The sequence below is a fragment of the Nocardia sp. MDA0666 genome, assembly GCF_003023875.1.
Classification (GTDB): Bacteria; Actinomycetota; Actinomycetes; order Mycobacteriales; family Mycobacteriaceae; genus Nocardia; species Nocardia aobensis.
Genome location: NZ_PYHT01000003.1, coordinates 114014 through 227341 on the forward strand (window position 1 = coordinate 114014; position 113328 = coordinate 227341).

At 67.6% G+C, this 113328-nt stretch carries 111 protein-coding genes and 1 tRNA gene (1 of these 112 running past the window's edge); 67 read left to right on the forward strand and 45 right to left on the reverse strand.

Annotation, left to right across the window (positions count from 1 at the left end):
* Both radA and disA read left to right on the forward strand, forming a co-directional pair.
* On the forward strand, positions 1–155 hold the end of the coding sequence (radA, locus tag C8258_RS06845; RefSeq protein WP_106954445.1) for a DNA repair protein RadA. The gene continues 1249 nt to the left of window position 1, outside the view; only the last 155 of its 1404 coding nucleotides appear in the window; its start codon lies beyond the left edge, outside the window; it ends in the stop codon at positions 153–155.
* Between the two features lie 101 nt (positions 156–256).
* Positions 257–1366 (forward strand): DNA integrity scanning diadenylate cyclase DisA, encoded by a 1110-nt coding sequence (gene disA, locus C8258_RS06850; protein WP_051024163.1) that lies wholly within the window; start codon positions 257–259, stop codon positions 1364–1366.
* A gap of 86 nt (positions 1367–1452) precedes the next feature.
* On the opposite strand, the gene C8258_RS06855 is transcribed toward disA, so the two are convergent.
* On the reverse strand, positions 1453–2106 hold the full coding sequence (locus C8258_RS06855) for a DUF4232 domain-containing protein (protein ID WP_106954446.1): 654 nt from the start codon (positions 2104–2106) through the stop codon (positions 1453–1455).
* A gap of 148 nt (positions 2107–2254) precedes the next feature.
* Positions 2255–2878, reverse strand: coding sequence for a carbonic anhydrase (locus C8258_RS06860; RefSeq protein ID WP_036497560.1), 624 nt, complete (start codon positions 2876–2878; stop codon positions 2255–2257).
* A 98-nt stretch (positions 2879–2976) separates the two neighbouring features.
* On the opposite strand from C8258_RS06860, the gene C8258_RS06865 reads away from it, so the two are divergent.
* Positions 2977–3897, forward strand: a complete 921-nt coding sequence (locus C8258_RS06865) for an A/G-specific adenine glycosylase (protein ID WP_304598373.1) — start codon at positions 2977–2979, stop codon at positions 3895–3897.
* A gap of 58 nt (positions 3898–3955) precedes the next feature.
* Positions 3956–4330: a hypothetical protein gene (locus tag C8258_RS06870; RefSeq protein ID WP_106954447.1), complete on the forward strand. Its 375-nt coding sequence runs from the start codon at positions 3956–3958 to the stop codon at positions 4328–4330.
* Positions 4331–4360: 30 nt separating this feature from the next.
* Here the strand turns inward: C8258_RS06870 and C8258_RS06875 are convergent, their stop codons facing one another.
* The 5 genes from C8258_RS06875 to kstR all read right to left on the reverse strand — a co-directional run bounded on the left by C8258_RS06875 (position 4361) and on the right by kstR (position 10705).
* Positions 4361–5362 carry a metal ABC transporter permease gene (locus C8258_RS06875; RefSeq protein WP_106954448.1) on the reverse strand — a complete coding sequence of 334 codons (1002 nt, stop codon included), beginning with the start codon at positions 5360–5362 and terminating at the stop codon, positions 4361–4363.
* Complete coding sequence (locus C8258_RS06880; protein WP_106954449.1) at positions 5359–6231, reverse strand: metal ABC transporter ATP-binding protein; 873 nt, start codon at positions 6229–6231, stop codon at positions 5359–5361. The genes C8258_RS06875 and C8258_RS06880 overlap by 4 nt, the downstream gene beginning before the upstream one ends.
* 11 nt (positions 6232–6242) lie before the next feature.
* Positions 6243–7127, reverse strand: a complete 885-nt coding sequence (locus tag C8258_RS06885; protein ID WP_233224922.1) for a metal ABC transporter solute-binding protein, Zn/Mn family — start codon at positions 7125–7127, stop codon at positions 6243–6245.
* Between the two features lie 180 nt (positions 7128–7307).
* The gene (gene otsB, locus C8258_RS06890; RefSeq protein WP_036497525.1) at positions 7308–9881 is read right to left on the reverse strand and encodes a trehalose-phosphatase; all 2574 of its coding nucleotides are present in this window, start codon (positions 9879–9881) and stop codon (positions 7308–7310) included.
* A gap of 167 nt (positions 9882–10048) precedes the next feature.
* Complete coding sequence (gene kstR, locus C8258_RS06895; protein WP_030517308.1) at positions 10049–10705, reverse strand: cholesterol catabolism transcriptional regulator KstR; 657 nt, start codon at positions 10703–10705, stop codon at positions 10049–10051.
* 195 nt (positions 10706–10900) lie between these two features.
* Here kstR and C8258_RS06900 point away from each other — a divergent pair, with 195 nt between their 5' ends.
* Genes C8258_RS06900 through C8258_RS06930 form a run of 6 tightly spaced genes read left to right on the forward strand, consistent with a single transcriptional unit; the run spans position 10901 to position 17980 of the window.
* Positions 10901–13045 (forward strand): acyl-CoA dehydrogenase family protein, encoded by a 2145-nt coding sequence (locus C8258_RS06900; protein WP_369974717.1) that lies wholly within the window; start codon positions 10901–10903, stop codon positions 13043–13045.
* 53 nt (positions 13046–13098) lie between these two features.
* Positions 13099–14268, forward strand: a complete 1170-nt coding sequence (locus C8258_RS06905; protein WP_233224923.1) for an acyl-CoA dehydrogenase family protein — start codon at positions 13099–13101, stop codon at positions 14266–14268.
* Positions 14253–15422, forward strand: a complete 1170-nt coding sequence (locus C8258_RS06915) for an acyl-CoA dehydrogenase family protein (RefSeq protein WP_106954451.1) — start codon at positions 14253–14255, stop codon at positions 15420–15422. Before C8258_RS06905 ends, C8258_RS06915 begins: the two co-directional genes overlap by 16 nt.
* Positions 15423–15444: 22 nt before the next feature.
* A complete protein-coding gene (locus C8258_RS06920; protein WP_106954604.1) occupies positions 15445–16392 on the forward strand; it encodes a bifunctional MaoC family dehydratase N-terminal/OB-fold nucleic acid binding domain-containing protein in 948 nt (315 codons plus the stop codon).
* The gene (locus C8258_RS06925) at positions 16389–16808 is read left to right on the forward strand and encodes a MaoC family dehydratase (RefSeq protein WP_106954452.1); all 420 of its coding nucleotides are present in this window, start codon (positions 16389–16391) and stop codon (positions 16806–16808) included. Before C8258_RS06920 ends, C8258_RS06925 begins: the two co-directional genes overlap by 4 nt.
* Positions 16805–17980, forward strand: coding sequence for a lipid-transfer protein (locus C8258_RS06930; RefSeq protein ID WP_036497536.1), 1176 nt, complete (start codon positions 16805–16807; stop codon positions 17978–17980). Before C8258_RS06925 ends, C8258_RS06930 begins: the two co-directional genes overlap by 4 nt.
* Before the next feature lie 9 nt (positions 17981–17989).
* Here C8258_RS06930 and C8258_RS06935 read toward each other — a convergent pair whose 3' ends face one another.
* The gene (locus C8258_RS06935; RefSeq protein WP_106954453.1) at positions 17990–18595 is read right to left on the reverse strand and encodes a TetR/AcrR family transcriptional regulator; all 606 of its coding nucleotides are present in this window, start codon (positions 18593–18595) and stop codon (positions 17990–17992) included.
* Positions 18596–18683: 88 nt separating this feature from the next.
* On the opposite strand from C8258_RS06935, the gene zapE reads away from it, so the two are divergent.
* The 6 genes from zapE (at position 18684) to C8258_RS06965 (ending at position 24085) form a co-directional block, all read left to right on the forward strand.
* Entirely contained in the window at positions 18684–19718 is a 1035-nt protein-coding gene (gene zapE, locus C8258_RS06940) for a cell division protein ZapE (RefSeq protein ID WP_106954605.1), read from the forward strand.
* A gap of 199 nt (positions 19719–19917) precedes the next feature.
* On the forward strand, positions 19918–20856 hold the full coding sequence (locus C8258_RS06945; protein WP_233224924.1) for a DUF4129 domain-containing protein: 939 nt from the start codon (positions 19918–19920) through the stop codon (positions 20854–20856).
* Between the two features lie 5 nt (positions 20857–20861).
* Entirely contained in the window at positions 20862–21356 is a 495-nt protein-coding gene (locus C8258_RS06950; RefSeq protein WP_106954607.1) for a hypothetical protein, read from the forward strand.
* A gap of 49 nt (positions 21357–21405) precedes the next feature.
* Positions 21406–22368: a MoxR family ATPase gene (locus C8258_RS06955; protein ID WP_106954454.1), complete on the forward strand. Its 963-nt coding sequence runs from the start codon at positions 21406–21408 to the stop codon at positions 22366–22368.
* Positions 22365–23639: a DUF58 domain-containing protein gene (locus tag C8258_RS06960; RefSeq protein ID WP_106954455.1), complete on the forward strand. Its 1275-nt coding sequence runs from the start codon at positions 22365–22367 to the stop codon at positions 23637–23639. Before C8258_RS06955 ends, C8258_RS06960 begins: the two co-directional genes overlap by 4 nt.
* Positions 23636–24085: a hypothetical protein gene (locus C8258_RS06965; RefSeq protein WP_106954456.1), complete on the forward strand. Its 450-nt coding sequence runs from the start codon at positions 23636–23638 to the stop codon at positions 24083–24085. Before C8258_RS06960 ends, C8258_RS06965 begins: the two co-directional genes overlap by 4 nt.
* A 270-nt stretch (positions 24086–24355) precedes the next feature.
* Here C8258_RS06965 and C8258_RS06970 read toward each other — a convergent pair whose 3' ends face one another.
* Positions 24356–25219, reverse strand: coding sequence for a MaoC family dehydratase (locus C8258_RS06970; RefSeq protein ID WP_106954608.1), 864 nt, complete (start codon positions 25217–25219; stop codon positions 24356–24358).
* A 185-nt stretch (positions 25220–25404) separates the two neighbouring features.
* Positions 25405–27117 carry a 3-oxosteroid 1-dehydrogenase gene (kstD, locus tag C8258_RS06975; protein ID WP_304598374.1) on the reverse strand — a complete coding sequence of 571 codons (1713 nt, stop codon included), beginning with the start codon at positions 27115–27117 and terminating at the stop codon, positions 25405–25407.
* A 143-nt stretch (positions 27118–27260) separates the two neighbouring features.
* On the opposite strand from kstD, the gene C8258_RS06980 reads away from it, so the two are divergent.
* The 6 genes from C8258_RS06980 to C8258_RS07005 all read left to right on the forward strand — a co-directional run bounded on the left by C8258_RS06980 (position 27261) and on the right by C8258_RS07005 (position 32354).
* Positions 27261–28046: a 2-keto-4-pentenoate hydratase gene (locus C8258_RS06980; RefSeq protein WP_106954457.1), complete on the forward strand. Its 786-nt coding sequence runs from the start codon at positions 27261–27263 to the stop codon at positions 28044–28046.
* Between the two features lie 9 nt (positions 28047–28055).
* Entirely contained in the window at positions 28056–28967 is a 912-nt protein-coding gene (locus tag C8258_RS06985; RefSeq protein WP_106954458.1) for an acetaldehyde dehydrogenase (acetylating), read from the forward strand.
* A gap of 13 nt (positions 28968–28980) precedes the next feature.
* Complete coding sequence (gene dmpG / locus C8258_RS06990; RefSeq protein ID WP_106954459.1) at positions 28981–30033, forward strand: 4-hydroxy-2-oxovalerate aldolase; 1053 nt, start codon at positions 28981–28983, stop codon at positions 30031–30033.
* A gap of 211 nt (positions 30034–30244) precedes the next feature.
* Positions 30245–30730: a hypothetical protein gene (locus tag C8258_RS06995; RefSeq protein ID WP_146161178.1), complete on the forward strand. Its 486-nt coding sequence runs from the start codon at positions 30245–30247 to the stop codon at positions 30728–30730.
* A gap of 496 nt (positions 30731–31226) precedes the next feature.
* A complete protein-coding gene (locus C8258_RS07000; protein ID WP_106954610.1) occupies positions 31227–31829 on the forward strand; it encodes a TetR/AcrR family transcriptional regulator in 603 nt (200 codons plus the stop codon).
* Between the two features lie 117 nt (positions 31830–31946).
* On the forward strand, positions 31947–32354 hold the full coding sequence (locus C8258_RS07005) for a cupin domain-containing protein (protein WP_106954461.1): 408 nt from the start codon (positions 31947–31949) through the stop codon (positions 32352–32354).
* 140 nt (positions 32355–32494) lie between these two features.
* Here C8258_RS07005 and C8258_RS07010 read toward each other — a convergent pair whose 3' ends face one another.
* On the reverse strand, positions 32495–32812 hold the full coding sequence (locus C8258_RS07010; protein ID WP_036497552.1) for a hypothetical protein: 318 nt from the start codon (positions 32810–32812) through the stop codon (positions 32495–32497).
* Positions 32812–34029 carry a Rieske 2Fe-2S domain-containing protein gene (locus tag C8258_RS07015; RefSeq protein ID WP_106954611.1) on the reverse strand — a complete coding sequence of 406 codons (1218 nt, stop codon included), beginning with the start codon at positions 34027–34029 and terminating at the stop codon, positions 32812–32814. Before C8258_RS07015 ends, C8258_RS07010 begins: the two co-directional genes overlap by 1 nt.
* Positions 34030–34254: 225 nt before the next feature.
* Here C8258_RS07015 and hsaA point away from each other — a divergent pair, with 225 nt between their 5' ends.
* The 5 genes from hsaA to C8258_RS07040 all read left to right on the forward strand — a co-directional run bounded on the left by hsaA (position 34255) and on the right by C8258_RS07040 (position 38823).
* Positions 34255–35424, forward strand: coding sequence for a 3-hydroxy-9,10-secoandrosta-1,3,5(10)-triene-9,17-dione monooxygenase oxygenase subunit (gene hsaA, locus C8258_RS07020; protein WP_030517284.1), 1170 nt, complete (start codon positions 34255–34257; stop codon positions 35422–35424).
* Positions 35424–36305 carry a 4,5:9,10-diseco-3-hydroxy-5,9,17-trioxoandrosta-1(10),2-diene-4-oate hydrolase gene (gene hsaD / locus C8258_RS07025; RefSeq protein ID WP_106954462.1) on the forward strand — a complete coding sequence of 294 codons (882 nt, stop codon included), beginning with the start codon at positions 35424–35426 and terminating at the stop codon, positions 36303–36305. The genes hsaA and hsaD overlap by 1 nt, the downstream gene beginning before the upstream one ends.
* A complete protein-coding gene (gene hsaC, locus C8258_RS07030; RefSeq protein ID WP_106954463.1) occupies positions 36302–37201 on the forward strand; it encodes an iron-dependent extradiol dioxygenase HsaC in 900 nt (299 codons plus the stop codon). The genes hsaD and hsaC overlap by 4 nt, the downstream gene beginning before the upstream one ends.
* A gap of 23 nt (positions 37202–37224) precedes the next feature.
* Complete coding sequence (hsaB, locus tag C8258_RS07035) at positions 37225–37815, forward strand: 3-hydroxy-9,10-secoandrosta-1,3,5(10)-triene-9,17-dione monooxygenase reductase subunit (RefSeq protein ID WP_106954464.1); 591 nt, start codon at positions 37225–37227, stop codon at positions 37813–37815.
* A gap of 99 nt (positions 37816–37914) precedes the next feature.
* A complete protein-coding gene (locus C8258_RS07040; protein ID WP_106954465.1) occupies positions 37915–38823 on the forward strand; it encodes an AraC family transcriptional regulator in 909 nt (302 codons plus the stop codon).
* Positions 38824–38880: 57 nt separating this feature from the next.
* On the opposite strand, the gene C8258_RS07045 is transcribed toward C8258_RS07040, so the two are convergent.
* The 8 genes from C8258_RS07045 to C8258_RS07080 form a co-directional block, all read right to left on the reverse strand.
* Entirely contained in the window at positions 38881–39630 is a 750-nt protein-coding gene (locus tag C8258_RS07045) for a DUF427 domain-containing protein (RefSeq protein WP_106954466.1), read from the reverse strand.
* 279 nt (positions 39631–39909) lie between these two features.
* A complete protein-coding gene (locus C8258_RS07050; RefSeq protein ID WP_036497593.1) occupies positions 39910–41163 on the reverse strand; it encodes an MFS transporter in 1254 nt (417 codons plus the stop codon).
* An 8-nt stretch (positions 41164–41171) separates the two neighbouring features.
* Complete coding sequence (locus C8258_RS07055; RefSeq protein ID WP_233224925.1) at positions 41172–41672, reverse strand: MarR family winged helix-turn-helix transcriptional regulator; 501 nt, start codon at positions 41670–41672, stop codon at positions 41172–41174.
* Positions 41673–41838: 166 nt separating this feature from the next.
* The gene (locus tag C8258_RS07060; protein ID WP_106954467.1) at positions 41839–42924 is read right to left on the reverse strand and encodes an acyl-CoA dehydrogenase family protein; all 1086 of its coding nucleotides are present in this window, start codon (positions 42922–42924) and stop codon (positions 41839–41841) included.
* Positions 42925–42955: 31 nt separating this feature from the next.
* The gene (locus C8258_RS07065) at positions 42956–43960 is read right to left on the reverse strand and encodes an acyl-CoA dehydrogenase family protein (RefSeq protein WP_106954468.1); all 1005 of its coding nucleotides are present in this window, start codon (positions 43958–43960) and stop codon (positions 42956–42958) included.
* A 55-nt stretch (positions 43961–44015) separates the two neighbouring features.
* On the reverse strand, positions 44016–45146 hold the full coding sequence (locus C8258_RS07070) for an acyl-CoA dehydrogenase family protein (RefSeq protein ID WP_106954469.1): 1131 nt from the start codon (positions 45144–45146) through the stop codon (positions 44016–44018).
* Complete coding sequence (locus C8258_RS07075; protein ID WP_233224940.1) at positions 45147–45953, reverse strand: enoyl-CoA hydratase; 807 nt, start codon at positions 45951–45953, stop codon at positions 45147–45149.
* Positions 45954–46036: 83 nt separating this feature from the next.
* Positions 46037–47584, reverse strand: a complete 1548-nt coding sequence (locus tag C8258_RS07080) for a FadD3 family acyl-CoA ligase (protein WP_106954470.1) — start codon at positions 47582–47584, stop codon at positions 46037–46039.
* A gap of 243 nt (positions 47585–47827) precedes the next feature.
* Here C8258_RS07080 and C8258_RS07085 point away from each other — a divergent pair, with 243 nt between their 5' ends.
* From C8258_RS07085 to C8258_RS07105, 5 genes are all read left to right on the forward strand, one after another.
* Positions 47828–49009: an acyl-CoA dehydrogenase family protein gene (locus C8258_RS07085; RefSeq protein ID WP_233224942.1), complete on the forward strand. Its 1182-nt coding sequence runs from the start codon at positions 47828–47830 to the stop codon at positions 49007–49009.
* A gap of 46 nt (positions 49010–49055) precedes the next feature.
* Entirely contained in the window at positions 49056–49850 is a 795-nt protein-coding gene (locus C8258_RS07090; RefSeq protein ID WP_063006824.1) for an SDR family oxidoreductase, read from the forward strand.
* 251 nt (positions 49851–50101) lie between these two features.
* Entirely contained in the window at positions 50102–50836 is a 735-nt protein-coding gene (locus C8258_RS07095) for a hypothetical protein (protein ID WP_106954471.1), read from the forward strand.
* 45 nt (positions 50837–50881) lie between these two features.
* Entirely contained in the window at positions 50882–51544 is a 663-nt protein-coding gene (locus C8258_RS07100) for a TetR/AcrR family transcriptional regulator (RefSeq protein ID WP_233224926.1), read from the forward strand.
* A gap of 45 nt (positions 51545–51589) precedes the next feature.
* Complete coding sequence (locus tag C8258_RS07105; RefSeq protein ID WP_036497620.1) at positions 51590–52741, forward strand: acetyl-CoA C-acetyltransferase; 1152 nt, start codon at positions 51590–51592, stop codon at positions 52739–52741.
* 89 nt (positions 52742–52830) lie between these two features.
* Here the strand turns inward: C8258_RS07105 and C8258_RS07110 are convergent, their stop codons facing one another.
* Positions 52831–54147: a lipase family protein gene (locus tag C8258_RS07110; RefSeq protein ID WP_369974718.1), complete on the reverse strand. Its 1317-nt coding sequence runs from the start codon at positions 54145–54147 to the stop codon at positions 52831–52833.
* Positions 54148–54690: 543 nt separating this feature from the next.
* Here C8258_RS07110 and C8258_RS07115 point away from each other — a divergent pair.
* Together C8258_RS07115 and C8258_RS07120 are read left to right on the forward strand one after the other, a co-directional pair.
* Complete coding sequence (locus tag C8258_RS07115; RefSeq protein WP_106954473.1) at positions 54691–55596, forward strand: cyclase family protein; 906 nt, start codon at positions 54691–54693, stop codon at positions 55594–55596.
* A 48-nt stretch (positions 55597–55644) separates the two neighbouring features.
* Positions 55645–57165, forward strand: coding sequence for a long-chain-fatty-acid--CoA ligase (locus C8258_RS07120; RefSeq protein ID WP_106954474.1), 1521 nt, complete (start codon positions 55645–55647; stop codon positions 57163–57165).
* A gap of 165 nt (positions 57166–57330) precedes the next feature.
* Here the strand turns inward: C8258_RS07120 and C8258_RS07125 are convergent, their stop codons facing one another.
* The 6 genes from C8258_RS07125 to C8258_RS07150 are packed head-to-tail and all read right to left on the reverse strand — an operon-like array spanning position 57331 to position 63183.
* On the reverse strand, positions 57331–58716 hold the full coding sequence (locus C8258_RS07125; protein WP_369974719.1) for a phosphotransferase family protein: 1386 nt from the start codon (positions 58714–58716) through the stop codon (positions 57331–57333).
* On the reverse strand, positions 58707–59891 hold the full coding sequence (locus C8258_RS07130; RefSeq protein WP_199195624.1) for an acyl-CoA dehydrogenase family protein: 1185 nt from the start codon (positions 59889–59891) through the stop codon (positions 58707–58709). Before C8258_RS07130 ends, C8258_RS07125 begins: the two co-directional genes overlap by 10 nt.
* A complete protein-coding gene (locus C8258_RS07135) occupies positions 59891–60280 on the reverse strand; it encodes a nuclear transport factor 2 family protein (protein ID WP_106954476.1) in 390 nt (129 codons plus the stop codon). The genes C8258_RS07130 and C8258_RS07135 overlap by 1 nt, the downstream gene beginning before the upstream one ends.
* 29 nt (positions 60281–60309) lie before the next feature.
* Positions 60310–61221 carry a hydroxymethylglutaryl-CoA lyase gene (locus C8258_RS07140; protein ID WP_106954477.1) on the reverse strand — a complete coding sequence of 304 codons (912 nt, stop codon included), beginning with the start codon at positions 61219–61221 and terminating at the stop codon, positions 60310–60312.
* On the reverse strand, positions 61218–62513 hold the full coding sequence (locus C8258_RS07145; protein ID WP_106954478.1) for a CaiB/BaiF CoA-transferase family protein: 1296 nt from the start codon (positions 62511–62513) through the stop codon (positions 61218–61220). The genes C8258_RS07140 and C8258_RS07145 overlap by 4 nt, the downstream gene beginning before the upstream one ends.
* A gap of 34 nt (positions 62514–62547) precedes the next feature.
* On the reverse strand, positions 62548–63183 hold the full coding sequence (locus C8258_RS07150) for a TetR/AcrR family transcriptional regulator (protein WP_106954479.1): 636 nt from the start codon (positions 63181–63183) through the stop codon (positions 62548–62550).
* A 123-nt stretch (positions 63184–63306) separates the two neighbouring features.
* On the opposite strand from C8258_RS07150, the gene C8258_RS07155 reads away from it, so the two are divergent.
* Both C8258_RS07155 and C8258_RS07160 read left to right on the forward strand, forming a co-directional pair.
* On the forward strand, positions 63307–63873 hold the full coding sequence (locus C8258_RS07155; RefSeq protein ID WP_106954480.1) for a VOC family protein: 567 nt from the start codon (positions 63307–63309) through the stop codon (positions 63871–63873).
* 43 nt (positions 63874–63916) lie between these two features.
* A complete protein-coding gene (locus C8258_RS07160; RefSeq protein WP_106954481.1) occupies positions 63917–64555 on the forward strand; it encodes a carboxymuconolactone decarboxylase family protein in 639 nt (212 codons plus the stop codon).
* 73 nt (positions 64556–64628) lie between these two features.
* Here C8258_RS07160 and C8258_RS07165 read toward each other — a convergent pair whose 3' ends face one another.
* The 4 genes from C8258_RS07165 to C8258_RS07180 are packed head-to-tail and all read right to left on the reverse strand — an operon-like array spanning position 64629 to position 68122.
* Positions 64629–65723, reverse strand: coding sequence for a nitronate monooxygenase family protein (locus C8258_RS07165; RefSeq protein WP_106954616.1), 1095 nt, complete (start codon positions 65721–65723; stop codon positions 64629–64631).
* Complete coding sequence (locus C8258_RS07170; protein WP_106954482.1) at positions 65717–66475, reverse strand: CoA-transferase subunit beta; 759 nt, start codon at positions 66473–66475, stop codon at positions 65717–65719. The genes C8258_RS07165 and C8258_RS07170 overlap by 7 nt, the downstream gene beginning before the upstream one ends.
* Positions 66472–67356, reverse strand: a complete 885-nt coding sequence (locus C8258_RS07175) for a CoA transferase subunit A (RefSeq protein ID WP_106954483.1) — start codon at positions 67354–67356, stop codon at positions 66472–66474. Before C8258_RS07175 ends, C8258_RS07170 begins: the two co-directional genes overlap by 4 nt.
* A 1-nt stretch (position 67357) precedes the next feature.
* Positions 67358–68122 (reverse strand): enoyl-CoA hydratase family protein, encoded by a 765-nt coding sequence (locus C8258_RS07180; protein WP_106954484.1) that lies wholly within the window; start codon positions 68120–68122, stop codon positions 67358–67360.
* A 50-nt stretch (positions 68123–68172) separates the two neighbouring features.
* On the opposite strand from C8258_RS07180, the gene C8258_RS07185 reads away from it, so the two are divergent.
* The 5 genes from C8258_RS07185 to C8258_RS07210 all read left to right on the forward strand — a co-directional run bounded on the left by C8258_RS07185 (position 68173) and on the right by C8258_RS07210 (position 73228).
* A complete protein-coding gene (locus tag C8258_RS07185; protein ID WP_369974720.1) occupies positions 68173–68967 on the forward strand; it encodes an SDR family oxidoreductase in 795 nt (264 codons plus the stop codon).
* Between the two features lie 69 nt (positions 68968–69036).
* Positions 69037–69954 carry an SDR family oxidoreductase gene (locus C8258_RS07190; RefSeq protein WP_036497635.1) on the forward strand — a complete coding sequence of 306 codons (918 nt, stop codon included), beginning with the start codon at positions 69037–69039 and terminating at the stop codon, positions 69952–69954.
* Positions 69955–70282: 328 nt separating this feature from the next.
* Positions 70283–71515, forward strand: a complete 1233-nt coding sequence (locus C8258_RS32215) for a hypothetical protein (RefSeq protein WP_146161179.1) — start codon at positions 70283–70285, stop codon at positions 71513–71515.
* 11 nt (positions 71516–71526) lie between these two features.
* Positions 71527–72039 (forward strand): ImmA/IrrE family metallo-endopeptidase, encoded by a 513-nt coding sequence (locus C8258_RS07205; protein ID WP_106954486.1) that lies wholly within the window; start codon positions 71527–71529, stop codon positions 72037–72039.
* A 163-nt stretch (positions 72040–72202) separates the two neighbouring features.
* Positions 72203–73228 carry a hypothetical protein gene (locus C8258_RS07210; protein ID WP_106954487.1) on the forward strand — a complete coding sequence of 342 codons (1026 nt, stop codon included), beginning with the start codon at positions 72203–72205 and terminating at the stop codon, positions 73226–73228.
* A gap of 154 nt (positions 73229–73382) precedes the next feature.
* Here C8258_RS07210 and C8258_RS07215 read toward each other — a convergent pair whose 3' ends face one another.
* Together C8258_RS07215 and C8258_RS07220 are read right to left on the reverse strand one after the other, a co-directional pair.
* Positions 73383–73799, reverse strand: coding sequence for a helix-turn-helix domain-containing protein (locus tag C8258_RS07215; protein ID WP_014348820.1), 417 nt, complete (start codon positions 73797–73799; stop codon positions 73383–73385).
* A 358-nt stretch (positions 73800–74157) separates the two neighbouring features.
* Complete coding sequence (locus C8258_RS07220; RefSeq protein ID WP_106954488.1) at positions 74158–75324, reverse strand: steroid 3-ketoacyl-CoA thiolase; 1167 nt, start codon at positions 75322–75324, stop codon at positions 74158–74160.
* A gap of 213 nt (positions 75325–75537) precedes the next feature.
* On the opposite strand from C8258_RS07220, the gene C8258_RS07225 reads away from it, so the two are divergent.
* Positions 75538–76722 (forward strand): cytochrome P450, encoded by a 1185-nt coding sequence (locus C8258_RS07225; RefSeq protein ID WP_233224943.1) that lies wholly within the window; start codon positions 75538–75540, stop codon positions 76720–76722.
* A 67-nt stretch (positions 76723–76789) separates the two neighbouring features.
* On the opposite strand, the gene C8258_RS07230 is transcribed toward C8258_RS07225, so the two are convergent.
* The 4 genes from C8258_RS07230 to C8258_RS07245 form a co-directional block, all read right to left on the reverse strand.
* Complete coding sequence (locus C8258_RS07230; RefSeq protein ID WP_106954490.1) at positions 76790–77212, reverse strand: nuclear transport factor 2 family protein; 423 nt, start codon at positions 77210–77212, stop codon at positions 76790–76792.
* Positions 77213–77315: 103 nt separating this feature from the next.
* Positions 77316–78482 (reverse strand): thiolase domain-containing protein, encoded by a 1167-nt coding sequence (locus C8258_RS07235; protein ID WP_063011931.1) that lies wholly within the window; start codon positions 78480–78482, stop codon positions 77316–77318.
* Complete coding sequence (locus tag C8258_RS07240) at positions 78479–79513, reverse strand: thiolase domain-containing protein (RefSeq protein WP_106954491.1); 1035 nt, start codon at positions 79511–79513, stop codon at positions 78479–78481. The genes C8258_RS07235 and C8258_RS07240 overlap by 4 nt, the downstream gene beginning before the upstream one ends.
* 12 nt (positions 79514–79525) lie before the next feature.
* Positions 79526–80536 (reverse strand): Zn-ribbon domain-containing OB-fold protein, encoded by a 1011-nt coding sequence (locus C8258_RS07245; protein ID WP_199195625.1) that lies wholly within the window; start codon positions 80534–80536, stop codon positions 79526–79528.
* Between the two features lie 118 nt (positions 80537–80654).
* Here C8258_RS07245 and C8258_RS07250 point away from each other — a divergent pair, with 118 nt between their 5' ends.
* The 5 genes from C8258_RS07250 to C8258_RS07270 all read left to right on the forward strand — a co-directional run bounded on the left by C8258_RS07250 (position 80655) and on the right by C8258_RS07270 (position 87925).
* Entirely contained in the window at positions 80655–81692 is a 1038-nt protein-coding gene (locus C8258_RS07250; RefSeq protein ID WP_106954492.1) for an LLM class F420-dependent oxidoreductase, read from the forward strand.
* Between the two features lie 30 nt (positions 81693–81722).
* Entirely contained in the window at positions 81723–83264 is a 1542-nt protein-coding gene (locus C8258_RS07255) for an acyl-CoA synthetase (RefSeq protein ID WP_106954493.1), read from the forward strand.
* A 215-nt stretch (positions 83265–83479) separates the two neighbouring features.
* Positions 83480–85129, forward strand: coding sequence for an acyl-CoA synthetase (locus C8258_RS07260; RefSeq protein WP_106954494.1), 1650 nt, complete (start codon positions 83480–83482; stop codon positions 85127–85129).
* A gap of 155 nt (positions 85130–85284) precedes the next feature.
* Positions 85285–86274, forward strand: a complete 990-nt coding sequence (locus tag C8258_RS07265) for a sigma-70 family RNA polymerase sigma factor (protein WP_106954495.1) — start codon at positions 85285–85287, stop codon at positions 86272–86274.
* Positions 86275–86497: 223 nt separating this feature from the next.
* Positions 86498–87925: an MFS transporter gene (locus C8258_RS07270; RefSeq protein WP_106954496.1), complete on the forward strand. Its 1428-nt coding sequence runs from the start codon at positions 86498–86500 to the stop codon at positions 87923–87925.
* Between the two features lie 48 nt (positions 87926–87973).
* On the opposite strand, the gene C8258_RS32535 is transcribed toward C8258_RS07270, so the two are convergent.
* Together C8258_RS32535 and C8258_RS07275 are read right to left on the reverse strand one after the other, a co-directional pair.
* A complete protein-coding gene (locus C8258_RS32535) occupies positions 87974–88117 on the reverse strand; it encodes a hypothetical protein (protein WP_156511190.1) in 144 nt (47 codons plus the stop codon).
* A 248-nt stretch (positions 88118–88365) separates the two neighbouring features.
* Positions 88366–89253 carry a LysR family transcriptional regulator gene (locus tag C8258_RS07275; RefSeq protein WP_106954497.1) on the reverse strand — a complete coding sequence of 296 codons (888 nt, stop codon included), beginning with the start codon at positions 89251–89253 and terminating at the stop codon, positions 88366–88368.
* A 22-nt stretch (positions 89254–89275) separates the two neighbouring features.
* On the opposite strand from C8258_RS07275, the gene C8258_RS07280 reads away from it, so the two are divergent.
* Both C8258_RS07280 and C8258_RS07285 read left to right on the forward strand, forming a co-directional pair.
* Entirely contained in the window at positions 89276–90157 is an 882-nt protein-coding gene (locus C8258_RS07280) for an alpha/beta fold hydrolase (protein WP_199195620.1), read from the forward strand.
* A 32-nt stretch (positions 90158–90189) separates the two neighbouring features.
* Positions 90190–91002: an alpha/beta fold hydrolase gene (locus C8258_RS07285; protein ID WP_106954498.1), complete on the forward strand. Its 813-nt coding sequence runs from the start codon at positions 90190–90192 to the stop codon at positions 91000–91002.
* Between the two features lie 42 nt (positions 91003–91044).
* Here the strand turns inward: C8258_RS07285 and C8258_RS07290 are convergent, their stop codons facing one another.
* On the reverse strand, positions 91045–91464 hold the full coding sequence (locus tag C8258_RS07290; protein WP_106954499.1) for a VOC family protein: 420 nt from the start codon (positions 91462–91464) through the stop codon (positions 91045–91047).
* 161 nt (positions 91465–91625) lie between these two features.
* Between C8258_RS07290 and C8258_RS07295 the strand changes: the two genes are divergently transcribed.
* Complete coding sequence (locus C8258_RS07295; protein ID WP_106954500.1) at positions 91626–92219, forward strand: AAA family ATPase; 594 nt, start codon at positions 91626–91628, stop codon at positions 92217–92219.
* Here the strand turns inward: C8258_RS07295 and C8258_RS07300 are convergent.
* On the reverse strand, positions 92177–93274 hold the full coding sequence (locus C8258_RS07300; RefSeq protein ID WP_106954501.1) for an acyl-CoA dehydrogenase family protein: 1098 nt from the start codon (positions 93272–93274) through the stop codon (positions 92177–92179). The genes C8258_RS07295 and C8258_RS07300 overlap by 43 nt on opposite strands.
* Positions 93275–93324: 50 nt before the next feature.
* On the reverse strand, positions 93325–94518 hold the full coding sequence (locus tag C8258_RS07305; protein ID WP_106954502.1) for an acyl-CoA dehydrogenase family protein: 1194 nt from the start codon (positions 94516–94518) through the stop codon (positions 93325–93327).
* A 222-nt stretch (positions 94519–94740) separates the two neighbouring features.
* Here C8258_RS07305 and C8258_RS07310 point away from each other — a divergent pair, with 222 nt between their 5' ends.
* From C8258_RS07310 to C8258_RS07365, 12 genes are all read left to right on the forward strand, one after another.
* Entirely contained in the window at positions 94741–94929 is a 189-nt protein-coding gene (locus C8258_RS07310) for a ferredoxin (protein WP_030518642.1), read from the forward strand.
* 44 nt (positions 94930–94973) lie between these two features.
* The gene (locus C8258_RS07315; RefSeq protein WP_106954503.1) at positions 94974–95891 is read left to right on the forward strand and encodes a 3-oxoacyl-ACP reductase; all 918 of its coding nucleotides are present in this window, start codon (positions 94974–94976) and stop codon (positions 95889–95891) included.
* Between the two features lie 279 nt (positions 95892–96170).
* On the forward strand, positions 96171–96935 hold the full coding sequence (locus C8258_RS07320) for an ABC transporter permease (protein ID WP_030518640.1): 765 nt from the start codon (positions 96171–96173) through the stop codon (positions 96933–96935).
* 4 nt (positions 96936–96939) lie between these two features.
* Positions 96940–97791 carry an ABC transporter permease gene (locus C8258_RS07325; protein ID WP_036497709.1) on the forward strand — a complete coding sequence of 284 codons (852 nt, stop codon included), beginning with the start codon at positions 96940–96942 and terminating at the stop codon, positions 97789–97791.
* Between the two features lie 5 nt (positions 97792–97796).
* Positions 97797–99014: an MCE family protein gene (locus C8258_RS07330; RefSeq protein WP_106954504.1), complete on the forward strand. Its 1218-nt coding sequence runs from the start codon at positions 97797–97799 to the stop codon at positions 99012–99014.
* Positions 99011–100042: an MCE family protein gene (locus C8258_RS07335; RefSeq protein ID WP_106954505.1), complete on the forward strand. Its 1032-nt coding sequence runs from the start codon at positions 99011–99013 to the stop codon at positions 100040–100042. Before C8258_RS07330 ends, C8258_RS07335 begins: the two co-directional genes overlap by 4 nt.
* Complete coding sequence (locus C8258_RS07340; protein ID WP_036497716.1) at positions 100039–101100, forward strand: MCE family protein; 1062 nt, start codon at positions 100039–100041, stop codon at positions 101098–101100. Before C8258_RS07335 ends, C8258_RS07340 begins: the two co-directional genes overlap by 4 nt.
* The gene (locus C8258_RS07345) at positions 101097–102362 is read left to right on the forward strand and encodes an MCE family protein (protein ID WP_106954506.1); all 1266 of its coding nucleotides are present in this window, start codon (positions 101097–101099) and stop codon (positions 102360–102362) included. Before C8258_RS07340 ends, C8258_RS07345 begins: the two co-directional genes overlap by 4 nt.
* Entirely contained in the window at positions 102359–103603 is a 1245-nt protein-coding gene (locus C8258_RS07350) for an MCE family protein (protein ID WP_106954507.1), read from the forward strand. Before C8258_RS07345 ends, C8258_RS07350 begins: the two co-directional genes overlap by 4 nt.
* The gene (locus C8258_RS07355) at positions 103600–105024 is read left to right on the forward strand and encodes an MCE family protein (RefSeq protein ID WP_106954508.1); all 1425 of its coding nucleotides are present in this window, start codon (positions 103600–103602) and stop codon (positions 105022–105024) included. Before C8258_RS07350 ends, C8258_RS07355 begins: the two co-directional genes overlap by 4 nt.
* Positions 105021–105866 (forward strand): hypothetical protein, encoded by an 846-nt coding sequence (locus tag C8258_RS07360; RefSeq protein WP_106954509.1) that lies wholly within the window; start codon positions 105021–105023, stop codon positions 105864–105866. Before C8258_RS07355 ends, C8258_RS07360 begins: the two co-directional genes overlap by 4 nt.
* Complete coding sequence (locus tag C8258_RS07365) at positions 105863–106351, forward strand: h domain protein (protein ID WP_106954510.1); 489 nt, start codon at positions 105863–105865, stop codon at positions 106349–106351. The genes C8258_RS07360 and C8258_RS07365 overlap by 4 nt, the downstream gene beginning before the upstream one ends.
* Positions 106352–106659: 308 nt before the next feature.
* Here C8258_RS07365 and C8258_RS07370 read toward each other — a convergent pair whose 3' ends face one another.
* Together C8258_RS07370 and C8258_RS32830 are read right to left on the reverse strand one after the other, a co-directional pair.
* Positions 106660–108207: a trehalose-6-phosphate synthase gene (locus C8258_RS07370; RefSeq protein ID WP_106954620.1), complete on the reverse strand. Its 1548-nt coding sequence runs from the start codon at positions 108205–108207 to the stop codon at positions 106660–106662.
* A gap of 86 nt (positions 108208–108293) precedes the next feature.
* Positions 108294–108461, reverse strand: a complete 168-nt coding sequence (locus C8258_RS32830; protein ID WP_167331836.1) for a hypothetical protein — start codon at positions 108459–108461, stop codon at positions 108294–108296.
* 268 nt (positions 108462–108729) lie between these two features.
* Between C8258_RS32830 and C8258_RS07380 the strand changes: the two genes are divergently transcribed.
* The 3 genes from C8258_RS07380 (at position 108730) to C8258_RS07390 (ending at position 110193) form a co-directional block, all read left to right on the forward strand.
* Positions 108730–109569 carry an alpha/beta fold hydrolase gene (locus C8258_RS07380; RefSeq protein WP_036497726.1) on the forward strand — a complete coding sequence of 280 codons (840 nt, stop codon included), beginning with the start codon at positions 108730–108732 and terminating at the stop codon, positions 109567–109569.
* A gap of 149 nt (positions 109570–109718) precedes the next feature.
* Entirely contained in the window at positions 109719–109961 is a 243-nt protein-coding gene (locus tag C8258_RS07385) for an MbtH family protein (RefSeq protein WP_011207082.1), read from the forward strand.
* Between the two features lie 160 nt (positions 109962–110121).
* Positions 110122–110193 (forward strand) — tRNA-Thr (locus C8258_RS07390).
* 44 nt (positions 110194–110237) lie between these two features.
* Here C8258_RS07390 and C8258_RS07395 read toward each other — a convergent pair.
* The gene (locus tag C8258_RS07395; protein WP_036497739.1) at positions 110238–110444 is read right to left on the reverse strand and encodes a hypothetical protein; all 207 of its coding nucleotides are present in this window, start codon (positions 110442–110444) and stop codon (positions 110238–110240) included.
* A 359-nt stretch (positions 110445–110803) separates the two neighbouring features.
* Between C8258_RS07395 and C8258_RS07400 the strand changes: the two genes are divergently transcribed.
* On the forward strand, positions 110804–111541 hold the full coding sequence (locus C8258_RS07400; RefSeq protein WP_030517397.1) for a response regulator transcription factor: 738 nt from the start codon (positions 110804–110806) through the stop codon (positions 111539–111541).
* A 191-nt stretch (positions 111542–111732) separates the two neighbouring features.
* Entirely contained in the window at positions 111733–113136 is a 1404-nt protein-coding gene (locus tag C8258_RS07405) for a sensor histidine kinase (RefSeq protein ID WP_369974726.1), read from the forward strand.
* Positions 113137–113328 lie beyond the last annotated feature (192 nt).

Below are 113328 nucleotides of genomic sequence, written 5' to 3' on the forward strand. Positions count from 1 at the left end.
CCGAGCGGCTAGGTTTCACGGAGGCGTTGGTACCGCCGGGGACCGACCTGTCCGGCATCGGGATGAAGGTGCACGAGGTCGCGAGTGTTCGTGCGGCGCTCGCCTCGAGTGGTTTGTCGAAGCGACGACGCGAGCGTGTGGAGGCTGTGGAATGATCCCGGGCCGTTGGGTGACCCACCTGCTCGGCCGTCCCGCGCCGCGCGGCAGGTTCGTGAGCCCAGCGGATGTGCCGATCGCGGCGGATGCGGCGGAGGCGATGCCGGCGGCGGAGGCGGTCCGGGCCGACGACGATCCCGGTCTGAGCACCACCATCGCCCGGCTGGTGCCGGGCACCGAACTGCGCGACGGTATCGACCGGATTCTGCGCGCCCGCACCGGCGGGCTGATCGTGCTCGGCTACGACGAGGAGCTGGAACGAATCTGCGACGGCGGATTCGAACTCGATGTCGAATTCTCGCCGACCCGGCTGCGTGAGCTGTCGAAAATGGATGGCGCCGTGGTGCTTTCGACCGACGGCGCACGCATCCGCCGCGCCAACGTCCATCTGGTGCCCGACCCCGGCCTGCCGACCACCGAATCCGGCACCCGCCACAAGGCGGCCGAGCGCACCGCCGCGCAGACCGGCTATCCGGTGGTGTCGGTGAGCCGCTCGACGGGCATCGTCACGGTCTATCTCAACGGGCATCGGCATCCGATCCAGACCTCGGAGACCATCCTGTCGCGAGCCAATCAGGCGATGGCGACGCTGGAGCGCTACCGCTCCCGGCTGGACGAGACCACCCGGCAGCTGTCACTGGTGGAACTGAACGACTGCGCGACGGTGCGCGATGTGCTGGCGGTGGTGCACTGCCTGGAACTGGTCCGCCGCGTCGCGCGCGAAATCAGTTCCGACGTGGCCGAACTCGGCGTCGACGGCCGCCAGCTGGCGCTGCAACTGGCCGAACTCGTCGGCAACACCGAGGCCCTGCGCCGCCTGCTGGTCCGCGACTACATCCGCAGCGAACCGGTCGACGACGCGATGGTCGACCGCACCCTGGCCGCCCTCGACGGGCTGCTCGAGGTGGATCTGCTCGAACTCACCAATCTCGCACCGGCCCTGGGTTTTCCGGCGACGTTCGAAGCTCTCGACACCGCCGTGGGCCCGCGCGGATACCGGGTGCTCGCCGAGATCCCGCGGGTGCCGCTGCGCCGCGCCGAACCCGTGATCGCCGCCTTCGGCTCGCTGTCGGGCCTGGTATCGGCGAGTGCGTCGGAGATCGAGGGCGTCGACGGTATCGATGCGCATCTGGCCCGCCAGATCCGCGAGGGCCTGTCCCGGCTGTCGGAGTCCGGTGCGGTCCGATCGACGGAATCCGGCACCGTCTGAACCGGACGGAATCCGGCACCGTCTGAACCGGACGGAATCCGGCACCGTCTGAACCGCTTCGGGCGCTGCCGGATTCGAGCCTCGCGTCAGGCGATGTTGAAGGTCTCCGGTGCGCTGCGCACGGAACCGAACTGCGCCACCACCGCGTATCCACCGGCCGGCACCGGAACGCGATCGCCCGCACAACCCGGCTGCGACGTGGTGCCCGACCAGGTGAGGGTGAACGCCGCCTGCTGGCCGCCGTTGAGCGTGCGCACATCGGCCGGACCGCCCTGATCGCAGTCGGTGTTCGACCACAGCTTGCGCTGACCGTCCAGCGACTGCACCCACACCTGCTGCAGGCCCGAACCCATATCCCGGCTGCAGGCCGCGGTGGAGATGTTGGTCAGCACGATGGTGATCACCGGCTGATCACCGGCCTTGTAGGTCGGCTGGCCGACGGTCACCTTCACCGCCAGCGACTGATCCGGACACGGCGCCGGGACGCCGCTGGCCGTCGAATTGACGGTGCCCGAGGCCGGAACCTGCGAACCGCTGGGATCGGCGGTGGTGGACCCGGCCGCCTTGGCGGAGGTGGAGGTCGCCGCCGCGGCCTTGGGGTCCTTGTCGCCCCCGCCGCTGCGCAGCAACATCAACGCCAGCCAGATGACCAGAGCGAGCGCGACGATCAGCGCGCCGATGGCGAGCAGGCGGCGACGCCAGTAGATCTCCGGCGGCAGCGGTCCATTCGGTTCCAGCACGGCAACAACGGTAAGGGCACGATCGTGCCGTTCCGCTCAGGTACGCGGCGTGTCGGCGCCGAAATGGCGGTGACGCCGGGTACATTTTCGCGCCCGCTTCCGCGACGGCGCCGTCACCCGGCGATCACCGCGTGAGAACCGTTGTGGTTCAGACCGTTTCGCCGATATCGCCGATCACCTTGTGCAGCAGCGCGCGGCCGTCGGCAAGCTTGTAGTTCACACAGGCGATGGCGCACTGCCCGCTCGCGACCCGATCGGACACGATCTTCGAGCGATCGGTGAGCAAGCGCGCGGTTTCCTGCACGTGGCGGGCCTCGAGTTCATCGACCTCGGTGAGTCCGTCACGGCGGCCGGTCAGGATGGACGGCGTCACGCGCTCGACCACGCTGCGGATGAATCCGCCGGGCACGTTGCCGTCGTCGAGTGCGTCGATGGTCGCGCGGACCGCGCCGCAACTGTCGTGCCCAAGGACGACGATCAGCGGCACGTTGAGGATTTCGACGCCGTATTCGATCGAACCGAGCACCGACTCGTCGACGACGTGGCCGGCGGTACGGACCACGAACATATCGCCGAGGCCCTGGTCGAAGATGATCTCGGCGGCGACCCGGGAGTCGCCGCACCCGAACAGGATGGCCCGGGGCTGCTGCCCGCCGACGAGTTTGGCGCGGTCGGCGGCGCCCTGGCTGGGGTGCTGCAGTGTGCCGTTGACGAACCTGTCGTTACCCTCGCGGAGAGACTTCCAGGCACTGATCGGGTTGGTATGAGGCATGCGTCCCATTTTCCATGGCTTGAGGGCTACCGGCGAGTCCGTTCGGCTACACATGGGCAAATTTCGGATCACCGGCGGGCTCGCGCGGCGGTGATGTCGTGAGCTCGAAGACGGCGGCCGAGGCCACCCGCGACCCGGCCGCGGGCGTGGACAGTGACGTCCTGATCGACTGGTACGAGCAGTCGGCCCGGGACCTGCCGTGGCGGCGCCCGGGAGTGAGCGCCTGGCAGATCCTGATGAGCGAGATCATGCTGCAGCAGACGCCCGTGGTCCGGGTGGAGCCGATCTGGCGGGAATGGGTGCGGCGCTGGCCGGTGCCCTCGGCCATGGCCGCCGCCTCGCCCGGCGAGGTGCTGCGCGCGTGGGGCAAGCTCGGCTATCCGCGCCGCGCCCTGCGGTTGCACGAATGCGCGCGGGTGCTCGCCGCCGAATACGGCGACGTGGTGCCCGACGATGTCGAGGTGCTGCTCACCCTCCCCGGCATCGGCGCCTATACCGCGCGGGCGGTGGCCTGCTTCGCCTACGGGCAGCGAGTTCCGGTGGTGGACACCAATGTTCGCCGTGTAGTCGCCCGGGCGGTGCACGGCCGGGCCGAAGCCGGGAACCCACGCACCCGCGATCTGGCCGAAACCGAGGCCCTGCTGCCGGTCCGGGTCGACCGGGCGGCCGTCTTCTCCGCGGCGTTGATGGAGCTGGGAGCCACCGTCTGCACCGCGCGCAATCCCGACTGCGAACGCTGTCCGCTGCCGCGCTGCACGTGGGTCACCTCCGGTCGTCCGGCCTCGGACGTGGTGCGTCGCACCCAGAAGTACGACGGCACGGACCGGCAGGCGCGCGGCCGCCTCCTCGACGTGCTGCGCGCGGCGACCGGACCGGTCGAACGAGTGGCTCTGGACCTGGCCTGGACCCGCGATCCGGGCCAGCGCGATCGGGCACTGGATTCCCTGCTCGTCGACGGCTTGATCGAGCAGACCGCCGACGGGCTGTTCGCGCTCGCCGGTGAGAGCGGCGCGAACTGAGCACGCGGGCGGATCGTCCGAGACTTCCCAGCACCGGTGGGAAATTACTGTTCGGCCGATGAGGCTTCTGCTCGACCGCCCCTTCGTGCTCGCCTGGATGTACGCGCTCGCCTCGGTTGCGCTGGGCCCGTTCATCTTTCTGGGCGGCTACTTGTTCTTCACGGACGGAGTCGGTGACTACTGCGACGAGATCCACGGTGACGCTGCCGCACGGGACGCGGCATTCCGCGCTGCGCAGACGTTTCAGGTCACCGGCGCCGCTGTCATGCTGGCCCTCGGACTTCTCGTGCTGATCCGCCTGTGGTCGCGCCGCCGCGACATCAACTGGTACCTCGTCGCCCTGAGCGGCTTTGCGGTGATGATCATGATGGGCGGCTCCGTCCTGGTCGTGCTGCTGTCGGGACCGGGCGGCCAGTCATGCTGGCCGAATTGACCCGAGAGGGGCGAGCGCACCTTCTGGACCTCACCCGCGGACCGGCAGCTGCGGGTCCTCCGCGTCACTCCGTGGCGAATCCAGGTCATCCGAGGCGTCGATCCGCGGAGCCGGATCCGACACGACGCCCACTCGTGACTCGGAAGTGGCCGGCGTCCGCAGTGCCGTGCGCCGGCGGGCCCGCAGGATCGGGCGGCCGATGAACCGGCAGACCAGGTAGATCACGAACGAAATGGTCGTGATGAAGGTCGAAACCGGGACGCCGGGTGCCAGCGACAGCAGAATTCCGCCGACCGCGGCGATTTCGGCGAACAGCACCGACAGCAGCGTCGCCCGCAGCGGGCTCGCGGTGAGCTGGGCGGCGGCCGCGGCGGGGGTGATCAGCAGCGACAGCACCAGCAGGGCGCCGACGATCTGCACCCCGAAGGCGGCGGTCACGCCGAGCAGCACCGCGAACACCACCGAGAGCGCGCGCACCGGAACCCCGCGCGCCACGGCCACTTCGGGGTCGGTGCTGGCGAAAAGCAAGGGGCGATAGATGAACGCGAGCACCGCCAGCACGCCGATGGTGCAGAGCGCGAGCGAGGTGAGTCCGGTGCCGCCGACACTGACCACCTGTCCGGTGAGCAGGGAGAATTTCGATCCGGCGCGACTGGGCCCCAGCCAGAGGAACAGCACCGACAGGCCGAGCCCGAACGACATCACCACCGCGATCACCGAATCACGTTCGCGCGCCTTGGAACCCAGCAGCCCGAACATGACGGCCGCGATCACCGAACCCGCGATCGCTCCGGCGCCCACGCCGATGCCGACCAGCAGCGCCGCCGCCGCACCGGTGAGCGACAGTTCGCTGGTGCCGTGCACGGCGAACGACATCTGCCGGTTCACGATGAGCGGTCCGATCACGCCGGCGAGCAGTCCCAGCAGGGCGGCCGCGAGCACGGCCTGCTGCACGAAGTCGTAGGACAGCAGGTCGGCGGTGGTGTGCAGATCCAGCATCTTGGTGAGGACATCGGACAGTTTGTCGTTCATTCGCCGGCTCCCTCGGTGTGGTGCGTACCCAGCGCATCGATCTCGTCACCGGTGCCGACGACCACCAGCCGGCCGCGCACGCGCAGTACGTCGACCTCGGTGCCGTAGAGCTCCGACAGCACCTCCGAGGTCATCACCTCGTCCGGGGTGCCGATCCGGAACTTGCCCTCCACCAGATACAGCACCCGATCCACCAGCGGCAGAATCGGATTGATCTCGTGCGTCACGAACAGCACCGCGGTGTCGTGGGTGCGGCGGCGGCGATCGATGAGTTCGGACACCAGCCGCTGATTCGCCAGATCCAGGCTCAGCAGCGGTTCATCGCACAGCAGCACGCGCGGATCACCGGCCAGCGCCTGCGCCACCCGCAGCCGCTGCTGTTCCCCGCCGGACAGCGATTCCAGCGGCGCGTTCGCGAAATGCTCGGCACCGACCTGCGCGAGGGCGTCGGCGACGCGGCGCCGGCGTTCGGCCCGGCCGCGCCAGCCCAGGCCCCAGCGATGCCCGTCCACGCCCAGCCCGACCAGATCGACGCCGCGCAATTGCACGCCGGCGTCGATCGTCTTCTGTTGCGGGACATAGCCGATCCGCGGGTTTCCCAGCCGCGCGGGCGCCCCACTCACCTCGACCGTGCCCGCACTGGGCGCGAGCTGTCCCAGCAGCATCCGCAGCAGCGAGGTCTTACCGGATCCGTTGGGCCCCAGCACCGCGACGAATTCGCCGGGCGCGATATCGAGATCGAGGCCCTGCCAGAGTGTGCGCGGCCCGAACGCCAGGCTTGCTCCACGCAGCGATACCGCGGGGGCGGCGATATGCGATGCCTTCGCCGGGGCCTGCTCGGGCGCCTCGGTTCGGGTGTGCCCCGTCATCACTGTCTCCCTCAGCCGAGCGCGCCGGCCAGCGCCGTCGCGTTGCCGGTCTGCCACGTCACGAAATCGGTGTTCGCCGGGAGGGTTTCGGTGACCTCGACGATCGGGACGCCCGCGGATTTCGCGGTCGCGGCGACGTCCTTCGTGGTCTTGTCCTCGGTCTGGATGTTGTAGACCAGCGCTCGAACCTGCTTGCCGGTCAACAGGTCTCGTACCGCGGCCAGATCCGCCGGGGACGGATCGGTGCCCTGTTCGATCGCTTCCTCGAAGGGATGCGGGGTGCGGTCGTCGGTATCGGCGGCGGCGAGCAGGTAGTGCGCGAGCGGCTCGGTCTGCAGCACCGGCGACTTCGGATGCGCGGCAGCGATTTTCGCGGTGATCGCGGTGACGCCCGCCAGCTGCCCGCGCAGCGCCGCGGCACGGTCGGCGAACGCCTGCCGGTGCTCGGGATCGATGCGGCCTAGTTCGTCGGCGATCCGCCCGGCCACCGCGTCGACCGTCTTCATGTCGTACCAGACGTGTTCGTTCTCGTCGTTCGGCGCCGAGCGCAGGTCGAAGGCGGCGATGCTGGGTTTGCCACGGCCCGCGGCCGCCTTCTCGGCGAACTCGTCGTAGTGCCCGCCGTTGTAGACGACCAGCGCGGCGTCGCGGATCGCGGCGGCATCGGTCGGGCTGGTCTCGTAGGAGTGCGGGTCCACGTTCGGGCTGTCGATGATCGACTTCACCTCGACATCGGGACCGCCGACCGCCGCCGCGACGCTGCCCCACACGTCGGTGGAGGCGACGATCTTCGGCTTCCCCGAATCCGAGGAGGTTCCCGAGCAGGCGGCCAGCGTGACCGCGGTGGTGATTCCCAGCGTGACGACAGCGATTCGAGCGGCGAAACTTCTGATCACGCGGGTACTCCTGCACACGAGCTCTTAACGGAAACGATTTCCATTTAAATGTAGCGTATGTGTCCACCCCGGACCCCATCGATCGGACCGACCGGGATGTGAACCGCACCACGAACAGGGCCCGCGACCGCTCGATCCGAGCGACCGCGGGCCCAAGGACGGGTATCCGGCGAGCCGGCGCTACTGCACCATCGCCGCGACCGGCTGGCTCAGCAACTGAGCGCAGCGCAGCAGACCGAGATGGCTGTAGGCCTGCGGGTGGTTGCCCAGGGAACGTTCGGCGACCGGGTCGTACTCCTCGCTGAGCAGTCCGGTCGGGCCGGCGACATCCACCAGCTGGGCGAACAGCGCCTCGGCATCCTCACGCTTGCCGATCAGCAGGTAGGCCTCCACCAGCCAGGCGGCACACAGGTGGAAACCGCCCTCGCCACCGGGCAGGCCGTCGTCGTGGTGGTAGCGGTACACCGTTGAACCGCTGCGCAACTCGGCCTCGGTGGCGACGACCGTGGCCGCGAAGCGCGGATCCGACGGCTCGATCAGTCCGCTGAGGCCGATGTGCAGAGTCGCGGCGTCCAGATCGGTGCCGTCGTAGGCGGCCGTATAGGACTGCACCTGCTCGTTCCAGCCCTTGGCCTTGACCTCGTCGGCGATGGTCTCGCGCAGTTCGACCCACACCGGATCGATGCCGCGGTCGAACCGCTCGGCCAGTTTCAGCGCCCGGTCGACGGTCAGCCAGCCCATCACCTTCGAATACACGTGGTGACGCGGGTTGCCGCGGATCTCCCAGATGCCGTGGTCGGGTTCGCGCCAGCGTCGCTGCACGGCCGAGACCATGGCCTGCACCAGTTCCCAGTCGCGGTCGGGCAGCGCCTTGGCCGGGTCGAGAATGCCCTTGCCCTCGCGTGCCTCGGCCAGAGCCGCGATCAGATCGACGATCGGGCCGAAGACATCCAGCTGGACCTGCATATTCGCCGCGTTGCCGACGCGCACCGGCCGCGAGCCCGCGTAACCGGGCAGCTGGTCCAGCACGGCCTCCGGAGGCAGCGTCTCGCCGTACAGCGTGTACAGGGGGTGCAGGCGTTCCGGTCCGGCCAGCGTCTCGAGCACGCGGTGCGTCCAGGCCAGGAAATCCTCGGCCTCCGACAGCGAGCCCAGGGTGACCAGCGCGTGCGCGGTGAGCGAGGCGTCGCGCAGCCAGCAGTAGCGGTAGTCCCAGTTGCGGACGCCGCCGATGTCCTCGGGCAGCGAGGTGGTGGCCGCGGCCAGAATCGACCCCGACGGAGCATGCACCAGTCCGCGCAGCGTCAGTGCCGAACGCTTCATCAGATCGGGCTTGAGCGGCGGCAGGTTCAGATCGGAGGCCCAGTCGCGCCAGTACCGCTCGGCCTCGTTGCGCCGGTCCGCCTCGCTGACCATCGCCGGGGCGAGATCGGAGGTGCCGCAGCGCATTTCGAGCACGATCGGTCCCTGCGAGGGGTCGACCACCGCGCGGGCGACGTGGTGGATGCCCTCCTCGGAGATCTCCCACTGCACGCCGGGGGAGCGCAGCACGATCGGATCGTTGGTGCCGTGCACGCGCAGGCCGGCCGGTTCGCGGACCAGCGTCACCGGCACCTGCCCGAATTCGGGGCGGGGTGCGAAGGTGACCACCGCACGCGCGTCCCCGGTGATCACACGAGTCAGATCGGTGCGTTCCAGTGCGACGTCGTGCGGCAGGTAGTCGACGATTTTCAAACTGGACCAACGGGTTTCGACGGTCATGGTGCCGTCGACGTAGCGCTGTGACAGCGGCAGACTCTGGCGCTCGGGGGCGATGGTGAAATGTCCCGCCGCCGGACCGCCCAGCAGATGGGCGAAGACCGCCGCCGAATCCGGTTCGGGATGGCAGAACCAGCTGACGGTCCCGTCCGGGGTGAGCAGTGCCTTGGAGCGCGGGGAAGCCAGCATGGTCAGCCGCTCGATGCGCGGCGCGGACGCACCCGCCAGCCAGGTGCGGCGTTCCTCGAGCAGGAACGCCAAGGCCTTGGCGACCTCCTCGGTACTGGGCACCCGGTATTCGGCCAGGCTGTCGCCGTCGCCCACCTTGATGCCGATATCCGGACCCGACAGCCGCGCGAAGGCCTTCTCGTCGGTGACGTCGTCACCGAAGAAGACCGCCGCGGAGGCGCCCTCCTGATGGCGGATGATGTCGAGAGCGGCGCCCTTGTCGGTCTGGATGACGGCCAGTTCGATGACCGCCTTGCCCTCGGTGACCTGGATGCCGACCCAGCTCGCCGGGCCCTGCCGGGCCTGCTGCAGCGCGCGACGGCCCACCTCGGGAGTGGCATTGCGCACATGCAGCGCGATGCTGGCCGGTTTGGCTTCGACGGTGACGCCGGGATTGTCGTCGGCGATGGCGGCCAGGGCGTGGCGCACCTCGGTCAGCAGTTGCTTGGCGTCGTTGTCGATGGCGTGCACGAAGCCGACATCGAATTCCGAGCCGTGGCTTCCGATCAACTGCACCTCGACGGGAAGCCGGGAAAGCGCCGCGAGATCTCGCAGCGCGCGGCCGGAGATGACGGCCGCGGTGGTGGTCGTCAGGCCGGCGAGCGCACGCAATGCGCTGACCGATTCCCGATGGGGGTAGGCCTTTGCCGGATCGGAGACTATGGGCGCGATTGTCCCGTCGTAGTCCGAAGCGACCAATAGCCGCGGCACGCGGGCTACGGCCGACAAGGCACGGCGAAGTTCGTGTGGCAGATCCTGTGCGCTCACGCATCCAACCTAGTGATCGGAGGAGATTTTTCAGGGCGCGAGAAACTTTACTGGGTCAGGTTTGCCCGCGTGTTGGCGCAGTGATACGTGCTGTTTACACGAGCTCGCCAGGCAGGTTTCGAACGCCCGGACCTACATTGTCCGGCAATCCGCTTCCTGCCGCGCGCTCAGGACTTCTCGCCCAGCAACAGGTCGACGGTCAGGTCGAGACGCTCGGCCACATCGGTCGCCGAGGCGCGCCGGGTGAGCCACGCCACCAGATTCGACAACCACACGTCGCTGATCACCCGGGCGATGGCCAGATCGCGTTCGGTCGGCTCGCCCTCGTTCACGGCACGCGCGAAGAAGCGGTCCATCACCTTGCCGACGCGGTCGACCTCGGCGGCCGCGGAGGCGTCGGCGAACATGAACGCCCGCGTCATGGCCTCGGTGAGCAGCGGATCGCGCTGCATGGCCCGGGTGACCTGGGTCAGCATCACGTGCATGCGTTCCTGCGGGGTCTGCCCGGCCAGCGGTTTGCGTTTGCTGTCGAACTGCTCGAATTCCCGGGCCAGCGCCGAGACCAGCAGATGCACCTTCGAGGGAAAGTATCGATACAGCGTGCCGACCGCGACGTCGGCGCGTTCGGCGACCGCGCGCATCTGCACCGCGTCGTAACCGCCCTTGGAGGCGAGCGCGAGGGTGGCGTCGAGAATTCGTTTGCGCCGCTCGCGCTGGGCCGCCGAGCTCAGCTCGTCCTCGCTCAGGGTGCTGACCGTCGCGCGATTGCGGGCTCCGTTCTGCGCACCCGAGTCGGCTGCCTGCTCTCGGGAGGGACTGGCCATTCGTGAAAGTCCTTTCCTGCACGCACGTCGGTTCCGGTGGCCGACGAGCGTAGTTCAGCGGCGGCGACGGACGCCCCTTGACTTACGCCCGACCGTCACATTAGAACATGTTCTAGGTGTGGGAGTCACGCCGGAAAGGCGGTATGGAGTGTGACCATCGCCACCACTGACGAGCATAAAGCCGTCCAGGAGTCGATGCGCGGATGGGCCGCAGCGGCGCACCCGATTGCAACAATGCGCACTGGCGCGCCCGGGTACTGGCGTGAATTCTGGCCGGGCCTGGTGGGCCTCGGCGTCTTCCGCGTCGCGGTCCCCGAGGAGGCCGGCGGCGCGGGCGGCTGCGTGAGCGATCTGGCCGTGCTGATCGAGCAGGCGGCGCATGATCTCGTGGGCGGACCGGTGACGGCTACCGCGCTGGCCGGCCTCGTTGCCGGCGACACCCTCGACGAGGATACGCCCTGCGGTATCGCCCTGAGCCAGGCTGTTGTGCTGTCGCACAACGCAACCGACGCACCGGAGGTGACCGGTACCTGGGAGACCGTGCTCGGCGCCGACGAGCAGACCGCGCTGTTGCTGCCGGTACGCTCCGGCGACCGCGAACTGTGGTGCCTGCTGCCCGCGGGCACCCCGGGTGTGACGGTCGAGGCGCTCGAGCCCCTGGACCCCAGTACTCCGCTGGCCCGCGTGACCTGCGCGAACGTCGCGATGCCCGCCGAGCACGTCTTCGAACCGCCGTACGCGGTCGGCGATCTCGTGGCCACGCTGATCGCAGCGGAGGCCGCGGGGATCGCGGGCTGGTGTCTGGAGACGGCGGTCGACTACGCCAAGGTCCGGGAGCAGTTCGGGCGCAAGATCGGCGAATTCCAGGCGATCAAGCACATCTGCGCCTGGATGCTGTGCCGCACCGAACAGACGCGCGCCGTGGCCGCAGACGCTGCGGCAGCGGCTGATCCGGCGATAGCCGCGGCGGCCGATGCGAGCGATTCCGGTGGGCGCGAATTGCGATTGGCTGCCGCTGTCGCGATGACGATCGCGCTGGACGCCGCCGTGGAGAACGCCAAGGACTGCATCCAGGTGCTGGGCGGTATCGGCTTCACCTGGGAGCACGACGCGCACCTGTATCTGCGGCGCGCGACCGCGCTACGGGCGTTGCTGGGCGGTTCGGCGCACTGGCGCGCCGAGGTGGCGAAGCTGACGCAGGCCGGGGTGCGCCGCACGGTATCGATCGACCTCGGTGACGCCGAGGGCGGAACCGCTTGGGAGGCAGCCGGTGTGGACGCCGCCGAGGCGACGGTGCTGGCCGCCGACCTGACTCGGATCGCCGCACTGCCCGCCGCGGAGCAGCGTGCCGCATTGGCCGACGCCGGGTTGCTGGCCTGCCACTGGCCGGCCCCCTACGGCCGCGACGCCGGGCCGATTCAGCGCAGCCTGATCGAGGACCAGATCCGCAAGGCCGGAATCGAACTACCCGACCTCGTCATCGCGAACTGGGCGATTCCCACCCTGCTGCAATGGGGTACGCCCGAGCAGATCGAGCGCTTCGCCCCGCCGACGCTCACCGGTGAGGTGATCTGGTGCCAGCTGTTCTCGGAGCCGGGCGCGGGCTCCGATCTGGCGGCGCTGCGCACCGTCGCCGAGCGGGTCGAGGGCGGCTGGAAGCTGCGCGGCCAGAAGGTGTGGACCTCGCTCGCCGACCGTGCCACGTGGGGAATCTGCTTGGCGCGCACCGACTCCACCGCGCCCAAGCACAAGGGCATCAGCTACTTCCTGGTCGACATGAAGAGCCCGGGGCTCGAGATCCGGCCGCTGGTCGAGATCACCGGCGAGGCGCGCTTCAACGAGGTCTTCCTCGACGACGTGTTCGTCCCCGACGACTGCCTGGTGGGTGAGCTCGGCAACGGCTGGCGGATCGCCCGCTCCACGCTCTCGGCGGAGCGGGTGGCCATGGGCGGCAAGGGGATCGGCGAGGAGCTGGAGGCCGTGATCGCGGCCGCTCCCACCGCGGGCCCGGGTGCCGAGGTGGTCGCCGATCGCCTCGGCGCGCTGATCGCCGAATCGGTGGCCGGCACGTTGCTGGAGGCGCGCGCGGCCAAGAAGTTGCTGTCCGGCGGTGACCCCGCTGCGGAGAGCAGCGTCCGCAAACTGGTCGGCGTCCGGCACCGGCAGGCGGTGGCCGAATTCGCGGCCGAGCTGGCCGGAACCGCCGGTGCGCTGGACACCGGCGTGGTGAAGGAATTCCTGCTCACGCGCTGTCTGTCGATCGCCGGCGGCACCGAACAGATCCTGCTGACCGTCGCCGGTGAGCGGATTCTCGGGCTGCCGCGCGAATCGAAGGGCTGATATCGCAGGGCCGGGCCGCCAGAGCAGCCCACATCCGACAGGGAGCAAAAGAATTGGACTTCACCAGAGACGAGAGTCAGGACGCGGTCGCCGAAGTCGTCGTGAGCCTGCTCGAACACGACAGCGCGCGTGATCTCGCGCTGTGGCCCGCGCTGGTCGACAGCGGGCTGCTGGCGCTGCCGCTGCCGGAACAGCACGGCGGCGACGGGATGGGACTGCTCGAGGTCTCGACCCTGCTGACCGAACTCGCGACCGACGCGGTGGCGGTGCCGGCGCTGTCGACCCTCGGGTTCGGCGCGCTGCCGCTGGTCGGCCATGCCGGAGACGACTTGGCGGCCAAGGTTTTTCCCGCCGTCGCCAAGGGCGCGATCCTGACCGCGGCACTGCACGAGCCGGGCGCCCCGTTCGTCGCCGAACCGCGGACGAAGGCGGTGGCCGACGGCGATTCGGTGCGGATCACCGGCCGCAAGATCGCGGTGCCGTACGCGGAACAGGCCCAGTGGATTCTGGTGCCGACCGATCGCGGAATCGCGGTCGTCGACGGTGACGCGAAGGGCATCACCCGCACCGAGAGCCCGAGTTCCACCGGCGCGCCGGAATTCTCGGTGTCCTTCGAGGAGACGGTGATTCCGGCCGCGCAGCTGTTGGATATTCCGCTGGAGGACCTGCACCGGATCGCGCTCGCAACTCTCGGCGCGGTCGCCGACGGCCTGCTCAAAGGTGTGCTGGCGCTGACCTCGGAACATCTGCGGACCCGGCAGCAGTTCGGCCGCCCGCTGGCCGAATTCCAGGCCGTCGCACAGGAAATCGCCGACGTGTACGTGGTCTCGCGCACCCTGCAGGTGGCCGCGACGTCCGCGAACTGGTCGCTGGCGCAGTATGTAGGTCGCAGCCCGGCTGGGGCCTGGACTGACGGAGCGGGGGAGCGAAGCGGAGGAGCGGAGGAGGGAAGGACCGAGCCCTCGGGGGCTGCGACCCGCGACGCCGGAGGTGGCGCCAAGGACACTGCACGTGTCGACGACGATCTGGACGTGCTGGCGTTCTGTGTGGCCTCCGAGCTGCCGGCGGCCATGCAGCGGTGCCATCACCTGCACGGCGGCATCGGCGTCGATGTGACTCACCCGCTGCACCGCTACTACTCACAAGCCAAGGACATCGCCCGCTGGCTCGGCGGTGCGTCGTTCCGGCTGGACCGGTTGGGAGCCAGATGTACATCGATCTGACCGCTGAACAGCACAAGCTGCGCGACGAATTACGCGCCTACTTCGCCGATCTCGTCACTCCCGAGGAGGAGGCCGAGATGGCGGTGAACCGCCACGGCGACGCCTACCGCGCGGTGGTCAGGCGGATGGGCCGCGACGGCTGGCTGGGCGTGGGCTGGCCGAAGGAGTACGGCGGCCAGGGTTTCGGCCCGCTGGAACAGCAGATCTTCTACAACGAGGCGGTCCGCGCCGATGTGCCGGTGCCGCTGGTGACGCTGCTGACCGTCGGCCCGGCGCTGCAGTCGTTCGGTACCGAGGAGCAGAAGCGCAAGTTCCTGCCCGGAATCCTCACCGGCGACATCCATTTCGCCATCGGCTATTCCGAGCCGGACGCCGGTACCGATCTGGCCGCTCTGCGGACCTCGGCGGTGCGGGATGCGAACGGCGACTGGATCGTCAACGGGCAGAAGGTGTTCACCACCGGCGCGCATGAGGCCGATTTCGTCTGGCTGGCGGTGCGCACCGGTTCGGTCGAGTCCCGCCACAAGGGCATCTCGATCCTGATCGTGGACACCACCGATCCGGGCTACTCGTGGACGCCGATCATCACCGCCGACGGCGCGCACCACACCAACGCCACCTACTTCGACAACGTCCGCGTACCGGCGGAAATGCTGGTCGGGGAGGAGAACGGCGGCTGGAAGCTCATCACCACCCAGCTCAATCACGAGCGGGTCAGCCTGGGCCCGTCGGGCAAGATCGAACAGCTCTACGAGCGGGTGCGCGACTGGTCGCAGCGGCACGGCGTGCTGGAAGAGACCGAAGTGCGGCGCGCACTGGGCCGCCTGCATGCCATGGTGCGAGTCAACGAACTGCTGAACTGGCAGGTCGCCTCGAATATGGAACGCCCCGACGCCGATCAGCGCGATGTGATCGCCGATGCCTCGGCGACCAAGGTGTTCTCCACCGAGGCACTGCAGGAGGCGGGCCGGTTGGCGGAGGAGATCGTGGGTCGCTTCGGCGATCCGGCCGATCCGGCCACCGCGGAACTGCTGACCTGGCTGGACAAGCGGACCAAGCAGAACCTGGTCGTGACCTTCGGTGGCGGCGTCAACGAGGTCATGCGCGAACTGATCGCGCAGATGGGCCTGCGCCTGCCCCGCGTACCGAGATAGGAGTTTTCGCGTGTCGGAAACCATGACGGCGGAACAGATCCGCGCCGCCGGCGAGAAGATCCAGCAGCTGGGCGAGTCCGCTCCGCGCCTCGGCCGTGACCCGGTGAACCAGCCGATGATCAACAACTGGGTCGAGGCGCTGGGCGACGTCAACCCGATCTACGTCGACGACGAGGCCGCCCGTGCCGCCGGACATCCCGGCATCGTCGCGCCGCCGGCCATGGCCCAGGTGTGGACCATGCCCGGCCTGCACGGATCTCGGCCCGCCGATGATCCGATGAACGCGGTCAACGATCTGCTCGACGCCGCCGGTTACACCTCGGTGGTGGCGACCAACTGTGAGCAGACCTACCACCGCTACCTCCGCCTCGGCGAGCGTCCGGTGGCACGGACCAGGCTGCGAGAACTGGTGGGGCCCAAGCGCACCGGCCTCGGTGAGGGCTGGTTCGCCACCTACCTGCTGACCTGGTACGTCGACGACGAACCGGTCACCGAGATGCTGTTCCGGATGTTGAAATTCGCACCCGGTACGGCGAAGCCCGCCGCAGCCCCCGGCGAGGTGTCGGCGGAGGATCTGGCGAAGCGGGTCCGGCCCACCGTATCGAAGGACACCGAATTCTTCTGGGACGGAACGAAACTCGGCGAGCTGCGGATCCAGCGCCGGCCGGACGGGACGCTGCAGCATCCGCCGGTTCCGGCGCTGTGGAAGGACCACACCGAACAGTCCGACTACGTGGTGGCCTCCGGTCGCGGCACCGTCTTCAGTTTCGTGGTGCACCACGCGCCGAAGGTGCCCGGCCGGCAGGTGCCCTACGTCGTCGCCCTGGTCGAACTCGAGGAGGGTGTGCGCATGCTCGGCGAGCTGCGCGGCATCGACCCCGCCGAGGTCGAGGTGGGGCTGCCCGTCGAAGTGGGCTTCCAGCGGCTCGACGACGACAACACCGTGCCCTACTGGAAGGCCGTGCGATGACCTCCACGATTCAGCCCGCCGCCGTGCAGGTCGGAACCACCCTGCCCGAGTTGGTGATTCATGCCGACCCGACGTTCGTGGTCTCCACCGCGCTGGCCACCCGCGACTTCCAGGACGTGCACCACGACCGCGACAAGGCCGTCGAGCGCGGGTCCAAGGACATCTTCGTCAACATCCTCACCGATACCGGCCTGGTGCAGCGATTCGTCACCGATTGGGCGGGGCCGGGGGCGGTCGTGAAATCCGTCGCCCTGCGCCTGGGTGTGCCGCTGTACGCGGGCGACACCCTGACACTCAGCGGAACCGTGGCGGCCGTGGACGGCGCGGACATCACCATCGATGTGGTCGGCAAGGACAGCCTCGGCGACCACATCACGGCGAAAGCCGTTATCACCCTGCAGGAGGCACGCCAGTGACGGGTCTGAGCCGCCGCGCCGCCATCGTCGGCATCGGCGCCACCGATTTCTCCAAGGACTCCGGCCGCAGCGAGCTGCGTCTCGCCGCCGAGGCCGTCACCGCCGCCCTCGCGGACGCGGGGCTGACCCCCGCCGATGTGGACGGCCTGACGACCTTCACCATGGATACCAACACCCAGGCCGCGGTCGCGCGGGCCACCGGTATCCCGAGCCTGAAGTTCTTCAGCAACATCCCGTTCGGCGGTGGCGCGGCGGCCGCGACCGTGCAGCAGGCCGCCATGGCCGTCGCCACCGGAGTCGCGGATGTCGTGGTGGCCTACCGCGCGTTCAACGAGCGGTCCGGAAATCGCTTCGGGCAGTTCGCGACTCATCTGGCGACCGGCAATCCCAGCTCGTCGGGTGTGGACAACGCGTTCTCCTATACGCACGGCCTGGGCACTCCGGCCGCGCAGGTCGCCATGGTGGCCCGGCGCTATATGCACGTATACGGTGCGAGTAGTGCGGATTTCGGCCGGGTGGCGGTCGCCGACCGCAAGCACGCCGCGGTGAATCCGGCGGCCCACTTCTACGGCAAGCCGATCACGCTCGACGACCACCAGGCCTCGCGCTGGATCGCGGAACCGTTGCATCTGCTGGATTGCTGCCAGGAGACCGACGGCGGTGTGGCCATCGTGGTCACCAGCGCCGAGCGCGCCCGGGACCTGCCGAACAAGCCCGCGCTGATCGCCGGTGCGGCCCAGGGTTCCGGTGCGGACCAGTACGTGATGACCAGCTATTACCGCGACGCCCTGACCGGTCTGCCGGAGATGGGCCTGGTGGGTGACCAGCTGTGGGCCCAGAGCGAGTTGCGGCCCGACGATATGCAGGCCGCCATTCTCTACGACCACTTCACCCCGTTCGTGCTGATGCAGCTCGAGGAGCTGGGCTTCTGCGGTCGCGGCGAGGGTAAGGATTTCGTCGCCGACGGGGCGATCGAAATCGGCGGCCGGCTGCCGCTCAACACCCACGGCGGCCAGCTGGGCGAGGCCTACATCCACGGGATGAACGGCATCGCCGAGGGGGTGCGCCAGATTCGCGGCAGCTCGGTGAATCAGGTCGAGGGCCTGGAGAACATCGTCGTCACCGCCGGCACCGGCGTGCCGACATCCGGGCTGGTGCTGACCGCGGCCTGACGCCGTCGCCTACCCGACCGCGGCGCGCAGTTGGGCACGTAACGGCCGGGCCAGCTGCTCGGCACTCTCCCGAGTCCCCGCGGCCGCTTCCCTTCGTGCACCGGCGAATCGGTCGAATACCAAGCCCTCGATGACGGCGATGTAATCGGCTGCGGCCGTATCGGGATCGGCGGCCCCGAGCGCGCGGAACAGTTCGCGGGCGTGCCGATGGGAGAACAGGCTCGCGACCAGACGCGGGTGGAGCTCGCGGTCGCCGAGTAGGTCGGTGATCAGCATGTGGCGGGCGATCAGATGGTTACGGCGTTGCGCCAGTAGGTCGTCCAGCCATGCGGCCACCGCGGCGGCGATATCGTCCGGGTCGGTGGCCGGTAGGTCGGCGGCACGGAAATCGGTGCGCGACCGCTCGGTGATCGCGTCCACGATCGCCTCGATCAACGCGCGTTTGGTGCGGAAGTAGTACGAGGTCGAGCCGGGCGGTAGGCCGGCCTCGGTATCGAGGGCCCGATGAGTCAGCGCCCGCAGCCCCTCGCGGGCGATCAGGTCGATCGCCGTGCGGACGATGAGTTCGCGCCGGTCCGCTACGCGCACCTCACCCGCCGGGGGTGGTGTGGACATCGTCACCTTCTCTCGCCTTGCGCCCTGATCGTCCTCTACAAGTGTAGAGGTGCTCTACAGGCGTAGAGCCCTCAGGAGGGTGGAGGCCGTGGACGAACTGGTTCTCGATGACGCTCAGCGCACTGCCGCGGCGGCACTGGCTACGGTGGCCGGACGATCGGGCCGGCGCCGGTGGGCTTTTCCGCGGCCCGTCCCGCGCGGGGTGTACCTGCACGGTCGTCCCGGCCGCGGCAAGACGATGCTCATGGACGAATTCTTCGAGCGAGTGGATTCGAAACGTAAGTGCCGCTTCCACTTTCATCAGTTCTTCGCCCGGCTCCATACCGCGATCGCCGAATCCGGCGGTCTGCCGGCCGCGTTGGACGCACTGCTCGGCGACACCGAACTGATCTGTTTCGACGAATTCCATGTTCACGATGTCGGCGACGCCATGCTGCTGACCCGCCTGCTCCAGACACTGTTCGCGCGCCGCATCGTGCTGGTGGCGACCTCGAACTATCCGCCCGAGCAGCTCCTGCCCAATCCGCTGATGCACGCGAAATTCGAACCCGCCATCGCGCTGCTGCGTGCCCATCTGGCCGTGGTCGCGGTCGACGGACCGCAGGATTACCGCGCTCGCGGGTGCCGGGACCGGATCTGTGATCGGACCGGATTCTCCAGCGGGCGCTACGTCCGCGGGCACCGGCCCGGCGCCGACCGGCCGACCGCGGTGCCGATCGCCCATCTCCTGCTGCGGGCGAGGGCCGCGGAGGCGGACCTGCTGGTCGTCGATTTCGACGAAGTCTGCGGGAAGCCCTTGTCGGCCATCGACTTTCTGGCCCTCACCCACACCTACCGGCGCTGGGTGGTGTGTGCGGTGCCCTCGCTGCGGCGGGTTCCGGTCGATGCGGTGACGCGCTTCGTCAACCTCGTCGACGTGCTCTACGACGCCGATCTGCCCCTCACCCTCTACACCGAGGTTTCGCTGCCGGAGTTGGTCCGCGACGTTGCCGCCGCCCCGGATCTCGAGCGCACCGCGAGCCGGCTGAGCCGGTTGCCCGGTGCTCGCCCGGCGAGCGTCGCCGAGCCGGCCGTATCGGGGGAAGCATGGTGGCCGACCTCTCGTGAGGGTCTGCCGAAGTGAAGTGCATTCGTTTGGACGGATCTGCCGGAGACGTGGCCATTTGCTGTGCGCGGTCACAGTTTCACCGGCTGTCAACTGGCGGCTAGGGGCATAGACCGCATCGGTCACCGTCCGGTGTCACGATTTCCCTCCTCACGGACCGTTCGGCATGTAACGATGTGCCTGTTTGTGCAGTTCGGATGTTTTCTGGGAGAGGCCCGTGGCCGGGGTGAGAACGGCGATACCACGCGCGATCGGGCTGATCGCATTGATGGCGTGCGTCGTCTTCGCGTTGCGCGGATACCTGCCGGGCACCGGCGGCCCGCATGTACCGTCCCCGCCCTCGGCGGTGACGGTGGCACTCATGCCGGTGCTGTCGCTGGTGTCCGTGGTGATCCTGCTGGCCGGGGTACTGACCAGCCAGCACCACGCGCCGCTGGCGATGGCCGAGGTCGACCGTGACCGCAAGCGGCAGCCGTTCCGATTGAGCCGGTTCGGGATCGTGATCCTCATCGGCACCGCCGTCGCGGCCGTGCTGACCGCGATCGTGTGGGCGGTGTATCTGCTCGCCGGCGGCCGCGAGGAAGCTCCCGCGCCACGTTCGAATCCGCCCGCCACCGCACAACAGCCCGAAACGACCGCGCCGCCGACCACCCAGCCGTTGTCCGGCGCCCCGGAGTTGAGCGGCCACGCCCTGCTGTTCGTGGGCGTGTGCGCCGCGGTGCTGGTGGCGGTCGCGATCCTCGGTCTCGGCGTGGTGGCCTTCGGCGCCCGCGATGGCCGCGGCGCACCGGCGGTTCCGTCGGTGCCCGCACCCGCCGAGGCCCCGGTCTCGCTGGCACAGGTCGCCGAAATGGGCCTGGCCGCGATGATGGCCTCCGGAAAGGATGCGCGCGCCGCGATCATCGCCTGCTATGTCGCGATGGAGAGCGGTCTGGCGCAGGCCCGCGAGGTGGCGCCACTGATTTCCGACACCCCCTCGGAGGTGCTGGCGCGCGCCTTCGACCGCGGCGTCCTGCACGACGCCTCGGCCCGCGAACTGGTGACGCTGTTCGAGGAGGCCCGGTTCAGTCCGCATTCGATCCTGGAATGGCAGCGCATGCGTGCCGAACAGCTACTGCGCATCGTGCTGGCGGATCTGCAGGGGGCGCGGCTGTGACCCGGATGACGATCGTGGCCGGCGCGGTGGCGATGATCGCGTTGATCGAGCTGGTCGGCCTGAGCAACCAGCGTGAGATGTTGCCGCTGCTGGTCGGGGTGCCGGTGCTCGGCGCCCTGGCCCTGCTGCTGTGGTCGCTGGTCGAGCGCTCCCGGGCGCGGGACCGTGCCGACGCCGACGACCACGACTTCGAGAACGGCCCGGCCGAAATGCTGAGCCGCTGGCACGCGCGGGCACAGATGCTCGCGACCCGCGCCGACGGCACCCGGGCCGATTGGGATCGCTATCTGCGCCCGCTGCTGGCCAAGGAGTTCGAACTGTCCAGCGGTCATCGGATTGCGAAGAACCGCAAGGCCACCGAGGCCGCCGGACGGCTGCAGTTCGGTCCGGAACTGTGGCGCTGGGTGGATCCGGCCAATTCGTCGCCGCGTGATCAGACCACGCGTGCGCCCGGCCGGGACGCGCTCGACGAGATTCTACGTCGCTTGCAGAGCATGTGAGCAGCTTGCCGAACAGGTGAAATGGGTTGGAACTAATGCGAGATCGGATATGACGACACCTTTGGATGTGACCATCAAACGCACCGATGCGGTGCTGCGGGAGATCGCCCGCGCCGTGGTCGGCAAGCGCGAAGAGCTGCAGCTGATCATGATCGCGGTGCTGTCGGGCGGCCACGTCCTGATCGAGGACCTACCGGGCCTCGGTAAGACACTCATCGCCAGATCCTTCGCCACCGCATTGGGATTGGACTTCACGCGCGTGCAGTTCACCCCGGATCTGCTGCCCGCGGATCTGATCGGCTCGACGATCTACGACATGGCCTCGGGCCGGTTCAACTTCCGGCGCGGGCCCGTCTTCACGAATATGCTGCTCGCCGACGAGATCAACCGCACCCCGCCCAAGACACAGGCCGCGCTGCTCGAAGCCATGGCCGAGGGGCAGGTCAGCATCGACGGCGAAACCTTCCCGCTGCCACAGCCTTTCATCGTGATGGCCACCGACAATCCGATCGAGTACGAGGGCACCTATCCGTTACCGGAGGCCCAGCTGGACCGATTCGCCATGCAGTTACGGCTGGGATATCTGTCGGAGAAGGACGAGACCCAGATGATCCGCCGCCGGCTCGAACGCGGCGCCGTCACCCCGCAGGTGGGGCAGGTGGTGGACGCGCAAGGTCTGGTGGAGATGCGGCAGGCGGTCGAATTCGTCACCGTCCACCCGGATGTGGTGACGTATGTGGTCGCGCTGGCCGCCGCCACCCGCGGCCATCCGCAGGTCGAGGTCGGCGCGAGTCCGCGCGCCGAACTGGATCTGGTGCAGATGGCCCGCGCCCGGGCGCTGCTGCTGGGGCGCGACTACGTGATCCCGGAGGATGTGAAGGCGCTGGCGGTTCCGGCGATGGCGCACCGGATCACGCTGCGCCCGGAGATGTGGGTGCGCCGGATCCGCGGCGAGGACGTGATCTCCGAATTGCTGCGCCGCCTGCCCGTACCGCGCGCGACGGTGACATGAGACATCGCGACACCACCTCGGCGAGCGAGGTCGATCTGCGCTGGCGGCCCGCGCCACTGGTGTACATGCTGGCGGTCGCCGCCGCGGTCGCGCTGGTGCCGGCGATCATGCTGGATCGGTGGCAGCTGGCGGTGTTCGCCGCGCCGATGCTGGGCGTGCTGGCCACCGCGCCGATTCAATCGGCGCGCACCAGGGTTCAGGTCGACGGTGGCGGGATTCTGCGCTGCTTCGAATCCGAGGAGGTCGAGCTGCCGGTCGCCGCATTCGTGGAACAGGGCCATGCGCTGCTGCGCTGCCATCCGCAGGAGGCGAACGGGCTCGACCTGCGGGTGGAGGAGTCCTCCGATTCCGGGCCCGCTCCCGCCGGCCTGCGGCTGGCGCTGTCGACGCAGCGCTGGGGCCGCTATCCCGTGACCGTGCGGTTGACCGCATTGAGTCCGGCCGGCCTGGCGCAGGCCTCGGCCAGTGTCCAGGCCGGTGAGGTGTATGTGTATCCGATCGCGGATCCACAACGAATGCGCTTGCCGCGCACCGAGCTTCCCGAACGGATCGGTACCCATCTGACCCGCCGCCACGGGCCGGGCGTGGAGTACGCCGATATCCGCGCCTACGCTCCCGGCGACGAACTGCGCATCGTCAACTGGCCGGTGAGCGCGCGCCGCGGCCGTCTCTACGTCACCCAGCGTCTCACCAACCGTGCGGCGGACGTCGTTGTGCTGGTGGATACTTCGCTGCAGGCGCCGGGGCCGGCCTCGGATTCGATGGAGCTGACGGTGCGCGGTGCGGCGCAGGTTGCCCAGACCGCCCTGCAGGCCGGCGACCGCACTGCCGTGGTGTGCCTGGGGCGCGCACCGCGTTGGCTGCGGCCCGATATCGGCCGCCGCCAGTTCTATCGCATCATCGACACCGTGCTCGGGGTAGGCGACGAGCACATTCCCAATGCCGGGACACTGGCGCCGCATTCGGCGGTACCGATCGGTGCGATCGTGGTCGCGTTCTCGACCCTGCTCGACACCGAATTCGCTCTGGCCCTGATAGATCTGCGCAAACGCGGCCATGCTGTGGTGGTCGTCGACGTGCTGCGCGGCACGCCGTTCAAGGACGGCCTGGATCCGACCCTGGCCCGGATGTGGCAGTTGGAACGCACCGCGATGTACCGCGATATGAGTACCGTCGGGGTGGACATCGTGGCCTGGCCGGAGGGTGCCCGCCTCGACCAGGCGATGCGCCTGCTGCCCGAGCGTCGGCGAATGGTGCGGGTGAAGCGATGACGAAATTTCTGGCCGTCCTGTCCGGGCTGCTGCTGACCACCGCGGTGGGCATCGTGCTGCCCTGGGCCGCGATTCCGGTTTTCGTCGCCGTGGTCGTCGGATGGCGGTTCCGCGTGGTGGCGGTAGTGGCGGTGCTGATCGCCCTCGGCGCCTTGGCGTGGGCCGACACCGGTGCGCTGGCCGCCGCCGGGACGGGTCTGGTGGCCACCACCTATCTGCTCAACACCGCCACGCTGCACGCCCCGGCCGGTGTGGTTCCCACCACATTGCCGTCGGTCGTCGGGGCGCTCGGATTCGCGGCGGCGGCGGTGCTGGCGACGCTGATTCCGGGACGGCTGGCGTGGCTGCCGCTGCTGGCCCCCGTGCTGGTCATCGTGTTGTACGCGGCCATCGTGCAGGGCCTGATCGGGCGCGAGGATGCCCCGGATACCGCGGAACCGACGTAGTCGACCGGGCGTGATATACCCCACAACCAGGGTGTTTGCCCTACTACGCGATGTCGTGGTTTCCTACTACACCTTGTAGTCTGATGGCATGTGGATTATCCCGATCATCGCCGTCATCTGTTCCGTCGCGATCGCCGGCCTGTTCGCCACCGGCTTCCCGGACTGACGCCGACAGGCCCCGCCCGGAACATCAGCGAACCGGGATAGAAGACACCGCCCGACCGGCACTGCCGGTCGGGCGGTTCTTCGTTCGGTGGCGAGTCGCGCCGATCAGGCGGTGAAGCTCAGCCGCACATCGCTCAGTACCGGGGCGTCCTCGCGTTCGACCACGGTCGCGCCGATGACGAGCTCGTCGCCCTCGCGCCAGATCCGCGACCGGATCGTCTCGCCCGGGTACAGCACGCCGGCGAAGCGCGCCCGGAAGCCGGTCACCCGGCTCGCGTCCGAGTCCAGCACGGTGTCGGTCGCGGTCTTGCAGACCAGGCCGTAGGTGCACAGGCCGTGCAGGATCGGGTTGGGAAAGCCTGCGGCACGGGCGAATTCGGGGTCCGAATGCAGCGGGTTGCGGTCACCGCACATGCGGTACAGCAGTGCCTGCTGCGGCAGCGTCGGCGTGAGGACCTCGAAATCCGGGGCCCGGTCGGGGAGCACGGCCTTGGTGCTCGGGCCGCGCTCACCACCGAAACCGCCCTCACCCTTGGCGAAGATGGAGGAGCGGGCCGTCCACAGCGGCTGCCCGTCGGATCCGGTGATCACGGTCTCGTGGGCGATCACCGCGGCCGAGCCCTTGTCCCACACCTCGGTGATCCGGCCGGTGCTGCTCGCCTTGCCCTCGGCCGGAATCGGCCGGTGCACAACGATTTCCTGGCTGCCGTGCACGACCTTGGCCAGGTCGATCTCCACGCCCGGATAGCTCACCTTCGGTGGTTCGGTGACCCGCATCGTCGGTGCGACGGTCGCGAACGTCGGCAGCACCTGCGGCTCCCGATCGTCCAGGTATCGCAGTTCGCCCGGGTCGGTCCAGCGGGTACCGGCGCTCAGGCCCAGGTGGTACAGCTGCACATCCGAGGGCGTCCAGGAGAACTCCTGGCTCGGAAGTTCCGCTCCGAGAGCGGTTTTCAGGTCGATAGGCATTGTGTGTTCCTTGTTCGCCGACGTATCACGAGTCCCGATCGAGAGTGTCCGGGATCCGATCCGATCGGCCGGACCACCCTCGATCGGCAGTGGTGTCGCGGACGCCGCCGCGGGTGGCCCGACCGCTCCCATGGTGCCGGGATCGGCCCGGGCCCCCGCTGCGGGTCCCGCTCACCGGTGCCTGCCTACTTGCTCGCCGCGCCGGTGGGGGCCTTCTCCGCGCGCGCCTTCTCGACGATATCCATGACCGCCAGATAACCGAAGGTCAGCGCGGGCCCGATGGTCGCGCCGGGACCGGCGTAGGTGTGGCCCATCACCGGTGTCGAGGAGTTGCCGGAGGCGTAGAGCCCCTCGATCACGGTGCCGTCCGCGCGCAGCACCCGCGCCGCGGTGTCGGTGACCAGACCGCCCTTGGTGCCCAGGTCGCCGGGCACGATCTTGGCGGCGTAGAACGGGCCCTGCACCAGGGCCGCCAGGCACGGGTTCGGCTTCACGGTCGGATCGCCGTAGTAGCGGTCGTAGTGACTCTTGCCGCGGCCGAAGTCCTCGTCCACGCCCTTCTCCGCGAAGGCGTTGAAACGGGCGACGGTGGCGGCGAGGTTGTCCGCCGGCACGCCGAGCCGCTGGGCCAGCTCCTCGAGGGTGTCGGCCTTGACGATGTTGTCGTTTTCCATCCAGCGGGACGGAAAGCGCTGGCCCGGCTGCAGCCCGGCGAAGATGTAGCGGTTGCGGTAGCGCTGGTCGAACACCAGCCAGGCGGGGATGTTCTCGCCCGGACCGTCACCCTGACCCCATTTGCCGCCGTACATGGTGTGCACGGCCTCGACGTAAGGAGCGGACTCATTACCGAATCGCTTACCGTCGGCGTTCACCATGATCGCGCCGGGCAGATTGCGCTCGGCCAGCGCGAACCACGGCTTGCCACCCTTGAAAATGGTCGGCCCCCACCAGGAGTCCTCCATGAACCCGATATCGCCGCCGACCTCCATACCGGCCCGGATGCCGTCACCGGTGTTGGCCGCCGCGCCCGTGGTCCACTCGGTGGTGATGGGCTTGCGCTGGTACTGCTCGCGCATCTCGGCGTTGTGTTCGAAACCGCCGGTGCCCAGCACCACGCCGTAGCGGGCCTTGAAGATCGTCGGCTCGCCGTCGACGGTCGCCTCCACCCCGACGACCCGGCCGTCTTCGGTGATCAGCTTGGTCAGGGGAGTGTTGAGCAGCACCGGGACATTCGCGTCCTGCAGGCCCTTGCGCATGGCCGCGATGATGGCCTGGCCCATGCCCACGATCTGCTTACCGGTGAATTTCGCCAGATAGGTGCGGGCGCCGACCCGCATGGCGCGCATCATGCCCTTCGGATGCCGCTTGATCAGGTTCAGGCGCACGAAGTCGGTCTGCATGACGACGACGTTGAGCGGGGCCTTGGCGTAGGGCGGTTCCAGATTCGCGGCCTCGGCGCCGAGCACCTTCAGGTTGAACGGCTTCGGCTCGCAGGAGCGGCCGGAGCCCAGGCCGCCGGGGGCCTCGGGGTGGTAGTCGGAGTAGCCCGGCACCCAGGTCATCTGCAGCGGAGAGTGATCGAGGACGAAGTCGAAGGCCTCGGCACCGCGGTCGATGTAGGTGTCGATCTTCTCCTTCGGCACCACGTCACCGATGATGCTGTGCAGGTAGCGGCGGGCCTCCTCCCGGTCGTCGGGCCGGCCGGACGCCTTGAGCGCCTTGTTGCCCGGGATCCACACACCGCCACCACTACGCGCGGTCGAACCGCCGTAGTGCGCGGCCTTCTCGATGAGCACCGCGCGCAGTCCGTGGTGCGCGGCGGCGAGGGCGGCGGTCATTCCGGCGGCGCCGCTGCCGACCACCACCACGTCGTATTCCCGATCAGTCATGTAGAACACGTTATAGAATCGCATCAGGTTCGGTCTATATTGGTCTGGCAGATGGGACTGCTGACACGAGAAAATGCAGGAAAACTCGTTTCAGTTTGTATCCCGTTCACCGGCTGGTCCCCAGACCGAGCGCCCCAATGGAAGGAACAAGCGTGCTGTCCGACGCGGTACGGAATGAACTGGCCGCAGAGCTCGCGGTCGCCGAACGAGACCGGGTGCCGATCGATCCGCTGGTCACGCGGTATGCGGCGATCGACGTGGTCGACGCCTACGAGATCCAGCTCATCAACATCCGGCAGCGGCTCGCCGACGGCGCGAAGGTGGTCGGCCACAAGGTCGGGCTCTCCTCGAAGGCCATGCAGGAGATGATGGGCGTCGACGAACCCGACTACGGCCATCTGCTCGCCGATATGCAGGTGTTCGAAGACGTTCCGGTCGACACGTCGAAGTACCTGTTCCCGCGCGTCGAGGTCGAGGTCGGTTTCGTGCTGGGCGCGGATCTGCCGGGCGAGGAGTGCACCGAGGCCGACGTGCTGGCCGCGACGGTCGCCTACGCCCCCGCGATCGAGCTGATCGACACCCGCATCAAGAACTGGAATATCGCGTTGTGCGACACCATCGCCGACAACGCGTCTTCGGCCGGCTGGGTGCTCGGGCCGGAGCGGGTGGCGCCGGATGCGCTGGACATCAAGGCCATCGACGCGACATTGACCCGCAACGGCGAGGTCGTCGCCCAGGGCCGCAGCGACGCGGTACTCGACGATCCGACCATCGCGGTGGCCTGGCTGGCCCGCAAGGTCGCCTCGTTCGGGGTGCGGCTGAAGGCCGGCGACATCGTGCTGCCGGGTTCGTGCACCCGCGCCATCGACGCCCGTTCGGGTGACGACTTCCATGCCGAGTTCGCTGGACTCGGTTCCGTCCGTTTGACATTCAGCTGAGGAGATCAAGTGCCTAGCAACGGGAAGGTCACAGCCGCGATCGTCGGCTCCGGCAACATCAGCACCGATCTGCTGTACAAGCTGCTGCGTTCGGAGCGGATCGAGCCGCGCTGGATGATCGGTATCGATCCGGACAGCGAGGGTCTCAAGCGCGCTCGTGGGCTGGGTCTGGAGACCTCGCACGAGGGTGCGGACTGGCTGCTCGCGCTGCCGGAGAAGCCGGACATGCTGTTCGAGGCGACCTCTGCCTACGTGCATCGCGAATATGCGCCGAAGTACGAGGCGGCCGGTATCCGCGCGGTGGATCTCACCCCCGCCGCGGTCGGCCCGGCCGTCGTGCCGCCGGTGAACCTCGGCGCGAATATCGACACTCCGAACGTCAACATGATCACCTGCGGTGGGCAGGCGACGATTCCGATCGTCGCGGCCGTCTCGCGCGTGGTCGAGGTGCCCTACGCCGAGATCGTCGCCTCGGTTTCCTCGGTCTCGGCCGGGCCCGGCACCCGCGCGAACATCGACGAGTTCACCAAGACCACCAGCAAGGGTGTGGAGACCATCGGTGGCGCCGAGCGCGGTAAGGCGATCATCATCCTCAACCCGGCCGAGCCGCCGATGATCATGCGCGACACCATCTTCGCCGCCATTCCCGAGGATGCCGACACCGATGCGATCAGCGAATCCATCCACCGGATGGTCGCCGACATCCAGGAGTACGTGCCCGGGTACCGCCTGCTCAACGAACCGCAGTTCGACGAGCCGAGCGTGATTTCCGGTGGGATGGCGAAGGTTTCGGTGTTCGTGGAGGTCGAGGGCGCGGGCGACTTCCTGCCGCCCTACGCCGGCAACCTCGACATCATGACCGCCGCCGCCACCCGGGTGGGCGAGGTCATGGCCGAACAGATCCTCACGGCTCGGGTCTAGGAGGGACCAGATCATGAACTACGTATTGCAGCCGTTCTCCCAGGAACTCGACGTCCGCGTCACCGACACCTCGCTGCGCGACGGTTCCCATCACAAGCGTCACCAGTTCACCGCCACCGAGGTGCGCGATATCGTCGCGGCCGTCGACGCCGCGGGTGTGCCGGTCATCGAGGTGACCCACGGTGACGGCCTGGGCGGTTCCTCGTTCAACTACGGGTTCTCCAAAACCCCTGAGCAGGAACTGATCACGATCGCGGCGCAGACCGCGAAGCAGGCCAAGATCGCGGTCCTCATGCTGCCCGGTGTGGGCGTCAAGGAGGACATCAAGATCTCCCAGGACAACGGCGCGTCCATCGTCCGCATCGCCACCCACTGCACCGAGGCCGACGTCTCGATCCAGCACTTCGGCTATGCCCGCGACCTCGGCATGGAAACCGTCGGCTTCCTGATGATGTCGCATTCGCAGCCGCCGGAGGTGCTCGCGAAGCAGGCGCGCATCATGGCCGACGCGGGATGCCAGTGCGTCTACGTCGTGGACTCCGCCGGTGCGCTGGTGCTGGATCAGGTGTCCGACCGCATCGCCGCGGTCGCCGCCGAACTCGGCGACGACGCCCAGGTCGGCTTCCACGGCCACGAGAATCTCGACCTCGCCGTCGCCAACTCGATCTACGCGGTGAAGGCGGGCGCCAAGCAGATCGACGGCAGCGCACGGCGTTTCGGCGCCGGTGCGGGCAACACCCCGGTCGAGGCGTTCGTCGGTGTCGCCGACAAGATCGGTATCAAGACCGGTATCGACTTCTTCGCCATCGCCGACGCCGCCGAGGACGTCGTGCGCCCGGCCATGCCGCAGGAATGCCTGCTGGACCGCCAGGCCCTGATGATGGGCTACGCGGGCGTGTACTCGAGCTTCCTCAAGCACGCCGAGCGCCAAGCCGAACGCTACGGCGTCTCGGCGGCCGAAATGCTGGTGCGCGCCGGTAAGCGCAAGCTGGTCGGTGGCCAGGAGGATCAGCTGATCGACATCGCGCTGGAACTGCAGCGGGAAAAGCAGGGCGCTACCGCCTGACCATGTCGAAACGACGGGCCGCGAACGATATTCGTTCGCGGCCCTTTTTCGCGTTCGAGCGATCGTCCCACGGTGGCGAATTCACCGGGCGGCGTGTTAACGCGCGGGTTCTTCCACGCGATCCGAATACGGGTCCGGGAGGCGCTGTACTCGTGCGCGGCAAGCAATTCTGCTCTCGATTATCCGCGCGGACGAAAACATAGGAGTTGCTGTGAACATACGAGCCTTGATCGGCGGATCTGTTGCCGCTGTGGCGATTTCGATGGCCGGTGGGGCGGTGGCAGGTGCGCAACCGTTCGTCGCCGCGAACGGGCCCACGGTGCAGAACCCGGCCGATTATCTGGTGGGCGACACGGTGTATTTCAGTGCCGGGTACGCCAATTGCTCGATGCGTCCCAACGGTGACGTCGGCTGTGACATCAGCCCCGGAGTCGCCACCCTGTTCGGAATTCCCATCAACAATGTCGCCATCGACCTGCCGTTCCTGCCGGCGCATCCGACCTTCGGCCTGACCGGCCCGCTCGGTCGCGCCGGCAGCCGATCCATCGACTCGGGGCCCGCCTCCGACGGCTACGACTACGGCGGCGTCATCAACTACGGCGGCGCCACCTGCAGTGCCGGCGGCCGCGGCGCGGTGCAGTGCAGCTCGAAGGGGCACACCTTCAACTTCGGCTGGTCGGGCACCAACCTCAGCTGATACCGGCACGGATTCGGCGGGCCGCGAAGGTGGGAGGGTGCGCGGCCCGCGGTCGGGTGCACAGCTTCCCTGAGCCTTGCCGGTGTGCGTTCCGTCGCGATGCGCGGGTCACTCTGCTCGCCGGCACGCTGCCGACCGGCGAGGGGAGGTCGCCCCGGCCACCGCGCCGGCACGGCGGTGCGTCAGCGGCTCGTGATTCTCGACGAAGCCGGGCAGCGTCACGAAATCCGGCTCGAGGATCTGGTGCTCGGCGCCGCAGCCTACGCAGGCGGTCGAGAAACCCTCGTGGAACGAGCCGGTTGATACACTCGTGTATCCGTATGTCCAGGGAGAGGAAGCGCTCGTGACGTCTCTCGGTGCCCGGCGGTCGTCCGAGCCCGGGCACGGGCGCTCGCCGGCACGTCGCGGCGACTCGACCGCCGAATCGGTGCCGATCGGCGGAGAACTCGCATCCGTCGACGACGCGGTCACGAGGGGCACCTCACGAGAACCGCGAATGACCAAGCGGCGGGCCGAGACTCGGCAACGGTTGCTCGACGCCGCGTTCGACGCGTTCGCCGAAGAGGGGTTCGGCCGGTGCACGGTCGAGCAGATCTGTGAGCGCGCCGGATTCACCCGCGGGGCGTTCTACTCGAACTTCAGCTCGCTGGAGGAACTGTTCCTGGCGATGTGGGAGTTGCGGTCGGCCGAGATGCTGCGCGAACTGACGGGAGTTCTGGAGTCGGAGTCCGGCGTCGATGTCCATGATCTGCGCGCCGGTGTGGAGCAGGTGCTGCGGGCGGTTCCGCTGGACGACAAGTGGTTTCGCATCACCGCCGAATTCACCGCCCACGCCCTGCGCAACCCGCCGCTGCGGCGGGTCATGGTCGCGCGGGAGAACGCGATCGTCGCGGCCCTGCTGCCGGTCCTGGAGGCCCTGCTGAATCGCGCGGGCCGCACCGTCACCGACCGCGAGGGCCTCGGGCGGGCGGTGGTCGCGGTCCACGACGGCACCTCGCAGCAGTGCCTGCTCGAACCCGGCGACGCCGCGGTCCGCGAGCAACGCACGACCCTGTTCACCCATGTCGCGATGGCCTACAGCGCGGCCCGGGACCTGTGATGCGCCCCCATGGGCCGCGTCGACGAGAAGACGCGCGCCGGGTCGTCGGGCGGCCGGGCAGGCGGTAGCAGGGCGCGCAGAATCCGCAAGCAACCGATTACCCCGCAGGAGGCGACGATGTCCGAACGACCCGCGCTGGCCGAGGCACTGGATCTGCAACCGCATCCCGAAGGTGGCTGGTTCCGCGAAACCTACCGCAGCCCGGTCGAATTCGAGCCGGACGGCTACGACGGCCCGCGTGCGTCCGCCACCGCCATCCACTTCCTGCTGCTGCCGCACGAACAGTCCGCGCCGCATACCGTGCGCTCGGACGAGATCTGGTTGTGGCAACGCGGTGGCCCGCTACTGCTGAACATCGGCGGCGACGAAGTGATTCTCGGCCCCGACGTCGAACGGGGACAACTCCTGCAGGCCGTAGTGCCCGCCGGCGTCAGCCAGGCCGCACGCCCGGCCGGGGACGAATATGTGCTGGTGAGCTGCGTGGTCGCGCCCGGATTCGATTTCGCGGACTTCCGGCTGGACTGATCGCCGGGGTGAACGAATCGTGCAAACCTCGGTGGTTCGGCGCGATTTCCGCCTTTGTCGCGGAGGTTTGCACGAATAGTTCAGGCCCGCCCACCGTATCCCTGTCGAATACGGTGGGCGGGCCCGCGCAACACGCCTGCTTACTCGTCGATCGCCAGCATGCCCTCATCGATCGCATACTGGATCGACTTCTCCAGGTCCGGGCACGGATCCGGCCGCCCCGGCCCGGCCAGCTTCGCGAAGACCGGGCAGTGTTCGGCCGGGCTGACCGTCCACTGCACCGAACGCTGGTGCGAGGAGGACTTGCGGACCAGGACTTCCACTCCGCATGCCCGGCAGGCCACCGGCGTCAGGCCGTCTTCGAGATAGCGCTGTCTGTCGACGACCGTCTGGGCACGCACCTGTTCCCGGCGTTCCGGGCGGTCCGCGAAATCGGGTGCTTTGGCCCAGGAGACCATCAGGCACCCGCCTCCTGCTTGACGGCAGGGTCCTGCTGTGCCGCGTCCTCTTCCTTCTTGCGCCGCAGATTCTCGGCGACCTCCGCCTCCCAGTGCTCGTTGGCCTTGGTGGTGTCGACCTCGAATTCGAAGCGCTGCACCATCTTCGGGTCGATATCGGCGACGTCGACGTAGAACTGGTCGTACCAGCGGCGCAGCTGGTAGACCGGGCCGTCCTCCTCGCAGAGCAGCGGGTTGTCGATCTTGGACTTGTGCTTCCAGATCTCCACGTCCTGCAGGAAGCCGTCACCGAAGAAGTCGGTCATGGACTTGGCCAGCTTCTCGGCGGTCTCGTCGTCGATGCCCTTGGGCTTCTCGACCGACAGGCCGTACTGCAGCACGAACGAATCCTGCGTCACCGGGTAGTGGCAGTTGATCAGCTGGACCTTGATCTGGTAGCCGCCGTAGATATTGGTCAGCGGGTTGATCATGTAGGACGGGCCGAAGTAGGAAGCTTCCGACTTCAGCAGCGTCTCCCCGCCGTACTTGGCGGCCATGCCGATGTCCGGACGGCCCTTCGTCTCGAGGAACTGCGTGGCCACGTGACCTTCGAAGACGTTCTTGAAGTACGTCGGGAAGGCGAAGTGGATGTAGAAGAAGTGGGCCATGTCCACCACGTTGTCCACGATCTCGCGGCAGTTGGCGCCCTCGATCAGCATGGTGTTCCAGGTGAACGGGGTCCAGTCGTTGTTGCGCTCTTCGACCGGGTTGCCGTCGGCGTCGGTGTAGGGCCCCTCGATATAGGGGATGGTGACGTCGTCCGGCGGCGGATTGCCCTCGTGGTCGTGCCAGACGTAGAGCTGGCCGTTGCGCTCGAGGGTGGTCCAGGCGCGGGTGCGGGCCAGCGGCGGCACACGCCGCGCGTACGGGATCGAGGTGCAGCGGCCGTTGCCGCCCCAGCGCCAGTCGTGGAACGGGCACGCGATGGAGTCGCCCTTGATCTCGCCCATGCTGAGATCGCCGCCGAGGTGGCGGCAGTAGGCGTCGAGCACCTTCAGATCGTCGTTGCTGTCGGCCCACACCACGAGTTTGGTGCCGAAAGCCTGCACGGCATGCGGCTTACCGTCGCGAAACGTCTCGGCCAGGCCCAGGCAATGCCAGCCCCGCGCGTACCGCGTCGGTGTCGAGCCGACGTCGATCTCGCGGACCTTCCCGCTCCGCTGTGCGGTTTCTGCCATCGTCATCCCTCCTCTGGAAGTACTAGAACACGTTACAAAATTGAGCGGCCCAGCGCCAGCTATTCCGTTGACTACCAGGCAAAGGTGTTCGTTGTGGGACAATGAACACCCGTTCTCGACATAAATAAGAACGTGTTCTAGTCTCAAGACAAGTATCGGTTCCGCAGAACGGAATGCGACCGATACACCCGTTCCGATTTCGACCAGGCAGGAGCAGCCCCCGAGATGACGCAAGAAGTAACCGAGCGGGTCGAAGCACTGTTGCCGAAGCTGCGCGAACAAGCGCAGGAGGCAGAAGATCTGCGCCGCATCCCAGACGAGACCATGAAGGCGCTGCAAGAGACCGGTTTCTTCAAGCTGCTGCAGCCGCGCCAGTGGGGCGGATACGCCGCCGACCCGGTCGTGTTCTACGACACCGTGCGCAAGATCGCCAGCGCCTGCGGTTCCACCGGCTGGGTGGCCGGCATCATCGGCGTGCACAACTGGCATCTGGCGCTGTTCGACCAGCAGGCACAGGAGGAGGTCTGGGGCGAGGACACCCAGGTCCGCATCTCCTCCTCCTACGCCCCGATGGGCGCCGGCGTCGTGACCGAGAGCGGTGACGGCTACATCGTCAACGGCTCCTGGGCCTGGTCGTCGGGTAGCGATCACGCCACCTGGACCTTCGTCGGTGGTCCGGTGATCAAGGACGGGAAGCCGGTCGACTTCGGCAGCTTCCTGGTTCCGCGCACCGACTACCGCATCGACGACGTGTGGAATGTGGTGGGCCTCAAGGGCACCGGCTCCAACACCCTGGTGCTGGAGAACGTCTTCGTGCCGCGGCACCGCTTCCTCAGCTACAAGAGCATGAACGACCTGACCGCGCCCGGTCTGCAGCAGAACACGGACCCGGTCTACAAGATGCCGTGGGGCACCATCCATCCCACCACCATCTCCACGCCGATCGTCGGCATGGCCTACGGCGCGCTGGACGCGCACGTGGAGCACCAGGGCAAGCGCCTGCGCGCGGCCTACGCCGGTGAGAAGGCCAAGGACGACCCGTTCGCCAAGGTGCGCATCGCCGAGGCCGCCAGCGATATCGACGCCGCGTGGCGCCAGCTGTCGGGCAATGTCGCCGACGAGTACAAGCTCCTGGTCGCCGGCGAGGAGATTCCGTTCGACCTGCGCGTGGCGGCGCGCCGCGATCAGGTCCGCGCCACCGGCCGGGCCATCGCCTCGATCGACAAGCTGTTCGAGAGCTCGGGTGCGACCGCGCTCGCGAACGGCACTCCGCTGCAGCGTTTCTGGCGCGACGCGCACGCCGGCCGCGTGCACGCCGCCAACGATCCCGAGCGCGCCTACATGATGTACGGCACCCACGCGTTCGGCCTGCCGGTCACCGACGGGATGGTGTGATGACCGCCGTCTCGGAGTTGACCTACGAGTCCACCTCGAAGTTCGCCCAGGTCCGCCCGGATCTGAAGCTGCACTATCACGAGGCCGGCGAGGGCAACGGTCCCACCATCGTGCTGCTGCACGGCGGTGGTCCGGGCGCCTCGTCGTGGTCGAACTTCGCGCGCAACATCCCGGTGCTGGCGCGGCACTTCCATGTGCTGGCCGTGGATCAGCCGGGCTTCGGGCAGTCGGACAAGCCGACCGACCACCCGCAGTACTTCGTGCACAGCGCCTCGGCGCTGAAGGATCTGCTCGACACCCTGGGCATCACCGAACGCGTTCACCTGCTGGGCAATTCGCTCGGCGGCGGCGCGGCGGTGCGCTTCGCGCTCGACTATCCGGACCGGGCCGGCAAGCTGGTCCTGATGGGTCCCGGCGGACTGAGCACCAACCTGTTCGCGCCCGACCCCACCGAGGGCGTCAAGGCGCTGGGCAAGTTCAACGTCGAGCCCACCCGCGACAATCTGGAGAAGTTCCTGCGGATCATGGTCTTCGACCAGTCGCTGATCACCCCGGAACTGCTCGACGATCGCTTCGCCTCGGCCAATACGCCCGAAGCGCTGGCCGCGACCCGCGCGATGGGTAAGTCGTTCGCCAGTGCGGATTTCGAGAAGGGCATGCTGTGGCGGGAGGCGTACAAGTTGCGCCAGCCGGTGCTGCTCATCTGGGGCCGTGAGGACCGGGTGAATCCGCTCGACGGTGCCCTGGTCGCGCTGAAGACCATCCCGCGCGCGCAACTGCATGTGTTCGGCGGATGCGGACACTGGGCGCAGCTGGAGAAGTTCGACGAATTCAACCGGCTGGCAACCGATTTCCTCTTCGGTGTGAAGGAGTCACGATGAGTATTCGTGCGCTCGGGTACATGCGCATCGAGGCGACCGACGTGGCCGCCTGGCGTGAGTACGGGCTCAAGGTGCTCGGCATGATGGAGGCAGACGGGCCCAATCCGGATGCCCTCTATCTGCGGATGGACGATTTTCCCGCCCGCCTGGTGATCGTGCCGGGTGAGCAGGACCGCCTGCAGGTCTCGGGCTGGGAGGTCACCGATGCCCCAGGGCTGCAACGGCTTCGGGAGACGCTGACCAAGGCCGACGTCGCCTTCGACGAGGGCACCAAGGACGAGCTCGCGGAGCGGCGCGTCGAGGGCATGATCCGCTTCCAGGATCCCTCCGGCAATACGCTCGAGGCGTTCTACGGCGCTCAGTACCTGGCCCGGCGTTTCGTCAGCCCCTACGGCCACAAGTTCGTCACCGCCGAACAGGGGCTGGGACACGTCGTGCTGACCTGCTCCGACGATGCCGAAGCGCAGGCGTTCTACCAGGATGTCCTGGGTTTCCGGCTGCGCGATTCGATGCGGCTGCCACCCCAGGTCGTCGGCCGGCCCGCCGACGGCGACCCGGCGTGGCTGCGCTTCTACGGCTGCAATCCGCGCCACCACGCGCTGGCGTTCCTGCCGCTGCCGAATCCGACCGGCATCGTGCACCTCATGGTCGAGGTGGAGAATTCCGACGACGTCGGTCTCTGCCTGGATCGCGCGCTGCGCAAGAAGGTCAAGATGTCGGCCACCCTCGGCCGCCACATCAACGACAAGATGTTGTCGTTCTACATGAAGACTCCCGGCGGATTCGACATCGAATTCGGCTGTGAGGGTTTGGAAGTCGACGACCACTCCTGGATCGCGCGGGAATCCACCGCGGTGAGCCTGTGGGGTCACGACTTCACGGTGGGATTCAAGTAGCGAGCGCGGAGAGGGCGACAACCATGACCGCCACGGGCGAATACCCGGAGATCGACGGCCGGCAGTTCCGGAATGTGCTGGGACAGTTCTGCACCGGTATCACGGTGATCACCACCTTCACCGAGGCCGAGGACACCGACCGGGCGCCGATCGGTTTCGCCTGTCAGTCCTTCGCCGCCCTCTCCCTCGACCCGCCGCTCGTGCTGTTCTGCCCCACCAAGGGATCGCGGTCCTGGGCCGCGATCGAGCAGTCGGGACGGTTCTGCGTGAACGTCCTGGCCGAGGAACAACAACAGGTGTGTGCCCGCTTCGGTTCCCGCGAACCCGACAAGTTCGCCGGAATCGGCTGGAGCACTTCGGAGCTGGGACTTCCGGTCCTGGACGACGCGCTGGCCACGATCCAGTGCACGGTGGACAGCGTCGTCGACGGCGGCGATCACTACATCGTGATCGGCCGGGTACTGGCCCTGTCGGAGTCCACGGACTCCGGCAGGCCGCTGCTCTTCTACCGCGGCCAGTACACCGCCATCGAACCCGAGAAGACCACCCCGGCCCCCTGGCGGGCCGATCTCGAACACTTCCTCACCACGACCACCCTGGACACCTGGTTGTAGATCTCGCGCCGCCGTGTCCGGTGGGTGCGTTGACCGTGACCGGATCGGTCAGCATGCTGGTGATCGTCGCGGTGTGAGATCGGCCGAGTGGGGCAGCGTGTGGATATCTTGAGTGAGACGGTGGCGGCCGTGCGAACCGGAATGCCCGCCTCGGGCCTGTTCGTGCGGCACGCACCGTGGGGGAGGCGATATCCGCTGGTCCCGGGCGCCGGTTTCCATATCGTGCTGCAGGGCGAATGCTGGTTGCTGGCACCGGATTCGGAGCCGGTGCGGATGGGTCCCGGCGATGTGTTGTTCATGCCCCGTGGTGCCGCGCATGTGATCGCGGACAGTCCGCACAGTGCGATCACCGAGGTGGCGACACCCGGAGAGCCGCGCGAGATTCCCGGGCCGGGATCGCGGACCACCCTGCTGTGCGGGGCATACGAGGTCAGCCGGAGTCGCCGCCATCCGCTGCTGGACCAACTGCCCGACTTCCTGCACCTACCCGCCGATCCGGACCGCTCCCCGGCCCTGCGTGCCGCGGTGGATCTGCTCGTCGGCGAGCTCACCGAACCGCGGCCGGGCACCGACGCCGCCGTACCCGCGCTGCTGGATACGCTGCTGCTGTTCGTCCTGCGCTCCTGGTACGAACAGACCGAAACCTCCGGCTGGGCAGGCGCTTTCGCCGATCCGGCGGTGTCGGCGGCGCTGCGCGCCATCCACGCCGACCCCGCGCGGGCGTGGACCGTGCCCGAGCTGAGCGCGATGGCGGGAGTGTCCCGCGCCACCCTGGCCCGCCGATTCGCCGCGACCGTGGGTGAAGCGCCGCTGGCGTATCTGACCCGCTGGCGCATGCTCACCGCCGCACGCCTGCTGCGCGAGACGGACCTGCCGATCGCGGCGATCGCGCACCGGGTCGGCTACGGCTCCGAATTCGCCTTCGCCAAGGCGTTCAAGCGCGAGTACACCCTCGCTCCCGGGCGTTATCGCCGCGCCGAGGAGTTGCCTCCCGTCCTCGCGGTGTGAGGAGGCCGAATGCGTCCGGAAAGCCCTGTGCCGCTGGGCCGGAGGTAGCGCCGTGATTCAGCTGAACGGGGTCGAGTGTTCCTGCCGGACCCCGTCCACGTACAGCTCGACCTTCTCGTTGTAGAAGCAGACCAGCCCGGCGACCTTCTGACTCTCCGGCAGGGGAGTGCGGTAGTACCAGACCAGATCGGGATAGTCGGTGTCGCCGACGCGGATGTTGTAATACTCGGCGGTGCCCTTGTAGGGGCAGCTCGTCGTGGTGGCCGAGGACGTGAGCAGATCCATCCGCACATCGGTCAGCGGCAGATAATAGCGCGGAACGAGACCGGTCTCGTAGAGAATGTGCGGCGAATTCGATTCCGCCACAACCTCTCCGCCGATCTCCACCCGCACCTTGCGGGAACTGGCGAGGATGTCGACGCGCGTATAGGGATTGCGCGGATGGACGTAGATCGGCTCATCCTCCTCGAACCACCGGTCCATCTGTTCCCAGTCCAAGCGGATGTGCTCGCGCAACTCCGGGATCGGCGACTCCGGATAGCGAAGGGCCGCAGCAGGTCTGGTGCTCCCGCCGATCACCACATCGTAGATGTCGCCCTCGCCGCGACTCGTGGAGTGCTTGGTCGATCCGGTCGCGACCAGTTCCGCGCGAAGGTCCTCGACCGGCACATAGTAGGTGGGATAGTAGGGACTCTCCCAGACCAGCAGCGGACGGATGGTATCCGCGACGACCTGCCCGTCCACATAGGCCCGAATCCGCCGATGCCCCGCCTCGGTCCGTACCCGCCCCCGATTCGTCTCGGTCATTTCACCACGGTACGCGCGGAAGGTGACAACTCCGGATAAGTGGTCGACGGGGCACCGGCCCGCAGCGATGTGCCCGAACTTTTCGTGCAAACCTCGGCGAAAATGCGAGAAAACTGCCGAGAACGGCCAGGTTTGCACGATCTGTTAACCGGCACCGGCCGCTCGAGCGACAACGTGGCCGTGGATTCCGGCTCACCGCCGTTGCGGTCAGAGAAGGGGTACCGCAGCGGAGGGTGCCGTCGGGGCGAGGGGGTGGGTCGCCCGCGACGACGAGTTCGGTCAGTCGTCGCCGACGGTGATCGCTTCGGCTTCGGCCGGGCTGTGTTCGGCCGGGTCGTGGTCGTCCACGTGGGACAGGGCCGACCGGCCGCCGAGCAGTACCAGGACGCCGACCGCGGTACACGCGGCGCCGACCCAGAACGGGAGGGCCATCTGATGTTCGCCGAGCTTGCCGGCCAGATACGGGGCGGCGGCGCCACCGACGAAGCGGACGAAGCTGTAGGCGGCCGAGGCGGTGGAGCGTTCCACCGGGGCGGAGATCATCACGGCCTCGGTGATCAGGGTGTTGTTCACGCCGAGGAACAGGCCCGCCAGTACGGTGCCCACGATCAGCACGGGCTTGTGGTCGGCCCAGATCGCCATGGCGGCCAGATCGGCGGCGAACAGCGCCAGCGCGGTCGCGATCATCGGGACGGTGCCGAACATGCGCTGCAGTCGCGGCGCGAACACCACCGACGCCAGCGCCAGCAGCAGACCCCAGCCGAAGAAGATGAACCCGATCGAATAGGTGCCCATGTTCAACGGGAACGGGGTGTAGGCCAGCAGGGTGAAGAAGCCGTAGTTGTAGAGCAGTGCGGTGATGCTGACGAGCAGCAGTCCGCGGTGCCGTAAGGCCTTGAACGGGGCCGTGATCGAGGTGTGGTGGGCCGGTTTCGGCATCTCCGGCAGCAGCACGACGATCGCGACGAACGCGACCGCCATCAGGACGGCGACGCCGAAGAACGGTGCGCGCCAGCTGAATCCGCCCAGGAACCCGCCGACCAGCGGTCCGGCGGCGATACCGATGCCCAGTGCCGCCTCGTACAGGATGATGGCGCGGGCGACCCCGCCGCTGGCCGCGCCCACGATGGTGGCCAATGCGGTCGCGATGAACAGCGCGTTACCCAGTCCCCATCCGGCGCGGAACCCGACGATCTGCCCGACCGTGCCCGACGATCCGGCCAGCGCGGCGAACACGACGATGATGGCCAAGCCGGCGAGCAGCGTCTTCTTGGCGCCGAAACGGCTCGACACCACGCCGGTGATCAGCATCGCGACACCGGTGACCAGCATGTAACTGGTGAACAGCAGGGTGACCTGAGACGGTGACGCGTGCAGTTGTTCGCCGATCGGTTTCAGGATCGGATCCACCAGGCCGATACCCATGAAGGCGATGACCGAGGCGAAAGCTACTGCCCATACCGATTTGGGCTGCTTGGTCTTCGGAGTGGTCGTCGCCTCGGTCGCGGTCGGTGATGAGAGAGTGGTGCTCATCAACGCTCCTACTTCGAGACTGTGTGTGGTGCAGCCGATTTCAGGGCTTCGAGGAGATCGGTCAGCTCACTTTCGAGGTGGCTGAGCCGGTCGATGCCGAAGTCGGGCAACCGGGCCGCGAGGGCGGTGCCGAACGCGCGACGGGACACGGACAGCTGTTCGCGTCCCGCCGGCGTCAGCTCGACGACCACGGCTCTGGAGTCGTCGGGGTCTTTGGTGCGTGCCGCGAGTCCGGCGGCTGTCAGCCGGCCGATCAGCGCCGTTGCCGAGGGCTGGGAGCAACCGTCGATCTCCGCGAATTCGCTGATTCGCAGCGGACCGTGCTCTTCGAGCGTGGACAGCGCCCGCACCATCGCACGCGGGAGCGCTCGGGTTCCCAGCGTGCCGGCCAGTCGAGTGAGCCGCGCGGCGGTGACGGCGATGTCGACCATTAGCACCTCGGCCGGATCCGGGGCGGAGACCGAGCTCCGGGCCGGATCCGAGTGGGTGGGCGACTCGTTCGACTGCACGACAATTATGTTACATAAGCTAACTATGTATGTACATAGCCTAACTATCTATTTTGCCGTGACGTCGCGCACAGCCGCACGCTGGGTCGCGAATACGACTCGACCCCGCGACCGTCGGGCGCGGGGTCGGAGTACGCGAATGCAGCCGCGTGGATTGTCGGGCGGATCAGGCGGGTCGGGCGAGCGGTCGTCCCGGCATCCCGAACAACTCGGCATCGCCGTGCGCCCGCTTGAAGAACAGATGCGCGTCGTGCTCCCAGGTGATGGCAATTCCGCCGTGCATCTGCACGGTCTCCGACACCACCGAACGGAACGCGTGCGAGCAGTGGATGCGCGCCGACTCGAGGTCGAGCGTCGTCTCGGCGGACACCGGTCGATCGAGATCCGCGATCGCGGCGTACGCGGCCGAGCGGGCCGACTCGACCAGCACGTACATATCGGCCATGCGGTGCTTGAGCGCCTGGAAACTGCCGATCGCGCGGCCGAACTGCACGCGCGACTTGCTGTACTCCACGGTCAGGTCGAGGCATTGATCGGCCGCGCCGACCTGTTCGGCGGCCAGGGCGGTCCAGGCGACCGCGCGCAGGCGGGCCGTGATCGCGTCCGCATCTCCGCCCAGCCGGGTGGCGGCCGCGCCGTCGAAGGCGACGGTGCTCAGACGCCGGGTCGGATCCATGGTCCGGACGACGGTGCGGGTGACTCCCGAAGCGGTGGCATCGATTTCGTAGAGCCCGTCGGCCGTCACCACCAGCAGGGTGTCGGCATTGGCGCCGTCGAGGACGTAGCGCGCGGTCCCGGTCAGTGCGTCGCCGTCCGCCCGCACGGCGTATCCGGGCGCCGCGCTTGCGCGTGCCCCTGTGGCCCAGCCCTTGTCGTCCGCCCAGCACACCGCGAGCGTCCGGGTACCCTCGGCGACGCCGGGCAGCAATCGTTGCGCCGCATCGGCATCACCCGTCGCGAGCAGCGCCTGGACGCCGAGGACGGCCGACCCGAGCATCGGCGGGTTGTGCAGCGTGCGCCCGAGTTCCTCGAGTACCACCAGCGCCGTATCGAGGTCGGCGCCGACGCCGCCGTACTCCTCCGGAATCGCCAGCGCGGCCACACCCACCTGCTCGCACAGCAGTTGCCACAGCCGTTCGTCGTAGCCGAGTTCGCTGTCGATCGCCTGCCGCAGGGCGGCCCGGTCGCCGTGGCGGGTGAGGACGGCGCGGACGGTCGCGGCCAGTTCCTGCAGTTCCGCGGTATCGGTCATCGCCGTACTCCCGTCTCGTCGTATCGGTGGTTCACGCGCCGGCCGCCGCCGGCGTACGCAGCGCCGCGGCGACCCGGGCGCGATGGAAATCGGCGGTGCCCCAGGCGGATCGGAGCGCGGTCACCTTGGTCAGCCACAGCGACAGATCGCATTCGGACGTGTAGCCGATGGCGCCGTGCACCTGCAGGGCGATCCGCGCCGTCCGGTACGCGGCCTCCGCGCAGGCGAATTTGGCCGCCGAGACGTCGCGGGCGCGGTCGGCGGTATCGAAGCTCAGTGCCGCGCGGTACAGCAGCGGTTCGGCCATGTCGAGGCCGATCTTCGCATCGGCCAGATGGTGTTTGATGGCCTGATAGCGCCCGATCGGCTGCCCGAACTGATGCCGCTGGATCACATAGGCGACGCTGGTGGCCAGCATCGCGTTACCCGCGCCCAGCAGCTGTGCCGCGGCCGCCAGCGCACCGGCGTCGAACGCCGTCTCGGCCGCCGCGAGCACCGAATCACCGTGCGCCACAACCTCGTCCGGGGTCACCGAGTAGAGCCGCCGCGCCGCGTCCACCGATTCGATCCGGTCGCCCCGGCGAGCCGTGCACAGCTTGTCGCCGTCCACGACCAGCACCACGTCGGCGGAATCGGCATCGAGGGCCGGTGTCTGCGGCGAGAGCGCGATGGTGCCGAGCGCTTCACCCTCGGCGAACCCGGGAAGCCATCGCCGCGCCGGCCCGGAATCGTCGAGTGCCTGCAACAGCGCCGGAATCACCGCGGCGGTCTCGATCACCGGTCCCGGTACCGCGGCCCGGCCGAATTCCCGGCACGCCACCACCAGGTCGATGGTCTCGGCGCCCATCCCGTCGTATTCCTCGGCCACGGCCAGGCCCAGCGCGCCGGCGCCGGCCAACTGCCGGATCAGTGCCCGGCCGCCGCGGGCGCCGCCGCCGTTCCAGTTGCGGATGACGGCGGGCGTACCCGCGGCATCGCACATCTTGCGCAGGCTGTCGGCGAAGTCGCGTTGTTCGGGGGACAGTGCAAATCTCATCGATGGGTCCATTCGGGGGTGCGGCGCGGGGAGGCGGGATGGCACATGGCGGATCTCAACGCGGTAGCCCGAGCAGGCGCTCGGCGACGATATTGCGCTGAATCTCGTTGGTACCGGCGTAGATCGGGCCCGCCAGCGAGAACAGGTAGCCGTCGGTCCAGGCGCTGCTGTGCTCGGCGGTGGCGTCGAGCAGATCCAGGGCGGTCTCGTGCATCGCGATATCGAGTTCGGACCAGAAGACCTTGTTGATCGACGATTCCGCGCCGAGTTTGCCGCCCTCCGACAACCGGGTCACGGTGCCGAGCGTGTTGAGCCGGTAGGCCTCCGCGCCGATCCACGCGTCGACCACGCGGTTGCGGGCCGCGGTGTCGGCCGGATCGGCGGTCTCGCGCCACAGCTCGATCAAGCGCGCGGCCGTGGCGTTGAAGCGGCCGGGGCTGCGCAACGACAGGCCGCGCTCGTTGCTGGAGGTACTCATCGCCACCCGCCAGCCCGCGCCCGGTTCGCCGATCACGTCGCGATCGGGGACGAAGACGTTGTCCAGGAAGATCTCCGCGAAACCGGGCTCGCCGTCGAGCTGCGGGATGGGCCGCACCGTGACGCCGTCGGCCGACAGCGGGAACATCACATAGGTGAGGCCCTTGTGCCGCTCCGCCTCGGGATCGCTGCGGAACAGGCCGAAGGCCCAGTCCGCGAACGAGGCTCGCGAACTCCACGTCTTCTGCCCGTTGAGTACCCAGCCACCCTCGACCCGCTTCGCGCTGGATCGAATGCCCGCCAGGTCGCTACCGGCCTCCGGCTCCGACCACGCCTGCGCCCAGATGTCGTCGGCGCGAGCCATTCTCGGCAGGATGCGCTCGAGCTGTTCCGGCGTGCCGTGTTCGAACAGGGTGGGCGCCAGCAGGAAGATGCCGTTCTGGCTCACCCGCCCGGGCGCGCCCGCGGCGTAGTACTCCTCCTCGAACAGCACCCACTCGAGCAGCGAGGCGTCGCGCCCGCCGTATTCGCGCTGCCACGACACCACCGACAGCCGGGCCTCGGCGAGGGTGTGCTCCCAGGCGCGATGCGCCTCGAAACCCTCCCGGGTGTCCATCGACGGCAGCGGTTCGGCGGGGACGTTCGCGCGCAGGAATTCCCGTACTTCGAGCTGGAATTGCGCTGCGGCCGAATCGAGTTCGAGATCCATCTACTTGCCGCTCCGTTCTGCGGTCGTTGCGGTCGCCTTCATCGACTTGACGTTCATTCCGGCCAGCGAGTCGGTGCCGACCTCGGCGTTGTGGGCGTGGGCGAAGTGGTGCAGGCCGAAGACCGAGTCCATGCCGGCGCGCATGCCCATCAGGTCCTCGCACTGGTTGACGGCCTTCTTGGTCAGCGCCAGGCCGAATTGCGGCATGGTGGCGATCTTCTCGGCCAGTTCGAGGGTGTGCGATTCCAGCTCGGCGCGCGGCACGACCCGGTTGACCATGCCCCATTCGTAGGCCTGCTCGGCGCTGAACCGATCACCGGTGAACAGCACCTCCTTGGCCCGCCGCGGTCCCAGCACCCACGGGTGCGCGAAGTACTCGACGCCCGGAATGCCCATCCGCACAACGGGATCGGAGAAGAACGCGTCGTCGGCGGCGACGATCATGTCGCACACCCAGGCCAGCATCATCGCGCCGGCGATGCAGGCGCCCTGCACCATCGCGATGGTGGGCTTGGGGATCTCACGCCAGCGCCGGCACATGCCGAGGTAGACCTCGAGCTCCCGGGCGAAGCGCTGATCGCCGCCGGGCCGGTCGACGTGGTCCCACCACAGCGCGGCCTTGTTGTCGTATTCGATGTGATGGTCGCGTCCGGGCGTGCCGATGTCGTGCCCCGCGCTGAAGTGTTTTCCGTTGCCCGCCAGGATGATCACCTTGACCTCGGCGTCCTCGACCGCGCGGGTGAAAGCGGCGTCGAGCGCGTAGGTCATCACCGAATTCTGGGCGTTGCGGTAGTCCGGCCGGTTCATCGTGACCAGGGCGATCGGACCGCGGCGCTCGTAGGTGACGACCTCGCCCTCGTCCGGAATCGGCGCGGGGGTTGCGTCTGTGGTCACGAGATCTCCTCACGTAGTTGCCGCTTGAGCACCTTTCCGGCGGCGCTGTAGGGCAGCCGGTCCCGGAACTCCACGAATCGCGGCACCTTGAAATTGGCCAGAGTCTTCTTCGCGTAGGCGATGACGTCGTCTTCGGACAGTTCGGCGCCCGCACGGCGCACGATGTAGGCCTTGCCGACCTCGCCCATCCGCTCGTCCGGCACGCCGATCACCGCGGATTCGGCGACGCCGTCGAGCCGGGCCAGGGTCTGTTCGATCTCGGCCGGGTAGACGTTGAAGCCGCCGGAGATGTACATGTCCTTGAGCCGGTCGGTGATCTTCAGATATCCGCGCTCGTCGAGGATGCCGACGTCGCCGGTGTGCAACCAGCCCTCGGCGTCGATGGTCTTGGCGGTGGCCTCGGGATCGTCGAGGTAGCCGACCATCACGTTCGGCCCGCGCAGCAACACCTCACCGTGATCGCCGATGCGCACCTCGAATCCGGCCATGGCCGCACCCGAGGTGTTGGCGATGGTCTCCGGATCGTCGTCGGGCAGGCACATGGTGCCGAAGCCGGAGGATTCCGAGAGGCCGTAGGCGGTGACGACCACCTCGAATTCCAGTTCGCTGCGCATTCTTTCGACCAGCACCACCGGTACGGTCGCCGCACCGGTGACCGCCACCCGCAGGCTGCTCAGATCGAAATCGGCGCGGGCGGGATGTTCCAGGATGGTCTGATAGATCGTCGGCGGGCCGGTCAATACGGTGATGGCCTGCTCCTGCACCATCCGCATCGTCTGCGGCACGTCGAAGGTCGCCTGCGGGACGATGGTCGCGCCGGTGACCAGGCAGGCCAGGATCGCCGCCTTGTAACCGAAGTTGTGGAAGAACGGCGGGATCACCAGATAGCGATCGGAACTGTTCAGCGTCGACCGCTCCACCCAGGCGCGCACCACATCGAGCGCCTGGCGCTGGGCCACCAGCGTGCCCTTGCTGCGGCCGGTGGTGCCGGAGGTGAACAGGATGTCGGCGATGTCGTCCGGCTCGACCGATTCCGCGCGGGCGATCACCTTCTCCACCGGCGTCTGCGCGGCCAGTTCGGCGAGTTGCGACCAGGCGATGGCGTCGTCGTAGGCCGACTCGCCCTCGGCCGGGATGACGATGACCGTGCCGACGGCCAATCCCGGTGCGGCGGCGCGTAATTCCGCGAGGCGCTGCCGGCCCAGGAACGGATCGGCGATGAACAGTGCCTTCGCGTCCACCCGGGCGATCACATCGGCGGCCTCGTCGGCGACGTAGCGGGTGTTGAGCGGAACCAGCGCGGCGCCGGTGTAGTGCGTGGCCAGCGCGGCCACCACCCAGTGCCAGGTGTTGGGCGCCCAGATCGCGATCCGATCGCCGCGCTGGATTCCGCGCGCGATCAGCGCCCCGGCCGTCTCCCGCACGGCGTCGAGTAGTTGTGCCCAGCTCAGGTGCACCTCGCCGTCGCTGACCGCCGGCGCATCGCCGTGGATGCGCGCGGCTTCGTGCAGGGCGAGAGGGGTGGTCTGCACAGGGGGTGTCACGTCGTCCTCGTCTTCTACACGCTGGTCGACGGGCCGAGCAGCCGGCTTCTCCGGCGTGGTGACGGCTCGGTCCGTCGGTCGATTCGCGCTGCAGAGCTCACCGCCCTACAAAGCAAGTGCTTGGTAGGTTACTCTACCGGAGTGAGTGCGATCCAGACCCCCGATTCCGCCGCCGGTGCGGATGCCTCCCCCGCGGCGGCCCCCGGTACGGAAAACGCAGCCGACCAGGAATTCCGCACCGAAGTGCGGGAATGGCTGGCCGAGAATCTGAACGGGCAGTTCCGCGAGCTGCGCGGGCTCGGCGGGCCCGGAAGCGAGCACGAAGCATTCGACGAGCGGCTGGAATGGGACCGCCACCTCGCCGCGGCGGGACTGACCTGCCTGGGCTGGCCGGTCGAGTACGGCGGCCGGGCGGCGACCCTGCGCCAGCAGGTGATCTTCCACGAGGAATACGCGAGCGCGAACGCCCCGGCGCGCGTCTCGCACCTGGGGGAGGAGCTGCTCGGCCCGACCCTGCTCGCCTTCGGCACCGAGGAGCAGAAGCAGCGCTTCCTGCCCGGCATCCGCTCGGTCACCGAACTATGGTGTCAGGGATATTCCGAGCCCGGGGCCGGTTCGGACCTGGCGAACGTGTCGACCAGCGCCCGGCTCGACGGTGACGAATGGTCGATCAACGGCCAGAAGATCTGGACCTCGCTGGCGCATCTGTCGGACTGGTGCTTCGTCATCGCCCGCACCGAACCCGGCTCGACCCGCCACCACGGCCTGTCCTATCTGCTGGTGCCGATGAAACAGCCCGGTATCGAGGTGCGCCCGATCATCCAGCTCACCGGAACCGCCGAATTCAACGAGGTGTTCTTCGACAACGCCCGCACCGCCGCCGACCTGGTGGTGGGCGAGCCCGGTGAAGGCTGGCGGGTCGCCATGGGCACCTTGACCTTCGAGCGCGGCATCTCCACCGTCGGCCAGCAGATCCGCTTCGCGCGCGAACTGTCGAATCTGGAAGCGGTGGCGAAAACCAATGGGGCCCTGGAGGATCCGGCTCTGGCCGAGCGTATCGACCAGGCCTGGGTGGGGTTGCGCGTCCTGCGCGCACACGCCCTGCGGACCCTGGAATCGGCGCATCAGAACGTCGACGCCCGCACCGCAGCCGGCCAGGCCTCCGTCTCGAAGCTGTTGTGGGCCAACTGGCATCGCGGCCTCGGCGAACTGGCGATGGACGTGCTGGGCGCCGAAGGTCTGATCGCCCGGCCTCCGGTCGGCGGCACCGGATCCGCGCTCGATCCGCATCCCGCGGACGACCTGAACCAATGGCAGCGCCTCTATCTGTTCACCCGCGCCGACACGATCTACGGCGGCTCGAACGAGGTGCAGCGCAACATCATCTCCGAACGCGTGCTCGGCCTGCCCCGGGAAGCCCGCTGACAACTAGTGGCCGAAGCCGATATTCGGTCGTAAGGAAGGACCTACAGTGCCTGATCTCTCGGTTCCGCCCCAGCCGGTCTCCGGTCACGGGCTGCTCGCCGGCCGGGTCGCCGTGATCACCGCCGCCGCCGGTACGGGTATCGGATCGGCCACCGCGCGCCGCATGCTCGACGAGGGCGCCGACGTGGTGGTCTCCGACTGGCACGAACGCCGTCTGAAGCAGACCGAGGAGGAACTGGCCGCGGAATTCCCGCAGCGCAAGGTCGCCTCGGTGGTCTGCGATGTGACCAGCACCGAACAGGTCGACGAGCTGATCCGGGCCGCGGCGCAGCGGCTGGGCCGGATCGACATCATGGTCAACAACGCCGGTCTGGGCGGTGAGACACCGGTCGTCGACATGACCGACGAGCAGTGGGACCGCGTCCTCGACATCACCCTGAACGGCACCTTCCGCTGCACCCGCGCCGCGCTGAACTACTTCCGCACCGCCGGGCACGGCGGCGTGATCGTCAACAATGCCAGCGTGCTCGGCTGGCGGGCGCAGCACGGCCAGGCCCACTACGCCGCCGCCAAGGCCGGTGTCATGGCATTGACCCGCTGCAGCGCCGTGGAGGCCGCGGAACTCGGCGTGCGGATCAACGCCGTCGCGCCGAGCATCGCCCGCCACCCGTTCCTGGACAAGGTGAGCTCCACCGAACTGCTCGACCGGCTGGCGGCGGGCGAGGCGTTCGGGCGGGCCGCCGAGCCGTGGGAGGTCGCGGCCACCATCGCGATGCTCGCCAGCGACTACACCTCCTACATGACGGGCGAGATCGTCTCCGTGAGCAGCCAGCGCGCTTGAGCTGTATTTCTGGCCTCCGCTTCGCTCCGGCGGGGTTTCGGCCCCCTGGGCCTCGATTTTTCACTCCTCCGGTCAGTCGCTGCGCTCCCTCCCTCCGTCGCTCCACAATCGAGGCGGGCCGAAACCCATGCGGGCGCACTGACTCGAGGAGGTCGACCGGGGGGCCGGTGTGAAATTGGGTAGCGCTGACCTCCCCTAGCTGTGCGATCCTGAGAACGTCCGGTTCCGACAGTTCGAAGGGACCACGACCCATGGGTCTGGACGGTCGACAGGAAGACAACGACGTACTGGAACTCGAGTTGATCCGCGAGGTGGTGCTCGCGCGGCGGCGGCAGGACGAGATCGTGCTCGCCGCTCTCACCCTCGGCGCCGAATTGCTCGATCACGCCGGTGCGCGCGCGACCGCAACGCGTGCCGCGCAGATCCTGCGCGAGCACGAGGTGGACGAGGCCGAGGTGGCGCGTGATCCGCGTGCCGCTCTGCGCGCGGATATGGCCCGCGATCGGCGCCGGGTGCGGCGCATCGGCGCAGGCTGCGGCCCGGGGGAGTCCGATCCCGGCGGGGAACGCCGCCGGCAGCAGACCGCCCTGCTGTGCGAGGTGCGCGCCGATCTGCTGGAGGTGGTGCGGCGCTGCCGCCGGTTCCGATTCGATCGCCTCGCCTTCGCCGACGGCATCGATCGGGGGCTGGCTGCGGCAACCGGCAAATTGGAGGGCGCCGCCGACCGCGACACCTATCTGGCGTGGCGGCGCGGCATCGTGCTCAAACTCAGCGAGATTCCGGAATCCGGCGGCCCACCGCGGGCGATGGCGACCGTCGATGCGGGACCCGGCCGGGGTCCGCTGCTCGTGGAATGGGACAGCTGTGAGCGGCGGCTCGCGCTGGTGGCCCGGATGAAACGGGCTGGTATTCCGCCGGTGGAGATCTGCGATCGGTTGCTCGCCGATCTGTCGATGTCCTCGCCGCTGCGTTATTCCATTCGGTGAGCCACCACCATGGACCAAGCAAATGCTTGGTTGTATTATGGCCGGGTGACCGCATCCGAGGCCTCCAAATCCGCACGCCGCAACGAATTGCTCGGCCTGGCCGCCGGCCTGTTCGCCGAGCGCGGCCTGCGTGCGACCACGGTCCGCGATATCGCCGATGCGGCGGGGATTCTATCCGGCAGTCTCTACCACCACTTCGACTCGAAAGAGGCGATGGTGGACGAGATCCTGCGCGGCTTCCTCGACGATCTGTTCGGCCGCTACCGCGAGATCGTCGCCTCCAACCTCTCGCCGCGAGCCACCCTCGAGGCGCTGGTCATCGCGTCCTGTGAATCGTTCGACCGCTGGCATTCGGCGGTCGCGATCTATCAGGCCGAGGCCAAAAGGCTCAGTGACACACCGCGTTTCGCCTACATCGCGGAATACAACCGGGAATTCCGGGAGCTGTGGCGCAATGTGCTCACCGAGGGCGTGCGCGACGGCAGCTTCCGTCCCGAACTCGATGTCGAACTCGCCTTCCGCTTCCTGCGCGACACCGTCTGGGTGGCGGTGCGCTGGTATCAGCCCGGCGGCCGCATCACCGCGGACACCCTCGCCAAGCAGTATCTGACCATCGTGCTCGATGGACTCACCAACCCCGAGAACCGTTCCGGCGCAGTCCATTCCGGAGCATCGCAGTCCGGCGCCGAATCCGGCACATCCGAATAGGAGCGTTACATGTCCACACCGTCCGATCGCCGCCGGTACGCACCGGTGCGCGAGGCCTACGTCATCGATGCCGTGCGGACGCCGATCGGTAAGCGTGGCGGTGCGCTGGCCGGGGTGCATCCCGCCGATCTCGGCGCGGCGGCACTGCAGGGGTTGCTGGGCCGCAACGCCATCGACCCCGGCAATGTCGACGATGTGATCTTCGGCTGTGTCGACGCCATCGGCCCGCAGGCCGGCAACATCGCCCGGACAGCCTGGCTGGCGGCCGGATATCCGGAGGAGGTCCCCGGTACCACGGTGGACCGTCAGTGCGGATCCAGCCAGCAGGCGATCAATTTCGGCGCGCAGGCCATCATGAGCGGCACCGCCGAGGTGATCGTCGCCGGCGGCGTGCAGAACATGAGCGCGATCCCGATCTCGGCCGCCATGCTGGCCGGTAAGGAATACGGTTTCGACTCGCCCTTCGTCGGCGCCAAGGGCTGGGACCACCGCTACGGCACCGGTGAGGTCTCGCAGTTCAACGGTGCGCAGCTGATCGCCGAGAAGTGGGATATCAGCCGGGAAGACATGGAGCGCTGGGCACTTCGCAGCCACGAACGCGCCCGCAAGGCCATCGCCGAGGGCGCCTTCGATCGCGAGATCGTGCCGGTCGGCGACTTCTGGATCGACGAGGGACCGCGGGAGACCAGCCTGGAGAAGATGGCGGGACTCAAGCCGCTCAGCGAGGGCAGCCGCCTGACCGCCGCGGTCGCCAGCCAGATCTCCGACGGCGCCAGCGCCACCCTGCTGGCCTCCGACTGGGCCGTCGCCGAATACGGCCTGAAGCCGCGCGCCCGCATCCATCACGTCAGTGCCCGCGGCGCCGACCCGATCTACATGCTCACCGCGCCGATCCCCGCGACCAAGTGGGCGTTGGAGCAGACCGGGCTGACCATCGACGATATCGACGTCGTCGAGATCAACGAGGCCTTTGCCTCGGTGGTGCTGGCCTGGCTGAAGGAGACCGGCGCGAACCCCGACAAGGTGAACGTGCACGGCGGCGCGATCGCCCTCGGACATCCGCTCGGCGCCACCGGCGCGAAGCTGTTCGCCACCCTGCTCAACGAGCTCGAGCGCGTGAACGGCCGCTACGGCCTGCTCACCATCTGCGAGGGCGGCGGCACGGCCAACGTCACCATCATCGAGCGAATCTCCTGAGCCGCTTCGCCTTTCGGGCGAAACCGGTCCGGTGAAACGGAAGAGGCCCCGCACACCTGCGGGGCCTCTTCGCATGTGTCCGTCCGGACTCAGATCACCGGGTCCAGCGAGTTGCCCGGAGCGATGGCGCCGCAGTTGGCCGGGGCCGGCCGGCCCGCGAACCGGTCGTTGAGCCACAGCAGGGCCTCCGGCAGCCACGCGATGGTCGAGGGGGTGTGGCTGAGCAGGTCGTACTGCCTATACAGGATCGCGGAGTTCCCGGTATCGCAGTACTGCCGGGTCAGGCTGCGGACATCGCCGGCGACCATCACGCCGTCACCCGGCCCGGACACCGGCTTACCGTTGTCGGTCCCTTCCAGCACCCCGTTGGCGCCCTGCCCGATGAGCATCGGAATCGTCGGCGTCGGCGCCAGTCCGAGGTCGACCTTGCGCACCGCCTCGACGAACGGCGCCACGCTGTTGGGATCGGCGTACTCCGGCTTGACCATCTGCGCCCAGGTCAGACCCGGGTACTGGTACAGCACATTGGCGATGGACGCGTACTGCAACTTGTTCAGGATCTCGGCGCCGAACGGGCTCATATAGGGCGTGAAGTCGATGTCGTAGGAGCGGCCGATGCCGATCACCGCCATCGCCGCCACTCCGGCCCAGCCGAAGCTGCCGTCGATGTAGCGCAGGTTGCGCGCGGGATTGACCAGGACGCCACCCTCCGCCGCCCCGACCAGCTGCCGGTCGACATCCGGGGCGTAGACCGGCGCCAGGGCCGCGGCCCAGTTGGTGGCGATCGCGCCGCCGGAATATCCGAACAGCGCGACGCGGGTCTGCTCGTTCAGTCCGATCTGCGCCGAGTGGGTGGCCGCCCGGATCGAGTCCAGGGTGTTCATCCCGTATTCGGGACCGGCGGCGAAATCGGCCGCCTGGCCCTCGGTGTCGGCGACGATGATCGTGTAGCCCTGCGCCAGCAGCGGCGCGACCAGCTGACCTTCCACATTGTTCACCGCCCCGCCGAAGGACACGTTGCCGGCGACCGACCGCGACGGCCCGTCCTCGGGATTCAGCGAATCGTAGAAGGACTGGTAGGCAACGGCTTTCGCGGGATCGACGCCGGTCGGCGGCAAGAGTACAGAGGTGACGTTCACGGCCGGCCGCTGCAGGGCGTCGGTCGTGCGGTACTGCAACTGCACCGCCGTGACGGGCGTCGGGATGCCGGCGAAGTGGTACGGCATCGTGCGCGTCTGCAACACGGTTCCCGGGGCGATCGAGGACAGCGGCGCTGCGCCCGTGTACTCGTAGAACGAATCGGATGCCGCATGCGCACTCGGTGCGAGACCGGTCGCGGAGCCGACAAGCAATGACATGGCCGCGACGGCGGTCGCGATCTGCAGGACTGCACGTCCTCGTTTCACCAGGAGTCCCCTTCTACCAAACCGGACACCTTCGTCCGGTTACTCGTTGGTAGTGTGAACCCAATCACCCTCGCACGTCAATACGGCAGAAATCAACTGTGTGGTTTCGGAAATCGACTGCTGTCTATGGGGATATTCCTGTCGCGATGCCTGTGGCTCCACCGTTGCGACGTACCTCGTTCATGAAAGCTATTGCAGTGCAGCCATTCTCGTGCGCCACCGGCGAATCGCTGGCCGCCTATCCGGCCATCGAATTATGGGCGTGAAGTGAAACCACTCCGTCTCGAATGCTGGACCGCGACGCGTGGGCGCTTTATCTTGTATAGCTGTGCGCTATCGCGTCTCGCGATGTCCGGCTCGCCCGCGCGGTTCGCGGTACCGCCGTCCCACCTGGTCCGGCAGTCGCCCCCGGTTGTGATCGGCGTGAACCTGACATCCGCCTATTGACACCGAAAGTGCTGTCGGACACACTTGCGGCACGAAGTTGACATGACTGTCACGTCATAAACAGTTCAGGAGGCAACGGTGCCCGAAGTTCCCGAGATGCGCGCTCTGGGCCGGAAGGTCAGCAATTGGGGTCGGTGGGGGACCGACGACGAGCGCGGAACCACGAATCTGATCACGCCGGAGCGGGTGGTGGCCGCCGCGGCGCTGATTCGCACCGGTGAGACCTTCAAACTCGGTATTCCGCTCGACGGTGACGGTCCGCAGCCCGGTGGTGCGCGCATCAATCCGATCCGGTTGATGTCGGAGAACGGCCAGGAACAGGTGCTTCCCGGCGGTTTCAAATGGGCCGACGATTTCGTCTTCATGCCGTTGCAGGCCGGTTCCCAGTACGACTCGCTGGCGCACGTGCACTACGACGACGCGCTGTACAACGGCCACCCCGGCTCCGGAGTGACGGTCAAGGGGGCCGACAAATGCGGTATCCACACCCAGTCCGGCGGTATCGCCGGGCGCGGCGTACTGCTGGACGTGGCTCGTCATCGCGGCGTGGACTGGCTCGAGGCCGGAACCGCGATCGGCCCCGACGAACTCGACGCCGTCGCGGCCGCGCAGGGCGTGGATGTCGGTGCCGGTGACATCCTGTTGATCCGCACGGGCTGGCGCAAGAAATTCCGCACCGACGGTGATCCGCACGGCTTCATGGCCGGTGAGCCGGGTCTGAGCCTGGCGTGCGCGACCTGGCTGCGCGACAAGGACGTCGCCGTCGTCGGCTCCGACAACTGGGCGGTCGAGGTGATGCCCGGCGAACATCCGGGAACCGCGTTCGAACTGCATATGGTGCTCATCCGCGATATGGGCCTGACCCTCGCGGAAATGCTCGACTTCGAGGATCTGGCGCAGGCCTGCGCGGGCGACGGGCGCTGGGACTTCTTCTACGCCGGGCCGCCCCTGCAGTTCACCCGCGGCGTCGGCTCACCGATCAACCCGCTCGCGATCCGGTGAGAAGGGCGCACCTGCCATGGATTTCGAATCGGCAAGGAGTTCGGACAGATGCTGATCGGTGACATCGTCGAATACGGGGCGCGTAAACATCCCGACCGAATCGCGGTGCGCTTCGAGCAGGAGGTGATCGGTTACCGGCAATTGCGCGACGGCTGCCGCCGCCTCGCGAATGCGCTGCTCGGCGTGGCCGAGCCGGGTGACCGGGTGGCGATTCTGTCGGCGAACTGCCCGCAGTATCTGGAGTGCTACTACGGCGTTCCGATGGCGGGAATGGCGTTGACCATCCTCAACTTCCGGTTGCACGAGGATCAGCTCGTCGGCCTGATCGAGCATTCCGGTGCTCGGGTGCTGATCGTCGCCGCGGAGTTCGCGGACCTGGTGGACCGCATCCGTGACCGGATCCCGTCGGTGACCACGGTGGTGTCGATCGGGTCCGCACCGGGCACGCTCGGATGGGACGAATTCGTCGGCCCGGCGTCGGCCGCTGCGCCTGTCTACCGTCCCGATCCCGACGATGTGGCGTGGCTGGTCTACACCAGCGGGACGACCGGCATGCCGAAGGGCGTCATGGTCTCGCATCGCAATCTGCTTGCGGGCGTGACTTCTTCGGCTCTGCAGTGGACCGTCGCCGAGGAGACGGTATTCCTGTTCTGCTTCCCGCTGTGCCACGTCGGCGGCTACGTGGTGCTGGTCAATCACCTGATCGGCGCCACCGTGGGCATCCTGCGCGCCTACGACAACGCGACCTTCCTCCGGCTGGTCGACGAATGGCAGGTGACCCAGACCGGCCTGGCGCCGACGATGATCAACTTCCTGCTGCAGGATCCGGCGTTGGAGCGTCACTCCCTGAAGACGCTGCAGGCGATCGGCTACGGCTCCTCCGCCATTCCGTCCGCGGTGCTGCGTGTGGGACTGGAGCGGTTCGGCTGTGATTTCTACCAGGGCATGGGGATGACCGAACTCGCCGGCAACGTCCTGCATCTGGACGAACAGGCACACCGGCGGGCGGCGCGCGGGGAGACCCATCTGCTCGCGTCGGCGGGAAAACCCATGCGGCTGGCGGATATTCGCATCGTCGACGAGGATTTCGCCGATGTCGCGCGGGGGCAGATCGGCGAGATGGTGGTGCGTGCGGATCAGGTGACCGTCGGCTACTGGAACGATCCCCGGGCCACCGCGGAATCGTTCACCGACGGCTGGTTCCGCACCGGCGATATGGTCCGCCAAGACGAGGAGGGCTTCGTCTACATCGTCGATCGGAAGAAGGATCTGATCATCAGCGGCGGTGAGAATGTCGCCTCGCTGACGGTCGAACAGGCGCTGTACCGGAATCCGCAGGTCGCCGAGGCCGCCGCGATCGGCGTCCGCGACGACACCTGGGGCGAGGTGGTGTGCGCGGTGGTCGTCCTGCGGGACGAGGCGACCGCCACGGCCGAGGACATCATCGCCGGTTGCCGCGAACACCTGGGCGGATTCCAGGTGCCGCGGCGAGTGGAATTCGTCGACGCGCTCCCCAAGAACGTCACCGGCAAGATTCTCAAACGCGATCTCCGCGAACAGTTCTCCTGATCCGTGGCGGACCCGGCGGTCCGGTGGTGACGCTGATACGTCGCCACCGGGCCGCTGCTTTGCGTTCCCGACGACGCTGGATTCCCATGGTCGTACCCCGAAACGACAATCGGCCGGGAGCTACCGAACAGCGGTAGCTCCCGGCCGATTGCCGCCGTCGTGCGATTACCTCAGGTGGCGCGGATTCGCGATCCGCAGGCGGGCCAGGACCGCGGCGGAGATCGCCCGGCGCACGACCTCGTCGGTATACGACACCGCGCCCGAGCGCAGCCGCGCGGCCAGATCAGCCTCGGACTCGCAGCCCAGCGCTGCCAGATGGCCGTGCACCGCGTCGGTGGCGGCGGGGCCGGCGGCCGATTCGCGCGCGGCGATGCCGAGCAGATTCGCGCAGACCCGAAGGAGGTAGCGCGCGCGTGATTGCTCCGGCGGGAGTGCGGGCCCGATCTCCGCGGTGAGCGTTTCGGCGACCAGCTCCATGATTTCGGCCGGGTGCGGCCGATCGTGCACGGTCGCAGGCATTTCCGAGGGCGAAGGAGTCGGCACAGTGTCGTCGAGCAGGTCCAGGACGGTGAGTAGATCGTATTCCGATTCGCAGACCCGGCGCCCGATCGCGGCGAGTTCGAGCGAGCGTTCGTCCCCACTGAGATGCCGATGCGCCTGAAAACGGCTGAGCACCAGCCATTTCAGCGTGCCGAAGGCTTCCCACCAGTGCAGTTCCGCCGCGGTGGGCCGGTAGCCCGCGGACCGTTCGTAACCGTCCAGGAGTTGCTGCCGACTGCCCAGACCGCCCACCGGCGCGTCGGCGCCGAACCGCCAGGCTCGCACACACAACCAGCCCAGATCCTCGATCGGATTGCCGAGATGGGCCAGCTCCCAGTCCAGCACCGCGCGCACGCCGTCCGGCTCGATCAGGAAGTTGCCCAGCCGGAAGTCGCCGTGCACCAGCGCCTTCGTGCGTTCGGCGGGCCGATGTTCGCGCAGCCAGCACAGTCCGGCCTCGACCGCCGGCCGCGGATCGTCCAGGTCGCGATAGATCTGCTCGAGGGTGGCGAGCGGATCGTGATCGTCGAGGATGTCCAGGGTGTCCAGCGGGGTGCGGTGGATCAGTCCCAGGACGTAGCCGAGATCGCCGGCCAGCCGGTCGCGTACCGCGGCGAAGGCCGGATCCCGTTGCAGTTTCCGGGGAATCGACTCGCCGTCGACAGGCTCCATCAGCAGGTACGGGGCGTCGATCCCGGGCGCGGTGGCCCCGTCAGCGAGGACGGCGGGTACCGGCACTCCGGCAGCACCGGCCGCCCGCAGACAGACCGCTTCGGCGTGCATACGCGCCGAATCGCCGTGGCCGGGCGGGTCCCGCCGCAGCACGGCCCGCACCGCGGCGCCAGTGCCGTCGCGGGCCTCGACCGCGTACACCTGCCGGCTCGCGCCCCCGGTGAACTGCCGCAACGCGACATCGGTGATCGAGGTGCCGAGGGTGTCCGCCAGTACCGCACGAACCCCCTCGGTGAGCGTAACCGGTTCGGCGGCAGCCGATTCCGCGCTCACAGCCACGGCGCCGCCTCGGGGGAGCGCAGCAACCGGCGCGCGGTCGACATGCGATGGACCTCGTCGGGGCCGTCGTAGACGCGAGCGTAGCGGGCCTGCCGGTACATCCGCTCCAGCGGGGTGTCGGCGGTCAGCCCGAGGGCCCCGTGTACCTGGATGGCGCGATCGATCACATTGTGCAACATCCGCGCACCCCAGAACTTGATCAACCCGACCCGCACCCGATAGTCCTCACCGGCATCCATGGCGCGAGCGGCGTCGAGCGTCATCAGCCGGGCCGCATGGATCTCGGCCGCGGATTCGGCGATGTACCGGTGGATTTCGCCCTTCTCGGCGAGCAACGATCCGTGCACGTACCGGGTGTTCGCGCGCTCGCACATCAGCTCGTAGGCGCGCTGGGCCTGGCCGAGCCAGCGCATGCAGTGGAAGATCCGGCCGGGACCGAGCCGGTCCTGTGCCACCACGAAACCCTGTCCGCGTTCGCCCAGCAGGTTCGCCGCCGGCACCCGCACATCGGTGAGCCGCACCTCGTAGTGATCGCTCGGATCGTGGCCCATGGTCGGGATGGAGCGGACGATCTCGAAGCCCGGAGTGTCGGTCGGCACGATGATCGCGCTGATCCGGGAGTGGCGTGGCATCGATTCGGGTTCGGTCCGGGCGAAGACGGTGCAGTACGCGGCCTGGGCGGCGCCGGTGGTGAACCACTTGTGCCCGTTGATGATCCACGTGTCGTCGTCCAATTCGGCCGCGGTGGCGATCAGGGTGGGATCGGATCCCGCGACCTCGGGTTCGGTGAGGCCGACCGAGGGCAGGATGTCACCGGACACCATGGGCGGAATCCAGCGCGCCCGCTGCTCCTCGGTGCCGTGCCGGTAGAGCATGAGCGTGTCCTGCATGGAGACCGAACCGACCGCCAGCATGCCGAATTCGGAGCGGCCGATGATCTCGTTCAGATACACGAAGTCGAGGAACGGCACACCGCCGCCGCCGAGTTCGGCCGGATGGCCCAGCGCCCACAGTCCGAGTTCCTTCGCTCGCTCCTTCAAGCGGGCGAGGGTGGCGTGTGCGGTGTCATCCTCGCGGGCCAGCGCCGACTCCACGGGAACGACCTCGGTATCGATGAATGTGCGCATCCGTGCGGACAATTCGGCGATCTCGCCCACCGGGCGGTTGACCGGCATCATCGGTAACCTCCGCTCGCCGCCGACACCTCGCGCAGCGGCTGCGTCGCCGCCGAGTCGACGTATTCGTCGATCCTGGTGATGTGCCCGTCCCGGACACGCACGAACAGGCTCGCGGGGACCTCCAGATCACCGTGGCCGGGCAGACGGCCGCGCACGACATGCTGCTGAGCGAAGCCGTCCGGCAGCACATAACGCCGAATATCCTCGTACCGCAGGTTTTCCACGGTGCGCGAGAGCCAGCGCAGTACCCGCAGATTGTCCGCGACGGTCTCCTCGGCGTTCGTGTCGTTGTGCCAGATCCGGGCCTCGGGCGCGTAGAGCGCGGTCAGGGCCGCGGTATCGCCCGCGCTGACCGCGGCGAAGAAGCGGTCGGCCAGTTCATCCATGCGAAGGACCTCCGGGTTTCTCGTGCGGCTCAGTGTGATGCCGCATTCCTGGGCCGCAGGCGACCGCCCGCGGCGAGCAGATTGCTGTCGACCGGCTTGCCGAGCAGGCGTGAGATGAGCCGGGCGGCGTCGAGCGCCCGGTCGATGTCGATGCCGGTCTCGATGCCGCCGTCGGAGAACAGATAAGCCAATTCCTCGGTCGCGATATTGCCGCTCGCCCCGGGGGCGAACGGGCATCCGCCGAGACCGCCTGCGGCGGAGTCGAATCGGCGCACGCCGTGTTCGTAGGCGGCCCAGGCGTTGGCGAGCCCCTGTCCACGCGTGTTGTGCAGATGGATGCCGAGTTCGGTATCGGGCGCCGCCGCCCGCACCCGGTCGATCACGTCGGCGGTCCGGACCGGTGAGGCGGTGCCCACGGTGTCGGCGACGGCGAGCGAATCGGCGCCGCAAGCCTCGGCGCGCGCGGCGATCTCGGCCACCCGCTGCGGCGGGGTGCGGCCGTCGAACGGGCAGTCGAAGGCGATGGCGACGATCACCTCCAGCCGGCCACCGGCCGCATGCACCTGCTCGGCGATGGGCTCGATCAGCGCGACCGATTCGGCGCTGTCGCGTCCCACGTTGGCCCGGCTGTGCCCGTCCGATGCCGAGACGACGTATTCGAGCCGATGCACACCCGCGGCGAGGGCGCGCCCCACCCCGCCGAGACCGGCGACCAGGGCGGAGAACTCCACGCCGGGCCACCGATGTAGTTGCGCGGCAACGGCTTCGGCATCGGCTAGCGCCGGGATGGCGCGCGGTGAGACGAACGAGGTGGCCTCGATCCGGCGCACACCGGTGGCGACGAGCGCGTCGATGAAGGCGAGTTTGGCTTCGGTGGGAATCGGCTCCTCGATCTGCAGGCCGTCGCGCGGTCCCACCTCGCGAATGTCGACGGCGGTCATCCGATCGTGCCTTCGCCGCGCAATCCGGCCAGCCGGTCGGAGTCGTATCCGAGCAGCTCACCCAGTACCTCGTCGGTATGCGTGCCCGGGCGGCTCGGGCCGCCCCAGCGCACGCCACCGGCGGTGGCGCTGAGCCGCGGCACGACGCCGACACCCTTGACCGGGACGGGATCGTATTCGGCGTCGTCGCGTCCGACGGACGGATCGACGTGGTCGACGAAGATGCCGCGCGCGGTGAACTGCGGATCCGCCATCACCTCGGCGACGGTGTTCACCGGGCCCGCGACCACGCCGTGCCGATTCAGCAGATCGATCAGATCGGCGGCGGTGAAATCTCCGGCCCATGCCGCGATCATCTCGTCGAGTTCGTCCTGCCGTTCACCCCGCGCGGAATGGGTGGAATACCGTGGGTCGGAAGCGAGTTCGGGCCGGCCCATCGCGGTGACCAGCCGCCCGAAGACGGTGTCCTGATTGGCCGCGATGATCACCCACAGCCCGTCCTTGGCCTTGTACAGATTCGACGGCGCCACCCGGTCCAGCCGGGTGCCCGAGGGCTGGCGCACATGTCCGGTCTTGTGGAAATCCGGAACCGTGGACTCCTGGATCGCCAGCGACGCCTCGGTCAGCGCCGCATCGACCACCTGCCCGCGCCCGGTCCGCTCCCGCACCAGCAGCGCGGCGAGCACACCCTGGAAGGCGAACAGCCCGGCCAGGCTGTCGCCCAGCGACAACGCCATCCGCGGCGGCGCCTGTCCTGGGAATCCGTTGAGGTGGCGCAGCCCGCTGATGCCCTCGGCCACCGACGCGTAACCCGCCCGGGACGCGTACGGCCCGGTCTGCCCGTAGCCGGAGACGCGGGCCAGCACCAGCCCCGGATTCAGCTCGCTGAGCACGTCGTAGCCGATACCCCAGCGCTCCAGCGTGCCGGGCCGGAAACTCTCCACCACGACATCGGCCGTGCGGGCCAATTCCAGGAAGATGTCGCGTCCCGCCGGGACGCGCAGATCGAGACTCACACACCGCTTGTTGCGGGCGTGCACGGTCCAGAAGTACTGGTGGCCGCCGCCGGCCGCCTGACCCCAATCACGAAGCGGGTCGGGACGATCCGGCGCTTCGATCTTGATGACATCGGCCCCCATATCACCGAGCAGGCGTCCGCAGTACGGCCCCGCGATCAGCGTCCCCAGCTCGAGCACCCGGAAGCCGTCGAGCGGTCCGGCCGCCCCGGGCGCGGCCGCAGCTTCGCTGTCGTGCGCTTCGGGATGTGCGGTGGTCGGTGGGTCCGTTCTCATACTGCCTCCTGAGATGTGTCCCCGGACGGATGCGTTATTTCTCGTCCGGGTCGAGCCCGAGTGCGCCGACCGACATCTGGTCGAGGGTTTCCAGCAACGCCTGCTCATCGGCGTCTTCGCCCTGGATCAGCCACAGGTACAGCGTGTGGTCGACCATCGCGGACATGGCCCGGGCGGCCAGTTCCGGATCCAGCGACGCGCGGACCAGCCCGTCGCGCTGCCAGCGGGCGATCGCCTGCGCGGTGCGATCGATGAGCCGGCGCCGATGTTCGTGGCGCAGCTGCCGGAACTCTTCGTTGAAGGTCGCGACCTGCTCCACGATCGCCATCATCCGGGCGTTGCGCCGGTAGGCCGCGTAATAGGACCGGTTGGCCGCGATGAGCCGGGCGGCCGGCGAGAGCTGCGCGGGTGCGGGTTCGCGGCGGTGCATATCCTCGAACAACCGCGTGCTCAGCTCGCCGAACACATGGTCCTTGGATTCGAAGTAGCGGTAGAAGGTGCCGTAGGAGACGCCTGCCTCCTCGCTGATCTGTTCCACTCGCGTATCGAGGAATCCGACGGTCTCGAACACCTTGCGCGCCGCGTCCAGCAATGCGTCGCGTGTCTTGCGCCCCCGCGGTGTCAGATTGTCGACGGGGGTGGGCGCGCTATTGACAGATGACTTCGGCACGGCTCAAACTATCCACGAACATGACATGACTGTCAAGTCAGTTCAGTTGGGAGAATCCCAGCTCACAGTAATGGTGCGGACCCGTCACGGAGGTCGAATCGGCACCACAGCGGAAGGACTGCAATGAGCGCCGCCAACCCGAAATACGAACTACGCGGAATCAACCATCTGGCCCTCGTGTGCTCCGATATGCGCCGGACGATCGAGTTCTACTCCGGCACGCTGGGCATGCCGTTGGTCAAGACCATCGAACTGCCGCACAACCTCGGTCAGCACTTCTTCTTCGACTGCGGGGGCGGCAACACCATCGCCTTCTTCTGGCTCGCCGACGCACCCGACGCCACCCCCGGACTGGCCGCGCCCAAGGGACTTCCGGACGAAGGGGAGTTGGTCAGCGGCGTGGGCTCGATGAACCACGTGGCCTTCGCCGTGCCGCCGGAACGATTCGACGACTACTACCAGCGGGTGCGGGCCGAGGGCATCAAGGTCAGCCGGGTCCTCAATCACGATGACAGCCCCGCGGGAGTTTCCCGGGATGTGCACCCCGGAACCTTCGTGCGGTCGTTCTACTTCCAGGACCCGGACGGGGTGCTGCTCGAATTCGCCTGCTGGACCCGGACTTTCACCGAGGCCGACGTATCGCACGAGCCGAAGACCGCCGCCGACCGCCGCGCCGCCGCCGGACTCTGATCACCCACCAGCCGCGAAACCGCCCTACCGAGAGGTTCGAAACATGCCCCGCCTGCGTGAAGTCCCGCGCGCCGAAGTCACCGACGAGCGAATCCTGTTCTACTACGACCGGCTGTTCGGGCCCGACCGCGACCCGGCCGTCGACCACGGCACCGTCCACGCCACCCCCGGCGACTGGTGGACCGTCTTCGCGCAGTCACCCCAGGTGTTCCGGCACGCGGTCCGGGGATTCGCCGTCTACCGCAACTCACGCCTGGATCCGCTGCTGCGCGAATTGGGGCAGTGCCGCGCCGGATACGCGCGCGGCAGTCAGTTCGTGTTCTCCCAGCACTGTAAGCAGATGCGCTCGCTGGGCGCTCCCGAGGAGAAGATCGCGGCCATCCCGTCCTGGCAGATCAGCGACTGTTTCTCCGAACTCGAACGCGCGATTCTCGCCTACACCGACTGCCTGGTCCACGACGGCGGCCGGGTGCCCGACGAAGTGTTCGCGGTGCTGCGAGCCAACCTCGGCGATCCGGAAATCCTGGAACTGACCTACATCACGGCGCTGTACGACATGCACGCCACCATATGCCGCGCCCTGCGGCTGGAATTCGATGATCGCCCGGAACCCGTTGCGGAGGTGCGGATTCCGGAGGGCGTGGAGGTCCGCGACCTGTCGGCAGATCTGTCGGGGGAGTAGCCGGAAACCGCACAGACCGCCCCGCCGGGTGTCGGCGAGGCGGCCTGTGTCGTTGCGACCGAACCTGTTTCGGTTACGCGGACGCGCCGGGGGTCGCCGCGGCGCCGTCGCGGAGCGCGGCGATCGTGTCGATCCGCGCGACCGCATCGTCGATGATGCGGTCGATGAGCTCTTGCACGGTGGGCAGATCGTCGATGATTCCGGTGACCTGTCCCGCGGCCAGCACACCGGCCTGCGTATTGCCCTCGACCAGACCGGCCTTGAGCAGCATCGGCGTATTGGCGGCCATGATCACCTGAGACCAGGTGAGGTCCTTGGCCTTTCGCATCGCCAGACCGTCGCGGACCATGGTGGACCACTTCATACCGGTCATCGATTTGAACTTCGCGGCATTGGCGACCGCGGCGGACAGTCCGCGCCAGCTGCCCGAATGTTCCAGCCGGTCCACCAGATCGGTGTTGAGCACCCGATGCGGCATGCCGTCCACCTTCAGCGAGACGACGGTGTCCTGCAGCCCGCGGCGCAGATACTCCTGTTTCACCTCGTCGGGCACGCTGCTGTCCTGCGTGAGCAGGAAGCGGGTACCCATCGCCACGCCCGCGGCGCCGTAGGCGAGTGCCGCCGCCAGTCCGCGGCCGTCGAAGAAGCCGCCGGCGGCGACCACCGGAATGTCGACCGCGTCGAGTACCGAGGGCAACAGCAGCGTGGTGGCCACCGGACCGGTGTGCCCACCGCCCTCGCCGCCCTGCACGATCACCGCGTCCGCGCCCCACGAGGCCACCTTCACCGCATGCTTGGCGGCGCCGATGGACGGCACCACCACCACGCCGGCGTCCTTGAGTCGCGCGATGAGCTCCTTCTTCGGCGCCAGCGCGAACGAGGCGACCCGGACCTTCTCGCGGATCAGCAGCTCGATCCGTTCGGCGGCGTCGGAGGCGTCGGCGCGGATGTTCACGCCGAACGGCTTGTCGGTGTGCGCCTTGGTCTTCGCGATGGCCGCCTCGAGTTCGGCGTAGGTCATCGTGGCCGAGGCCAGAATGCCGAGGCCGCCGGCCTGGGAGGTCGCCGCCACCAGGCGCGGCCCGGCCACCCAGCCCATTCCGGTCTGCACGATCGGATGCTCGATGCCGACCAGTTCGGTCAGCGGAGTCCGCAGCCGGCTCACGATGCCACTTCCTTTTCCCGGATTCCCTTGGGATCCAGCACCGTCCGGATGATCCGCAGCTCCTCGTCGGTGGGCGTGCGGGTCACCTCGGCGCTGTCCAGTCCGGCCACCTCGAACGCGGTGTTCTCGGCGACCTCGTCGGCGCTCACTCCCGGATGCAGCGACAGCGCCCGCAGGGTGTGGCCGGGCCCGCCGAAGTCGAACACGCCCAGATTGCTGATCACCCGATGCAGGTGGTGGTACCGGTACGCCGGATTCTCCGGATCGATCTTGTCGTAACCGATTCCGCACACGATGTCGACGGTCTCGCAGAACACGCGCGTGCTGTGCTTGGGCACGAAGTAGCTGGTCGCGTGGTTGATGGTGTTGCCCGGCGCGCCGCGCACACCGAACATCTGCCGCTTCGGCTGCTGCAGCGCGCCGAAGGCGGACAGATTCTGGTTGCCGTAGCGGTCGATCTGGTTGGCGCCCATGACGACATGGCGCCGCCCGGAAGCCACGACGTCGAACACCTTGCCGAACGGAATCCAGCCCTCGGTGGGAGCCTTGGCGCCCAGCGCGGGGGTGTCGGCCAGCAACAGCGACTCGCCGTCGGAGATCAGCAGATCCGGTTCGAAGGTCAGCCGCGCCAGCCGCGCCCCGATGGTGGGAGTCGGCGACATCGGGCTGGCCATGATCTCGCCCGCGCCCCGGAAGATCTCGGCGCAGGCGACCGCGCACACCTCGGCGCGGGTGATAGTGGTGGTCTCGCTCATCGGCGCTCCTCCTCGGCAGCGAATTCGGCCACCGCGGAACGGTATTCGTCCTCGGTGACATCCAGATAGCGCTCCTTGAAGGCCGCCCAGGTCTCGGGATCCTTGGCCGCCTCGACGTAATGGCGCTGGAACTTCTCGTCACGGCCGTAGCTGCCGGAGAAGGTGAAATGCGCGCCGTCGGGCGCCTCCACGACGCCGTCGACCATCATGCGATTGAGGATGATCGCCTGGTTCGGAACGGCCTTCACCAGTTCCTCGGTCTCGACCAGCCGATCCACCGACAGGAACCGCCGCTCGGCGGCCAGGCAGTACAGATCGTCCATGTACGGGTCGACGCCGGTGTAGGCGGCGTTGCCGTGCTTGTCGCCGATGTCGAGGTGGACGAACGCGGCGTCCAGGTCGAGTGCCGGCATCGCGACCAGGGTTTCGACGCGCCCGTCGGCATCCGGATACGGGGACTGCACCGTGCGCAGTTCACCGTCCCAGAAACTCGGCACGTCCGAGCCCAGCCCGGCGCGGGTGGGCAGGAACGGCAGCCGGGCCGCGGCCGCCTGCAGGCCGGATTTGACCATGCCCTCGTCCATTTCGCGGGAGATCAGCTCACCGCCGGTGCGGGCCTTGGCGAACCAGGGATCGTAGAACGGCGCCGAATCGAGGGAGACGAATCCGTAGTAGGCCTTGCGCACCTTGCCCGCCGAACACAGCAGGCCCAGATCCGGCCCGCCGTAGGTCACGACGGTCAGATCGGTGACGTCCGAGCGCAGCAGCGCCCGCACGAACGCCATCGGCTTACGCCGCGAACCCCAGCCGCCGAGGCCGATGGTCATCCCGCTGCGCAGCTGGGAAACCGCGTCCTCCAACGACATCCGCTTGTCGCGCATGCTATTTCGCTCCCTTCTTGGCCGCCAGATCCTCGTCGAACCGCGCCCGGATCTCATCGGCCACACCGGCGAGATTCAGCTCGAAGGTGAAGCCCTGTTCGAAGCGGTAGCTGCGGTGCACGTCCTGCAGGTCGATACCGTTGAGCGCGCGCTTCGCGGCCCGGATGACCCGTCCGTCCTTGGCGGCGATGTTCTTCGCGACTTCCATTGCGGCGGAATCGAGTTCGGCTCGCGGCACCACCTTGTGCACCGAGCCGAAGTGGTGCAGCTGCTGCGCGGTCACGGTGGAGGCGGTGTAGAACAGCGTGCGCATCATGTGCTGGGGGACCAGCCGGGCCAGGTGGGTGGCCGCACCCAGGGCGCCGCGCTCGACCTCGGGCAGCCCGAAGGTGGCGTCGTCGGAGGCGACGATGACATCGGCATTGCCCACCAGGCCGATGCCGCCGCCGAGGCAGAAGCCGTTCACCGCCGCGATCACCGGCACCGGGCACTCGTAGACCGCGCCGAAGGCGTCGTAGCAGCCGTGATTGGCGTCGATGAGCGTCTGATGGCCCGGGTTGCGCTGGATCTCCTTGATGTCGACCCCGGCGTTGAAGCCGCGGCCCTCGGCGCGCAGCACGACGACCTTGGTCTCCGGGTCCCGCCCGGCCTCGCGAATCGCATCGGCCACGCCGAACCAGCCCGCGGTGGGCAGTGCGTTGACCGGCGGATAGTCGATCGTGACGACCTCGATACCCGAGGTCTCGGTGTGACGGTTGATCCCCATCGCATGTCCATTCGTTGGCAAAACAAGCAAGTGCTTGGTAGGTTAGCACGGTGGCAATCGAAGTGGACCTGTCCGGATCGGTAGTTCTCGTGACGGGCGGGGTCAGGGGCGTAGGCGCCGGCATCAGCCGGGTGTATCTGGACGCCGGCGCGACGGTGGTGGTGTGTGCCCGCCGCCCCGGCGAGGCGGCGATCGAGAGTTCCGGGCGCACCGCCGAATTTCTGCCGTGCGATGTGCGCGACGGCGAGGCGGTGACCGGGCTGATCGAGACGATCGTGCAGCGGCACGGCCGGATCGACCATGTGGTGAACAATGCCGGTGGGGCGCCGTTCGCCCCCGCCGCCACCGCCTCCCGCAACTTCCACGCCAAGATCGTGGAGCTGAACCTGCTGGCCCCGCTGCTGGTTTCGCAGGCGGCCAATGCCGTGATGCAGCAGCAGCCCGACGGCGGTTCGATCGTGATGGTCTCGAGTGTGAGCGGCCACCGGCCCTCGCCGGGCACCGCCGCCTACGGTGCGGCCAAGGCCGGCCTGGACAGTCTGGTGTCCTCGCTGGCGATCGAGTGGGCGCCGAAGGTGCGGGTCAATTCGGTGATCGTCGGAATGGTCGGCACCGAATCCAGTCATCTGCACTACGGCGACGACGCCGGGATCGCCGCCGTCGAGGCGACCGTGCCGCTGGGCCGGCTGGCGACCCCCGAGGACATCGGCCGGGTCGCGGTCTTCCTGTCCTCGCCGCTGGCCGGCTACGTCAACGGCGGATCGCTCATCGTGCACGGCGGCGGGGAACGTCCCGCATTCCTGGACGCGGCGACCGTCAACGACGCCGAGCCCGCCGCGCGTTAGCCGTTGTCGCGCGCGATCACCGATCACAGCGAAAACCCTTACCGCACCGAGGAAATGAGAGCAGCAGATATGACCGACAACTCCGAGCTGATCTGTGCAGGACGCACCGTGATCGTCACCGGCGCCGGCCGCGGTATCGGCCGGGCCCACGCCTTGGCCTTCGCCGCGGCGGGCGCCAACGTGGTGGTCAACGATCTGGGTGCGGAACTGGACGGCGCGCCCAGCGTTGATTCGCCCGCCGCCCAGGTGGTCGAGGAGATCGTGCAGGCCGGGGGCCGGGCCGTCGTCAACGGTGACGACGTCGCGGACTGGGCCGGTGCGAAGCGGCTGATCGGCCAGGCCGTGGAGACCTTCGGCGGACTGGACGTGGTCGTGAACAACGCCGGTATCGTGCGCGACCGGATGCTGGTCAACCTGGCCGAGGACGAGTGGGATGCCGTGATCCGCGTCCACCTGAAGGGCCACTTCGCCACCATGCGGCATGCCATCGAGTACTGGCGCGCGGAATCCAAGGCCGGTCGCGCCCGCGACGCCCGCATCATCAACACGAGCTCGGGTGCCGGTCTGCAGGGCAGCGTCGGACAGGGCAACTACGCGGCGGCCAAGGCCGGTATCGCGGCTCTGACCATCACTGCCGCAGCGGAATTCGGGCGCTACGGGGTCACCGTCAACGCCATCGCCCCCTCCGCGCGCACCCGCATGACCGAAACCGTCTTCGCCGATATGATGGCCCGCCCGGACGACGGCTTCGACGCGATGGCGCCGGAAAACGTCTCACCCCTGGTGGTCTGGCTGGGCAGCCCGGATTCGGCCGGTGTCACCGGGCGCATGTTCGAGGTCGAGGGCGGCAAGGTGGCATTGGCCGACGGCTGGCGCCACGGTGTCGCCGAGGACCGCGGTGCACGGTGGCAGCCGTCCGAATTGGGACCGGTGGTGCGCGAGTTGATCGCCAAGGCAACCGATCCCGAGCCGGTCTACGGAGCCTGAGCACCGCAACCCTCACAGCAACGATCCGCGCCGGTGAGATCGCGCCCCGCCGCCTCCTTCCCGCGGCCGCGATCCGCCGGCGTCGCTGTAACCAATACCCTTGTGCCAGTAGGGATGACGTCGGGTTTTCGACTTGCCGGTAGTGCGTGGGCGCGGTCACTGCGGCGTCCAATTTCAATCCCGCTGGCCCCCGGGGTGATCGGGCTCACATGATCTCGCTGCACGAGCAAACTGCCGGCAGTTAAGATGGGCCGCATTCGTTAGGTCCCGGAGAGGTTGTAGCGACCGGGGAGAAATCTGCGCTGAGAAGTTGAGGGAAGGCAAGCGCATGACCATGGGTCGCATCGCGCGCGTTGTCGCGGTAGCCGGATTGATCGGCAGTTGCGGGGTCTTCGGCCCCCTGGTGGCCAACGCACAACCAGCCGGCCCCGCGCCGTCCGGACCCGTCGGCGCCCCCTTGCCGGGCACGCAATCCCGTCAGCAGAACCCCGCGGTTTCCCGGCCGAACACCGGGGGCGCTGGTGCGGCCGGGCAGCAGGGACCGACCGCGCCGGAACCGGGGGCAGCGGGATCTCCGACCGACGACGACCGGTACGACGGCAACCTGGCCATCCCCGGACGTGCCACCAGCTCCTCCACCAGCTCCTCGACGCAGGCGCCTGCGCAGGTGTCCGGACCGGCCGGGCCGCCGATCACGCCGACGCCGGTCGTCGGCGAGGGGTTTGCCGGATTGGCGAGCATTCTCGGGTCCGGTTCGGCGGCGGTGGGATCGGCTGCCGCCGGTTCGGCGGCGTCCGGCTCGGCACTGACCGGGTCCGCGCTCGGCGGGACCGGTTCTGCCGCAACGGGTTCGGTTGGAGCAGCGACCGGGTCGGCGTTGGCCGGGGCCGGTTCCGCGGCTGCGGGCACCGGATCCGCTGCCGCCGCAACGGGTTCCGCCGTTACCGGATCGGCGCTGGCCACCACCGGTTCCGCGGCGGCGGGCGTCGGCTCGCTGCTCGCCGGGATTCTCGGAACGGGTTCGGCGGCAACGGGTTCCGCGCTGGCCGGGCTGGCCGGTACGGGTTCCGTCGCGACGGGCTCCGCCTTGGCCACTCTGCTCGGCACCGGTTCCGCGGTCACCGGCTCCGCCGCCGTCGGCTCCGCGGCCGCGATGTCGCCGCTGCTGCTTCTGCTTCTGCTGCAACCGGTTCCGCCGCCCGCGGCCCCGGCCGCACCGCCGTTGGCCATTCCGCCGGTACCCCCGGTTCCGGGTGCTCCGGTCGTCGCCGTCGCGCCCGCCGCGGTCCCGCCGGCACCACCGGCCGCGCCACCCGCCCCGGCGCCCGCCCCAGCGGCGCCGGCCGCCCCGGCGCCCGCACTGGCGCAACCGAATCCGGCCGTGCGCTCTACGGCTGCCACCAGCGGACTGCCCGAGGTGAAGACGCTGGCCGTGCTCGGCGGCGTGATCGCCATGGCGCTGGCCGCGGCCGGTTCCGGCGCGGTGAGTTTCCAGAGTGCCTCCGCCGCACAGGCGCGCATCGACGCCGCACGCGCGGAATTCTTCGGACCGAGGGCCTGAGGGGGCGCGAGATGACCGAGAGCCGGATTCAGACGGGCCGCTCCTACCGCCGCGTCGCCGCCGCCGTCGACGCGGTGTGTGCCGTCGCCGCCGATTTCGACGCCACCACCCTGGAAGAGGTGGTCCTCGCGATCGCGGCCGAACGCGGCCGCATGATCGAAATCGCCGATGCTCAGCTCGGTCCGGGCGTCTGCGGTCAGCGCCGCAGCTATCCGGACAAGGACGTGATCGTGCTGGCCGCGGCCCTGCCCAGCCGTGACCACACCCTCGCGCACGAACTGGGCCATGTGGTCTTCGACCACCCGGGTGAACCGGCCGCCGAGGTGACGCTCGAGGCCGGCGACGATCTGATCGCGTACATGCTGTCTCAGCGCGCGCATCAGCAGATCGTCGACGACGGGCGCGACGATCAGTACGAGTGGGAAGCCGAAACCTTCGCCGGCATGCTGATGACCCGCCTGCGCGTCTTCAACAACCGCGGCGCCGGTGTCTCGGTGCTCCGATTCGACGAGGCCCTCGGATGAGCGAGAGGTCCGGAGGCGGCAGCGTGCGTAACCACGGAGGGCCTCTCGGTCATCCGAAGAAGGCTCGGATGAGCGAGAGGTCCGGAGGCGGCAGCGTGCGTAACCACGGAGGGCCTCTCGGTCATCCGGAGAAGGCTCGGATGACCAAGGGGACAGGGTAGGTATGACGTTCTGGTTGACGGCCCTGCTGGTGTGGATGGCGGCCGGCGCCCGCATCGGTCGCGTCCTGGTGAAGCCCGCGACCACGGCCCGGGTGGCGATCGTGATCGCGGTCGCGGCGGTGGCCGCCGCGGCCACCCTCGGCATACCCGAGATCGCGGTCGCGGTGGATCACGCACTGCCGCAGGGCATCAACGGCGCAGCGCTGGCCGACCGGCTGGTGGTGGCGACCTGGCTGCTGTTCGCGGTGGCCACGTCGGTGGTGGCGGCCGCCGCCTGGCCGGTGGTCTCGCGTCGGAATCTGCGCCAGATCGCCTGGATGGTCTACGGTTTCGGCGCGCTGGTCATCGCCGCCACCATCGGGTGGTCGATTGTGTTCGGCTGGGTTATGACCCTGCTCGGCTGCGCCTTCATCGCCGTCACCGGTCTGCGCAATCTGGACTGGACGGCGCTGGGACGCGGTATCGCGCTCTACACCACCGGCACGGTGGTCGCGGGTGTGCTTGCGGCGCTGTCGATTCGGCGGCTGGCGATCGGTGAACAACCCGCGCGGCCCGGCGATCCGGGCTGGTTCTGGCCGGCCTGGCAGCTCGCGAGCCTGCTGATCGCGGTCGGCGCGGTATGGATCGTGATCGAGCTCTGGGTGCGGGCGCGCCTGCTGCTGCGCCAGATTCGGGCCCTGCATCGCACGTTGATCAAGCGCTTCCCCGAGGTGGTGGCGCACGAGCAGACGGTGTCGGCCACCCAGCTCAAGGCTTCCGATCAGGTCGCGCAGATCATGGACGCGCTGTATCTGCAGACCGGCGGCGGCATGGAGTTGGCGGCGGCCGGTATGCCCGCCCGCTCGGTCACCGACCGTGCCGAACGGGTGGCCCGCTGGGCCCGCAATCCGCTCGGTGACGACATCGTCGACGCCCGTTGGATCGCACCGCCGGAGGGACTGAGCCCGCGCGGTTGGGTGCAGGCGATCGCCCGCGCCTTCGAGCGCACCGCGACCGACCGGAAATCAGCGGTCGCACAGGCGGATTGATCATCGACGCGACGGGACCGATTGGGCGGCGGTCCGTTCGTACAGTGGAGCCTGAATTGCACAGTGCAGACCGAAGCGTCTCCGCCTCGGTCTCAGGTCACAAGACAACACAGTGCGGTTCCGAGTGCCGCACTGTGTTGCCTTGTCCAACTTGCTATTCCGTGCCGTCCGGTGGAACCTCGGGCAGACCCTCACTCGCCCGGAGCTTTTCGGCCATCGAGGTCAGGAGGTTCTGCGACTCTTCGGAGAGATCGAACGCCCTGCTCGACAGCCGACGCAGTCCATAGCCCTGCAGCTGGGACAGCAACTCCAGATCATGGTCGATCTTGGCGGCGTAGATGTCGTTGAAGAAGTAGTCCGGTTTGACCTTGAAGAACTTTGCCAGTGCGGCAACCGTCTCATCTGAGGGGTTCGTCCGCTGACCCGACCGCAACTGCGAGAGATACGGTTTCGAGATCGGATGCCCGGAGGCGGTGAGCGCTGCCGCCACCTCGGCATTGGTGTGCGGCTTACGCCCCGGGGGATGCACGGTTTCGAACAGCTTGTTCAGCCGCGCCGCGAAATCAGCCATTGTGAGCCGCCCAATTCCCTTCGCTGTACTAACAGTCGTTATCTCGGATACGTATCATTGATATTAGCGGCTGAGTAACTGAAAACCTACGCCTGATTCAGGATTTCCTTGAAGCTTCCAGGTCGGCCGTCCGGGAACTGTTCAGCGTCGGCACGTTTGCGGGGCAACGCGCCCTCACTGGTCGAGGGGCAGTACGCTCCGGTTCTGGCCCGTCGAACGAGTCTCGTTCAACGGGCCATTGATAACCGGAAGATAGCTGACATCTCATCCTTTTGTCTGTATCGCAGTTTGTGTGGCGTACGACACGTCTAGGGGCTGTGAGGATGAACGTTCAACTAGGGAGGAAATCTGTTCGGTATTACAACCGCTCGATGATTGTCCCGGTCGCAAGTGCGCCACCGGCGCACATGAGGACCATTGCGATCGACTTGTCGGAGCGTTCGAGCTCGTGCAGGGCGGTCGTGATCAAACGTGACCCGGTGCTGCCGACCGGATGTCCGATCGCAATCGCGCCGCCGTTGACATTGACCCGATCCATATCCGGCTTGTGCACCGACGCCCACGAGAGCGGGACCGAGGCGAAGGCCTCGTTGATTTCGAAGAGATCGATATCGGCGATGCTCATGCCCGACTTCTCCAGCAGGCGCGTGGTCGCCTGCACCGGACCGTCCAAGTGGAACTCCGGCTCGGCGCCGACGAGGCACTGGGTGACGATGCGAGCCCGCGGCTTCAGTCCGGCACGCGCCGCGGCCTGTTCGTCCATGAGCAGCACCGCGGCCGCGCCGTCGGAGATCTGTGACGAGGTACCGGCGGTGTGAATTCCGCCCTCCAGCACCGGCTTCAGCTTCGCCAGGCTCTCCCGGCTGGTCTCGCGCAGACCCTGGTCGCGGTTGACGTCGAGCGTCTCGCCGGTGAGGGTGCCCTCCTTGTCGACCTGCGGCGCGCCGGCGATGGTCAGCACCTCACGGTCGAAACGCCCTTTCGCCCAGGCCTGGGCGGCCAAACGCTGTGAGCGCACGCCGAATTCGTCGATGTCGTCGCGGGTGATGCCGCGCCGCTTGGCGATTCGCTCGGCCGCCTCGAACTGATTGGGCATATCGATATCCCAGCTCGCGGGGCGGCGGGGGCCGGCGTTCTCGCCCACGTTCGCGCCCAGCGGGACATGGCTCATGGATTCGACGCCGCAGGCGACGCCGATGTCGATCGCGCCCTGGGCGATCTGCCCGGCGATCAGGTGGTTGGCCTGCTGGGCCGAACCACACTGGCAGTCGATGGTGGTCGCGCCCACCTGCCAGGGGAGTCCGGCGTGCAGCCACGCGGTGCGGGTGACGTTGTTGCTCTGCTCGCCGACCTGCATGACGCAGCCGCCGATGACCTGTTCGACCAGTGCCGGATCGAGCTGTGCGCGCTCGAGGACGCCGCGCTGGGCCGCGCCGAGCACCTCGGCGGCGTGCAGGCCGGCCAGCCAGCCGTTGCGTTTGCCGATGGGGGTGCGCGCGGCCTCGACGATGACGGGGGTGCCCATAACTTCAACCTTTCGAACAGGATCCGTATCAGCACAGAAACTGGAACAAGTTCTGTGGATGTACTGAGGGCGGACTATGGCTTCTTTACTACTGATACCACCTATGCTGCAATGAAGGTAGAACGTGTTTCAGTTAGTCGAAGGAGACAACTGGTGGTTGACACCCATGTAGCTCCGAACCTCCCCGAGGGGTTCGACGCCACAGATCCCGATATGTGGGCCCGCGGCATTCCCGTCGAAGAGTTCGCGGAGCTGCGCCGGGCCGCACCGATCTGGTGGAACCCGCAGTCTCCGGAGGTCGGAGGGTTTCACGACGACGGCTTCTGGGTCGTGTCCAAGCACGCCGATGTCAAGGAGGTCTCGCGGCGCGACGATTTCTCCACCTACGAGAACACCGCGATTCCCCGCTTCAACGACGACATTCCGCGCGAGGCCATCGAGCTGCAGCGCCACATCCTGATCAACAAGGATGCGCCAGAACACACCAAACTGCGCAAACTGATCTCCAAGGGTTTCACCCCGCGCGCGATCAACGGCCTGCGCGCGGAACTGTCCGCTCGCGCCAAGTCGATCGTCGACGCGGCCGCGGCCAGCGGCGCCGGCGACTTCGTCACCCAGGTGGCCTGTGAGCTGCCGCTGCAGGCGATCGCCGAACTCATCGGCGTCCCGCAGGAAGACCGGATGAAGGTCTTCCAGTGGTCCAACGAGATGACCGGCTACGACGATCCGGACAGCGATGCCGACCCGGCGATGTCGTCGATGGAAATTCTCGGCTACGCCTGGCAGATGGCCGAGGCGCGCAAAGCGGAGCCGGCCGACGACATCGTCACCACCCTGGTCAACGCCGATATCGACGGTGAGGCGCTGACCTCGGAGGAGTTCGGCTTCTTCGTCATCCTGCTGGCGGTCGCCGGTAACGAGACCACCCGCAATGCGATCACCCACGGCATGATCGCGTTCCTGGAGAACCCGGAGCAGTGGGAGCTCTACAAGCGCGAGCGGCCCGCCACCGCCGCCGACGAGATCATCCGCTGGGCCACACCGGTGAGCTCGTTCCAGCGGACCGCGCTGGTCGACACCGAACTGTCCGGCGTGCAGATCAAGAAGGGCCAGCGCGTCCTGCTGATGTACCGCTCGGCCAATTTCGACGAGGAGGTGTTCGAGAATCCGTACACCTTCGACATCACTCGCGATCCGAATCCGCACCTGTCCTTCGGCGGCACCGGCGCCCACTTCTGCATCGGCGCCAACCTCGCGCGGCTGGAGATCGACCTGATCTTCAACGCCATCGCCGACCACCTGCCCGATATCACCAAGCTCGGCGACCCCAAGCGCCTCACCTCGGGCTGGCTCAACGGCATCAAGGAATTCCAGGTCGACTACAAGACGAAGGCCTGATTCGCACGCTGAAACACGAACAGGGCGGGCACCCGAGGGTGCCCGCCCTGTTGTTCGTGCGGCGGTCTCACTGCTTGCGCATGGTTCCCATCGCTCGATCGGTTTCCCAGAAGGCCCGCAGCGCCACGATCTTCCCGGCGTCGTCGACCTTGTAGGTGAACACGCCCTCGGCGTCGATGATATGTCCGCCCAGCTGGGTGCGGATCAGGCCGGTGAAGGCCACCTCGCTGCCGCAGGCGAAGGAATCGCCGAAGACGAAATCGATGGATTCGGTGGGGGCGATGGCCTTGTCCCAGAACGCCGCGATGGCGTCGCGGCCGCGATGGCCCACACCCTCGGGATCGAAGACCGAGGGGCCGATCGGATCCTCGACGATGCCGTCGGCGGCGAACAGCGCCAGCCATGCCTCCTTGTCCCGGGCGCGCACCGCGGCCTGTGAGGCCCGTCCGGCGAGGCGCGCCGGATGTTCGGTGGTGGTGGTTGTGGGCATCTCGGACTCCCGGCTCGGTGGTTTCGGTGAATTTGCTGATGGAATTGCAAATGTGCTTTCCGCCGGCAATCCGGTGAACCGGAAATGCCGGCGGAATTGCGTGTCACCGTGGTTCCGAGCCCACTACCCACATCGAGAAGTACTGTGATCCGCCACCATAGGCATGGCCGAACGCTTTTCGGGCGCCCTCGACTTGGTAATCGCCCGCCCGGCCCATTACCTGCTTGGCCGCCTCCGCGAAGCGGATCATGCCGGATGCGCCGATCGGATTGGAACTCAACACGCCGCCCGAGGGATTGACCGGCAGCTTCCCGCCGATCTCGGTCTCGCGCGCATCGACCAGCTTCCAGCCCTCGCCCTCGGGAGTGAAGCCCAGGTTCTCCAGCCACATCGGCTCGAACCAGGAGAACGGGACGTAGATCTCGGCCGCGTCGATCTCCTCGAGCGGATTGGTGATCCCGGCCTGCTTCCACAGCGCGGCCGCGGCGTCGCGTCCGGCCTGCGGGTTGACCTGGTCGCGGCCGGAGTAGGCCAGCGGTTCGGTGCGCATGGCGGTGCCGTGCACCCACGCGACCTTCTTACCCGATGCCTCGGCCGCCTTCGCCGATTCCTCGTCGCCGATCACGATCGCGCACGCGCCGTCGGAGGACGGGCAGGTCTCGTCGAAACGCACCGGGTCCCAGAGCATTTGGGACGCGAGTACCGATTCCATGGTGATATCGGGCTGACGCAGATGCGCGAACGGATTCTTCGCGCCGTTGCGGCGATCCTTCACCGCGACCATCGCGCCGATGTGCAGGGGAGCGTTGGCCCGCCGGATGTACGCGCGCACATGCGGTGCGAAGTACCCGCCCGCACCGGCGCCGACCGGCATCGTGAACGGCACCGGATTCGACAGGGCCCACATGGCATTGGATTCGGACTGCTTCTCCCAGCAGATCGCCAGCACCCGGCGGTACACGCCGGCCTGCACGTGGTTGGTGGCGACCACGCCGGTCGAACCGCCGACCGAACCCGCGGTGTGCACGCGCAGCAGCGGTTTTCCGGTGGCGCCCAGGGCATCCGCCATGAACAGCTCGGGCATCATCGAGCCCTCGAACAGATCCGGCGCCTTACCGACGATCACCGCGTCGATATCGGCCATGGTCAGATCGGCATCTTCGAGTGCACGATCGATTGCCTCGCGGCACATACCGGCCATCGAGACATCGGTCCGTTTCGTCACGTGATGGGTTTGTCCCGTGCCGAGTACGGCGGCTTGATTGGTCATCGTCCAGCCTCCAGGATGGCCACCAAGTTCTGCTGCAACGCCGGACCACTGGTGGCGTGTGCGAGGGCTCGCTCGGCGGTGCCGTTCATGATTTCGTTGGCCGCGTAGCCGATTCGTTCCAGACCGGCGGCGAACATCGGGTTGCCCGCCAGCGCACCACCCGAGGGGTTGATGCGGGTGGACTCGCCCAGCCCGATGGCCTGCTTCAGGATCAGCTGTTCGTGGCTGTAGGTCGCGTGCAGTTCGGCGACATCGAATCCGCTCGCATCCCCGCCGAGCACCGCCTTGGCCGCGGCCGCGGTGGAAGGAGAGGTGGTCAGATCGCGTGCGCCGATCATCGGGGTGTCGATGCGGTGCGCCATACCGGTCAGCCAGGCCGGCCGCTCGCACAGCTCGCGGGCCTTGTCGCCCCGGGCCAGCACGATCACGGCGGCGCCGTCGGTGATCGGCGCGATGTCGTGTTCGCGCAGCGGATTCGCGACATACGGTGCGGCGAGCCGCTTCTCGATCTCGGCGTCGTCGGCGGCCGAGACCGCGGCCATATCGCGTTCGGTCCAATTTCCGGCGTCGAGCCCGGCCCGCGCCTGCAGGCCGGCCACCGATACCGCGTCCGGCCACAGCGGGGCCACCAGGTACGGATCCATCTGCAGCGTCAGCACCTGCCGCAGCGTGCCGGCCGACGGCTTGCCGAAGCCGTAGACCAGGGCGGTCTCGGCCTGTCCGGAGCGCAGTTTCACCCACGCCTCGTACAGCGCCCAGGCCGCGTCCATTTCGACGTGCGATTCGTTGATGGGAGGCACGGCGCCGATCGAGTCGATCGCGGAGATGAACGAGAAGGCGCGTCCGGCAAGGTAATCGGAGGATCCCGAGCACCAGAAGTCGATATCGGACACGCCGATGCCGAGCTTGTCGTACAGCTGCCGGAAGCACGGGACCAGCATTTCGACACCGTTGGTGGTGCCGTAGGTTTCACGGACATGCGGGGCGTGGGCGAAGCCCACCACCGCGATATCTGTTGCGTTGTCGCTCAAGGTGTTTCGCTCCTAGAGGTGGTGCCGGTAGCTGTCGTAGTCCGCGTCCGGCTCGCCGTTGGGCTCGAAGTGGTCCACGTTCTCCAGCGTGTAACCCCACTCCTCGCGCGGCTTCCACACCGCCTTCACGCGCATACCCATGCGGACTTCGCTGGGGTCACAGCCCAGCACCCGGTGCAGCACCGGAATATCGGCGCCGTCGAGCAGTACGTACGCGGTGACGTACGGCGGCTTGATCTTCTGGCCCATGAACGGCACGTTCACGATGCAGAACGTGGTGATGGTGCCGGTATCGGGCAGATCGACCATCTCGTCGGTCGGGCGGCCGTCGATCGGGTCGGCGCCGCGGGGCGGGAAATACACCTTGCTCTCGGCGTCGGCGCGACCGCCGATCAGGCGACCCTCGACCAGCGACTTCAGATACCGCGTCTCGGTCGGCGAGGCGGTGTGCTTGTATCGCAGGTCGATCGGGGTGACGATGCCGGTGACCGGCTCGGCCGCATCGGCATCCGACGAGGTGGAACCGGCTGGGGCCGAGGAGGTCTCGCCCGGTTCGACGCAGGCGATGTCGTGGATGCTGCCGCTGCGTTCGGCGGCCCAGCGCACCCGCACGCGCAATCCGCTGCGCACCTCGTCGGGAGACGACACGTCGAGGGCATGCAGCACCGCGGTGTCGGCGCCGTCGAATTTCACCAGCGCCCAGGCGAAGGGGCGGTCGAACGGCTGGCCGGGCAGCGGATCGGCGACCCAGCTCCAGCTCTGCACCGTGCCGACATCGGAGACGTCGACGAAGTCGGTCAGCCGCTCCGCGGTCACCGGATCGAATTCCGCCGGCGGCACGATCACCCGGCCGTCGCTGCCGCGGACGCCGACGATCCGGCCCTCGCGCAGTCCGGTCAGGAACCGGCCGATGGTCGGTCCGACCGATCGGGTGTAGTCGAACTTCATCCGTAGTTCGGCGCTGAGTACCTCGGGTGCGGGTTCCGCTTCCGGACCGCTGCCTTTCGCGATTACGCCGGTCATGGTGTTCCCATTGGTCACGATATCGAGTAGAACAGGTTCTTATTCTGGTGGCAAGAGCTACCTGGAAAGGTGTCCGGCAGCGGGCTCGGTGAAACGGGCCGGGCGGAAGGAGTCGACGATGCGGTTCGGATTGCAGCTCGGATATTGGGGTGCGGGGCCGCCGCGCAACGCCGGGGAGTTGGTGGTGGCCGCCGAGGAGGCCGGATTCGACGCGGTCTTCGCCGCCGAGTCCTGGGGTTCGGATGCCTTCACGCCATTGGCCTGGTGGGGCTCGTCCACCCAGCGGGTGCGGCTGGGAACCTCCGTGGTGCAGCTGTCCGCCCGTACTCCCACCGCGACCGCGATGGCCGCGCTGACCCTCGATCACCTCAGCGGTGGCCGCCACATCCTGGGCCTGGGCGTCTCCGGTCCGCAGGTGGTGGAGGGCTGGTACGGCCAGCCGTTCGCTAAACCGTTGCAGCGCACCCGGGAGTACGTCGGCATCATCCGCCAGGTGCTGGCCCGCGAGGCGCCGGTGGTGAGCCAGGGCGCGCAGTACCGGCTGCCCTACGATGGGCCCGGCTCGACCGGCCTGGGTAAACCGCTCAAGCCGATCACCCATCCGCTACGTGCGGATCTGCCGATCTGGCTCGGCGCCGAGGGGCCGAAGAACGTGGCGCTGACGGCCGAGATCGCCGACGGCTGGCTGGCGATCTATTACACCCCGCGGCTGGCCGGAATGTACGACGAATGGCTCGACGAGGGGTTTGCCCGGCCCGGTGCCCGGCGTTCCCGGGAGGACTTCGAGATCGCGGCGAGCTGCCAGGTGATCATCACCGACGACGCCCGCGCCGAGATCGATCGGATCAAACCGGTGATGGCGCTCTACATCGGCGGCATGGGCGCCGAGGAGCTGAACTTCCACGCCCAGGTCTATCGCCGGATGGGTTACGGCGCTGAGGTCGACGAGATCACCCGGCTGTTCCGCTCCGGCCGCAAGGACGAGGCCGCCGCCGTGATTCCGGACCAGCTGATCCTCGATACCGCCATCATCGGCGACGAGGACCATGTGCGCTCGCAGCTGAAGGTCTGGGAGGCGGCGGGCGTCGGAATGCTGCTGGTGACGGTTCGTGACGTGGCGCAGCTGCATCGCCTCGCCCCCCTTGTTCAGGTGTAGAACACGTTCTAGATTCGAGGAGTGACTTCGATGGAGCCGGCGCAGAAGCTGGGACTGTGGAATATCGCGGCCACCGACCCCGATCGGATCGCGGTCGTCGATCCGTCGGGGCGGGAGGTCGGCTACCGGGAGCTGTCCGATCAGGCCGACCGCATCGCGCGAGGCTTGCAGGCCAAGGGGTTACAGCCCGGCGATGTGCTGGTGTCGATGGTGCACAACACCACCGAAGCGCTCGCCGTGTACTTCGCGGCCTATCAGGCCGGGCTGTACATCGTGGCGGTGAACTGGCATCTGACCGGTCCGGAGGTCGCCTACATCCTCGGCGACAGCGAGGCGAAGGTGTTCATCGCCGACGAGCGCTTCGCCGAGGCCGCGTCGATCGCCGCCGACGAGGCGAATGTGCCTGCGAGCGCGCGGTATTCGGTGGGCGGCATCGACGGTTTCCAGCCTCTGGCCGAACTCGGCGCGGGGGAGTCCGGACGCCCCGGCGTCCGGACCACCGGTGCGCCGATGCTCTACACCTCGGGAACCACCGGACGCCCCAAGGGAGTTCGGCGTCCGCTGACCGGCGCCGATCCCGATGTGGTGGGCCCGCAGGCGACCGGCTTCTTCGGACTGTTCGGCATCCAGCCCTTCGACGACCACGTGCATATCTGCGGCTCGCCGCTCTATCACACCGCCGTGCTGAACTTCGCCTCGATCTCGATTCAGCTGGGGCACACGGTGGTTCTGATGGACAAGTGGGATCCGGAGGAGATGCTGCGGCTGATCGACACGCATCGGGTGACGCACAGCCATATGGTCCCCACCCAGTTCCACCGTCTGCTCGCCCTCCCGGAGGAGGTGCGGGCGCGCTACGACGTCTCCTCGCTGCGCTGCATGATCCACGGCGCCGCGCCGTGCCCGCAGGAGACCAAGCGCAGGATGCTGGAGTGGTGGGGGCCGGTCGTCACCGAGTACTACGCGGCGACCGAGGGCGGCGGCACGTCGATCTCGGGCGAGGAGTGGTTGCGCAAGCCGGGTTCGGTCGGCAAGGCGTGGCCGTACGCGGTGGTGAAGGTGCTCGACGAGGACGGCAACGAGGTCGCGCCCGGCGAGGTCGGCCAGGTGTACATGAAGATGGGCGGCTCCAACTTCGAGTACCACAAGGACAAGTCGAAGACCGAGGACGCGCGGGTGGGCGATCTGTTCACCGTGGGCGACATCGGGCATATGGATGCCGACGGCTATCTGTTCCTGCACGACCGGCGCTCGGACCTGATCCTGTCCGGGGGCGTGAACATCTATCCGGCCGAGATCGAGGGTGAATTGATCACCCATCCCAAGGTCGCCGACGTCGCGGTTTTCGGTATCCCGCATCCGGATTGGGGGCAGGAGGTGAAGGCGGTCGTGCAGCCGGCCGAAGGAGTCGCGGCCGACGACGAGCTGACCCGGGAGCTGATGGAGTTCGCCGCGGCTCGCCTGGCGAAGTACAAACTGCCCAGGAGCATCGACTACCTGCCCGAACTGCCGCGCGATCCGAACGGCAAGTTGTACAAGCGCAAGCTGCGCGAGCGTTACGTGCCCGCGTAGCCGCAGTCTCGCCGATCGAGTCCGGACGCCCTTACCGTCCTGCCCTGTGTGGGGCGTCCTCGATCGCGCGCCCTCGAGCCCGCCCGGCTGTGCCGGCGGGCTCGTCGGCGTTGCAGAATACGCGTTCCGGCAAAACCCGCTGCCGCTTCGGCGGAATTAGTAAACTGTGTAAATCAAGTCTTGTCAGGCGTGAGAACACGTTCTATTTTGGTCCTGTGAGCTACAACATAGCGGACCTTGTCGAACACACCATCGACCTCGTGCCGGACCGTGTCGCGCTGGCCGACGACGTCCGCTCGGTGACCTATGCCGAGCTGGAGGACCGGGCCAACCGATTGGCGCACTACCTGCAAGAACAGGGTGTGCAGCCGGGTGACAAGGTCGGCATCTACTCGCGCAACACGATCGAGGCCGTGGAGGCCATGGTCGCGATCTTCAAGGCGCGGGCAGTAATGATCAACGTGAACTTCCGGTACGTCGAGAACGAGTTGCAATACATTTTCGACAATTCCGATATGGTCGCGCTGATTCACGAACGTCGCTACAGCGACAAGGTGTCGGCCGTGCGGCCGAACACGCCGAAGTTGAAGACGGTCATCGCCGTGAACGACGGTACCGAAGCAGAGGTGCCGTTGCCCGCGGATTCGGTGGAATACGAAGCGGCACTGGCTGCTTCGCACGGCGAGCGCGACTTCGGCGACCGCTCCAACGACGACATCTTCATGATCTACACCGGCGGCACCACCGGCATGCCCAAGGGCGTGATGTGGCGGCACGAGGACTGGTGGCGGGTGCTCGGCGGCGGCATCAACTTCGTCACCGGTGAGGCGATCGAGGACGAGTGGCAGCAGGCCAAGGCCGGCGCCGCCGGTGGGCAGATGGTCCGCTACCCGATCCCGCCGATGATCCACGGCGGTTCGCAGTCGGCGACCTTCCACGGCCTGTTCGACGGCGGCAAGACGATCATGCTGCCGGAGTTCAGCGCCCACACCGTGTGGCAGGCGATCGACCGCCACGGGGTGAACCTCATCTTCATCACCGGTGACGCCATGGCGCGGCCGATGCTCGACGCCCTCAAGGAAGGCCATCCGGAAACCGGTGAGCCGTACCAGCATGCGAATCTGTGGGCGATGGCCAGCAGTGCGGCGCTGTTCTCCCCGGCGCTGAAGGACGAGTTCATCGAATTGCTGCCGAATACGGTCATCACCGATTCCATCGGCTCCTCGGAAACCGGTTTCGGCGGCCTGTCGGTGGCGGCCAAGGGTGCGACCCACACCGGTGGTCCCCGGGTCAAGATCGACGCCTCCACCGCCGTCATCGACGAGGAGGGCAACCCCGTCGCGCCCGGCTCCGGTCAGGTGGGCGTGCTGGCCCGCACCGGCAACATCCCGCTCGGTTACTACAACGACCCGGTGAAGACCGCCGCGACGTTCAAGGAGTTCAACGGCGTTCGCTACTCGATCCCCGGCGACTTCGCCCGGGTCGAGGAGGACGGCACCGTGACGATGCTGGGCCGCGGGTCGGTCAGCATCAACAGCGGCGGCGAGAAGATCTACCCGGAGGAGGTCGAGGGCGCGCTCAAATGCCATCCGGAGATCTTCGACGCGCTGGTGATCGGTGTGCCGGACGAGCGCTGGGGACAGCGGGTGGCCGCGGTCGTGCAGTGTCGCGGTGGCAACCGTCCGACGCTCGAGGAACTGCGTCCGGTGCTGACCAAGGAGATCTCCTCCTACAAGCTGCCGCGCAGCCTGTGGTTCGTGGACGAGATCAAGCGTTCGCCGGCCGGAAAGCCCGACTACCGGTGGGCCAACGAACATGCCCGCTCGCGCCCGGCCGACGAGGAATCCCAGGCGTCCTCGAAATAGCCAGGCCGAAATAGATAGCTCGCCGAAGTAAATAACTGGCAATCGATATCGCCGCGCCCCGCGATCACAGTGGAGGTGCGGCGATTTCGGCGTCCGTGTCCATGCCCCTACTTCCGGGGTGTTTTCTGTCGGTGCCCTGTGCCACAGTGATCCGCATGAGCGAACAAGCTTCCGCCGGCACCGTCGACGACGTGCTGCAGCAATTCGAGAGTTACCGGCGGGAGCTGTGTGCTTACGCCTATCGGATGTTGGGTTCCTCGTTCGAGGCAGAGGACGCGGTTCAGGAGACTTTCACTCGGGCCTGGAAGGCCTACGACTCGTTCGAGGGCCGGTCCAGCCTGCGATCGTGGCTGTACAAGATCACCACGAACATCTGCCTGGATATGCTCGACGGCCCCCAGCGCCGGGCTCGGCCGATGGATCTGTCCGGGCCGTCGAGTCCGGACAGTCCGCTGCCGCCGCCGCAGCCGGATTACGTGTGGGTGGAGCCGATTCCGAACGCGCTGGCCTTCGGCGCCGACCCGGCCGAACATGCCAGCACCAAGGATTCGCTGCGGCTGGCGTTCGTGGCGGCCTGTCAGCATCTGCCGGCCACCCAGCGGGCGATCCTCATCATGCGGGAGGTGCTGCGGTTCTCGGCCAACGAGACGGCCGAGATGTTGACGATGTCGCCGGCCTCGGTGAACAGCGCGCTGCAGCGGGCGCGCGCGACCATGTCGAAGGTGCAGCCCTCGGAGTCGAGCGGCTACGACGAATCCGACGACAGTCAGCGCGAACTCGTCGACGGTTTCGTGCGCGCCTTCGAGGCCTACGACATGGATGCGCTCACCTCGCTGCTGAAACAGGATGTGGCGCTGTCGATGCCGCCCATCGAGCTGTGGGTCTCCGGTCCGGAGAACGTCGCTCGGTTCATGCTGTCGGAAGGGCCCTCGGCCTGCCGGGGTTCGCGGTTGATCCCGCTGGACGGCGCCAACGGACTGCCGGCCTTCGGTCAGTACAAACCCACCGACGAGCCCGGGGTCTTCTCGCCGTGGTCGATCACGGTGCTGGAATTCGACGGTCCCGCGATCAGCGGGTTGAACTTCTTTCTCGACACCGACCGGCTGTTCCCGCTGTTCGGATTGCCGCCGGAGCTGCGCGACTGATCCTTTCGGGATCGTGAAGGGCTCGCCGGTCGAATGACCGGCGGGCCCTTCTTCTTTCGCTGTCGCTGAGAAATCAACCTCGGTGACGTCATACCCCGTGGGGGTATGACGTGAATCACAGAGACTTTCCGTATCGAGCTGATACCCCTGGGGGGTATACAGAACGGGTCGGAAATTCCACGGGCGCAGCGGATGCGCCCGCAACCGAGGAGTGAGGATTCCTATGTCCACTCGGGTATCCGCGCCGCCGTCGCGGCGCTGGTTCGCATTGGCACTGATCGCGCTGGCGCAGTTCATGGTCATCATGGACACCTCGATCATCGGGGTGGCGCTGCCGAAAATGCAGGATTCCCTGGGCTTTTCGCAGGAGGGACTGTCCTGGGTCTTCAACGCCTACGTCATCGTCTTCGGCGGTCTGCTGCTGCTCGGCGGACGTCTGTCCGACATCTGGGGCGCTCGCCGCATCTTTCAGACGGGCTGGATGGTGCTCGGCGTCGGGTCCCTGGTCGCCGGACTCGCCGGATCGCCCGCGGTCGAGCTGATCGGCCGGGGTGTGCAGGGTGCGGGCGCCGCACTGATCGCCCCCTCGGCGCTGACACTTCTGATGATGGTGTTCGGGTCGAATCCCAAGGAGTTGACCACCGCATTCGCGTTCTACGGCGCCGCCGCCCCGGCAGGCGGTACCGCCGGCGTATTCCTCGGCGGGCTCATCACCGAGTACGCCTCGTGGCCGTGGGTCTTCTACATCAACATCCCGATCGCCGTGCTGGCCGTCGTCGCGGCCGCGGTGCTGGTTCCCGGCGGGGCGGCCGCGTCCGGCGGTTCGGTCGACGTGCTCGGTGCCCTGACCGCGACGCTGGGCCTGGGCGCGGCCGTCTTCGCGGTCGTCCGTGCCCCCGAGGTCGGCTGGGGTTCCGGATCGACGTGGGGCGTCCTGGCGCTCGCGGTCGTCCTGTTGGCGGCCTTCCTGGTGCTGCAGGCCCGTCGCCGGGAACCGCTGATGCCGCTGTCGATCTTCCGTGCGCCGAACCTCGGTGCGGCCGATCTGGCTCAGGTCCTGCTGGGCGCGGCCTGGGTGCCGATGTGGTTCTTCCTGAACCTGTATCTGCAGCAGGTTCTCGGCTACTCGGCGTTCCCGTCGGGTGCGGCTCTGCTGCCGATGACCGCCCTGATCATGGTCGGCATGATCGCGGTGTCGCCGAAGTTGTTCGCGCGCTTCGGCGCTCGCGCCATGATCGTCACCGGACTGCTGGTCCTGGGGGCCGGTCTGGTCTGGCTGACCTTCATCCGGGCCGACGGCAACTTCTGGATCGACGTGCTGCCCGGATCGCTGCTGGCCGCGTTCGGGATGTCGCTGGCCTTCGTCCCGTCGCTGCAGACCGCCATCTCCGCGGCGCGGCCGGAGCAGGGCGGCCTGGCGTCCGGTCTGGTGAACACCGGCTATCAGATCGGATCGGCGCTGGGCCTGGCGGTGGTGACCGCGATCGCCTCGGCCGCCGGAGCCGACCGCATCGGTGATGCCGATGCCCTCACCGACGGGTTCTCGGCGGCATTCGGTGCAGCGGCGGGGATCGCGGTGCTGGCGGCGGCGCTCGCGTGGACGACGTTCCGGTCGCCGGCTCGGCGTGAGCGAGTGCCTGCCGGTGCGTGACCGCGCAACCGCGTGTGGCCCCCGCCCCGGTCGGGGGCCACACGCCTGTCAGTCGATTGCCTTGGCGGTCAACCAGATCGTGATGACGACCCCGGCCGCCACCGCCATGCCGATGTGGCCGGGGGAGCGTGCGTAGTCGTAGCTGGAGAGCGCCGCGACGGCCGCCAGGACGAACATCAGCAGACGTTTCACCAGGTACCCCCCAACCGCTCGGAGCTCAAGCATATGAGAGGTGGAAGTGGTTGCGCCACAGGAGAATACAGTGCTCACGTGGTACCGGTATTGCGGGATGTTCGCGGATGGCCGCGAGGCTCGCGTGGCGCGCCGATAGCTCGGCAAGGCCGGAGTAGCCGCGCCGGGTACGTCGGCGAATATCGCGGGGGCGGAACGAATTGCACTGGCGCGGAACGTCTTCTGCTGAGACGGACGCAACGATCAGGTTATCGGTCGGTGACGGTGTGGCAGGCCTCGATGAGTGCGCGCAATTCGGCACGCGGCGGATCGGGCCGCACCGCGAGATAGCTCGGCATCCTCGGCTCCGGGTTGCGCAGAGGACGCCAGACCACGCCTGGGAACGACAAATTCGCCGCCTGGGCCGCGTAGTACACCGTCCAGCTCGGCGCGCCGAAGCCGATCGCGGCCAGCGTGTCCTGTTCGGTGGTGAACTCCGGTCCGAAGGCCGGCGCGAAGCCGGCCTCCCGGCACGAATCGACGACCAGGTCGTAGAGGGTGGGATTGCGGGCGCGGCCGACCAATCGCAGTGGCAACTGCGCAAGGCGCGCGAGGTCGATCTCGCGCAACACCGCGAGGTCGTGCCGAGCGGGGATCGCGGCCACCAGTCGGTCGGACCACAGCGGCAGCAGTTCGAGGCCGGGTTCGTCCCGCGGACCACGCACGATCGCCGCGTCCAGTTCCCCCGAACGCACCCGCTTCATCCGACTCTCGGCGTCCGCGTCGACCAGTTCGAGGTAGGCGTGCGGGGTGCGGCGAGCGAAGGCCACGAGAATGTTCTCCAGGCGGGTGCCGAGGCCGGTGCTGGTGCCCAGCCGGATCGTGCCGGTGCGTTCGACGCGCAGGTCGTCGATGGCGGCACGGGCCTGCGCCACCGCGGCGAGTACCTGTTCGGCGTGCGGAAGCAGTCGCCGCCCGCCTTCGGTGAGGCGCACCGTGCGGGTGGTCCGCTCGAACAGTGCGACGCCCAATTCCCGCTCCAGCCGGGTGATCTGCTGACTGACGGCCGACTGCACGATGTGCAGCCGCTCGGCCGCGCGTCCGAAGTGCAGTTCCTCGGCCACGGTCAGGAAGTACTGCAATTGGCGGAGCTCCACGGCGCGAGATTAATCAGTTTCGGTGAACAGTGCCAGCGCGGTTCCCTCATTTTTCGGCGCGGCCGAACGCGATTTCCTGGTCCCAGCACATCGGAAACCGCACCGGGAAGTGATGACCATGCCGTATCTCACCGTCGACGACGTCCAGCTGTACTACGAGGATCAGGGAACCGGACAGCCGCTGTTGTTCCTGCACGGCTGGGGCACCAGCGGGCGGGTCTGGGGCGCTCAGCAGGCGGCGCTGGTCACCGAGTTCCGGGTGGTCACCGTTGATTGGCGCGGCTGCGGGCGTTCGGACCGGCCGGTCGCCGGCAACAACCTCGCCGGTGTGCTCGCCGACCTGGTGGAGCTCATCCGGCAGCTCGGGTTGCCTCGCCCCATCGTGATCGGATCCTCGGTGGGCGCGACCTTCGCGACCGAACTGGCGCTGGCCCGTCCGGAGCTGCTCGGCGGCGTGGTCGCGGTCGACGGTCCGGCCTACTGGCCCGGGCAGGGCATGCCGCTGGCCGAGATCATCGACGAAATGCGGGATCACCGAACCGAATTCGTCGCGCGATGGGTACCGAACTGGTATGCCCCGGGAACCTCGCCGGCGCTGGTGGACTGGACCGTGCGGCAGATCCTCGATTCGGGTGTGTACATCGACGAACTGTTCCACCTCTTCGCGACCTACGATCCCCGGCCGCGGCTGCCGCAGCTGCGCACGCCGATCCACTACCTGCACGGCGAACTGGACGCCGAAATCCCGCTGGCGGTGGCGCGGGCCTGCGCGGCGCTCACACCGGGCGCGCGGGTCGGCGTGATCGCCGGCGCGGGCCATATGCCGCAACAGGAGCGCGCCGCCGAGTTCACGGCCGCACTGCGCGCGGCGATCGCGAACTTCACTCTGCAGGCTGCGGCCTGACCACCGAACAGACTGCGACACAAGGATATTCGATGACATTCGCAACAGCCCGCATCCATGGGGGAACCGCCGAGGTCGCCTACGAGGTGACCGGAACGGGTCCGGCGGTCGTGCTGGTCCACGGCACGGCGGCCGCCCGCGACCAGTGGACACCGCTGACCGCGGAAATCGCCGACCGCTATACCGTTGTGGCACTGGACTATTCGGGCTCCGGCGACACCGTCGACCACGGCGGCGCGCTCACCGTCGCCGATCTGGCCGCCGAGGTGCGCGCCGTCGCCGACCATGCCGGACTGGCCCGATTCCACCTGGTCGGGCATTCGCTGGGCGCGGTGGTGGCCGCGCACGTCGCGGCGACCGTACCCGACCGGGTGCGCTCCCTGCTGATGCATGCGGGCTGGGCGCGCACCGACGCGCGGATGGACGCCGAATTCCGCTACTGGATCGAGGTGCTGCGCGCCGATGCCGCCTACGGCACCAGCCTGTTCGCGCATATGCTGCCGCTGATGGCATTCGGCCCGCGCTACTGGGAGCGGACGAGTGCGGAACAGAACGCGGCCCTGATCGAACAGCTCGCGAAGGTGATCGCGCGCGGCGCCGCACGGCAGACCGAGGTGGACCGCACCGTGGATCTCACCGATCTGCTCGGCAGCATCGCCGCGCCGACGCTGATCCTCGCCAGTGCGCACGACCGGGTCGTTCCGGCGGCGCAGCAACAGCACCTGCTCGCCGCGATACCCGACGCCCGCTATGCCGAGATCGATGCCGGCCACGGGGCACCGGGCGAGGACCCGGCCGGTTTCCACGCCAAGATCATCAGCTTCCTGGACGCGCAGACGGCATGAACGCCCGGGTGAGCGGCCGGCCGGTCGCTCACCCGGCGCGGGTCAGTTGCCGCCGGGATAATCCATCCAGAAGGCCTCCCAGTGGTGACCGTCGGGATCGACGAAGGCGCGGCTGAACATACCCACCGCCTCCTCCTGGGCGCGTTTGTCCTCGCTGATCTCCTCGGTGGCGCCCGCGCCCACCGCGGCGCCGATCAGCGACTCGACCTCCGCCCTGCTGCCCAGTGACAGCGCGTAGATCGAACCGGTGGCGGCCCGGGTGTCGGCGATCGGGCGGTTGGTGAAGGTGTCGAAGTACTGCCGGACCAGCAGCATCAGACAGATGTTGTCGTCGACCACCACGCAGGCGGCGTTCTCGTCGGTGAAGTCCGGATTCACCTTCCAGCCCAGCGCCTCGTAGAACGATGTGGACCGCTCCAGATTCTCGACGGGGAGATTGATGAAGATCATCTTGCTGGGCATGTCCGGTCCTCTCGCGGCATCAATACGTGTCGTCAGTAGAGACGCCGTGGGCGCGCCGAACTCATCGGGCGAATGGGCGGACCGGCCCCGACCCGCTTCGATGCTGCACCGAGGGGCGAAAATCCCTCGCGATCGAGTGCCCTGCGCGATACCGTCCGGCCATGTCGAGTGCCGTCTATCTCATCACCGGTATCCAAGCGGCCGGAAAATCGACGGTCGCGCAGGCCCTCGCCGAACGACTGCCCCGCTCCGCCCACGTCCACGGTGACGTATTCCGTCGCTTCGTGGTCGGTGGCCGCGCCGAGATGTCGGGCGAACCGAGCGAAGAAGCCCTGCGCCAGTTGCGATTACGGCACCGTCTGGCGGCCGCGACGGCCGACGACTACGCCGCCGCGGGATTCACGGCGGTGGTCCAGGACGTCGTCCTGGGCGAATCGCTGCCGTGGATGGTCGAGCAGATCCGCACCGACCCGGTGTACGTGGTCGTGCTGGCCCCGCGTCCGGACGTGGTGGCCCGGCGCGAGGCCGGACGAGACAAGAAGGCCTACGGGGTCTTCACCGTCGACCAGCTCGACACCGTCCTGCATGCGGAAACGCCTCGCATCGGATTATGGCTGGATACAACGGATCTCACGGTCGAGGAGACCGTCGGAGAAATACTCGCCCGGGCCGAACCGGTGGAGCGGCGGTTCGGCCCGGGCGAGCGCCTGCGTCAGTGGGCCTCGGCCAGGAGGGTGCCCAGAGCGCGCAGGTGATCGGTGGCGCCGCCGAGCGCGAACTCGTTGTGTTTGGCGGCGGTGAAGTAGCACTGAACGATGTGGTCGCGGTCGATGCCGACGCCACCGTGCACGTGCACGGCGGTGTGGGCGATGCGGTGACCGGCCTCGGCGGCCCAGAATTTGGCGGTGTGGATCTCCGCCTCCGCCGGCAGTCCCTCGTCGACCCGCCACGCGGCCTGGGTGACCGCCAGCCGCAGCCCCTGCAGGTCGATGTAGCCGTCGGCCAGCCGCTGCGCGACCGCCTGGAAGCTGCCGATCTTGCGATTGAACTGCTCACGCTCGCGGCCGTATTCGGCGACGAGTTCGACCGCGCGTTCCAGGGTTCCGAGCTGTTGTGCGGCCAGGCCGAGCCAGCCGTGGTTCAGCAGCCACGCGAGGATTTCGGCGCCGTCGTCCACGGTGCCGATCAATTCGGCGGGGGTGGAATCGAATTCGACCTCGGCCTGCGGGCTGCGGTCGACCACCTGCTGCGGCGTGACGCGCGCGTCCGCCGGGTCGACCAGGAATACCGCAGCCTTGCCGGAAACCGTGGCGGGCACCAGGATTCGCGCGGACTGTGCGGCGAAGGGGACAACCGTCTTGGCGCCGACCAGCTTCCAGCCGCCGTCCTCGGTCGCGGTCGTGGTGGGCTTCGCCGGCTCCCAGTTGCGTTCCTCCGACAGTGCCACGGTCAGAATCGTCTCGCCCGCACCGGCTTTCGCCGCCAGCTCGCGCTGCGCCTCGTCACCCCAGCGGGCCAGCGCACCGGCGCCGAGGACGACCGACCACAGATAGGGCACGGGGGCGGCGGATTTGCCGATCTCCCGCAGAATCGCGGTCTGCTCCAGCGCGCCGAGTCCGCTGCCGCCCACCGATTCCGGCAGCGCGGCCGCGAGCACGCCGGTCTCGGCCAGCGACCGCCAGAGTTGGTCGTCGAAGCGGACCTCGGCCTTGTCCAGTTCCCGCAGCCGGTCGGCGGTGACCAGTTTGGCGCAGACCTCGCCGGTCAGGCGCGCGAGATCCTGCTGCCCCTCGGTAAGTGTGAAATCCATCGTTGTTCCTAGTTCTTCGGCGTTTCCGACGTTTCCGACCGGTCCGCGGCTCAGCGGGCGGCAGCGGGCTGTTTGAGGGCGGTCATCGCGATGATGTCGCGCTGCACCTCGTTCGTGCCGCCGCCGAAGGTCAGGATCAGGCAGGCGCGATGCATCCGCTCGAGCCGTCCGCGCAGCTGCGCGCCCGGGGAGTCCTGCCGCAGATATGCCTGCGGTCCGAGGATCTCCATCAGCAGTCGGTAGGCCTCGGTGGCCAATTCGGTGCCGAGCACCTTGCAGGTGGAGGCATCCCACGGCCGGGGCGCGGCGTCGCCGCCCGCATCGGCGCCGGAGGCGATCTCCCAGTTCAGCAGTTTGAGGAATTCCACCTGGGCGTGGACCCGCGCCAGATTCAGCCGCACCCACTCGCTGTCGATCACCCGCGCGCCGCTGGAATCCTTGGTGTCGCGCGCCCATTCGGTGGTCTGCGCGACCGCCAGCGCCAGCGGCGCCGCCGAGGTCAGCGCCACCCGCTCGTGGTTGAGCTGATTGGTGACCAGCGCCCAGCCGCCGTTCTCGGGGCCGACCATCGCCGAATGCGGCACCCGCACGTCCTGGTAGTAGGTGGCGCTGGTGTCGGGCCCGGCCATCGTGTGCACGGGCGTCCAGGAGAAGCCCTCGGCCGAGGTCGGCACGATGAACATGCTGATGCCCTTGTGCTTCTTGGCGGTCGGGTCGGTGCGGGCGGCCAGCCAGATGTAGTCGGCGTACTGGACGAGGCTGGTCCACATCTTCTGGCCGTTGATCACCCAGTCGTCACCGTCACGGACCGCGGTGGTGCGCAGCGACGCCAGGTCGGTGCCCGCGCCGGGCTCGGAATAACCGATGGAGAAGTGCAATTCGCCCGCGGAGATCTTGGGCAGGAAGAACTTCTTCTGCTCCTCGGTGCCGTAGTGCATGATCGTCGGCGCCACCGAGTTGATGGTCAGGAACGGCACCGGCGCACCCGCGACGGCCGCCTCGTCGGTGAAGATCAGCTGATCCATCGTCGAGCGATCCTGGCCGCCGTACTCCTTGGGCCAGCCGAGCGTGAGCCAGCCGTCGTGGCCCATCTGCTGCACGACCTCGCGGTAGACGTTGCCGTGCCCGTACTCACCGGTCTGCGACGACAAGGCCTCGCGGCGCTCCGGAGTGATCAGCTTGGCGAAATATTCGCGGAGCTCGGCGCGCAGCTGCTCCTGTTGCTCGGTATAAGCAATCCGCATGGCGGTTACCTCGTACTCGGTGATGTGATGGCGGATGTGACGACATCGCCCCTGTGACGATCGGTCCGGCGACGGTCTGCGCTGGGCCGATCTGCCCTGACGTCGATCATTGCATATCTACTGAAACATGTTCCAGTATGGAAACCGAATCCGGCCGCTTCGGCCGCAGCGGCCCGGCCGGGCTTGTAGGCTCGGCACTACCTGGTGGTGAAGGAGTTATCAATGAAGGTCAGTGTGGATTTCGACCAGTGCGAGGCCAATGGAATCTGTGTCGGAATCGCCCCCGACGTCTTCGAACTCGACGATGAGGACCAGCTGCACATCCTCACCGCCGACGTGCCCGAGGACCGGCTCTCCGACGTCGAGACCGCTGTCGCGCAATGCCCGAAGGCTGCCCTGCGGTTGCAGTGAAATGGATGCTTGCCGATAACTGGAACACGTTCTAGAGTCACGGCGTGAGTGAATCGTCGAATCAGTCGGGGACGGATCTGTCCGGCAAGGTAGCGATCGTGACCGGAGCCGGCGCGGGCCTCGGCCGGGCCGAAGCGCTGGCGCTGGCAGGGGCCGGCGCCTCGGTGGTGGTCAACGATCTGGCCGAGAGCGATGCGGTGGCCGCCACCCTCGCCGATATTCGCGCCCTCGGCGCGAAAGCGGAATTCGTGGGTGGCAGTGTGGCCGAGCGCGCCACCGCCGACGCCCTGATTCGTACCGCGGACGAGACCTTCGGCGGTGTGGACATCGTCGTCAACAATGCGGGAATCGTCCGCGACCGCATGCTTTTCAATCTCTCCGACGAGGACTGGGACGCGGTCCTCGCGGTCCATCTGCGCGGCCATTTCCTGTTGTCGCGTAATGCGGCCGCCTACTGGCGCGGTAAATCGAAGGAATCCGGTGCTCCAATTTACGGGCGCCTGATCAACACATCTTCGGAAGCCGGTTTGCTGGGTCCGGAAGGGCAGCCGAATTACGCGGCCGCGAAAGCCGGAATCACCGCGCTGACGCTGTCCGCCTCGCGCGGTTTGTCGCGATACGGCGTGCGCGCCAACGCCATCTGCCCGCGGGCCCGGACCGCCATGACGGAATCGGTCTTCTCCGCCGCTCCCGAAGGGGATGTGGACCCGCTGGCGCCCGAGCATGTCGCCCGGCTGGTCGCCTACCTGGCCTCCCCGGGCGCCGACGCGATCAACGGTCAGGTGTTCGTCGTGTACGGCCCGATGGTCGCGCTGATGGCCGCACCCGAAGTCGAGGCTCGCTTCGACGCCGCCGGCGCGGAATGGAGTGCGGACGCGCTGGCCGACACACTCGGCACCTACTTCGCCGAGCGCCCCGCCGGGCGTACGTTTTCTGCGAGTTCGCTGCACGATCTCGGCTGATTATCAGGTGCAGGTCGTCCGACCAACTCCGGTTGATCGGCGGTCTCGCACTTGGTAGACATGGGGGTCGATGGTTGTGGGGTGCCTCACAAAGGCGTTCTGTACACCGTATGAACCTGTTCTAGCTTCGGAGCTGAAGCTCAGATGAAAAGAGCAGGTCAAAAATGTCAAAATCTCTTCCGATTCGATGAGAACGTGTTCTAATCTTCGGAGCGGAAGAGGTGTGGAGGCTCGCTGGCGCAACGTTGCGCGCACGGGTCGGCAAGGAGGAATCGCGGAATGAACGAGGTTCTTGCCGTGCCGTTGCGTGCGGTCGGCGGGTTCTTCGAACTCGTGGCCGCTGTGGCGCGGGCCTTGATACGTCCGCCATTTCAGCGACGGGAATTCGTCGACCAGTCGTGGTTCGTCGCACGGGTGTCGATCATCCCGACCATCCTGGTCGCGATCCCGTTCACGGTTCTGGTGAGCTTTACGCTGAATATTCTGTTGCGCGAAATCGGCGCGGCCGATCTCTCCGGCGCGGGCGCCGCATTCGGAACGGTCACCCAGGTCGGTCCGATCGTGACGGTGCTGATCGTCGCCGGCGCCGGCGCCACCGCGATCTGCGCCGACCTGGGTGCTCGCACGATCCGGGAAGAAATCGACGCCATGAAGGTGCTCGGCATCGACCCGATCCATCGCCTGGTGGTGCCTCGCGTACTCGCCTCGATGTTCGTCGCGGCGCTGCTCAACGGCCTGGTCTCGACGATCGGCATCGCCGGCGGCTTCCTGTTCTCGGTACTCCTGCAGGGAGTCAACCCCGGCGCCTTCGTCAACGGGCTCACCCTGCTCACCCATACGCCGGAGCTCGTGATCTCCGAGGTCAAGGCCGCGCTGTTCGGTCTGATCGCCGGACTGATGGCCTGCTACCTCGGCCTCAACGTCAAGGGCGGTCCCAAGAGTGTGGGTGACGCGGTCAACCAGACGGTGGTTTTCTCCTTCATGGCTCTGTTCGTGGTGAACGTCGTGGTCACCGCCGTCGGCATCAAGTTCACGGTGCGGTGATCCGATGGCGTTCGTAATCCAGTCCCGCTTCCCCCGTACTGTTCGACGCGTGCGGCGGGTTTCGAGTTCGATGGACGGAATCGGGCATCACGCCCAGTTCTACGGCAGGTCGTTGGCCTCGGTACCGAAGGCATTCACGCACTATCGCACCGAAACCATTCGCCTGATCGCCGAAATCAGCATGGGCACAGGCGCTTTGGCGGTAATCGGCGGCACGGTGGTGATCGTCGGCTTCCTCACCCTGTTCACCGGCGGCACCATCGCGGTGCAGGGCTACAGCTCGCTGGGCAATATCGGTGTCGAGGCGCTGACCGGATTCTTCGCCGCATTCCTCAATGTGCGGATCGCGGCACCGGTGATCTCGGGCATCGGATTGGCGGCGACCATCGGCGCCGGCGCGACGGCCCAGCTGGGCGCCATGCGGGTGGCCGAGGAGATCGACGCCCTGGAATCCATGGCGATCCGGCCGATGCCCTTCCTGGTCGGCACCCGCGTGCTGGCGGGCATGATCGCGATCGTTCCGCTCTACGCGCTGGCGGTCATCGCGTCGTTCGTCGCGAGCCGCTTCGCCACGGTCGTCATCTACGGCCAGTCGGCCGGTGTGTACGACCATTACTTCTCCACATTCCTGATTCCCAGTGACATCCTGTGGTCGTTCGTGCAGGCGATCCTCATGGCCTTGGCGGTCATGATGATTCACACCTACTACGGCTACAACGCGACCGGTGGACCGGTCGGTGTCGGAATCGCGGTCGGAAACGCGGTGCGCGCCTCGCTCGTGGCAGTGGTGTCGGTGACCCTGCTGATGTCGCTGGCGATCTACGGCACCTCCGGCAACTTCCATCTCTCCGGGTAGGCGGTATGGCGGCAAATAAACTCGTCGAAAAGGAAGGCGCCGGCAAGTTTTTCGGCGCCGGATGGGGTGTCAAGCTTTCGGGGGTGGCGCTGATTCTGTTTCTGGCCGCGATCGTCGCTGTCGCTCTGACGATGTTCGTGGGCGGATTCACCACTTCGAAACCGGTCTATCTCAACGCCCCGCGCGCGGGGCTGGTGATGGACAAGGACGCGAAGGTCAAGATCCGCGGTGTGCAGATCGGCCACGTCTCCGATATCGCGTACACCGGCGACCAGGCTCGGCTGACCCTGGCGATGGACCCCGATCAACTGAAGATGGTGCCGGCGAACTCGACCGTCGATATTCGGTCGACCACCGTCTTCGGCGCCAAATACGTGAACTTCGTCGAGCCGGAGGTCCCCTCCGCACAGCATCTGCAGGCCGGCGCCACGTTGACCGCGCAGTCGGTGACCGTCGAATTCAATACGCTGTTCCAGCATTTGACCGAGGTACTCGGCAAGATCGCGCCGGAGAAACTGAATGCGACGCTGACCGCGCTCGGCACCGCATTGCAGGGCCGCGGCGACAAACTCGGTCAACTGCTGGTCGACAGTGACGAATATCTGCGCGATATCAATCCGAGCCTGCCGGATCTGCAGCGCGATCTGCAGACGTCGGTGGGAGTCACCAACCTGTACGCCGACACCGCGCCGAACCTGTTGCGCACGACCGACAACGCGGCCGTGACGAGTAAGACCCTCGTCGACCACAAGGACAGCCTCGACGCCGTGCTGCTGAATCTGATCGGCCTGGCCGACACCACGGGCGCGGTGCTGAAGGAGAACGAGAACGGCCTGTCGACGGCCCTGGATGTGCTGCGGCCGACGGCCGAATTGCTCAACGAATACAACCCGGCGCTGTACTGCCTCGTCGAAGGTGTCGCGGGCGCGATTCCGCGAGCCAACGAGATCTTCGGCGGAACCGGACCGTGGGTGACGTTGAACGCCAGCTTCATGCCGGGCGGCACGCCCTATTCCTATCCGAAGGATCTGCCGAAGGTGAATGCGACCGGTGGCCCGCACTGCGAGGGCATCCTCGACCGCCAACCCGGTAGCCACTCGAACTACCTGGTCACCGATACCAGCGAGGGACGGGTGTACACACCGGAACTGTCCACCCATCTGAACGGGCCCCGGGTCTTCCAGTTGCTGTTCGCGGGTCTGCCGGGGGTGGGTAATCCGTGAGGCTCAAACCACACGCCACCACCGTCAAACTCGGGATCTTCACACTCGTGATGGTGCTGGTACTGGCCCTGCTGGTCGTCATCTTCTCGCAGATGCGCTTCGCGCGGGAGAACGGCTACCACGCGGTGTTCACCAGTTCCTCGGGCATGCTGCCCGGATCCAAGGTGCGCATCGCGGGTGTGCCGGTCGGCTCGGTGAAGAGTGTCAAGGTCGGCAAGGACCATCTGGCCCATGTCGATTTCGACGTCGACCGGCAGTACAAGCTCTATGTCAGCACCCAGGCCGCCGTGCGCTACGAGAACCTCGTGGGTGACCGGTATCTGGAGTTGATGGACGCCCCGGGCACCGCGCAGGTGCTGCACTCCGGCGGCACCATCGGCCTGGACAAGACCAAGCCGGCACTGGACCTGGACATGCTGCTGGGTGGTTTCAAACCGCTGCTGCGCGGCCTGGACCCGCAGCAGGTCAACTCCCTGACCGAGGCGCTGCTGCAGGTCTTCCAGGGACAGGGCGGCACCCTGGTCGCACTGCTGAACAGTTCCGGCTCGTTCGCCAAGACCCTGGGCGACCGCGACGCCCTCATCGGCAGCGTGATCGAGAATCTGAAGACGGTGCTGGCCACCATCGACGATCACAACAAGGATTTCGACACCACGCTGACCGAATTGCAGCGTCTGGTGAGTGGCCTGGCCGCGGACCGGGACCCGATCGGCGCGGCATTGCCGCGACTGGCCGGCGCCACCGGCGATCTCACCGATCTGCTGAAGCAGGCGCGCCCGGACCTCAAGGCGACCTTCGACCAGCTGGGCCGTGTCGCCGACAATCTCGATCAGAAGTCCGACGATGTCGAGTGGGTCCTGCAGAACCTGCCCTCGACCTACAAGGAGCTGGTGCGGCTCGGTTCGTACGGCTCGTTCCTGAACATGTACGTGTGCGGAACGAATTTCCTCGTGGACGGCCCGGACGGTAAGCCGATGCATGTGAATCTGCCCGGTCTGCAGACGACCGGAAGGTGTTCGACGAAGTGAACCAGACCTCCCCGCTCATCAAACACGGCGTCGTCGGCGTCGTGCTGGCGGTCGCGATCGCGTTGTCCGCCTTGCAGTTCGACCGGCTTCCCTTCATTCGCAGCGGCGCCGAATTCACCGCGTACTTCGCCGATGCCGGCGGTCTGGTGACCGGTGACCAGGTGCAGGTCGCCGGTGTCCGATCCGGGCAGGTCGAGGACGTCAGCCTCGACGGTCCCAAGGTGAAGGTCCGGTTCAGCCTCGACGAATCCATCGTCCTGGGGAAGAAGACGACCGCCGCGATCAAGACCAACACCGTGCTCGGGCGCAAATCCCTGGAGGTCGATCCGCAGGGGTCCGGTGCGCTGCGCAGCGATCAGCCGATTCCGTTGGACCGCACCACTTCTCCGTATTCGCTCAACGACGCCCTGGGCGATCTGAGCAATACCGTGAAGGGGCTGGACACCGACCAGGTCAACAAGACGCTCGACGCTCTGTCGGACACCTTCGCCGACACACCCGCGCCGCTACGGTCCGCCCTGGACGGCATCACGCAGCTCTCCCGCAGTCTGAACGCCCGCGACAAGGCGCTGACCGAACTGCTCTCGCACGCGCAGAACGTCACCAAGGTGCTCTCGGATCGGTCGAACCAGATCAACGCCCTGCTGCTGGACGGCAACAACCTGCTCGGTGAGCTGGACGCCCGGCGCACCGCGCTGAGTCAGCTGATCGTCTACGTCAACGGACTGGCGCAGCAGCTGACCGGTTTCGTCAACGACAACGAGCAGAGCCTGAAACCGACACTGGACAAGCTGAATTCGGTGCTCCAGCTGCTCGAGCGGAACAAGGACAACCTGACCAAGGCCCTGGACGCCCTCGGCCCGTTCGAGGCGGCGCTCGGTGAACAGGTCGGCAGCGGCCCGTACTTCCAGGCCTACGTCTCCAACGCCACGAGTATGACGTTGCAGCCGCTGGTGGACGCGCTGGTCTGGCCGCAGCATGTGCCCGAATCGTTCTGGAAGTACCTGACCACCCCGCCGCCCTCGATCGGGCCCGCGATCCAGGAGCCGCCGCGATGAACGCGATTCGCACGATCACGAAGGTGCCGAAATGGGTCCGCGTCGTGGCCGCCGCCCTGGTGGTGGCGCTGGCGGGCTGGATCGTCTACGGCGCGGTGACCAATATCGGCAAGACCCACATCACCGCCTATTTCCCGTCCACCACCGGGCTGTACGCCGGTGACGACGTGCGGGTGCTGGGCGTCAAGGTCGGCCGGATCGATGCGATCGAGCCGGGCCGGGACAAGACGAAGGTGACGATGACGGTCGACCGCGGCGTCGACATCCCGGCGGACGCCAAGGCCGTCACGGTCTCGCCGAACCTGGTCTCGGCCCGCTTCGTGCAATTGGCGCCGGTGTACACCGGTGGCCCGAAGATGCACGACGACGGCGTGATTCCGATCGAGCACACCGCCGTGCCGGTGGAATGGGACGACATCAAGGCCGAGCTGACGAAGCTGTCGAAGGCCCTGGGGCCGATCGGTGAGGATCAGCAGGGCTCGTTCGGACGGTTCGTCAACACCGCCTCCGACAATCTCGCGAACGGCAACGCCCAGGCGCTGCGCGACACGCTCCACGAGTTGTCGAGCACGCTGAATACGTTGTCCGACGGTCGCACCGATCTGTTCGGCACGGTCCGCAACCTGCAGCAGTTCGTCGACGTGCTGTCCAAGAGCAACGATCAGATCGTGCAGTTCGGCGGCCGGCTGGCCTCGGTGTCCTCGGTGCTGTCGGGCGTCTCCGACGATCTCGGCGCCGGACTGGACAATCTCGATTCGGCGGTGGCCGACGTCAAGCGCTTCCTGGACGAACGCGGTGGCCAGCTCACCGAGAGTGTGCAGAACCTGGCGCAGGTGACCCAGATCCTGGCCGACAAGCGTCCGCAGCTCGAGCAGGTCCTGCATTCGGGCCCGGTCGCGCTGTCGAACTTCTATCAGATCTACAAGCCCGCGCAGGGCACGCTGACCGGCGCCGTGGTGCTGCCGAACTTCCGCAATCCGTTCGCGTTCCTGTGTGGCGCCGTCGAGGCGCTCGAGGACAACGGTTCGCAGCGGACCGCGGACCTGTGCAAGCAACAGGTGGCACCGGTGATCAGCTCGCTGATGATGAATTACCCACCGCTGCTGGTGAATCCGGCGTCCGGGCAGCAGGCCTTCCCGAACCAGCTGACCTTCTCGCCGCCGAGTCTGGCCGATCGCGTCGAATATCCGGCGCCCGGCGAGGCTCCGGCCGAGGTGCCGAGCGGTCTGGCCGGCCTCGCGATTCCGGGAGGAGGACGATGATGCGACGCGGACGAATGCGACTCGCCGGCGCCGCCGTCGGTCTGGTGATCCTGTTGGGCGCCACCGGATGTGAGTGGGACGGCCTGAACACCCTGCCGATGCCCGGCGCGGCCGGAACGGGGGAGGGCGCCTGGCAGATCAAGATCCAGATGCCGAATGTCACCACGCTGACCCGTAATTCGCCGGTGCAGGTGGACGACGTCACGGTCGGCACGGTGAAGAACATCCAGCTCGAGGATTGGCACGCACTGGTCACGGTGAGCCTCGAGAAGGGTGTGCACCTGCCGGCCAACACCGTGGCCGCGATCGGGCAGACCAGCCTGCTCGGCAGTAACCACGTCGAACTGTCGGCACCGAAAGACGTTGCGCCGGAAGGTCAATTGAAGCCGGGCGATGTGATTCCGCTGTCGCGTGCGAGTGTCTATCCCACCACCGAGCAGACGTTGTCCTCGTTGTCGGTGGTGCTCAACGGTGGCGGAATCTCGCAGCTCGAGACCATCACCCACGAGCTGAACAAGACCTTCTCCGGACGGTCCGATGCCATCCGCGACCTGCTGCCGCAGCTGGCACAGCTGACCAGCACCCTGGACGCCCAGACCAAGGACATCATCGACGCGATGAGTGGGCTGGACCGCTTCGCCGGGCAGCTGAACAACCAGAAGGAACAGGTGACCCGGGCCGTCACGCAGCTGCATCCGGCCCTCACCGTCCTGGCCGACCGCCGCGAGAACATCACCAAAACCATTACCGCACTGGGTGATCTGAGTGATGTGGTGAGCCGGGTGATCGCCGAGAGCGGTGACAACCTGAAGGCGGATCTGGCCAATCTCCACCCGGCCCTGGAATCGCTGGCCAACACCGGAACGAAATTGGCCGACTCCCTGCAGATTCTGCTCACCTTCCCGTTCCCCATGCGGAACCTGAACAAGGCGCTCAAGGGCGACTACCTCAACCTGCTGATGACCGTCGACCTCACCGGCGCGCGGCTGGATTCGAACTTCCTCACCGGTACGCCGCTGGGCGGACGTTTCGGCGGGGTCGAGGGCGCACTCGGCACGATCGCACCCGATACCGCGATGGGCAAGGGCGACCCGGTCACCGGGCCGATGCAGCAGCCGCCGCCCGCACCGAACACGGCCGCGCCGACGCCGAGCATTCCCGGCCTGCCGCCGATTCCGAACCTGCCCGCCATACCCGGGCTGACGGTGCCCGCGCCGCAACAAGGGGGTGCGGGTCGATGAAACTCAGCAAATTCGTCCGGATCCAGCTGGTGATCTTCTCGATCCTGACCGTGATCGGCCTGGTCGTGATGGCCGGCGTCTACGTCCACCTGCCGGCCATGTTCGGCATCGGCCGCTACGGCGTGACCGTGCAACTCGAGGCCACCGGCGGGCTGTACCCGACCGCGAACGTCGCCTATCGCGGCACCAACGTCGGCAAGGTCGGGGATGTGAAGCTCACCCCGGAGGGGGTCGACGCCAAACTGTCGATCAGCAGCAACTTCAAGATTCCGAGCGATGTCGATGCCTACGTCAAGAGCGTGTCGGCGATCGGCGAACAGTACGTGGATCTGGTTCCGGCCGAGAATCCGCACGGCGGGAATCTGCACGACGGTTCGGTGATTCCGGTGCAGCGCACCAAACTTCCGCAGGACGTCGGCGATATGCTCGACCAGGCCGACCGGCTGCTCAGCAGTGTCGCCGACACCAAACTGCGCCAGGTCATCGACGATGCCTTCACCGCGTTCAACGGCGCCGGTCCGGATCTGCAGAAATTCATCGACTCCGCCTCGCTGCTGGTGCAGGAGGCGAAGAAGAACACGAACGAGACGAAGGACCTGCTCGACAAGATCGGTCCGCTGCTCGACACCCAGAACCAGTCCGATGCCGCGATCCGTTCGTGGACGAAGGATCTGGCGACCGTCACCGACCAGTTGCGACAGCACGACCCCTCGCTGGGACAGCTGCTCGACCGCACGCCCGCGGCCGCGCAGAAGGTGTCGCAGACCTTCCAGGACCTGCAACCGACGCTGCCGCTGCTGCTGTCGAACCTGACCAGCGTCGGTCAGGTCGGGGTGACCTATCACGCCGGTGTCGAACAGATTCTGGTGATCTACCCACAGCTGGTGGCGGCACTGCTGACCTCCATCCGCGGGCCCACACAGTACGGCGCCATGGTCGACTTCATGCTCGGGCTCAACGACCCGCCGGGGTGCACCACCGGCTTCCTGCCGCAGGATCAGCGCCGCTCACCGGCCCTGAAGGACACTCCGGACACGCCGCCGAACCTCTACTGCAAGGTGGCGCAGAACGCGAAGGAAGCGGTCCGCGGTATCCGCAACACGCCGTGCGCGGACGTGCCGGGTAAGCGGGCCCCGAGTCCGGAGCTCTGCCACGACCCGCAGGGTTATGTGCCCGAGGGCGACAACCCGCCGTTCGGCGATCCGCATCCGGTCACCCCGTCCGGTGAGCCAGCGGCCAACCCGGGCGACGCTCCCGCCGCACAGACCCAGCCGGCGGCGGCCCTGCGCACCTACGACCTGAAGAACCACACCTTCACCGGACCCGACGGCCGGACCTACCGACAGGGGGATGTGGGCCCCGACGGATCGGGCACTGTACCGTCCAGTTGGCAGGCGATGCTCGAGGAGCAACAGAAATGAGCGAATCGAATTCCACACCCACCGGTCGCGTCCGGCGGCGCGCCAGCAGGCAGGCAGGGGCGCCGACCGATGCGGTCGCGGTCGAGCGGGCCGAAAGCGCGCCGGCCGGCGACACGGTGAAGCTGGGCACTGCGGGTTCGAGCCCGGCCGCCGATTCGACGGTGAAGTCGGCCGGTGCCGACGAGACGGTGAAACTGTCGACCGCATCGCCGGCGAGCGGGGCAGTCTCCGATTCCACCGGCAAGCTCTCGACCGCAGCCGATGACGACAAGACCGTGCGGCTCACCGATTCCCCGGAGGAGGCGGCAGCGGCGGACGCATCCGCCGACACCTCCGAGCCGGCGAAGCGCTCCCTCGGCCCGCTGGGCTGGGCGGCCGCGGTGGTGGCCGTGCTGTCGTTGACCCTGCTGGTCGGCTCGGGCGGCTTCTTCGCCTACCACCAGCATCAGGTCAGCACCCAGGCCGACCAGCGCACGGAATATATCCAGACCGCCAAGCAGGCCATCCTCAATCTGACCAATATCAAGGACGACACCGCGAAGCAGGACATCGACCGGGTGCTCTCGGTCGCCTCGGGGCAGCTCAAGCAGGAATACTCCGAGCGCAAGGACGCCTACGCGCAGGTCGTGCAGCAGGCCAAGGTGAAGGCCAGCGGCGAGATCATCGAGACCGCGGTCGAGAGCCAGGACGACCACACCGCGAAGGTGCTGGTCGCGGCCAAGCAGACCCTGACCAACGCCGGTGCCAAGGATCCGCAGGAGCGCTACTACCGCTTCCGGGTCACGGTCGACCGCGCCGACAACGGTGGTATCACCGCCTCGCAAGTGGAGTTCGTGGCATGAGTGGCAAATTGCGTCCCGTCCTGTTCATCAGCGCGGCGGTGCTGTTCGTGGCCGCGGTCGCGATGGCCTCGGTCACCGGCTACAAGTACTGGTCCGACAAGCAGATCGAGCAGGCCCGCACCGACTCCGTCCCCGCGGCCCGGCATGCGGTGGAGTCGGTGTTCACCTACGACTTCAAGACCGTCGACGCCGAACTGCCGAAATCGGCGGACAACCTCACCCCGTCGTTCCGCAAGGACTATCTGAAGCTGATTCAGCAGGCGATCGCGCCTGGCGCCAAGGAGAAGCAGCTCACCGTGCAGGCGAACGCCACGGCCGCCGGTGTGGTGTCCGCGGACCGCTCGCACGCGGTCGTGCTGCTGTACCTCAATCAGGTGACCACCAGCAAGGATTCCCCGCAGGGGACGGTGACGCCGAGCCGGGTCCGCGTCGCGCTGGACAAGGACGGCGGCCACTGGCTGGTCGACGCCATCACCCCGATCTGATCCGGCTTTAAGCGAATTACGTTATCCCCGTTAAGAGTTCGTCCCTACCGTCGACGGCACAGCGATTCCGAGGCGGGATCGGTGGTCGATACCGGCTCCGGTCGCGGCGCAGATCTCCCGCCGGTGAAGCGCGCCTGTGCCGCTCGGTTACGACCGTGCGGCGATCCGGCGGGTGCGGCGGAATCCGGGGTGGCGGTGTGCGGCGACCGCCGGCTCCGGCGGAGGCCAGGACCGAGATTCGGTGTGGGCGGCGCTTTCCGGCTGCCGGACGGTCGGTTCGAAGGGTGTAACCCGCCTCGGATCGCTGTCTAGCGCTCCGCGCCTCCGGGATCCACATCCGCGTCGGTGAGCAGGGCACTGCCCGCCACCCGATCCTGGGCCAGCGCGTCGAGGAAGGAGCGGGCCCAGCGGTCGACGTCGTGGGCGAGCACCTGGCGGCGCAGCGAACGCATCCGGCGGCGCTTGGTCTCCGGATCGTCTTCGATCGCGGACATGATCGCGTTCTCGACGCTGTCCAGATCGTGTGGGTTGCACAGATAGGCCTGCCGCAATTCGGCTGCGGCGCCGGTGAATTCGCTGAGTACGAGGGCGCCGTTGAGGCCGCTGTGCGAGGCCACGTACTCCTTGGCGACCAGGTTCATGCCGTCGCGCAGCGGGGTCACCAGCATCACGTCGGCGGCGACGAAGAAGGCGACCAGTTCGTCGCGGGGGATCGGGCGGTGCAGATAGTGCACGAAAGGGTAACCGACGCGGGAGAATTCGCCGTTGATCCGGCCGACCTGTCGTTCGATGTCGCCGCGCATCTGGATGTAGCTCTCGACGCGTTCGCGACTCGGTGTGGCCAACTGCACCATCACCGTCTCGGCGGGGTCCAGCCGTCCCTCGTGCAGGAGTTCCTGCAGCGCCGCCAGGCGGATATCGATGCCCTTCGTGTAGTCCAGGCGGTCCACACCGAGCAGGATGTGCTTGGGATTACCGAGTTCTCTGCGGATCTGGGCGGCGCGCTCGCGCACCGAACGTCTTCGCGACAGCTCGTCGAGTTCGGCGGAGGCGATCGAGATGGGGAAGGCGCCGACCCGCACGGTGCGGAAACCGACCTGCACCACACCGAGTTTCGACCGCACGCCGACCGTGCCGCGCGAGGTGGGTTGCCCGGCAAGCCTTCTCGCCAGATACAGGAAGTTCTGCGCGCCGCCGGGCAGGTGGAAGCCGATCAGATCGGCGCCGAGCAGGCCCTCCACGATCTCGGTACGCCAGGGCAGCTGCATGAACAGCTCCACCGGCGGGAACGGGATGTGCAGGAAGAAACCGATGGTCAGATCGGGCCGCAGCATGCGCAGCATCTTCGGCACCAGCTGCAGCTGGTAGTCCTGCACCCACACCGTCGCGCCCTCGGCGGCCACCTTCGCGGTGTATTCGGCGAAGCGCCGGTTCACGTCCACATAGGCCGTCCACCAGTCGCGGTGGTACTCCGGCCGCACGATCACGTCGTGATAGAGCGGCCACAGCGTGCCGTTGGAGAACCCCTCGTAGTAGGCGGCGACCTCTTCGGCGGTGAGCGGCACCGGATACAACTCCAGGCCGTCCTCGATGATCGGGTCGACATCCACGTCGGGGACGCCGGCCCAGCCCACCCAGGCGCCGTTGTTGTTGCGCAGCACCGGCTCCAGGGCCGTGACGAGGCCGCCCGGACTGCGCTTCCACCGCTTGGACCCGTCTGGGAGACGTTCCAGGTCCACCGGGAGCCGGTTGGCGACCACGACGAAACCGGAGCCGGCGCCCCCGGGACGGTCCGCTGGTGCGGATTCGGTTTCCGGCGAAGCGTCTCGAGATCGATCGCTGCGTATGTCGCGCATCTGGTCCACTGCTGGATCCTCCGGTCGCCGAAATGGCGGAGCTAGGCGTGGGTTTTAGTTGTCATGCGCGCTGCGGCGCGCTCGTCCTATTCGCTGCGCGCGCTGGGACCGATTCCGAGCATCGACAGCAGCATCCGGCATTCGTCGGCATCGGTGGCGTAGGCGGCCACGACGCGCTGTGCCTGCCGTGCGGTCTCGTCGGCGAGCGGTTCCAGGTCGTCGTCCGCGATGTCGTTGGCGCTCTTCGCGGCCATCATCGTGTCCTCTCGGCTCGGGGTCGTGGCACGGCGGTGGGGTTCGACCGTCGTGGTGTCGGCGCCGTGCGGTGTCAATGGTATCGGTCGCCGCACAGGGGCCCGTCGGCTTGGTGCCGACCGCTGCCGAACCGCAACAGCGGTGGGCGACACCCGTCACACCGGCGAAACGCCGGAGCCCCGTGAACCTATAACGTTGGTAGGGAGGCGTATTTCGCCCGCCTCCTGTACCGAGCACCGCACGAACGAGTGGAAAGGGTCGCAGCACATGCCGTTGGCCACGGTGAATGGAATCTCGCTGAACTACCAGGTGAAGGGAGACAAGGCCAAAGGCACCGACACCAAGGGGGCCGCCCCGCTGGTCGTGCTGATCATGGGCACCGGCAGTCCCGGCCGGGTGTGGGAGCTGCACCAGGTTCCGGCGCTGGTGGCGGCCGGTTACCGGGTGTGCACGTTCGACAATCGCGGTATCGCTCCGTCCTATGAGGCGCCCGACGGGATGACCATCGACGAATTGGCCGCCGACACCGCGGCGCTGATCGAATTCCTCGACGAGGGCCCGGCCCTGGTCGCCGGCACCTCGATGGGTGCGCGGGTGGCCCAGGAATTGGCCCTGGCGCGCCCCGACCTCGTGCGTAAAGCCGTTTTCATGGCCGGACACGCGCGGCTCGACCAATTCCAGAAGACCCTCTCGCTGGGCGAGCACGAACTCGACGCCTCGGGCGTGCGACTGCCCGCCAAATACGACGCCGCCGTCACCGCGGTGATGAATCTTTCGCCCGCCACGATGGCCGATCCGAATTCCGCGCGCGATTGGCTGGATCTGTTCGAATTCACCGGCGGACCGGCATCGCCGGGAATCCGGGCCCAGCGCCGGATGGATCACGACTTCGATCGGTTGCAGGCCTATCGGGCGATCAAGGTGCCGTGCCTGTCCATCGGATTCGCCGACGATCGGATGATCCCCGCATATCTGACCCGTGAGCTGGCCGAAGTCATTCCCGACGCCCGCTACCAGGAGATCCCCGACGCCGGTCATTACGGGTATCTGGAACGCCCGGAAGCGGTCAATAAGATCCTGCTCGATTTCTTCGCGGGCTCGAGGTAACCACCAACGCGTAACGTCGGTCTTGCTAGTGTCGACACATCGCTCGGGGGCTACGGCTCTGGTCGGTCGGTTTCGGCTCGTGCCCGCGCCCCGCGAGTTTCCGTACACAGCGCGTTCCCGTACACAGCGCCAGCATCCAGTGAGGTGAAATGAGCACCAACCCCTTCGACGACGAGGACGGCCGCTTCTTCGTTCTGGTCAACGACGAGGAGCAGCATTCCCTGTGGCCTGCTTTCGCCGAGGTCCCGGCCGGGTGGCGAGTGGTGTTCGGCGAGGACAGCCGGGCTGCCTGCGTCGAATACGTGGAGAAGAACTGGACGGATATGCGGCCCAAGAGCCTGCGTGACGCGATGGCCGCCGACGACGCGGCTCGCCAGGGCGCTCAGTCCTGATTCCGCGCCGGAACGCACGGCGCGGCGCGACGGTGATCGGCGGCTGTGTGATGCCCTGACCGGGCACACGCAGCCGCCGCGATCGCGTCGTTCCCTCCTGCGGTAATGCGCGATTTTTCCGGACGCCCCGCGCCCCGGTTATGATTGCACCGCTTCACCCGCCTCCTTAGCTCAGTGGTAGAGCACCGCTCTTGTAAAGCGAAGGTCGTCAGTTCAATCCTGACAGGGGGCTCTCTCGGCTTCGGCTTGCGACTGCAGGCCGGAGCCTTTCTGTCGTCAGGGCAGATGCATCAGCTGCCGGGCCAGGCCGAACAGGCGGCTACCGAGCTTGAAGACGGGGATTCCCAGCGGAATCAACAAGATCGTCACGCACAACACCGCGCCGAGGATCCACACCACGACCGCGAGCAGTCCGACCACCGTGCCCAGCACGGCCGTCAGGATGCCCAACACCACGTCGAGCAGGCCCCGTATCGCTCCCATGACGACCTTTCTGTTGTCCATTCTGCTCTTTTCTCGCGCCGTGTGCTCCGCTCCGGGCCGCCGTGATGAAAGTTCGATCGCCGGCGCTACCGCCTCCGTCGCCTCGGCTGACACCCCTCCGCCGCGCCGACGACCAGCAGCGCGCCCGTCGGCTCCGAAGCTGCGATCAAGGGTGACGCGAAGACGCTGGGCGCCGATCTGAAGGCGGCCGCATAAGAGCACAGGGCTGTCGACCCGCCGATCCGGGAGGCGCCGCCCGGATCGGCGGGTCGCGCGCTGTCCCGGCGCGCAGGCGGCTCGCAGGAAACTCCCAGACAACGTTCAGCGCATTCCGGGCTGTAGGAGAGACGATATCCAGCATGAGTGGAGTGGCTGGCGATCGAACCCCGGAGGCTCGGGTGCTGGTGGTCGACGACGAGCCGATGATCGTCGAACTGCTGTCGGTGAGTCTGCGCTATCAGGGGTTCGAGGTGGCGACGGCCGCCAACGGCGCCGAGGGGCTGGACCGGGCCAAGCAGTTCCGGCCCGACGCCCTCATCGTCGACGTCATGATGCCCGGTATGGACGGCTTCGGCCTGCTGCGCCGGCTGCGCGCCGACGGCATCGACGCTCCGGTCCTGTTCCTCACCGCGCGTGACGAGGTCGAGGACAAGATCACCGGCCTCACCCTCGGTGCCGACGACTACGTCACCAAACCCTTCTCGCTCGAGGAGGTGGTGGCGCGGCTGCGGGTGATTCTGCGCCGCTCCGGTCACGTGGTGGAGGAGACGAAGTCCTCGCGCATCCGCTTCGAGGACATCGAACTGGACGACGACACCCACGAGGTGTGGAAGGCCGGGGAACCGGTCGCGCTGTCGCCGACGGAATTCACGCTGCTCCGGTACTTCATGGTCAATGCCGGAACCGTGCTGAGCAAGCCGCGCATCCTCGACCACGTCTGGCGCTACGACTTCGGCGGCGAGGTGGGCGTGGTGGAGACCTATGTCTCCTACCTGCGCAAGAAGGTCGACACCGGCCCCGACCGGCTGATTCACACCCTGCGCGGTGTCGGCTACGTGATGCGCGCGCCCAGCCGCAGCCGGTCGTCGGCGAAATGAGCGATCCGCGCTCGGTGCGGGAACGCGCCGACCACGACGCGGCCGACGTCGAATCGGTGCGCCCCGCCGGTGAATTCGAGCCGGGAACCGAGCCCGGATCCGGCGACGTCGCCGAGCCCGGCGCGGGTGCCGATGGCGTCGCACCGCCTGGGAGTGGAATTCGGCGCCGGATCTCGCGACGCCTGGCCGCGGTGCCGCTACGGGTCACCCTCGTGCTCGCGCTGGTCTGCCTGGCGGGCCTCGGACTGCTGGCCTCGGGTGTCGTGGTGACCTCCGCGATGCGAAATGTGCTGATCGACAAGGTCGATCGGCAACTGTTCGAGGCCCGCGTCTGGGCGGCGCCCGGCGCGCCCCCACCCCAACGGCTACCAGTGCCACAGGGCAAAGAAAGGCCGCCAGGTTTGTTCTTTGTCCGAATTCAGGATTCCGCAGGCAAAACGCAGCTCCTGCTGCCGTCGGGGCCGACGGTCCCGGATCCGCCCAGCGATCTCGGAAAACATCCTCAGACGATCGGCAGTGTGGGAGATCCTGACGAACACTGGCGGGCGTTGCGGTTCACCACCCCGGACGGTTCGAGCGTGATCGCGATCCGACTGACCGAGACCGAGAACATCGTTGATCGGCTCGTCGCCTTGCAGGTCGTGGTTGGCATCATCATCTTGGCCGCATTGGCCGTGGTTGCCCGATTCGTGATCCGGCGTAGTCTGCGCCCGCTCGGCGAGGTGGAGGACACTGCCGCCGCGATTGCGAGCGGGGATCTGCATCGCCGAGTTCCGGTGCAGGGAAGCAACACCGAAGTCGATCGGCTCTCGCAATCGCTCAACGGCATGCTGTCCCAGATTCAGAGCGCCTTCGCCGCCACCGAGGCATCCGAGGAATCCGCGCGCCGTTCGGAGGCCAGGATGCGGCGGTTCGTCGCCGATGCCAGCCATGAACTTCGGACCCCGCTGACCACGATCAAGGGTTTCGCGGAGTTGTATCGGCAAGGAGCACTAGCGGATCCGGCCATGTTCATGGATCGGATCGAACGCGAGTCCAAGCGGATGAGCCTGTTGGTGGAGGACCTGCTTATGCTGGCTCGCCTCGATGCGCAGCGCCCGGTGGAACGCCGGCCGGTGGATCTGCTGGCATTGGCCAGCGACGCCGTGCACAACGCGCGAGCCGTCGACGCGGCCCAGCGGCCCGATGGACCGCGCCGGCCCATCGACCTCGAAATACGCCCGGGCACAGGCACATTGGAGGTCAGTGGTGACGAAGCGCGCTTGCGTCAAGTCCTGGGCAATCTGGTCAACAACGCCCTGATCCACACCCCGCCGGAAGCGGCGGTGACCATCGCGCTGACACCCGCGTCCGACGAGGTCGTCATCGAGGTCACCGACACCGGGCCCGGGCTGCCCACCGAGGACGCCGAGCGCATCTTCGAACGCTTCTACCGCGCCGACACTTCACGCAGCCGCGACAGCGGCGGCACCGGATTGGGGCTGTCGATCGTGGAGGCTCTGGTCGCCGCGCACGGCGGCACGGTCTCCGTGAACAGCGCCGTGGGGGAGGGCACCTCATTCGCCGTGCGTCTGCCCCGACCATTGCCGCAGTGAGCGAGTCGGGTTGGCATGGGCCCCATTCATTCAGAACGAGATATCAGTCAATCGCGTCGGCCGCGCCGAGCCGAGCATGCTGAGTGGAACATTCGAGGTAGACCGTTCGAGTGGACGTTCACTATCCGTTTCACTGGATCGTCTGCGATCCGAGCGTTTCGCTGAGATTGGCTACCAGATGTCCTGGGGCGG

Excerpts from the sequence above, each read along its gene's own strand:
- disA (WP_051024163.1), top strand. The coding sequence starts at position 257 with ATGCCGGCGGCGGAGGCGGTCCGGGCCGACGACGATCCCGGTCTGAGC.
- C8258_RS06860 (WP_036497560.1), bottom strand. The coding sequence starts at position 2,878 with ATGCCTCATACCAACCCGATCAGTGCCTGGAAGTCTCTCCGCGAGGGT.
- C8258_RS06870 (WP_106954447.1), top strand. The coding sequence starts at position 3,956 with ATGAGGCTTCTGCTCGACCGCCCCTTCGTGCTCGCCTGGATGTACGCG.
- C8258_RS06875 (WP_106954448.1), bottom strand. The coding sequence starts at position 5,362 with ATGAACGACAAACTGTCCGATGTCCTCACCAAGATGCTGGATCTGCAC.
- C8258_RS06880 (WP_106954449.1), bottom strand. The coding sequence starts at position 6,231 with ATGACGGGGCACACCCGAACCGAGGCGCCCGAGCAGGCCCCGGCGAAG.
- kstR (WP_030517308.1), bottom strand. The coding sequence starts at position 10,705 with ATGGCCAGTCCCTCCCGAGAGCAGGCAGCCGACTCGGGTGCGCAGAAC.
- C8258_RS06900 (WP_369974717.1), top strand. The coding sequence starts at position 10,901 with ATGCGCGGATGGGCCGCAGCGGCGCACCCGATTGCAACAATGCGCACT.
- C8258_RS06915 (WP_106954451.1), top strand. The coding sequence starts at position 14,253 with ATGTACATCGATCTGACCGCTGAACAGCACAAGCTGCGCGACGAATTA.
- C8258_RS06920 (WP_106954604.1), top strand. The coding sequence starts at position 15,445 with ATGACGGCGGAACAGATCCGCGCCGCCGGCGAGAAGATCCAGCAGCTG.
- C8258_RS06925 (WP_106954452.1), top strand. The coding sequence starts at position 16,389 with ATGACCTCCACGATTCAGCCCGCCGCCGTGCAGGTCGGAACCACCCTG.
- C8258_RS06935 (WP_106954453.1), bottom strand. The coding sequence starts at position 18,595 with ATGTCCACACCACCCCCGGCGGGTGAGGTGCGCGTAGCGGACCGGCGC.
- C8258_RS06950 (WP_106954607.1), top strand. The coding sequence starts at position 20,862 with ATGACGATCGTGGCCGGCGCGGTGGCGATGATCGCGTTGATCGAGCTG.
- C8258_RS06955 (WP_106954454.1), top strand. The coding sequence starts at position 21,406 with ATGACGACACCTTTGGATGTGACCATCAAACGCACCGATGCGGTGCTG.
- C8258_RS06960 (WP_106954455.1), top strand. The coding sequence starts at position 22,365 with ATGAGACATCGCGACACCACCTCGGCGAGCGAGGTCGATCTGCGCTGG.
- C8258_RS06965 (WP_106954456.1), top strand. The coding sequence starts at position 23,636 with ATGACGAAATTTCTGGCCGTCCTGTCCGGGCTGCTGCTGACCACCGCG.
- C8258_RS06970 (WP_106954608.1), bottom strand. The coding sequence starts at position 25,219 with ATGCCTATCGACCTGAAAACCGCTCTCGGAGCGGAACTTCCGAGCCAG.
- dmpG (WP_106954459.1), top strand. The coding sequence starts at position 28,981 with ATGAACTACGTATTGCAGCCGTTCTCCCAGGAACTCGACGTCCGCGTC.
- C8258_RS07000 (WP_106954610.1), top strand. The coding sequence starts at position 31,227 with ATGACCAAGCGGCGGGCCGAGACTCGGCAACGGTTGCTCGACGCCGCG.
- C8258_RS07005 (WP_106954461.1), top strand. The coding sequence starts at position 31,947 with ATGTCCGAACGACCCGCGCTGGCCGAGGCACTGGATCTGCAACCGCAT.
- C8258_RS07010 (WP_036497552.1), bottom strand. The coding sequence starts at position 32,812 with ATGGTCTCCTGGGCCAAAGCACCCGATTTCGCGGACCGCCCGGAACGC.
- C8258_RS07015 (WP_106954611.1), bottom strand. The coding sequence starts at position 34,029 with ATGGCAGAAACCGCACAGCGGAGCGGGAAGGTCCGCGAGATCGACGTC.
- hsaA (WP_030517284.1), top strand. The coding sequence starts at position 34,255 with ATGACGCAAGAAGTAACCGAGCGGGTCGAAGCACTGTTGCCGAAGCTG.
- hsaD (WP_106954462.1), top strand. The coding sequence starts at position 35,424 with ATGACCGCCGTCTCGGAGTTGACCTACGAGTCCACCTCGAAGTTCGCC.
- hsaC (WP_106954463.1), top strand. The coding sequence starts at position 36,302 with ATGAGTATTCGTGCGCTCGGGTACATGCGCATCGAGGCGACCGACGTG.
- hsaB (WP_106954464.1), top strand. The coding sequence starts at position 37,225 with ATGACCGCCACGGGCGAATACCCGGAGATCGACGGCCGGCAGTTCCGG.
- C8258_RS07045 (WP_106954466.1), bottom strand. The coding sequence starts at position 39,630 with ATGACCGAGACGAATCGGGGGCGGGTACGGACCGAGGCGGGGCATCGG.
- C8258_RS07050 (WP_036497593.1), bottom strand. The coding sequence starts at position 41,163 with ATGAGCACCACTCTCTCATCACCGACCGCGACCGAGGCGACGACCACT.
- C8258_RS07060 (WP_106954467.1), bottom strand. The coding sequence starts at position 42,924 with ATGACCGATACCGCGGAACTGCAGGAACTGGCCGCGACCGTCCGCGCC.
- C8258_RS07065 (WP_106954468.1), bottom strand. The coding sequence starts at position 43,960 with ATGAGATTTGCACTGTCCCCCGAACAACGCGACTTCGCCGACAGCCTG.
- C8258_RS07070 (WP_106954469.1), bottom strand. The coding sequence starts at position 45,146 with ATGGATCTCGAACTCGATTCGGCCGCAGCGCAATTCCAGCTCGAAGTA.
- C8258_RS07075 (WP_233224940.1), bottom strand. The coding sequence starts at position 45,953 with ATGAACCGGCCGGACTACCGCAACGCCCAGAATTCGGTGATGACCTAC.
- C8258_RS07095 (WP_106954471.1), top strand. The coding sequence starts at position 50,102 with ATGGGTCTGGACGGTCGACAGGAAGACAACGACGTACTGGAACTCGAG.
- C8258_RS07115 (WP_106954473.1), top strand. The coding sequence starts at position 54,691 with ATGCGCGCTCTGGGCCGGAAGGTCAGCAATTGGGGTCGGTGGGGGACC.
- C8258_RS07120 (WP_106954474.1), top strand. The coding sequence starts at position 55,645 with ATGCTGATCGGTGACATCGTCGAATACGGGGCGCGTAAACATCCCGAC.
- C8258_RS07130 (WP_199195624.1), bottom strand. The coding sequence starts at position 59,891 with ATGCCGGTCAACCGCCCGGTGGGCGAGATCGCCGAATTGTCCGCACGG.
- C8258_RS07135 (WP_106954476.1), bottom strand. The coding sequence starts at position 60,280 with ATGGATGAACTGGCCGACCGCTTCTTCGCCGCGGTCAGCGCGGGCGAT.
- C8258_RS07140 (WP_106954477.1), bottom strand. The coding sequence starts at position 61,221 with ATGACCGCCGTCGACATTCGCGAGGTGGGACCGCGCGACGGCCTGCAG.
- C8258_RS07145 (WP_106954478.1), bottom strand. The coding sequence starts at position 62,513 with ATGAGAACGGACCCACCGACCACCGCACATCCCGAAGCGCACGACAGC.
- C8258_RS07155 (WP_106954480.1), top strand. The coding sequence starts at position 63,307 with ATGAGCGCCGCCAACCCGAAATACGAACTACGCGGAATCAACCATCTG.
- C8258_RS07160 (WP_106954481.1), top strand. The coding sequence starts at position 63,917 with ATGCCCCGCCTGCGTGAAGTCCCGCGCGCCGAAGTCACCGACGAGCGA.
- C8258_RS07170 (WP_106954482.1), bottom strand. The coding sequence starts at position 66,475 with ATGAGCGAGACCACCACTATCACCCGCGCCGAGGTGTGCGCGGTCGCC.
- C8258_RS07175 (WP_106954483.1), bottom strand. The coding sequence starts at position 67,356 with ATGCGCGACAAGCGGATGTCGTTGGAGGACGCGGTTTCCCAGCTGCGC.
- C8258_RS07180 (WP_106954484.1), bottom strand. The coding sequence starts at position 68,122 with ATGGGGATCAACCGTCACACCGAGACCTCGGGTATCGAGGTCGTCACG.
- C8258_RS07190 (WP_036497635.1), top strand. The coding sequence starts at position 69,037 with ATGACCGACAACTCCGAGCTGATCTGTGCAGGACGCACCGTGATCGTC.
- C8258_RS32215 (WP_146161179.1), top strand. The coding sequence starts at position 70,283 with ATGACCATGGGTCGCATCGCGCGCGTTGTCGCGGTAGCCGGATTGATC.
- C8258_RS07205 (WP_106954486.1), top strand. The coding sequence starts at position 71,527 with ATGACCGAGAGCCGGATTCAGACGGGCCGCTCCTACCGCCGCGTCGCC.
- C8258_RS07210 (WP_106954487.1), top strand. The coding sequence starts at position 72,203 with ATGACGTTCTGGTTGACGGCCCTGCTGGTGTGGATGGCGGCCGGCGCC.
- C8258_RS07215 (WP_014348820.1), bottom strand. The coding sequence starts at position 73,799 with ATGGCTGATTTCGCGGCGCGGCTGAACAAGCTGTTCGAAACCGTGCAT.
- C8258_RS07220 (WP_106954488.1), bottom strand. The coding sequence starts at position 75,324 with ATGGGCACCCCCGTCATCGTCGAGGCCGCGCGCACCCCCATCGGCAAA.
- C8258_RS07225 (WP_233224943.1), top strand. The coding sequence starts at position 75,538 with ATGTGGGCCCGCGGCATTCCCGTCGAAGAGTTCGCGGAGCTGCGCCGG.
- C8258_RS07230 (WP_106954490.1), bottom strand. The coding sequence starts at position 77,212 with ATGCCCACAACCACCACCACCGAACATCCGGCGCGCCTCGCCGGACGG.
- C8258_RS07235 (WP_063011931.1), bottom strand. The coding sequence starts at position 78,482 with ATGACCAATCAAGCCGCCGTACTCGGCACGGGACAAACCCATCACGTG.
- C8258_RS07245 (WP_199195625.1), bottom strand. The coding sequence starts at position 80,536 with ATGACCGGCGTAATCGCGAAAGGCAGCGGTCCGGAAGCGGAACCCGCA.
- C8258_RS07250 (WP_106954492.1), top strand. The coding sequence starts at position 80,655 with ATGCGGTTCGGATTGCAGCTCGGATATTGGGGTGCGGGGCCGCCGCGC.
- C8258_RS07255 (WP_106954493.1), top strand. The coding sequence starts at position 81,723 with ATGGAGCCGGCGCAGAAGCTGGGACTGTGGAATATCGCGGCCACCGAC.
- C8258_RS07265 (WP_106954495.1), top strand. The coding sequence starts at position 85,285 with ATGAGCGAACAAGCTTCCGCCGGCACCGTCGACGACGTGCTGCAGCAA.
- C8258_RS07270 (WP_106954496.1), top strand. The coding sequence starts at position 86,498 with ATGTCCACTCGGGTATCCGCGCCGCCGTCGCGGCGCTGGTTCGCATTG.
- C8258_RS07285 (WP_106954498.1), top strand. The coding sequence starts at position 90,190 with ATGACATTCGCAACAGCCCGCATCCATGGGGGAACCGCCGAGGTCGCC.
- C8258_RS07290 (WP_106954499.1), bottom strand. The coding sequence starts at position 91,464 with ATGCCCAGCAAGATGATCTTCATCAATCTCCCCGTCGAGAATCTGGAG.
- C8258_RS07295 (WP_106954500.1), top strand. The coding sequence starts at position 91,626 with ATGTCGAGTGCCGTCTATCTCATCACCGGTATCCAAGCGGCCGGAAAA.
- C8258_RS07300 (WP_106954501.1), bottom strand. The coding sequence starts at position 93,274 with ATGGATTTCACACTTACCGAGGGGCAGCAGGATCTCGCGCGCCTGACC.
- C8258_RS07305 (WP_106954502.1), bottom strand. The coding sequence starts at position 94,518 with ATGCGGATTGCTTATACCGAGCAACAGGAGCAGCTGCGCGCCGAGCTC.
- C8258_RS07310 (WP_030518642.1), top strand. The coding sequence starts at position 94,741 with ATGAAGGTCAGTGTGGATTTCGACCAGTGCGAGGCCAATGGAATCTGT.
- C8258_RS07320 (WP_030518640.1), top strand. The coding sequence starts at position 96,171 with ATGAACGAGGTTCTTGCCGTGCCGTTGCGTGCGGTCGGCGGGTTCTTC.
- C8258_RS07325 (WP_036497709.1), top strand. The coding sequence starts at position 96,940 with ATGGCGTTCGTAATCCAGTCCCGCTTCCCCCGTACTGTTCGACGCGTG.
- C8258_RS07330 (WP_106954504.1), top strand. The coding sequence starts at position 97,797 with ATGGCGGCAAATAAACTCGTCGAAAAGGAAGGCGCCGGCAAGTTTTTC.
- C8258_RS07345 (WP_106954506.1), top strand. The coding sequence starts at position 101,097 with ATGAACGCGATTCGCACGATCACGAAGGTGCCGAAATGGGTCCGCGTC.
- C8258_RS07350 (WP_106954507.1), top strand. The coding sequence starts at position 102,359 with ATGATGCGACGCGGACGAATGCGACTCGCCGGCGCCGCCGTCGGTCTG.
- C8258_RS07355 (WP_106954508.1), top strand. The coding sequence starts at position 103,600 with ATGAAACTCAGCAAATTCGTCCGGATCCAGCTGGTGATCTTCTCGATC.
- C8258_RS07360 (WP_106954509.1), top strand. The coding sequence starts at position 105,021 with ATGAGCGAATCGAATTCCACACCCACCGGTCGCGTCCGGCGGCGCGCC.
- C8258_RS07365 (WP_106954510.1), top strand. The coding sequence starts at position 105,863 with ATGAGTGGCAAATTGCGTCCCGTCCTGTTCATCAGCGCGGCGGTGCTG.
- C8258_RS07370 (WP_106954620.1), bottom strand. The coding sequence starts at position 108,207 with ATGCGCGACATACGCAGCGATCGATCTCGAGACGCTTCGCCGGAAACC.
- C8258_RS32830 (WP_167331836.1), bottom strand. The coding sequence starts at position 108,461 with ATGGCCGCGAAGAGCGCCAACGACATCGCGGACGACGACCTGGAACCG.
- C8258_RS07380 (WP_036497726.1), top strand. The coding sequence starts at position 108,730 with ATGCCGTTGGCCACGGTGAATGGAATCTCGCTGAACTACCAGGTGAAG.
- C8258_RS07385 (WP_011207082.1), top strand. The coding sequence starts at position 109,719 with ATGAGCACCAACCCCTTCGACGACGAGGACGGCCGCTTCTTCGTTCTG.
- C8258_RS07395 (WP_036497739.1), bottom strand. The coding sequence starts at position 110,444 with ATGGGAGCGATACGGGGCCTGCTCGACGTGGTGTTGGGCATCCTGACG.
- C8258_RS07400 (WP_030517397.1), top strand. The coding sequence starts at position 110,804 with ATGAGTGGAGTGGCTGGCGATCGAACCCCGGAGGCTCGGGTGCTGGTG.